The sequence below is a fragment of the Arcicella sp. BE140 genome (genome assembly GCF_031456255.1).
Lineage (GTDB): Bacteria > Bacteroidota > Bacteroidia > Cytophagales > Spirosomataceae > Arcicella > Arcicella aquatica.
Genome location: NZ_JAVDUE010000022.1, coordinates 1 through 88,644 on the forward strand (window position 1 = coordinate 1; position 88,644 = coordinate 88,644).

Consider the following 88,644-nt stretch of genomic DNA (forward strand, 5'->3'; position numbering starts at 1 on the left):
AACCTCCTGTTTTTTGTGTTTGTCGTAATTCACAAAATAAACAAGGAGGTTTTTATTTGGCAAGCCATCCACAAAATTCGGGATGACTCATGTTTACAGATTAAGAATAGCCATTCACAATATATTATGGACAACTTTTACCCAAAATTCGGGATGACACATGTTCTCAGACTTGGCATTACCCAAATAATACAAACAAACGCTTAAAATAACAACTAATGACCTACTGACTTGTAATCAGTTCAATCCCGATAGAAAATCACAAAATACTCGTTCTTCACGCTATTCGATTTGTTCCGCAAGGGCAAATCGAATGAACGATAAAAACGTTCTCTGAACGTTTAAGGAATTAAAGCCTTTTTATCAAAGCTTGTACATGTCTTTCAGCACAAATGGAGGAGCGTTAGTCGATAGCAATTTCCTTTGCTGAATGAGGTCTGGGGAAGACACCAGCTTTGGGTAAAATATTTTCTTAAACTTTTTTCTATTAGCGGGTGACTTAAGTCACCCGCTAATAGAAAAAAGTTTAACTTAACGTCACGCTATTCGATTTGTTCCGCAAGAAAACTGATGGCATGACTTCAAGTCATGCCATCAGTAAGAAAGAGCCTACACCAAATCCTTAATAAAATTAGCATAAATCTTCGTCAGCAACTTTGATGCATTCTTGTCCGCTCCTTCAGCATGGGGATGGATGCCGTCGGGGAGATAGATGCGTTGTCTGTTCATATCTAGCGTGGTGTTTTGTCCGTTTGTGTAATTGCTCCAAGGCTCTTGTGTCCACAGAGATTTTGAACCTTGCACAATCTGTTGTGAAAAACCTGTCTTCTCCCACATTCGGAGTAACGGAAAGCCCCAATAATCGGCGAGTACCTCTTGTGCCTGCGAAACTGGTGTGAGCAAATCGTTTTCATAATGCCCAACAAAGGCTATACGGGCGAATTTGTTGTATTTTAAAATCAAGTCTATTAAATAATTCATCGCTCCGATAAAATAACGCCTGTCGTCACGTTGTGCAGGAATAACGCTAAGGTCGTTACTATAACCGTCGTTTCGCCCGTGGTCGAAGATGAAGAAATCGGGCATTGGTTTGGTACCGTCTAAGTAAGGTAACAGCCTATATTCGTAGCTACACGCTAGCATTTTTGTCTTCTCCGCATCGGTTAAAACATCAGGTGGATTATTACTTAAAGAGCCTTTAATAGTATCCCAAGTATCGATTAAAGTTTGTATTTCCGACTTTTTACGAGCCAAGGCATACATAAAATTCTGGTATGCCAAACCATTATACGAACCATCTGCCCGACTAATCCTTGCCGTAGAACTTCCCACAGCCATGTTGATACCGACCCCGCCTAAACTAGCAGGCCCATCCGTCGGGTATCTGCCCCCCTCGGGAATGGAGGTTCCGAAATGCAGAAAGGTTTTGCCTGATAATAAATTCGACGAGCCATTTTCTAACTTCGTAATTCGTTCTTGCTCTGTCGATAATTGTGCCGTTGATACTGCCTTCGTAAATACTGTGTATTTCGTAAGATTGTAATTTTGCCCTACTAAACCAGATAAATAAAGCTTTGTCGCTTGTAGGGGAATCATCAACTGATAGTCATTGACAAAATCAATCAAGCCAATCGTAGCCGTGATACCAGTCATCCATTTATCAGTAGATGTAGCTCCTTTTTTGAAAGCATTGACAAGATTATCTGCATTTTGTGCCAAGCCCGATAACAACTGACCAGTATCGCCAATCGCTCCATTCATTTTTGACATTACACCACCTAATTGGCCACCTAAACTAGCGAATTTGGAAACAACACTTAATAGATGGTCGTTAAGATTTTTTTCAGCGTCTTGTACAACTTTTAATTGTTTTATGTAATCATCAGTATTTTCCTTACCGTCATCTTTTATTTTTTTAAGTGTGTTTTTCTCTGTCTCAACCTTTTCCTTTAAATATTTAAGGTCAATCACTTTTAGGCTCTCCAAAAGTGCTTTATAGGAAGCTAATTTTTCGTCTTGAGTTTTTTTAAGTTCATCTAATTCCTTTTTTTCTCCTTTTTCTAACTTCTCCTTATTTTTAAGGTATTCAGCATTTGTTTTGTCTATATATTGGCTCTCTAAGTCTTCTCTTAAGCCTTTATGTTTCTTGATGATGTTGTCCTTTTGCTCTTCATACGTTTCATGATTGCGTAAATACTCTTGCAGATTAGTAGCAATTTGCTCATTAGTCTGGTTGGTTTCCTCTACAAGGGTATTGGTTTGAGCGATGCCTTCCGTAGAAGTATCGCCTTTCAATTTCTCTTTTAGCTTTTCAATATACTCAAGATACTCTACCAAACTTTTGGCTTCTTTTTTAGCCTTCAACATATCCTCCTTGAGTAACTCCACACCAGATTTTTTCCCAGTGACTATCTGATATTCAATCTTATACTTTACTAAATTGCCTTGTGCTTCGGTTTTTGCGGTAGGATCAAGATTGACATCATTTTGTTTAGTCTCAAACTCTTTAATCTTTTTACTTAGAAAATCAACATAATTATTCCCTTGAGGAAGTAAATCTTTAAACTGAGGATGAGCATCTGCGACTTCCTTACTGATATTTTTTACCCAATTTTCATACAAAACATATTGTTTCTTTTTCTCCTCAATCTCTTCCTCAAAAGTTTTAATCTTACCCTTTGAGAGCTCTTCTTCCAATTGCTTACGTCCTTCAGCTACTTTTTTTTCTGCGTCAAGTACTACTGCTATTTGTGCGATTTTTTCACTTGGGTTATTACTATGCTCATAAATATACTGTGCTTTAGAAGATATTTCTTGCCAATAAGCAATACTACCATAGGGGGCTGGAGCGGTTGGTGCAGGGGTTTTAGGTGCAGGGGTATTATGAGGCTTATCTTCTTCACTATCAGACACTTCATAACTTTTCAGTTCCTTTTTAACTTTCTTAATAGTAGCTTTTAATTCCAAAAACTTTTTTGTGTTTTTTTCCTGCTTATCAAATTCCGTTTGAAGTTGTTTTAACTCTTTGTCCCAATACTCTTTATTCTTTACGTTTCCTTCCTTTTCAGCTTCCTTCCTTTCATTAATTAATGTTTTGTTAACATCTATATATTGTTTGGCAAGTGCATTTCTTAAAGCTTTATCTTCCTTTAGTTGATTATTTAGGTAAAATTGCATAGAAGAAACTCCTCCAGTAACACCTAATTGGGGCTTAGTAAATAAATCAGATTGTCTCTTTTTGTTATCTGCAATTCGCTTGTCAACCTCTGCTATTTTATTTTTTATATCTCCAATCTTAATTCCAGTAAGAGCAGCATTGAATTCTTTTTGACTCTTTGTCGCATCCATCGTCTTGTATTTATACAAGTCAATGTTTTTAAGCATATCTGGATACAATTTTTGTAACTCTTCATAGGCTCTTAATTGTTCATCATGAGTAGAGGTGTTATTTCTTATAACATTATTAAGCTTGTTGGTTTCGTCTTTTAAATTGTTTATTTTCTTAGTAGATTCAGCTAATTCTTGGTTACATTTATTTTGTGCCCTTTCGGCGATTGCTGTATTTGTATTGAATAAATATACCGCACTTGCTAAACCAATAATCAATGTTGTCACAGCCACATAAGGATTCGCCAACATAGTAGCATTAAGCACCTTTTGAGCTCCTTCTACCAATAACAAAGCTTGATACTCTGCTAGTGTTGCAATCGTCCAGCCTCCTTTTATAGCAATTGCAGCAGCCTCAGTCGCATTAACCACTAATAAAGCTGCTTTGTAGACACCATACGCAATAGCTAATACTTCAATTATCTTAGCAATGCTTTGGTAGTTTTCAAGCATCGAAACACCCATCTGAAGCGTACCTGCAACCAAACCGTCGGTATCTTTCCCTATTTCATTATATACCCTATTGATAGACTCCTCCAAGTTGGTCATTAATGCATCAACAGATTTAGCCTGTTCCTTCATTACCCCTGAAAACATCCCTCCCGTAGAAGTCATGCTTTGGAAAGCTAGCTCTATTTGAGGTAACCCTACCTTACTAGCTTCAACCATTTTTTCCACTCCATCACGGTTGGTATTCAGCACATTCCCTAATACTTCAAAGATAGGGATACCTTTTCCAGCCATCCCCTCAATGTCGCTCAAGCTAGCCACTCCGTTTGTACGGATTGCTCCAAAGGTATTCACAAGGTCTTCAATAGGCATATTCACGCCATGTGCTACATCGCCCAACATTTGGAGATGCCCTATCACGGTGTCTGTCGAAAAACCATAAGCCACCATCAGCTTCGCAGATTCTCCTACTTGCGTCAGTGATAGTGGCGTTTTGGCAGCCAAATCAGCTACTTGTGCCATTAGCTCATCTGCCTTTTCCTTTGACCCCAACATTACCTTCAGCGAGCCTTCAAGTGCTTGAAATTCGCCTCGCACTTTAATGATTTGCTGTGCTACTTCCCTAAGATTATCGCTCGTAAAAGTATTTTCAATGGCTTTCCCTAATTTCGAAAATACTGTATCTGTTTTTTCTGCTTCCGCTGTTGCTTTGTTTGTAAAACCCTTGATACGTTCCTCCATCTCCTGAAATGATTTCAAGAACTGAGAATTATTTATCAAAGCATCAAAGCTTATGGCACCACCGTTATTGTTCATTTTTCTTTACTTTATGAATGGTCTTTAGGTAATCTTCGAACTTCATTGTCTTTTCTTCAATACTTTCTTTTTTGGGCAGATTATACCTTGGTTGATCGGCCAAAATTTTTTGAATTGTTACCCACGGAATTTGCCACATCAGTTCGTGCCAACTCCAGCCAAATTCTTTTGAAATAATCCCGATACTACCGTAGATTGATTTTAATCCAGTATTACTTCTTCCTCCTCCGTGGCTATTTTCTCTATCAAATGAGGAGGTTTGATTATCGTCTGATGAATCGAAAGAAATTTGATAGAGAGTATAAAATCCGTTGGATTGCACATTTGGTTGATAATCATCGCCAACTCTAGCAACTGTTTGGGTTCAACCCTGTTCAGAAAATAGTTGGCCACAAAACCGCCAAAGTATTTAATCAACACTTTATTCCTTAACACGGCTATCATAATGATGCGCGAAAGGGGCTCTGGGGCGGTTGCCATCAGGTTTTTCGATTCCGACATCCAGTTGTCATCAATCTTGTGCGGATTAAAATTTATTTTTTTAAACTCCGCACTTAGCATCAGGATTAAGCCTAAGCTAAAGGGTTTGATGATAAATTCACGGGTTTCGGAACCTACAAATCGTAGGATGGAGCTTTTCTTGCAGTTCCATTTTAGACCTCGTTCTATCAGAGCGTCTATCTCTTTTTTTTCAAGGTTGTTTATTTCTTGTTCAGACATGGGGTGTAGGTGATAAAAATTTTATACAATCGCAGCAGTCGCTCGCTTCCAAGCGAGTGACCATTATTAAAAGGCTTCCAGCCGAAAAAACTATTAAATGTCAAGCTATAAGTTACTCATGCATGACTTTGTTAGTTTTGCCCTAATTACCAAACAATTGGAATTCATGCCATGAGTGAAATATCAATCATAGAGGAGCTTTGGTACTTTATCAATAGCGAGGGACTTAAGTCCCTCACTATTGATAAAGTAAATCAACTATTATAACGCTAATAAATATACGTGAACGAAAAACTTTAAAAATCATCATTACTTTTCATGGCTGTTTTTAAAGAATTAGAAATGGTATCTAAGATATCTTTTACATTGGATATTCTAGAAGAATAGCTATTGTAGCCTACTTTTAAGCCATTAACCTCTTCCTCATATTTTTTTAATTCTTTTTTAGACATACTACTGGTTGACAATGCAAGTATGTTATCTAATTTTGATTTAACTGAATTAAGTCCCAAAAGCGTTTTTTCAATTGATGAATACGAACTTACAAAGTTACTAGTACCTGCAAATCCAATATTTATCTCAGTAATCGAATACCTATACTTATTCTCTTTTACATCAATGGTAATAGTATATTTAAAATTAGGATAAAATTCTACATTCAAATCAGACAACCCCTTAATAATCAACCTCCCCTGTTCCTTATCTTCAAATTGAATCACAGATTTATAGTCGCCAAAGGTTTTGGCTATCCATGTTTGGGCATTGGCATACAGCTTGGCTTTAGTATTTTTTACTTCCACTACCTCTTCTCTATCAAAACTACTAGGCGTTTGGCAAAAGGTGTAAGTACTCATTAATAAGCTTAGGGCAATAATTAAAGTCTTTTTCATTTTATTATCTTAAGGTCTTTTTATGTGATTCAGCTATAAAATTAGCTAAAAAGAATTAATAAAATTTAAACTAGCACCGTTTATCATTAGCGAGGGACTTAAGTCCCTCACTATTCATGAAAGCAAATCGAATATTATAACGCTAATAAATATACGTGAAAGAAAAATCACTAATTCTTAAAAATCATCATTACTTTTCATGGCTGTTTTTAAAGAATTAGAAATGTCATCTAAGGTTTGTTGTACTTTTAAACTTTTAATAACATTTCGCTCATATCCATTCCTAAGGCTATTAATTTCTTCCTCATGCTTTTTTAATTCTTTTTTAGACATATCTCCTGTTGGTAGTGATGTTAACTTGTTTAAGTTATTTTTTACTACTTTAAACCTTTCAAATATTTGGTCTGCAGAGTCATATGAAGTTGCAATATTATTAGTGCCAAAACCGACTTTAATATCAGTAATTGCATATCTATATTTTCCTTCCTTTACATCAACAGTAATAACATATTTCATATCAGGATATAAATCTAAGTCTAACCTTGACAACCCCTTAATAATCAACCTCCCCTGTTCCTTATCTTCAAACTGAATCACAGACTTATAGTCACCAAAGGTTTTGGCTATCCATGTTTGAGCATTGGCATACAGCTTGGCTTTCGTATTTTTTACTTCCACCACCTCTTCTCTATCAAAACTACTAGGCGTTTGGCAAAAGGTGTAAGTACTGATTAATAAGCTTAGCGCAATAAGTAAGGTCTTTTTCATTTTATTATCTTAAGGTCTTTTTATGTGATTCAGCTATAAAATTAGCTAAAAAGAATTAATAAAATTAAAACTAGCACCGTTTATCATTAGCGAGGGACCTAAGTCCTTCGCTAGGAATACAAACAAATTGATTATTATAACGCTAATAAATATACGTAAAAGAAGAAATCTTTAAACTTTAAAAATCATCATTACTTTTCATGGCTGTTTTTAAAGAGTTAGAAATACTATCCAGAATTTCTTTTACTTTAGATATTCTAAAAGAAACTCTTCCATACGTTCCTTTTAAACTATTAACTTCTTCTTCATGTTTCTTTAACTCTTTTTTAGACATATTACTAGTTGATAATGCCGTTATATTATCTAGTTTTAATTTAACGGTTTTAAGTCCACTAATATTTTCTTCAAATGGTGAATAAGTACTTGCAATCTTATCTTCATAATTGCCAAAACCCATTTGTATATCATTAATTGAATACCTATATTTATTCTCTTTTACGTCAATAGTAATCGTATATTTAAAATCAGGATAAGAGTTGATACCCAAATCAGACAACCCCTTAATAATCAACCTCCCCTGCTCCTTATCTTCAAATTGAATCACAGACTTATAGTCACCAAAGGTTTTGGCTATCCATGTTTGGGCATTGGCATACAGCTTGGCTTTTGTATTTTTTACTTCTACTACCTCTTCTCTATCAAAACTACTAGGCGTTTGGCTAAAGGTGTAAGTACTCATTAATAAGCTTAGCCCAATAAGTAAGGTCTTTTTCATTTTATTATCTTAAGGTCTTTTTTTTATGTGATTCAGCTATAAAATTAGCTAAAAAGAATTAATAAAATTTAAATCAGCACCGTTTATCAATAGTGAGGGACTTAAGTCCCTCACTATTGATAAAGTAAATCAACTATTTTAACGCTAATAAATATACGTGAACGAAAAACTTTAAAAATCATCATTACTTTTCATGGCTGTTTTTAAAGAAGCAACTATAGTATCTAAATTACTCATTATCTTAACTTTTACATTGTTAAAATCTTCAATGACACTTTTATAATAAGCTATTTCTTTTTCAATTTTTTGTAATTCTTTTTTTTGCTTCCGATGAGTACGTAAAGCTTTTAGGCTATCTATTTCTGTCCTTGCTAACGCTATAGTGTTATTAATAAAAATTTCGGCTTCTTCAAAATAATTAGGATTTTCACGAAAATTTATGCCAACAGATCTAATCTCATAGCTATACTTATTATCCTTTACAATAATGCTAATTGTAAAGGATGCTTTACTAACAATACTTATCAATATATCAGAAAACTCATCAAAAATTAATTTACCTTGTTCCTTATCTTCAAAATTTTGCCTATAATCGATAAAAAATTTATCATCTGTAAAGGTTTTGGATTTCCATTTCCGAGCATTTTCGTATAGCTTATCCTTGCTGTTCTGTACTTCTACTTCTGCTTGTCTATTAAAACTAAACTGGCTTTGGCAAAAGGTGTAAGTACTGATTAATAAGCTTAGCACAATAAGTAAGGTCTTTTTCATGAGTAAGTTGCTATTATCTTGTTGGGTTAGTAAACAATTTTTAAAGAAATAAACCTTAAAAATCATCATTACTTTTCATAGCTGTTTTTAATGAATTAGTTAACTCATTGAATGTTCCATTTATTTTGGTCTTGTAACTAATAAGGTCTTCATAAACTCTTTTTAGCATATTTATTTCCTCTTCATGCTTCTTCAATTCTTTTCTGGACATTCCACTAGTTGTCAACGTCATTAACTTATCAATATCTAACCTTCTTTCCTTTATAACGTCTATAATATCTTCAGCAGAACTATATATAGTCTCACCTGTACTAGTAATAAAACCCTTATTTATATCTGAAATAGAATATCTATATTTTCCTTCCTTTACATCAACAGTAATAACATATTTCATATCAGGATATAAATCTAAGTCTAACCTTGACAACCCCTTAATAATCAACCTCCCCTGTTCCTTATCTTCAAATTGAATCACAGACTTATAGTCACCAAAAGTTTTGGTTATCCATGTTTGGGCATTGGCATACAGCTTGGCTTTCGTATTTTTTACTTCCACTACTTCTTCTCTATCAAAACTACTAGGCGTTTGGCAAAAGGTGTAAGTACTCATTAATAAGCTTAGCCCAATAATTAAGGTCTTTTTCATTTTATTATCTTAAGGTCTTTTTATGTGATTCAGCTATAAAATTAGCTAAAAAGAATTAATAAAATTAAAAAAGAAGCCGTTTTTCAGGGGAGTATTGTGATGCATAACACTTATACAAATATAGCGATTTTAGCAATAATTTTGTAAAAAAAGCCCATAAAATTTACAGGCTTTTTAACAATTATATCATTACTCAAATCTTACTGATTATGATGGATCTTCCCACGTCTCGGCATACACGCCTGCCTTTTGTGGCTTCATTACCGTCAGCGTAACCTCGATGGTTGCCAAGGCTTTTTTACTGAATTCACCCGCACGTTTTGCCGATACCAAGGCTCGGTTTATCGTGATGATATGCCCTGTTTTGGTTTCAATCTGCACAGATTTCTGAATTTTGGAAGTAGTGTCGGGTGAGTTCCAAACGCCTGAGGCTACCGTCCCTCCTAACAAAAATCCTGCAATATCTGCGTCGGCATTCATCACCGTATATTTATACTGCTTCTTACCCATCGTGATGATGGATTCTTCGGGATAGTCGTTTTCTTCCGACATAAATTCCTGCACTTCGTTGTCGCCCGTTTCAATCTTGAAGGTGTCTGAAAGGGTCAATCCTTTTGAAACAAAGGCTGTTGCTGTTCCGCCGTCGTTGGCGATGTCGCCATATTTAATGCTTTTTAATCCGTAGGTTACTGTTGCCATTTTATGTGTTATAAAAAGTGAAAATTAATCGTATGTTTTGAAAATGAGCGTTGATAGCTCTCTCTTCGATAATTGTGGATGATTGAATAAAAATCGAGTAAGTACTGGTGCTTACTTCTGCTAAAATATCGTATGCTAGACTGCTTAATTCACCTAAACGCTTGATATTAGGTTGGTTCTGAACTTCGCCATTGAGCTTCACGACGAGGTCGGGCACATGGATATTGACGTTGACGATGCCCCGTTGCAAGTTGCCTTCGCCGATGCTGAGGCTGTTGATGACTACGTCTTCTTGGCTACTGTTGACGGGTCGGCGTAATTTATACAGTCCTCCGCTGATGGCAGTTTTCAGGCTCGAATCGTTCAAGATGGCGTAAAGCGTGGCGATTTGGTCAAATTGTGTTTTCATGGCTCTTCTTTCATTTCTTGCTGAACTTTATTAAGTACTTTCAGGATCTCTTTTTTGGCCAATTCTTCTGAAGAGGTCAACACATCTTTCCCTTTGGCTTCCTCTTCGGCGGTATTTTCCATGCCTGCTACCACGATAAGCACAAAGCCTTCGCTATGGTTGCCCGCTAGTTCTTCTGCCAAATCTTTCCCTTTCTGCGAACCATACTTGATGCCTAACGAGCCTTCTATTTGCTTGAACCCTCCTGAGTTGACTTCCTCGCCATTATCCAGCACCACATAGCCTATTGAACTGCGGAGGTTTCCCATCGGGTCGTCATAGTCGGCATTTTCTAGGGCGGTATCCACACATTCGGCACCTATTTCGTCAAGGCTTTGGATTACTTTTTCCCTAAACTGTTTGTTTACTTTTTCAAGCCTTTTATGGATGCCGAAGAGGTCGAATGTTTTTATTAAACCCATAGTCTGCTATGAAAGGTGTCTTTTGAAAATCCTCGGCAAGTTCCTGATAGCCTGACGCTACCGTCAGGGTTACGTACTTGCACTTTTGACCCAACATTTATCACTTCGCAAGATGCTTCGCAATACACTACCGCATCTGGTATATACGCCATGCCGTCATCAACAGTGGGCATTCGTTGGGCGGAGGTGGTTTCGTCACGGCATTTTGCCATCAACACCCATTCGGCTCCGTTGCTGACAAAATCGCCTGTGGCATCTTGGCTCGAGGCCAGTATCTGATACTGGTATAGGCTATAAGGATATTGCGTTGATACTACCATTGGTTTGATTTATCGGTGATGGATGGTACTGGATTCAGCGTATCGGGAAGACCAAGCTCCAAGCAAAGCGATTGATAATAGGCTTTGATGTTGGCAATGGCGTATTCTCGTGAGTACTGTCCTTCCGACACCTTGGGTACTAACAATAGCATGGGTACAATGGCATACATCAGCTTGTCGGCATCAATGGCATTGTCTGTGTTGTATTCGCGACTGCCATCTATTCCTATCTTTGTAATGTATGAATCTAACGTAATCTCAGAAAGTGTAAACCCAAATTCCAAAATCCTTGCTTGAATGATTTGCTTGATGGAAGGCATATTTTTAGTTGTGAGTTAGTGAATTGTGAGTTGTTCTATTGAGTGATTTGTGATTTAGTGAGTTAGTGATTGTTTTTTTCTTTTGCAGTCGCTCGTATTTTACGAGTGACGATTATTCGCAGAAGCCCTCTGGGCGAACGTTGTTGATGAGAGTATTTGTGATATACCTCCAATCCCGTGGTCTGTGGCACACAGAACACAAAGTAATTCGCGTGAAAATACTCATGGCATGACTTTGCTAGTTTCATGATAATTGCCAAATAATTTGTAAGTCATGCCATGAGTGAGACCACGGAAGTAGGTATTCTATTGAGTGATTTGTGAATGAGTGATTGAGTGATTTTCTTGCCTTACTCTTTAATATTTTGCTCTTCGAGATGTTCCGAAGGGTAAGTCGAGTAGCGAGGTCATGCCATGAGTATTTTCAAACCATTTTGTGTTCTGTGTGCCACAGACCACGGAAGTAAAAAACAATCACTCATTCACTAAATCACAAATCACTCAATAGAACAACTCACAACCCACTAACTCACAACTAAAAACAATCACTCAATGAAACAAATCACCCAATACTTTTTGAGTCAAGCGTATAAATCCCTTCCACATTTGAAATCACAGGAATTACTCTTGCTTGGGAAGTCGTAAATTCTGATAGCGACGGGCGGTTGGTTCTGAACTTCGATACCAAGATAAAATCATCCGTCACCGAATACGTCACGCCCGCTGTTGGGTGATTTTGTTCGGCCAATTTAGCGTAAAACAACGAGCCAATTGGTCCCGCTGGTGTAAATACCACCATGCCATCTTGCCAAGGTTTGAAGGTCGTCTGCACGCCGTTTTTCTCGTAACGCACCGCCCTGTCGATAATCTGTAGGTTTACCCCAAAGCGTGAAAGAATCACCTGACGAGCCTGTTCGATAGAAGGCGAAGGAATAGACCCTCCCGAGAAGCCCGCATTGAAAGCAAACATCTCCTTGAACGACGTCGCCTTGGTCATGTTATTAAAGGCCGTTTTGTCCATATAAATAGTACCTAACACATTGCCATCCAGACTTGCCTTTGTAAACACATTTTCGATTTCGTCGATAGGCTTGGCTGTTGATGCCGACGACCATAATACCGAGGCAACAAACTTATTATCAGCCTTGTAGCCGTAGTCGATTCTGATGCCCGTCCCAACGTTGTCGCTGTCTACCAAGGCTACACCCGTTGAAAGTCCCTGCAAAAACACCTGCTCGTTGCGTTCCCAGATACCCGTAATTACTTTGGGCGTATCGTTGAAGATAGCGCTGATAATCTGGCTTTCAGTGGCGTTTTGGGCGATGGTTACGTCCAAGTTGGTCAGTTGCTGTTCGTTCATTTTTAGCTCCATGCCAAACTTAGGGATGTCGCCGTTGGCTTTGGAGATTGAGTCACGCTTTTTCAAGGGTAATTCGCTATCCATCGCCACGACGTCGGCCATGATGGCGGTGTTCGCCACGCTGATTGACTCCCATTTACCTGTCGCAGAGAACTGTTTTCTCAACAACGCTCTGTGTAAATAGGTCAATTCATTTTTAGCGTCGTTCAACTCTTGCACCACGCGTGTAGTGATACCGGGAAACCATTTGTTTACCCATTCAATAAATAATGATTGTTCCATTTATTCGTCTGCTGTGAAAATCAATTGTGGCAAGGCTGTTTTTACTGCCGACAAAATTGAGGTTAAAGAAAAAGGTGAGGCTACTGTATTAACAGTGCCGCGAATCATGATACCTGCAAAGGGTTTTGCGGTTCTGATGGTGGCTACCAAGATGCCCGCATAGGTATGCCCCGAAGGCAATGATCCATAGACGGTGTCGTTGGTGGCGAGTGGCATGGGCTTGAAAAGTCCCGTGGCTGTTTCACGGATGATTACATGCCCCGCTTTGATGATTGTAGGGCCAAAGCCCGTAGTATCAAGCGTTTTGCCACCTTTGATGGATTCAAGGTTATTCATGATAACGATTGAATCTTTCTCTGATAAAATGCTTTCATCAGGATTTGAAAGGTTTGCGTATCCTGCCATTTTAATTAATTGTGATTTAGTGAGTTAGCAATTGAGTGAGTTGTGAATGAGTGAGTTAGTGAGTTGTGATTGAGTGAGTTGTGAGTTAGTGATTGAGTGATTTTTTCAACCTTCAACCGAGGTACTCACCCGTTTTTCTGCCCTTGTTGGAATTATTTCCAACAAGCTAGGCGTGTTATATTACCCGCATATTTTCGCTGATTTGAAACGCTGATTTTCGCTTCAACCGTGGTCTGTGGCACACAGAACACAATATTGGGATTCTTCATGGTATGACTGTATTTGTTTTATCCTAATTGATAAGCAATTGAAAATCAATCCATAATGGAGAAATCTTTTATACCTAAGTTTCCTCTTTTCCTCTTAGCGGGTGACTTAAGTCCTATCGATTACCCACATCTTTTAAAAAAGTTGAAATGAAGATGTGATTATTGATTTAAGGGTTCAATCGTCCTTCAAACCAAGCGTCTGTCGCCCCAACATGACTAATCGAGCGAGCTTTCAACCCTTATCCCTAGCGAGGGACTTAAGTCCCTCGCTAGGGATAAATACAAGATTTCCAGATACTTACAATATTGTGGATAATAAGTAAGACTTAAGTCACCCGCTAGAAGAAATGGTTATGTTCTATCATATCTTACGCAGTCGCTCGTTTCAAACGAGTGACGACTATTAGTAGTCCTCTGGACGAATATGTAATTGTGAATGAGTGAATTGTGATTGAGTGAGTTGTGAGTTAGTGATTGAGTGATTTTTTCAACCTTCAACCGAGGTACTCACCCGTTTTCTGTGGCACAGAACACAGTTGAAGCGAAAATCAGCGTTTCAAATCAGCGAAAATCTGCGGGTAATATTACACGCCTAGCTTATCCCAATATTGTGTTTTGTGAGCCACATACCACGGTTGAATAAAAAAAATCACTCAATCACTAACTCACTCAATCACAACTAATTCACATAATATTCCCCATCACACTATCCAGCTCAGCCTTTGAAGGTTCTTTGGTTTTGCCTCCACTGCCCGCTATCGGTACGGGGCGTGCTAAAAGGCCAACGTTGGCAATCTCTTGGGTGACAGCCGAAAGGTCTGTTTGGGTGTCGGTTAGGTAATTAGTGAAGTCATCATCGGTGCCAAAGTTCATTCTTTCAAAGTCTTTTAAAACCTTGTTCTTAAAAGCCCTTGGGGCATCTTTCAATGTTTCTTCTAGTAAGCTTTTGCGTGTTTGAGTTGTCTTTCCAGCCTCCAATGCCGTCAACTTTTCAGTCAATTGTCTGTTGGCATCCATCAACCCCTTTGCCCACGCAGGCATGTCTGATGTGTCGGGTTCGGTAGCGCCCCCCTTTTTGTTTTCATCCTCTTTTCGCAAGGCGTCGGCTTTGGCTTTGGTGGCTTCCGTTCTGATGCGGTCGGTTTCCGACTGAAAACTTTTGGCTAATGTTTCGACCCCACCTACGGCGGTTTCAATCGCTGATTCTTCGGGAGTAGTGCTTGCCAACATATCGGCAATTCCATCGAGAATCTTTTCACTCAAACCCAAATTTTTGTACCTGTTTTTGAGCGAGACTAAGATTTTTTCTTTCATAATTTTCAGAAGAATTGTAGATTTCTTGCACAAAGATATATGAAAAAAAAGTACCGTTGTATGCCCTTTTTGAATAAATTTGTATAATTCTTTTAGCCCAAAAGTTAACCTTCGTATTATCCGAACACTAGAAAATTTAGCTGGAAAAAATAATTTTATTTATTTTTCAAAAGGCAAAAAAACTACACTTGAACACCTGAAAAAACACCTTTTTTTAAATGAACAAAAAAAAATTCATCCTTACAGTGGGCATTGTATTGAAGTCGGCTATTGCTTTTCCAGCAGACTTCAACCGCTATTTCCCGCATCTCCTCAAAGCCGAGGGTGTCTTGTTTACCGTCACCCAATACGACCGCGGAGGTGCCACCAAATACGGCGTGACCCTCAGCACCTACAAACGTGCCTGCCTGCGGGCCATCGCCCTTGCGTGCGACAAAGATGCCGACGGCAAGGTTTCTGCTTTCGACCTTGCCCTAACGACCCAGCACGACATCAAGCCCATTTACAAAGCCATGTACTGGAACTACGCCAACGCCCAAACCATCCACAACCAAGCCATCGCCGAAACCATCGTAGACATCCTCGTGAATTGTGGCCCCGGCAAAGACAAAGCCAACGTAAAGGCCATCCAGCGCATCGTAGGTGCCACGCCCGACGGCGTATTTGGGACAGCAACCATCCGCAAAATCAACAAGGCGAACCCTGGAAAGCTTTACAGCAAAATCTACCAATACCGCACCCACTACTACCAAGCCATAGGCGTGGGCAATCAACGAAAATTCCTGCGGGGATGGCTTAACCGCATCGAAAACTTAAAAAAAATCCACCTACATGAAAAGTACATTTAACACCATTTCCTCGCTGATTATCTGGTCAGGCCTTATCATCAGCGGACTAACAAGCTGTCAGGAATCAACGGCTACGACAGTCCACCATGCACCCACAGATTTAGCAGTAAAGCTCCAGAAAACTAACCAGATAGCAGTGATGCGCAAAGAAGTCGAGAACGTCGCTCAGAACCAATTTGGGGTGTGCGACACCTGCGTAACGGGCTATAAGTCGGTGATTATTGAAAACCGACTGCTGGCCAACGAGCTGGCAAAACAGAATCTCAGGATGAAACAAATCCTTGATAGCAACGAAGTTGAACTCCAGAAAATCCAGACATTACATTCCACAAACCGCAAAACCCGACAAGATTATGAGCTTCGCTACGCTTTGGCAAACAATCAATAAACTAAAAACTGAACTCACCGCCGACAAGGTTTCCCTGCTCTTTGCCTGCCTGATTGTGGTGCTGATTGTAGTTTTTTTACAATGCTCCAAGCACTCAAAACCGCAGGAAAATCGACCACAGATAATGATTAAACCCTCTAACAATGATAGCCTTATCCAACAGAAGTTTCGCAAGATTGATAGCACTATTGATACTAACAACACCTATATCAACAACTTGCAAGGCGAACGCCTCCAAAATTACATCGACAGTGTGTTTAAACAATAGCGACACTACCATTGCCCACTATCGCAAATTGCTGCCCAAGGGTTATTACATTTTCACAGAACTGGCGGCAAAAGATGCACTGGCAAGTAAAATTAATGCAGAGGCGTTTCAGCAAAAACTAAGCATCATGCAAAAGAGTTTGGAGCAAACCTCAGGCGATTTAACCCTCAGGACCATCGAGCGAGATTTTTACCAGAATAGTTTAGTCGACAAAGAAAAGGTGGTGGCAAAACTCAATAGAAAGTTGTTTTTTGCCAAGGTGCTTAATTATATCGGCGGGGTGGTGATGGTGGTTGTTTTGATAAAATGATAATCCTAACACTAAAGTAGCACGAGTTTCCAACTCGTGAAGTCATGTACAAGTTGGAAACTCGCGAAATCATGTACGAGTTGGAAACTCGTGCTACATACATACCCTTTACTACAACACATGAAAAAACAACATCGTCTTCAAATCGTGGCTGATTTATACAAAAAAGGTTATTCCGTCAGGAAGATAGCCGAGTTGGCACAGCAACGCATGGCCTCCGAAAAAGCCATCAGTGCCCAAACCATTCGGGCGGATATTGCTTTGCTAGTCGAAGAATGGCGACGGCAGAGAATGGGCAATATCGATGCAGCCATTCAATTAGAACTCGAACGCATAGACATGGCGATTACCGAACTGTGGGAAGCTTGGGAGAAATCCAAAACCGACTATCAACAGCATTCGGCGAAGCAGAAAGGGAAAATATCGGTCAGCAAAAAAGAAAAGGAACAAATCAGCCTGTTTGACGATGAAACCTTTATTAGCCTGACCGACACCGAGCAAGCCACCAGAGACGTAAAGGAATACGGCAACCCTCGATACATCTCCGAAATCCGTTATCAGCTCATGGAACGCAGGAAACTCTTAGGTCTATACGCAACCGAACGAAATTTGACTAATGCCAAAAACAGCGAGCCTCCCACCCCTATTGGCAGGATGGTGAACCTCGACGATTTTACCGAAGTCGAAAAAAAACAACTCTTATTAATCGCCCGAAAAATTGAAAACTAATATCGACATACCTGATAGCCTGCTGATTGCCATTGAAAGGGAAGCTTGCAAAAGCTCGTTTTTCGAGTTCGTACAGTCGTTCTGGGACGTTGTCATCAAAGAAGAGCCTGTTTACAACTGGCACATCCCTTTGTTGTGCGACGAACTCCAGACCCTCGCAAAGTCCATCATCAGTCGTGAGAAGAAACCTTACGACCTCATCATTAATATTCCCCCTGGCACTACCAAATCGACCATCAGCACGATTATGTTTCCCGCATGGCTCTGGACGCAAGACCCAAGCATCCGCATCATCACCAATTCGTATTCCAACGATTTGTCGATAGAACATTCCGTCAAAAGTCGGGATATTATTACGGCAGAGAAATACAAAAGGTTGTTTCCTGAAGTGGTTATCAGGCGTGATAAATCATCCAAAGGGGCTTATGAAAACACACAGACGGGTGCACGCTACACGACTAGCACGGGCGGAACTATCACGGGGAAACACGCCCACGTGATTATCTCTGACGACCCATTGAACCCCTCGCAGGCGGCCTCTGATGCCGACCGCAAGACGGCTAATGAACATACCAAGACGTTGTCGTCAAGAAAGGTAAACAAAGAAAATACGCCCGTGATCACCATCATGCAACGCCTCCACGACAAGGACGTCACGGGGTATTTGTTGGATAAAAAGGGCGAAAGCATCAGGCATCTTTGCTTACCTGCGGAGGTCTCCACAAAGGTAAGTCCGCCCGAACTAAAGGAATTTTACACCAATGGGTTGCTAGACGTGAATCGTTTGAACAGGACTGTCTTGGAAGAAGCCAAGGTAGATTTGGGCAGTCGTGGCTATGCCAATCAATATGAACAGTGGCCAAGCGAAGACGGCGGGAACATCATTAAAAAAGAATGGTTTCAGTATATTTCCAACAATGAGTTTGAACGTATACACACTACCGAACCCATTATTTTCTTTGCCGATACTGCCTATACGAACCGCTCGGAAGAAAACGACCCAAGCGGGATAATAGCCACCTGCCGAATCGGGAATGCTTTGTATATCACCAAAGCCAAAAAAGTATATTATAAATTTCCAGAACTATTGCGGTTCTTGAGCGACTTCGCCCTTACAAATGGCTACACCCACAACAGCAGTATCAGGATAGAACCCAAAGCAAACGGGCTTTCCATCATCCAAGTATTATCGGCACAAACGTCCTTGAATATCACCAAAACGCCCTCGCCTAAGGACGACAAAACTACCCGTTTAAACGCCCAAAGTCCGAAGATAGAATGTGGCAGGGTGTACTTGGTTTCGGACAATTGGAACGACGATTTTGTCGATGAAGTCTGCGGATTTCCAGTCAAGGAACACGACGAATACGTTGATTTAATCGCCTATGCCCTTGATTATCACCTCCCTAATTTCAATAAAACCGCTAATGATTTAGCAAAATTTTTCTAACAACATGAAAGTAATAGACATCACCAAAACCGAATCGATTGCCGATTCCATCCAAATACTACAGTCGAACATTGACGACATCAACATAGCAGCCTATCAAAAACAGTATAAAATAGACGGTCACAGTGTGTTGTACAAAACCAAACGCCCCGACAAGATAGTGCGTACCGATAATGAAGAGCAACGGGTAGAGAAAGTAGGGCGTATTCCGATAGCGTTTCAAAACAAAATCGTATCCACCGCCACGTCGTTTGCCTTTGGCAACCCCGTAATATTGCACGCCCAACCTAGTACCGACAACGAAAAGGCGGTAGTGTCGGCATTGCATAAAATACTGGAAGATAACAAGATAGACTCCTTCAACCGCAGGATGTGTAAGGACATCCTCCGCACGACACAGTTTGCCGAAATTTGGTACATCACCGAACTCGCCAAGCCTAGCAACGAGTACGGATTCTCGTCGAAATTCAAGCTAAAAGTACTGCCGATTTCGCCTTGGGACGGCAACCGTTTGTACCCATTCTTCAACAAAAACCAAGACTTGGTGGCGTTCTCGCGACAGTTTTCCTTCAAAGACATCGACAACAAAACGACAGAATACTTTGAAACGTATACGGATGAAGAAACCCTGATTTGGGCAAAACCACAAGGCGGAACTTGGACAGAAGTGAATCGTACCGCCAACATCATCGGCAAAATCCCCGTCGTGTTCGGGCAGGCAGAACAAACCGACTGGCACGACGTTCAGCACATCATCGAGCGACTAGAAACGCTATTATCCAACTTTGCCGACACCAACGACTACCACGGCGCACCGAAGATTTTTGTGCAGGGCGAAATACAGGGCTTTGCCAAAAAGGGCGAAACGGGCGCAATCATCCAAGGTTCAGTTGGTGCCACGGCACAATACCTTTCATGGGACCATGCCCCCGAGAGCGTAAAGCTAGAAATCGACACACTTTTCAAGCTAATCTACTCGCTTACGCAGACCCCAGATATTAGTTTTGAATCGGTAAAAGGGCTTAACCAAATCTCAGGCATTGCCCTAGAAATGTTGTTTCTGGATGCCCATTTGAAGGTACAAGACAAGCGAGAAATTTTCGACGAATACCTTCAGCGACGTATCAATATCATCAAAGCCTTCGTCGGCACGCTAAACACCAGCCTAGCCAACGACGCCCAAAATGTACGTATCAAGCCCGAGATAGTACCCTTCACCCTCCGCGACAACAAGGAAGTAATCAATAACCTATTAGCCGCCAACGGCAACCAACCCCTCCTATCACAAAAAACCGCCATCGCCCAATCAGGCCTAGTTCCCGATGTGGAGTTGGAGTATGAGGCTATTTTAGGTGAAGCTGGTAGAGGGTAGGCCGTCGGGTTTCAGCTTTCGGTCGTCGGGTTTTGGCTTGAGGTCTTCGGATGTCAGGTATCGGTGTTATTGATTTGGCGTTTCGCAGTCGGGAACGCCAAATCCCGAAAGGATGAAAGGATGATAGCCAACAAAAAAGATTGCATAATCAAAACCCCGAAGGGGTGATAGACAACGAGTTATCTATCACCCCTTCGGGGTTAAATGTTTCCTAATTTCATCAAATGCTATAATCCTTTCATCCCTTCGGGATTGCTCTCTCCCCACACGGCATAGTCATTGACTACTACGCCAAGCGGAGGGGTAAAATCCACGCTACCCCAAAACAATAGCCCTATTATTAATCAAGTCTTTATACAATTGTTTGGATTTTTCGTCTAAAAAACTTTCGCTAATCTTCGCCAACATCAATGGAATTTTTAGGCTGAACTTTTTATAAATATTATCCTTTGCTTTTTCGTTAATACCAAGAGTACTGGCAAGGATATCAAAATCAGTTTTTTTTAAACGATTTCTCTTTCCGTTGATGGTTAATGCCATTTCTTCTGCATCTTGAGGCATCGCCAGCTTTGTAGAGAGCAAATCGTAAGCAGGACTCAATTGAATTTCACCCATTTCATTGCTCATCAAAGAAAAATTCTTGAGGTGCATATCTGCATTACCTGTTAAAAAACAAAATACACTGATTTCAAAAAAAGAAATTACATCAAGTCCAGCATTGGTACTAAACTTTTTGATAGTTTTCCCAACCTTTTCCATCGATGCCCTGTATTTATGTTCCGTTAATGTTTCTGTTAATTGACATAGGTCTTCTACATGAATCTTCTTTCCTTTTTTTCGGTCAAATCGTTTTGCTAAATACGCTAACTCACCTGAAATAAGTCTTATTAGCGTATGTTCAGCCGTTTTTATATCACACAGTGCCGCTAAATTCATAGTCAAGTCCTCATTTTCAGGCAATTGAGGATAATCATCAGAGAAAGGTTTTAAAATATAGTCTCCCTGTAAACCTACGATAGTAAACCTACGATGTCGTGTATCTATTTTCTCTAAATCCAACGAAAGTTTAGGCTGTACACCCGTTATAGCAATACTTGTGATAATGAGTTTCCTTGCCATTTCTTGAAGTTCTTCTTTGCCAAAAGCAATCTCAGGAACAGCACTTACGCCAAATAGTTTTTTAGCACATTTCGGGTGAAAGTCACGCTCACTGTCGGCTAGGTCTTGGTAGCAATATAAACATTTATTCATGGTCGTCATCATTTAAAGCCTTGATACTTACCGCACCGATACAGTCGCCACAGACAGTTAACAGCAAGCCCATTCTATCACGCCGATTTACTTTCCAGTTTTCAATAGCAATGTTTAGTAGCCAACCTTCAGGGATGAGTCCATCAAAAAAAGGGAACAAGATTTTACTGAAATAAATATGCTCCGTAAGGGGTAATGTCAACGAAATAGCCTGACAATCATTACTATTGAGGTAAGTCTCGTCATATTGAAAATAATATCCCTCTTCGTTTTCGGTAATAATACCTGCTAATTGGTCTTGATAAAATACCTTGCCTTTTCTATTCATCTTCAACCTCCTTTTTAATTACGCCTACCTCTGAACCAAAAAGGGCTAAAATCTGGTTGACTTTATCAAGCCTTAAAGTAGGCTTCCCTTGTTCCAAATCTCGAACAAAGCGAAGCCCAACGCCTGATTTCATGGCAAGATCGGTTTGAGTCAGCCCTAAATTCCTTCTTTTCTCTTTGATAAATTGTACAATCTTCATACGATTATACCCTATTGGGTATATTTATAATTGATTTATCTAAATTATACCTTTTCGGGTATAATATCAAGTAGCATGACAAATTGCTAAGGTAAATAAATAATTTTATACCCGATGGGGTATAAAATCAAAAACTACAACATAATTATACCTGATGGGGTATACTTCATACAATCTCTTGGCTTGAAGTAGTCTTAGAGACTACGTCAGTGTGTACCGCAATGTTACATTGCAAAAATGCAACGCATTTTATAAGGTTGTGGGGTAGGCATCGCATTCTAAACCCCAAGCTCCCAACCTACTCTAATCTATGAGCACGCCAAGCGAGCGTAGAAAGTAAGTTTTATCCAAATCAATCCCGAAGGGATGAAAGGATGATAGCATTCCGTGAAATCAGGATACATTTAACCCTATAAGGGTGATAGCATGGCGAGTAACAAAAACCAACTTATCAATCCTCTTATAAACACGCTATACAAGATGTTTTCTTTATCGTTGGATATTGGCTTATCGGAAAGTTCTTCAGATAAGTATAGTCTGTAATCAATGTTTCTATTTCTTTATTATCTCCTAAATTCAACGTTTTCAATACCCGATACATTCCGCCAGCTACAGCAATGTATGCTCCGCTACAATCTACATAACGCAAGGATGTATTATGGCTTAAATCTAGGGTTGGCATAACGACCGAGTACACCTGTAAGTATTTTAAATTGGTAAAGTGCTCTATCCCACTCAACGTTTTCGGGCACTCCCCTGCATTAATGAACTTTAAAGTATCTATGTCCTTTATATCTTTATAAAGTATCTGACCATTGATTTGCTTATCAGAATCATATTTTATTAGATTTCGCTCAAAAAACTCATCAGGTATCAACACAATGCTATTAGCATCTACATCGTCTTTTTTACACGAAAAAAACAATAGCATCAAAATCAATATATTCGTTAGTCGCATAGAGTGTATTTATTGAAGGTTTACAAATTAATCTGTTTTCACAATTTACGCTATTCTAATTTCCTCCGCAATGTTAAATCAAATAAATGATAAAATGTTCCTACGCCTGGCGTAGTAGTCTAACACTCAACGTCGTCAACTTAAGAAAATCCTCCTATTCACAATGTAGCCCTTTCCTTAATAAAGCGTTTTTCCGCAGTCGCTCGCTTCCAAGCGAGTGACGACTATTAGAAGGGCTTCTAGCCCAACGAAGGCAATCAATTAACTGTTTTTGTTTCTAATGCTTGATGGTATGTCAAATTACTCTGCTTGGCGTAGTCTCAGCCTAAGTTATGCTTTGAAGTATTCAAAATAATTGATGAGTTGTTCAAATGAGGTAGCATATTCAATAAAGCTTTTAATCTCACTTTTTTGTGCAAATCTATTCCACCCATATTTCGGGTTCTCATCAATAAAACGCTGTATTTTCTCCTTGAACTTTTTGAGGTCTATCTGTTGAACATCAGCTACTTTGATGCACGCATTATAATAGTCATAAAATCCATTTTTAAAAAAATGCCACCAAATCATGTTTCCAGTTAATTCAATGCTATCAATATCGAATACTTGTCCGTTACTATCAATAATAATTATGTGATTACTATTGTAAAAAGGTAAGGAAGACTTTCTTACAATAAATTTTGGGTCGTTTTTGATAAATATATCTTTTTCTAAAAATAACATTAGAGGCATTTTGATATTATCCTGAGAAATTAACTTTGACATTTTTATTTCTTTTTTATGATGCTAGTAATCTTGCTGATTGTGGTACTAAGCCAAAGATAAACCACGTAGGAATAGCCGTAAATGGATAAGCTAATCACTCCCGTTGGGCGAAATCTAAGACTACACCAAGAGAGGGTTTTGCTGTTTAAATAAACATTTTTATCAGTTCTTCAAAATTGTTTGTATCATCTATCATTTTATTTAAACCACGACCATCATCTAATGACGACCAAAAACTTTTATTTTTTGCTATATGGGCTTTAATTCTATTCTTCAAGTCCTCAAAATTTATTTGATTGGGTTCTTCTAAAAAAACTGCTTTAACTTTTACCATTAAGCCAACATTTTTGATACTTTCCCAAAACAACAAGCTACTATCTTGTTGTAAGCTTTTAATGAAGTATAAATGCCCCTCTGAATCAACTATTTGAATATTTGAATTCCATTCGCTTTTGGTTTTTAATAGCCTTTTATCTGCGATAAAAGTATTCATTGAAACCATTTTTTTGTCTTTATCAGTAAACATGATAAGGGGCTCTTTCATCGTATTATTATTTTCCGCAGTCGCTCGCTTCCAAGCGAGTGACGACTATTACAAGGCTTCTAGCCATCGCTTGGCGTAATCTTAGACTACTACGCCAAGCGAGAGATTTTTTTAAGTATCCAACTAAATAATGTAAAGCCGATTGAGCATTCTAACAAAAATAACTCAAATAGATAAACACCAATAGTGAAAGATTTACCATTTTCATTTTTTAAGTAAATGTAAGTATTCCATATTATGACAAAAAGACAAATAGCAAAACCCACATAGAAGCTAAAGCTAATCCAAAAGTGATTACGCTTTTGAATACTTTTCCAATGATAAAATGAGAAAGTCCAGCAGATGAAAACAACGAGTGTTGTAATGAAAATGTATATCATAGTGTTTAGTTTTACTAAATTTATACATTAATCAGATAACTATGACTTCATTCAACAAAAAAATAGCCATCAGATGGGCCGACCTAGACCCTAACTTTCATGTAAGGCACAGTGTTTATTATGATTTTGGCGCACAGCAAAGGGTTGAAATCCTGACAGAACTCGGCTTGACGCTCGATGTAATGCAGACTAACAATTTTGGTCCAATCCTGTTTCGTGAAGAATGTGTTTTCAGAAAAGAAATCAGAATAGGACAAGACATATCCATAGAAGCAAAAATGGCAAAACTGAATGCCGATGCCTCTAGGTGGACGATTAGGCATCTTTTCCTCAACACTGAAAATAAAGTTTGTGCCACACTAACGCTAGACGGCACTTGGCTTGATACCAGTACTCGCAAACTACTTAACCCCATCCCTGATATTATTCAGCAAGTAATGCGTTCCTTCCCCAAAACAGAAGATTTCGTTATGACCTAATGGATATGAATAGGTTTTAAAAACACTCATGGCATGACTTCTAATTCACGGGAAGTCATGCCATGAGTAAGATTGTTATTCACCCCTCCACTGGGCGTGGTCTTAGACTAATACTAACGTAGCAACGATGCCATGAACAAACAATTACGAAACATTATTTATACCTTTGCATCTGCGTAATTTAATCATCAAAACCAATGTACAAAAACCTTTTGGCATACATCAACCAATATGCTAATTTACCCCTTACAAGCGAAGAAGAATCCTTAATTGAAGCGACTTTCCAACCCAAAAAGCTAAGGAAGAAACAATACTTTTTGCAAGAAGGTGATGTCTGTAAATACGTTGGTTTTATTGTAAAAGGTGCGATGAGACAATACAGTGTAGATGACAAAGGAGTTGAACATATAGTACACCTGTACATCGAAAACTATTGGGCAGGCGACCGTGAAAGTTCTATTATGCTTACGCCTTCGAATTATAATATTGATGCTTGGGAAGATACCGAAATGCTTATTATTACAAGAGCCGAAATGCTGGATTTAATGGAAAAAATACCTGCATTGGTAAAAATGATAAGACTCATGGACGAAAGAAATGCCATTGCTAACCAACGAAGACTAAGCTCTACTATCAGTAATACTGCCGAAAAACGTTATGAAGAATTTGCAGATAATCACCCCCAGTTTATCCAACGATTTCCGCAACACATCATTGCTTCTTATTTGGGTATTACCAAAGAAACTTTAAGCAGAATCAGAAAACAAGCGATGAAGTAGTTTTCCATTTTAAAGCTTGATTTACAGAACCGTTGATAAATGTCAACGGTTTTTTTTATCATATCTCATCGTTGCAGGGCTTGCCTATGATGCAATTTTGTATCGTTAAATCAATAATGAAAAAACATTAAATTTCAATAAAATGGAAAATACAACAAACACAGCAGCTACTCAACTTCTTCGTAATAGTTTAGATACATTTCTTGCCAAGGATATGAAAGGGTGGTCAGCGCTTTGTGCGGAGGATGTAGTTGCCGAATTTCCTTTTGCCCCAGAAGGTACGCCTGCAAGGTTTGAAGGTCGTGAAGCGCTTTATGAATACTTACGTAACTACCCAAGTTTTATAGATGTAAAATCTATCCCTACCTTAAAAATCTATGCTACTGATGATGCGAACGTTGCCATTGCTGAATGGAGTGCATCGGGTGTAGTAATTAGCAATGGTAATCCTTATGAAATGAGCTATGCCACTTTTGTAACTTTCCGTGATGGGCTTATTGTAAACTACCGTGAATACTGGAATCCGCAAGCTTTTATGAAAGCAATGAGCGGTGGTAGTTTTGCTGAATAATAGCGATATCAAGTTGAAAAGGTATGGTTTTAAACAAATTTCAAAAAGCGTTGATATATGTCAACGCTTTTTTTTATCAAATCTCATCGTTTTAGGGCTTCGTTCGGCTGCAATTTTACATCATCAAAACATATAGTTATGAAAAAGCAAACAAGTTTTTCAACAAAAGGAAGTAGTGCCGATTTAGGCCCTTTAAGTATCAGTAGAATGTTGCCCAATCGCTACGCCGACAAAGTTGGGCCTTTTGTGTTTCTGGATTATGTCGCACCTGCCATCAAAGAAATCATCACTAAAAATGGCATGGGGGCTCATCCGCATCGGGGCATTGCTACGTTGACGTATGTGCTTCAAGGTGAAGTCGAACATTTTGATAGTGCTGGGAATACTGGCAAAATATATTCGGGCGGGGCACAATGGATGAAAGCAGGCAATGGAATTATCCACGATGAGAATTTTAATTATGATAGCCAAACGGACAATAAATATATACACGGTCTTCAGTTTTGGCTCAACTTACCTGCAAAAAACAAAGCAGAAAAACCTGCCCACATAGCGATTCAAGCCAATGAAGTACCTATAAAAACATTACCTAACGAAGACGGATGGATAAAGGTAGTTGTAGGCAAGTACGAAGAATTGAGTTCAATTATTCCTAATTATTCAGCGCAGTTTTTGTATCATGTCCATTTGAATGCAGGGAAACAATTTTCGCTTGAAATAAAAGATAAAATTGAAGTTGCTGCTTTTTTACCCACGCAAAATGCGGTATTAAATGATACCGAATTTCAAAAAGGAGAGTTTGTAGAATTTGATAGAGAAGCAGGTGAAATTGAGCTAAAAAACACATCCGACGTAGCCATTGATATATTACTTTTTGGTGGTGAAGAATATACAGAGCCTATAGTAGCCGAAGGTCCTTTTGTGATGAACACCCAAGGCGAAATAGCAGATGCCTATCGGGATTTTCATGCTGGAAAATACGGAAAAATTAGATTGACAAAATAAAACGAAGACCATGAAAATACTAGCATTTGCAGGAAGTAACAGTACTGCTTTGATTAACAAAAAGGCAAATTTTTGGGGTAAACATTAAGCAATCATGACAGTATCAACAAAAAAAGTGGCATTAATAACAGGTGCAGCAACAGGTATCGGTCGTGCTATTGCCATCCGTTTAGCACAAGACGGCATTGCAGTAGCCGTTAATTTCATGGGGAACCCCCAACAAGCCGATGAATTAGTGAATGAAATCAAAGAAGCTGGGGGCTCAGCCATAAGATTTCAAGCAGATGTTAGTTCGGTAGCCGAAATCACTAAGCTATTTAATGATGTCACTACGGCATTTGGCGGTATTGATATTGTAGTAGCCAATGCTGGTATTGCGGTCATGGGTATTCCTATTGCTGATGTTACGGAAGCTGACTTCGACCGTATCAATGCGGTAAATTATAAAGGGACCTACTTTGTGTTGCAACAGGCGGCTAAACACGTTAGGAATGGTGGACGAATTATTCAGATTTCTTCCACAAGCTCACTTTATCCAGCAGCGGGTCTTGGTATTTATGCTCCTAGTAAAGCCGCTGGCAAAGTAGTTACTGAAATATTGGCACAGGAACTTGGTCATCGTCAAATTTCAGTGAATAGTGTTTTCCCTGGTCCAACAAAGACTCCTTTAATGGAAAAAGAGGTTTCAAAAGAAGAATTGGAAAGGATTGGGCAAGCAATGACCCTAGGAAGAATGGGCGAACCAGAGGACATCGCAGGTGTAGTGGCATTTCTTGCTAGTCCAGCAGGAGCTTGGGTAAATGGTCAGCAAATTATTGTAAATGGTGGTGGTAGGGTATAAGGTACTATAAACATTTCATCCCTTCGGGATTGCTCTCCGCAGTTGCTCACTTCCAAGCAAGTGACGACTATTACAAGGCTTCTAGCCCTATTGATTACCCACCAGTATATAAACAATTGATAATCAACGTGTTTATATCTAGCGAGGGACTTAAGTCCCTCGCTAGATATAAGAGTTTCCCATCCTTGTTAACGTTCATTCTCCAACAACAAGTGCGAAAGCAACGCACTATTCATCAAAAAATATGACGTGGCTGAGGCATAATTTGGCGGTGAAAACACCAGCAAAGGCGAAAAGTATATAAACAATTGATAATCAACGTGTTTATATCTAGCGAGGGACTTAAGTCCCTCGCTAGATATAAAAATCCCCCCCCCTTGTTAGCGTTCATTCTCCAACAACAAGTGCGAAAGCAACGCACCATTTATCAAAAAATGTGACGTGGAGGAGGCATAATTTGGCGGTGAAAACACCACCAAAGGCGAAAAGCATATAAACAATTGATAATCAACGTGTTTATATCTAGCGAGGGACTTAAGTCCCTCGCTAGATATAAGAGTTCCCCCCCCTTGTTAGCGTTCATTCTCCAACAACAAGTGCGAAAGCAACGCACCATTTATCAAAAAATATGATGTGGCTGAGGCATAATTTTGTGGTGAAAATACCACCAAAGGCGAAAAAACAAAAATCCTTTCTCCTAGCTAGTGAATGAATTCACCAACTAAGAAAAAGGATTAATTAATTCCCACACCTTTTCTCTAGTATTGAATAGCCACTTTTTTCATGGTCTTTTTCAAACTTTTCAGATCTGGATGCGGTGTTTTTAGGTTACTACTAGACGGTTTTGTAAAAGTTGTTTTATACTTGGCAAAGCTAATGGCAAAACTAAAATCTCCAAAAATATCATTGTTGATGCTATCTAAGGGATAAGGGGCAATCGTACTATAAACATGGCAACTGGTACAGGTATTTGTTTTCTGGACGTAGCTTTCTAAGGTTGTGTTGGCAACAGTTGGAACGCCACTCTGCATCGATGACGCATTTAATTTTCTCGGTGCATCAATCGGCGTGGTAGGGTCTTTTTGAACACTTTGTGACCATATTACATCTACTAGCTCATAATATTGCCAAACCGAATTGGGATATACTTTCTTGATATTACTTTGCATTCGTTGATTTATTGGTGCAGCATCGTTTGGATCAATAGGGTTGCTCCTAGTGATTTGGATAGGCACTGGTGCGGCCTGACTCAAATAATAAGGGGGTGATTGATTAGGAGTACACGAAACCGTCACTACCGAATCGCCTGTGGCTGTCTTTATTGTTACTTGCTTGGCCGTACAATTAGCATTGTAAAAATTATAACCATAGGGCGGACTGCCTACCGTCGTACTTGTTGGTGCATTATCTACCTGTTCAAAAGTAGCCCAAACCCATGTGGGCTGGTTGGTGGTTTTGTGTAAAATATGCAATCCTACTAGGGCTACGGTCGTTGTCCTTAATTGGTTGGTCGAAGGGTCTAGTACGGTGGCACGTGATAATTTATACCTTGCCCACTGCGGTGACTGTGGGTTGGGTACTTCCATCCAAGCTGCTTTTAATTCTATGGCACCTACTTTACTATGATAAACTCCCTGAGGGAAATTGATGGGATGCCCTGCCTTTACGGAATCGTGCTGAATGGTGGCATTATAATAGCCTTTCTGAACCACAAAATCGTAATAATCTTTATTAAGCAGAATTTCATACCAAACATTCTTGCCGTTCTGACTGCCCAGCCAACTTGGTTTTCCCTGTGGGGCTGCTTGATCTGCACTAAAGGTATTGAGCGAGTCTGAATTATCAATCTTACTGGTAAACGTTAATAATTTTGTACTCATTTTGTTCATGAGCAAGCGTTGTGTCTTGAACTTTTTCGCATATTTATCCGACACCAACGTTCCCCAAACTGGAGGTTTTACGCCTTGGTCTTGGAACAAAACTTCTCGGGGCATATACGTTTCCCATTGCACTGGTGCTAAGTCGTAAGGTGTTCCAAAACTACTACTTGCATTCACTGGCCAATTCAAGGAGATGAATTCTTGCCAAGCAAAACAATCTGCCTGTGATTGATTGTTGAATGCCTTCAAATCACCCGGTACATTATTGTTAAAATATACCTGAATGTTGTAAAGGGAACTCGTTGAATAGCAGTCGCACGAATCGGATGCCGATACAAAGGCATTTTGCTGTATTTTTTTATTATTAGACGGAATCATATTGATAAATATGATTGGAAGAATAAGTAATAGCCATACTTTCTTCATCTTTTTTATAGTCATATCAGGTAAGTTCATTTGATACAATGAGCCATTAAGAGCGTTGTGTTAGTGATATTACTTAAAACCTCACCCCAACGGCCGTTAGGGGTGAGGTTGATAACCTACAGACTAGTAACCTTCACGATAATACTACCTTCATTATCCGCAAATCCTTGTCCATAAATGCCATTCAAATCATCATTGATACATAGTAATAATTCGCCCGAAAGGTTGGATGGAATGGTCGTACCCATGCCCACAAAAAACACGGTATCCCCTACTTTCCCGATTAAAGAGCCCTCGTTTTGCCCCGGCATGGTATAACCTGCTTTGGCTGGAATATTGCTTGGCGTACCATTCGCATTATACAACTGCCCATTATTGTCTTGAGGATTGGCCGTCCATAAGCCACTCACATAAGCAATTGATAACAAGCTCGACGGCTCTACTTGTACCCCAGTGTTTTGCCATTCAATCGCCGCTTGCACCGTGATAGGTAATACCGAAAGCAATGCGGGCATGGCTTGACTAAGCACCTGTCCTTGATTGATAACATACACTCCTGTTACTCCCGCAGAGGCATTTTCACTTACAGCGACTGTCAGGTATAAGGCAAAGTTCTCACTAGGCTTGCTATTCCCCGGAACGGCATAATAAATATTATTTTGCACCGCCGTCACCGTCGCCGTTACTCCCGAGTTGGTAAAGCTGACTGTCGGATAGGTTGATGGTTCTCCTTCGGTATAAGTAATCGTGCCACAGATAAGCACCATTTGTATCGAGCTTGCTCCAATAAAAACAGTCGGAGGAATAAATGTGCTATTACTCAATAGAGAAATAGGATTATCTACTGGGTTCGGAACACTGGTATTATATACTTGGTTAAAATAGCTTTCGTAAAATAATTGAATTGGTTGTGCAAACGTATCGGCTGGGTCTGTATCCGCTACGGGGTCATATCCTGCGGGTTTTGTACCTGCATAGGCACTCGCTACGATTTGCATTTTAAAGGTAGCCGCCACCTGCGAACCCCACTCGATAGGGCTTCCATTAATGGTAATATCACTTACGGTATAGTCCTTGTCGGCAGGCACTTCATACACGGCATGCAAGATAAAATTACCGGGCAATTTTGTTCCATCCTGACTATTGAGTGTTTCTGACCCTCTTACAATCGTCCAATAAGCAGATGGGTCGTCGCCGTTGGGAGCTTCATAATTATTGCCAGCAAAATCAGGCATCTGGATGTATAACCCCGGAGGGTCTGCTAAGGTTACTACATTGGCTGCTGTTACAAAACTGTTTACAGTACCGCCAATGTTGGGGTCGCTGTTTCTATGTTTTTGTCCATACTGGGCATCACAAAGGAGGGCATTATATTGGCTTGATGGCCACGAGGTAGTACCATCAGCGTTATTGCGCTGAACGGTTGCAGCCGTAGCAAGTCCTATTTCTGTTTGCAAAGTATTGGGCGTACTGGTAAGGTGGATGGCTCCGCCTTGTGTAGCACTTGAAACAGGACCACTATTCCAAATATTAAGGGGGTTATAAACAGGCCCTTGGGTGATGGGGTCAGTGATATTAGGCACGCTTAGGTCTGCTAAAGTGATTTGTGGTTTACCTAAAATGTTTTGATACAATGCCAAAACTTTATTAGGGTCTATCAGCCACAAGCTATTCCAATATTCAGGGTTTTCGCAGGTGAAGTCTATTCTAGTAATTTTTCCAGCCGCGTTTCTAGTAACTGCCCATTCGCAATACTCATCTTGCCAACCTCTGGGGCCATAAGGGAAATACGGAACGGAATTTCCAGTATCACCACATGGATTATCCGAAATCGGCGCAGGCATCACGCCCGTATCTGCCATTTGATTCAAGCTAGCTTGCGTAGCCGTTGGGTAATTATAGGCTAATCTGCCCGGAAATGCACTCCATAGCACATTCGCGGTAGCACTGCTTGGGTTATTCTGAACAGGGTTATAATAGTTGGTCGTAGGTGGCGTATTGATTGTATTCCAAGGGTTGCTCAACATTCCTTGCTGGGTAAAACCATCAAGGTTGGCACTCCACAACTGATTCATCGCTTCCTGTTTCGCTGGATTATCTGTAAAATCTTGAATGGCAGCAGGCGTTCTAAATTGAAACCCACTCGTGGTTTGATTGATCTCAGCAACGTCTTCTTGTGTTTGTAGGGTATTTTCCATAGTTAAAAAAGTTTAAGGTTTTTTTCCGTACTCGTTTGGCTTTTCCGTAACGCCCCGTTTATTAAAGTGGCTTCTGGACTCCACAGGTTTACAAGTGAGTGGTATCATAACAGCTAGATGATGACACCATCTATTTGTTTATGAGTGCTGAATTTCCCTTGTAATATTACTTATACAAATGTATCATAGTTGGGCTCAATAAAACAGGGTATAAATATCTGTTTTATGTTGGCAAAAAGCAGGTATTTATATCTGGTTTTACTATTTTAATGCCTAAAAACGGTATTAAATGATGAAATTTTGAGGGATGGCTGTCGGATTTTGGTCTTCGGATTTCGGTCTTCGGTCTTCAGCTTTCGGTCTTCGGATTTTGGTCTTCGGATTTTGACCCCCGCTTGGCGTAGTCTTAGACTATGTCAGTGTGTACTGCAATGTTACATTGCAAAAATGCAACGCATTATTCCGCAGTCACTCACTTGGTAACGAGCGACTGCGGTGGACACAGTTGGGACGTATAAAAGGACGTATGCAATACGTCCCTACTGTGTGAATTAAGCATTTCGCCTTTGTTTTAGGCTGGAAGCCTTCTAATAGTCGTCACTCGTTGGAAGCGGGCGACTGCGGAGGGGCAGGTAGGGACATATTGCATACGTCCTTCGCAGTATAAAACAATGGGAATAAAAGGACGTATACAATACGTCCCTACTGTGTGAATTAAGCATTTCGCCTTTGTTTTTAGGCTTGAAGCCTTTTAATAGTCGTCACTCGTTGGAAGCGAGCGACTGCGGGACTCAATTCATCAGCCCACTTACACTTGCTACTTGCATCCCCAACATAAAGATTTCGTTTTGGTCAGTACTTATCGTAATCTTTACGCTTTCGTCATCACAGCGTTCTACGGTTTGGGTGAGGTATTCAGAATTTAAGTAAAAAGGCCAGACCGTGAGGTCAGGGTTATTTTGCAAGGCTTTTACTACGTTTTCATCATATTTCCCAAACACCTGTAGCTCAATAGTGATACCCATCGCTACTAACAAGCCACTATTAATATATTTTAGGATACCATTTTTTCCAAACAGCGCGTCCCATGTAACTTTGTCGCCCCCCGCAACCCATGCACTTTTATTGTGATAAGCGTAGTTAAAAGCACCACTTGTGAACCACCCCGCAGGTTTAAGGGGTATGTTGGCAGTATTATCAAAATGTAAGCGGAGGATAAACCGCTGACCATTAGCAACCCTGTTAAAGTTGAGGAAGGTTTGGTTTACCACGATACTAGGATAGGAAGGAAAAAATAAAACATCTGGTAAAGGGTAGTTATCAGAGTCGATGGTGATGTCAACCGACGAACCTGTGGCTATCGAATTCTTAACATCGCTACAGCTAGGCGTATAAATAGGTACTTCCGTAGCCGAGGGGCCTTCTATCCAATATTGCTTTTTCTTGTAATTGGTAATGGCCAAATTGTTCATCATTGATGGCTTTTGAGCTTCCAGCAAGTTCCAGTATGTCTCGCTAAAATTTGGAACATTATTCGTTTTAAAAATTAAGCCACTACCAGGAACAATATCAAGTAATGCAAACAAATCGGCATCATTATCAGGCAGGACAGACACCACTGGAAACAGCCTTAGGTTGGCAATATCCAGCGAAAGCCCCGAGGCAATGCCATCAAATATCAAATTTTCATATTCATTTTTCATCATCTGCTTAGATTAATTGTGAAATACAGCAATGCTACGCTCCCATTTGGTTGATAAAGCAAAGAGGCAAGTTTAACGACTATTACACCCTTTGTTCAACTTGCCTGCATCAGCCGCCACTGATGCAGGAAGTTTTGGTTATTGATGTAAGTGTGTCTTTAAACTGGCCTCGGTTTCCTACAACCTTAGATTAATCTTGAGTGGCTAACACCACCCATCGCAAAGCTGGTAGGAATAACACCCATACCGAAAATTTGTAGGCTACCCGGATTACAACCGATAGTAGTAGTAATGGTTTGGTCGGCATTATACGAATGACTTTGTGTGGCAATTGAATTAGATGACGACGTATAGAACGGCCATACGTTGGTCTGACTACTTTTTTGAATCTGTTGGAAATCGTATTCAGAATAAGAAGCATACGATGTTGTAGTGATGGTATAGCCATTTACTAACAATACCTGATTCGAAACATTTTGGCATGACCCACTAGGGCCGAATACTTGATCCCAAGCATCCTGTCCACCAGTCCATTTGCTTGGATTTTTGTATTGATCAGTAAAGAAACCTTGTGTAAACCAACCACCTGCACGTACTTGCAAATAGGCATATTTATTAAGGGTAATGGTCACAGTAATTCTCGAAGACGATGCTTTCTCGTTTAATTCTGTAGAAACAGAACTCGACGATGTTCCCCAGAAACCTACACCTGCTGAGCTAGTACTTTTAGCCCACGACGAGCTAATATCGCTATTAGCGGTGGCAGAATCAAAATAAATAGTTGCCGACGACCCCGCATTTACCTGATTATACAAATCAGCAAAGGCTGGTGCATAGATAGGGTCGGTGCCAATATTGCCATCCACCCAATATTTAGGGTTGAAATAATTATTTTCAGCAAGCTTACTCAAAAAGCTAGGTTTGGCATCACTGATGACAATCTGCATATTACCATTTAACCCATTAATAGGGTTGTTGGTGTACAACGTTGCGACAGATTCAGGCGGAATGCCATCCACAAAATTATAGACGCCTTCAGGAGTGGTTTGCACTGGCAAAACACCTTGAATCATTTGAAATTGTTGATTGCTTATGTGCAATGCATCACAGAGGGCATTGTAAAGACCTGCTGTTGAATTCGGAAGAGATGGTTGTTGGCTCATGAGATTGTGTTGTTTTTGATAGTTATTTTTCTAGTCATAAGGTTTGTCTAGGTACCTCGTTTGATAAAGGGGTTGCTGAACTCCCCTTGTAATATTACCATACAAACTTACTATCATTATATTCACCAAAACAGCATATAAATACCTGATTTATGAAGGAACGAATAGGTATAAATATCTATTTTTTGTATTTTAATGAATAAAAAACGTATTAAGTGCTGAAATACCAAGCATATAGTATAGGAATGGGGACGGTCGGTAGCATAAAACAATGGGAATAAAAGGACGTATGCAATACGTCCCTACCGAGTGAATTACAGTCATCTCCACCAATAAAACAGAAGGTACAAAAACAAGAATTTGTTTTAGGCTGGAAGCCTTAGTATAGTCGTCACTGGTTAGAAACGAGCGACTGCGGGGGGAATTGTAGGGACGTATTGCATACGTCCTTCGCAGCATAAACAAATGGGAATAAAAGGACGTATGCAATACGTCTCTACCGAGTGAATTACTGTCATCTCCACCAATAAAACAGAAGATACAAAACAAGAATTTGTTTTAGGCTGGAAGCCTTAGGATATACGTCACTGGTTGAAACGAGCAACTGCGGGAAACTACGATTCGATGGGGAATTTTTACTAAAATGTTATTAACTTCAAAACAATAACTACGTTTGGTACTGATTATTCAACATTAGCATTAATCGTTGATGAAATACACAACATAATAGCATGAAATTTAAAACGAACCCTGAGATTTTTCAAAGAATTAATAATATTAATTCTGAATTTTACAAAGACATTTCTATTTCAGAAGAACTACTCCTTTTTGAAGGTTTTAGAAGAATGTATGAAGTAAATGTTAAAATCAATAATATGCTTCAGGAGGAAATTTATACGCTGGCTACAATTAACAGATTAATACCTGATGATATAAAAGAAAAAATAAGTGACATCATCTTTGAGAATGATAGAGCTAGAAGTAGTGAAGGTAAAAGCATTATGGCTGGCACTGGTGTTTTTGGTCATTCAATGGCACACATGTATCTAACTTGGGAGATGTTTAGTGAAAATGATTTTGTAAAGGAATTGCATCCAATGAATCCATACCATTTTTTTGTAAGAATGTTTGAACGAGGCATACGAATAGATAAAGAGCATAAATTTTATAACTTACTGGTAACTTTTTTTTCCTCATATAGTTTAGCCAAATTGCAATCGAAAGAAATTTACCAAGAAACACCTTATTTAGTATCAACAGATGACGAATATTTAGATAAAATAAATGCCGTTTATGCTGAGTATAAGGTATTACCGACTTGGCTTGAAAAAGATAACAAAAGAGGATACGTTATTTAAATTATTGATTATCAATTTATTGCAAAATACACAATCAAAGGCGTTTTTGTTTTTTTAGGCTGGAAGCCTTAGAATAGGCGTCACTCGTTAGAAACGAGCGACTGCGGGGAGTGACACAGCAATTTTTATAAAAGAAAAGCGTTGTTTATATTGTGTTATTTATAATTAGCCGTAATTTTGTATAATGATTTACCCAACAGATAAGACTATGAACCTTTTTTTTACATATACAAAAGAGGAAATAGATAAAATCGGGAATACTATTATATACCTTTCTGAGAAAATCCCTCTCCTTTCAAAAACTAAAGCACTCAAACTCATTTACTTGATTGAAGAAACATCAGTTAAAAAATTTGGACTTCCGATTTTGAACTTAAAGTTTTTTGTTTGGATGTATGGGCCAGTTACAAAGGATATTTTCATTGATTTGTCATCCAATCCTATTCTTTTAAACGAGTATATTAAAAGGGAAGAGAGAGACGGGAATAGCTATATTTCCCCGAATAAAGCGTTCTCTGATGATGAGTTTTCTGACAACGAAATGGCTGTGATAGATTTAGTGATAGACACTTTCAAAAACTACACTGCCGAACAATTAGTGAAACTCACCCATAGAGAGCACTCGCTGTGGTATAAAACTGCCAAAGAAAATAATGTATTAGATTTGCTTGAGAATAAGCAACTTAATAATACTGAGATTGAGATTGATTTTTCAAGATTGTTGGAAGGGGATGACTACAAAAAAGAAATATACCTGCAACATCGGGAGTTTTTAAATGTTTCTCGTTCATTAAAACTATAAACTGGTGTTTACTGAAGGCAATATTTTACTTTATACCCCTTTTTATTTTAGAAATGGGGCTCCTGCAAAAACTAAATACTTTATTGTTATAAAGGTCATTAATGACACAGCCGTACTAGCAAGCCTGCCTAGTAGCCAAGACTATGTTCCTGCTTATATTGACTTAACCAATACTGATTGTTGTATTGAAATAATAGAGGCTAACTTTAATTGCTATTTTTTTCCTGCAGGAAACCCTATAGCTACCAACGGTTGGGCTTTCTCTAAACATACATTTGTATATGGAAATCAACTTGATGATTTTGAAACAACGACTCTTCTTGACATTTATCCTATTGAAAACATAGATTATAAAATTATTGGGCAACTCAAGGATGATATTTTAGCTCAGATAATAACTTGCTTTAAAAATTCTAGTACAGTGAAACGTAAGTATAAGAGACTTCTTTAGGCTATTAGCATTTGATATTTTCGCTACCTTTAATTGAATTATCGTGATTTATACTCATGGCATGGCTGCCAATTGGGGAAGCCATGCCATGAGTAATTTGTTTTAGGCTGGAAGGCATGGGATGGTCGTCACTCGTTTAAAACGAGCGACTGTGCTTAATTCATCTTAAAATTTTCTGGTAAAGTAAACCTTAGATTTAAACTTGAATAAAACCCTGATTTGCTATTTGCACTACCAAGGTCGTGCCAATTGATACCTGCATTTACTACTAGCCATATTCCATCTCTTATATTAAACTCTCCGCCCGTATTCAAAAAGGCATCTCTTTTATCATTTAAACTAATGAATTTGTACTGCCCTTCAATAAACCCTTTAACACGGTTTGAGCCAAAATATAAACGAGAAGATGCTGAAAAGGTATTGTATTCATAATTCACCGTTTTATCCGTCTGTTTATTTAAACTATCAGCATACATATATGAATAGTTTATACCCACTAACAATTGCCCCCATTTTTTAACTGGTACAGCCCAAGTACCCCAAGCAGCGTGCTTTTTTGTTTGTATATTTTTAATTAAACTATCTGGCGAAGCACCTAAATAGGCATAGGCAAATTCCAGTTTTTCTTTATTCCAGTTATTTTTCTTATAATCTTCTTTAAATTTTGGAATATCTTTAATGTAGGTGGATAATAACTTCTCATCTTCAAGCTTTTTCTTTTTAGCTTTATCAATGTATTGCTCCATTTCCTTGTTTAAAGCTTCATCCATGGCAACCTCTTGAATGGTTTTATTCTTGTCTTTTAAAAATTGTTCTTTCGCTTTATTTTCAATGTCAACTTCTAAGGCAAGACTATTCTTAAGTAAATCTATATAAACCTCATCATTTTTTAAATCACCTTTATCAATGATGGTAATTCTAGCTCCAATGGCTAAGTTTGAATACTTTTGGTTGTTTACAGTACTTGTATTTGTTCCTAATGACAATCGAAGGTTATACCAAAATTGATTCTGTTGATAATCATGAAGAGTAAGAGAGTTATTTTTAGCCAATAAAAATGGTGATAACTCAAGTGCAAACGATTTAGGAACAATAATAGACGAGCCATTATAAAATTCTGATGTCAAAATAGATAAGGCTTTTACATCGGTAGGTCGTAATATATCACTTGGAGAATTTCCCAAGACATTAAATGCGGGCAAATCAGGGACAGCAAAATTTACTTTTATAAATTTCTGAAATATAGAATCCGCTTCAGCCTTTTTAACTTTTCTCAAAGAATCCTCTTTAGTTTGAGAAATGCTAATAGTTGGCAAAGCAAGCATCATCAAAAGTAATAGCTTATTTTTCATCACATTATTTGGTTTAGCTTTCAAATAAGTATTATATATATCTGTGACAATTGACTATTACCCGTTATTGCTCCTTTATCAACAGCCTCATCAATCATTTTTCCATTTTGAAAAACAGCTACACTGATGGTGTATTCTTTAGATATATCTGTATCCAACCCTACAAATCTTGTTCTTACATCTATTATTCTACCAACATTCTTTGCTACTGGCAAAGGCAGTGAATAAGTATCATCAAATGGATTTTGGTTATTCCCATCTTTCTTTTCTAGTATTTGGTTACTCTGGGCTTCCCAAAGCACGTACTGATACGAGGCTATAATCAAACCTTCAAAGGTTATTTTAACAGCGACCATTTGTCCTGCAGGGTCAATTTTAACTTTCTTTACCATCGTCTTATAGTTTAGATTTTATATTCTAAAAAGTATGTCTCAAAAGTATTAAAACTCATAATTGAACCTTAAAAATTATTAAGCTTTCCATTAAAAAACTTATTATACGGCAGGACTGTAACCCCAACAAACGGTAGGGACGTATTGCATACGTCCTTTATCGTAATATAAACCAATACAGCATTAGGACGTATGCAATACGTCCCTACCAAGTGAATTCCTGCTATCTCCACCAATAATTCAAAAACTCTTCCTTAATTTTGTTTTCGATACTAATATTTAACTGATGGAAGACAAAGATTTTGTACCCGCCATGCTTACTGCACAATGGAAGACCCTCCAACGGGGCCGTAATGCAAAATTCAGGTCGGGGCGGTTCCGCGATTCGATGATGAAGCATTTATCCCTGCAAGCATCTCAGGTGAATACTTTCTATGCCATCATCAATGGTAAGAAGACTGTAGAAACGGGATATATTAAATATGCGATGGATTTAATGAAGAACTGTTTGTTGATAAAATAGGTGGTTGGTTTGCTATCTAATCCGTGTTCGTAGATTCTCCTACGAACTGATAACGATAACTTTTGTAGCACGAGTTTTCAACTCGTGAAATCATGCACGAGTTGGAAACTCGTGCTACAACGCCTCTGGTCGTACATTATCCTACGAACTAATAACGATAACCTTTGTAGCACGAGTTTTCAACTCGTGAAATCATGCACGAGTTGGAAACTCGTGCTACAAGCATTTATTCTTACCACCGAAAGCTCAAAAATGATACGCCCTGTCTAGGCAATTTCATTTTGATGAGGGCTTGTCCGTTTTTAGTATTAATCCATTCTGGCGAGGTTAGCAATTGCAATTGCCCTGCTTTTTCTAATACCTTGATTTGCTCGGCTGTAGGCTGTTTTGGCGACCCCATGCTTTTCCAAACTTCATATGCATTGCTGTTTTCTTTGTCAATACGATAGTGAAATAGCTGTACCTTTAGGGCTGGCAAACCTTTTACCGTCACCTCCACCCTAGCATCTGCCACTGGAACATTGTCGTCATGATAATTCCAGACCATCACGCCTGCCGAATTGGTACTTTTTGAAGCCAACGCATTGATATCGGCCTCACCACGCACACTTTCGTCACGTACTTTTTTGAAATCATAAGCCAAATTTTGCGTAACCTCTACCCTATTGCCTTCCATCATGCCAAACATACGGAACACATTCAGCACAGGTTTATCCACGCCGTTGGTCGCTAAATCACGGAAACCACGGAACCATGCTTGGTCTTCAAACTCGAATGCCCATGTTACAGCCCCCAAAAGGTTTACGCCTCTGGCCTCCGCCAATTCGTATTTTCTGGCAAATGATGCCGCCGTATAGCTTGAATACATCGTACTGTTACGGTAGGCATTTTGCGGGTTTAGGTCTTCAGAACAAGCCGCACAGCCCTCTGGGTCAGACTCGCCAATGATGATTGGGAGTTTTTTCAAGCTTGGATACGATGCCACAATCTCAAAGCCTTTGTCAAGGTCTCGCAATTGAGTACCCATGTTCATTTGTACATGACCGTCCACTACTTTCGGTCCGCCTTTGGCATGATAAGTTATGAAATCCAAGGGCGAACCCGTTTTGCCTGTTACGTAGTTTTTACCTTTGGTTACGTGGTCGAGGAAGGTTTTTAAGAAGGTCGCCGACTTGTCCCACCCTGGCCCCGTTACTTCTGGCCCACCGATTTTGGCAGATGGCAAAGCACGTTTTACAGCATCAGCCGAATAGTCGTACAGCTTGATATATTCTTCGGTTGTGCCTTTCCAGTAGCCAATGTTGGGTTCGTTCCAAAGCTCCCAATACCAGCTTTCTACCTCTTTCTGACCATATTTTGCTACCGAATGTTTTACCCATTGATACACCAATTCAGCCCATTTGTTATAGTCTTTTGGCGGATATGCCCAGCCCGTATAGATGTCGTTGTAGTTATCTCCCGGCTTCCAGTGGTGACGATAAGGCGTTGGGTGGCTCGACAATGCCTCTGGCATAAAGCCTATCTGGGCGATGGGTCTCATGCCACGTTCGATGAAAGTATCAAAGATTTTATCGACAATCGTCCAGTCGTAAATAGGATTTCCGTTCGCATCTTCTGTGTAAGCATTGGTAGAACCCCACTTCAACGCCGCCGTGCCGTCGCCTGTTACGAGCAAGCTGTGTACCCTGACATAGACTGGTATTTTACTAAGTTGCGAGATTTCAGTCAGCAATTTCTTGCCGTCTTTCATATAAGTATAGTTGGGTTCGTCATAGCCAAACCAAGCCCAAATGGGTTTCATGGGCGCTTTGGTCTTGGCTAAATCCACCTGAATAGCCACAGGGGACTGTTCCTGAGCCAAGGCTGGGACAGACATTCCCACAGATTGGGCTACCAACAATAGCAATAATGATGTTTTTCTTAAGAGCATAGTTATTGATTTAAAAATGTTAATATTTTAATGATATGGTTTATTGTTAATATGCTGAAAAACGATTTACCTGTCCCTATATCCCTAGCGAGGGACTTAAGTCCCTCGCTAGGGATAAGAGATGTTGGTAATTATACACACATCCCCACAGATTGGGCTGCCAACAATAGCAATAATGATGTTTTTCTTAAGAGCATAGTTATTGATTTAAAAATGTTAATATTTTAATGATATGGTTTATGTATTTATTACGCCGAAAAACGATTTACCTGTCCCTATATCCCTAGCGAGGGACTTAAGTCCCTCGCTAGGGATAAGAGATGTTAGTAATTATCTTCTTAAAAATGTCAATAAACTAACGCAACTATCTATACGAATATATCCAAATAATGTACCTCCTCTGAAATAGGCATAATGCCATGTTTTTGCAGACAGTTGAAATATAGGCTATCCCCTGTTTTGAGGTGATAGTCGATTTCGCCTACCGTCATCTTCATTTCGCCACTGATGATATAAATAAACTCCTCGCCTTCGTGGTGCAATAGGTGCGGTTTTACCTCGCCTTTTCTAGCCACAAACAGCATCGGTTGCATTTTCTTTTGGTGATATTCCTGTCCGAAGGGATAAAAGAAATAGCCCTTGTCGGTTTGTCTGAGGTTGTCCTCCGCCTTTTGTTTGGTCGTGAGGATGGCATTCAAAAACGCCTCTGTTTCTAGCAGACTAGAAATATTAGTCCCCAACGTATTGGCAATTTTGATGAGTGCCGCCACAGAAGGAATCGTTTTATTGTTCTCGATTTTCGAGATCATACTTTTCGACAATTCGCTTCCATCCGCTACCTCCTGCAAGGTTCTTTTTTGGTTAGTTCTTAATATCCGAATGCGGTCTCCGATATTAATATTTTGGGGTTCATCTGTCGCCATATATTCAATATTGAACACTTTGTTTTATGCTGTTTACCATTATTCAACAAAGTTGAATACAAATGTAAGCGTTATAATTGATTTTGCAAGTTGTTTGTAGAATATTTGTGAACCAGTTTTGAGTTAGTGAATGAGTGAGTTGTGAGTTAGTGAATTGTGTTTGAGTGAGTTGTGAATGAGTGATTGAGTGGGTTGTGAGTTAGTGGATAATAGTGGATAATATTTCCTTGTTGACTGCTACACGCAGTCGCTCGTTTCTAACGAGTGACGACTATTACAAGGCTTCCAGCCGAAAAACAAACCTAGGGTTATGAACAAAAAGTATCGCAAAACTACTTATTTTTTTTAAGGTAGTTTTATGTTATTTACTGAATGAGCTTTGTATATTTAGCATTTATTGTATTGCGCGTTTACCTACAAAGGCGAAAATATCCCTACAAGTCATCGAAAAACTAAGACTTTATCACAACAAAAACTCTTTAACAAAATCATCATAAAGCACTATGAAAATCATAAAAACTTGCTTCGCTATTAGCATATTGATTGTCCTATTTTCGTCAACAAGGGCATGGGCACAACATAAAAATCTTATGGTACGTATGGCAAAAATTGAAGTAGATTCTGCTCAATTAGAAAACTATAAGGCTATTCTAAAGACCGAAATCGAAACGTCTGTACGGGTGGAATCGGGAGTTTTGAGTTTGAATGCCGTAGCCGATAAAAACAATCCTACGCATATTACTATTTTAGAGGTTTATGCCAACGTGGAGGCATACAAGGCACATATCGAAACTCCACATTTTAAAATATACAAGACTTCAACAAAAGAGATGGTGAAGTCACTACAGCTTATCGAACTCGACCCTATTATGTTGGCTAATAAGCTTAAGAATCCGTAGCATTCCTAGCGAGGGACTTAAGTCCTACCAATTAGCCACATATCCATAAGTACTTGATAATCCATTTTTTATCCCTAGCGAGGGACTTAAGTCCCTCGCTAGGGATAAAAAATGGCTATGACAAAAGGACGATTTAAACCCATTTTATCAATAATCACACTTTCATGCTCATTATTAGCAATACCGACAAGAAACACCTCCTTTATCATCCAACTACTCCACACCACTATTCCATATCTTGAGTGACAAAGCAATATACTTTTGAACGTATTCCTCTAAAATATCCGTCTTGTGCGTATATTCTCTATTATTCCCTTTTAGGTATATGCTTTTAGGCAATATTTTGTATCAAAATACCCAATATTAGCAGGTATAAATACCTGATTTTGTTATACTTACCCGCAATTCTCTTGCATATAAGTTGCTTTTATGACAATCATCATTTATCTTTGGTTAGCTTTATCTATCTATGATAGATTCTTTGTTCTTTTAAATTGCTTGACTATACGTTTTTATGATTATTTCAAACAAACAAATAAGGCTATGCAACGAACAGCTCAACAATTCGAACTTATAATACCCCAATATCAATTCATTTTTGGGGAGAATTTAGCACATAATTCCCTACTGTTAGAAGCCATCAAGCAAGAAATGCCTAACAATGCCAAGGCACATTTTTTTGTCGTTAAAAGATAGTACTAACACACCATCATGCTATTTCTTAGCAACCAATTAGCGTAATCTTTAGGCGGTGAATTAATTCACTGCCAAAGGATTACGCAAACCTGGCGCTTGGGCACTATCAATAGTGTATTCCTTCGAGATTCTCCGCTCACCCGCTGACTCTCAGAATAAGCAAGAATCACCACTTATTTCAAATTCAACATCCGATTATACAATCGCCAATCATGGTGGCCCTTTCGTTGGTGATAGTTTGCTATCCATCTTTCAAATACCTTGCTGGCGGTATCCTTTATTTTCTGGTTAAGTGCCAAGGTTTCAGTCGCTAGCTTTTCCTTACTTTTCTTGGGGTCTATCAACACGATACGACACTGCTCTATGACATATGCCTTGAATTTCTCGTGTTGAATCATACCGTTTTCCATAAAACGTACATAGTGGTGTTCGCAAATACAGTTAATTTCATAAGGTGTTTTCATCGTGTTTGAGGGGGTTATGGTGGTGTTATAAATGATGTGGTTATGTAATATTTATTGATAGCTGATGGGTATATTTATTGTTGAAGGGGTGTAAAGGGGCTGTCCAAAAAGTTTTTACGACCAAATATTATTCTGCGAAAGACCGAGCGTCGGTCGCCTCATCCCCAACCCCTTCTCCTTCAGAGAAGGGGCTTTTTGAGCTCAAAAGCTCCCCTCTCTGAAGGAGAGGGGTTGGGGGTGAGGTTTAAAACCAAAGAATATTTGGCAATGGTTTCCTTTGGACAGCCTCTATTTGAGTGAACATAAACTTAAAGTCAAGCCATCAATATCCCTTTTGCTACTTCCGCTATAAACCGATTATAGGCTATGTTTTTAGCCATCAGCACCAGTTCCTGATGAGTAGCGTTTGTATATTTCCTTTGTAGTTTTTGAAACAACTCTTTCTTCTCATTCGCTTCCATTTTCCAGATACCAAACCGCTCAAGGTCGTCGTAGAGGCTGGAGGCTACCTGTACTTCAAAGTCGGGATGTGTGCGTTTGATGTCGGCATATTGTTGGGCTACCTGCCTACACAGTTCCTTTTCTTCGGCTTCCGTAGGGGGTATTTTCACGTTTTCTTTGGCTTGCTCAAGGGCAGTATATTGTTTCATGACGGGCTGTTTTTTATCAGCTATCCATCTACGAAGCCACTGCACAAAGTTGGAGGAGGAAAAGAATACCTTGCCATCAGTCGAAAACTCACCATTGAGTCCCGCCTTTAATGCCAAATGAATTTCAGTTGGTGTAAGTCCCTGATACTCTCGTAAATCATTTATGATCAATCTAATTTCAGCCTTCAATTCATCTCCTTGCGACTGGCTATATCCTAGTCTCATTTTGGCGGTAAAAATAACTTCGCCTGCTAACTTAGTAACCTCCGCGTTGGTCATCTGCCCAATGCGTGTGCCGTGGGTTGCTTTCACAATTTCGTGCTGGCGTTCAGTTAGCTTTTCAAGGGCCACCGTAGGCACACCAGCTTGCAGTATTTTTTGGCTTAGTTGAATGGTATTCATCGCTTGATTTAATAATATTTTCTTTAAAAAGAACCTTTGCCAACCTCAATCCAGAAGGGATGGTATATTTATAGAAAAAACAAATAACACCATTCTAAGCTGTGCGACTCCTACGGGGTCGAATTAGTGCGTGTTGGCATCTTTGATGCTATAAATATTTCATCCCTTCGGGATTATTATCGTGCTTTGGCTTAATATAACTTATTGACAGAGAGTGCTTTCCTATTAGCAGGTGACTTAAGTCCTATCGATTACCCACATCTTTTAAAACGTTGAAATGGAAATGTAATTATTGATCAAATTAGCTTAAATGTACATAAATAGTCTTTAAAACCAAGCGTTGAAGCCCTTATCTCTAGCGAGGGACTTAAGTCCCTCGCTAGAGATAAGTATCTGATTATTAATAATTTACAAACTTGTGGGTAATCAGTAGGACTTAAGTCACCCGCTAATAGGAAGAATTATACCTTCCACCCTACCCCGACTCCTCGCTAAGCTCAAAAATCGCCTGATTGATTGCATCATAATTATGTTGAATTTTCCCTTTTTGGGGCATCGGCCCATGCCTACCTCGGTTTTGACATTGAATCCTAATCCAATTCAAAAAATGCCGTTTATGGTCCGACTCGCTTGAAATTCTTTTATCAGTGGCACGGGTTTCGATAAAAAAGTTTTCCAACAATTGGTAATAATCTCCCTCATTGATATTATTTTTCCTTTTCGCCGACTCTTTCAGCAAGGCAGCATTGCGCATATTGGCCTCAATCTCCTCCAAGGTCGTCTGCGGTGCCGTCGCCACCCCCTCTTTAATTTCTTTTTGTTCTTCTTTTACAAAATCAGGTACTTCATTTTCAACAACATCATCATTTGTTGTTGTTATTGTTGTTGTTGTTTTTACTGTTTCTAAGTTTTCTAAGTTTTTATTAGTTTTATTATACTCGCTTTGCTCCTGCAGTGCTGTGGTAGTTGCTTCTGTCGTGCTGTGGTAGGTGCTTCTGCTGTGCTGTGGTAAGTGCTCCTGCAGTGCTGTGGCATTTTTTACCAAAGCAATTATGTTGGCAGTATACTGGTTTGTAGATTTCCGACACATGTTTATAAAGCCAAAACCAATCAATTCTTCTAGCGTTTTTGTGTACGTTTTATAAGAGGTCATTCCTAAATAGTGCATGGCTTCGTCGCTAGGCAAGGCATAACAATCGGCCCAACCTAGACGATTGCATTTTTCAACACACCAGAAATATAAAGCATGATGATGAGGTTTGACAATTTCAATATTGTTTCCGCACCACTCATACCATTTTTTTGTTAATTCATAACCACTCATTTGTCAACGTTGTTTTATATACGTTTGAAGAAATATTTAATAATGTACTACCCTGATTCGCTGTCAACAAAGCTAACCGTTAGAAAATATGTTTTGGTGGGGTTAAATCCTAGTGATTACCAATAAGTTGATAATTTATTAATAATCAGATACTTATCTCTAGCGAGGGACTTAAGTCCCTCGCTAGAGATAAGGGCTTCAACGCTCGGTTTGAAAGACGATTTAAGCCCAATTCAACCAATTTTATTAATAAACACATCCTCATTTTATTTTTTTAAAGATGTGGGTAATCAGTAGGTTTAAAACCCACTGATTACCCCATTTTTATAAGTATTTGATAATCTTACCCTATCGAGAAACTTAAGTCCTACTGATTACCAATAAGTTTATAAATTATTAATAATCAAATACTTATCTCTAGCGAGGGGCTTAAGTCCCTCGCTAGAGATGAGGGCTTCAACGCTTGGTTTTAAAGACGATTTAAGCCCAATTCAACCCATTTTATCAATAACCTCATCCTCATTTAAAATTAGCTACTCGCTCATCTGTTTTTCGGCTTGAAGCCTTTTAATAGTCGTCACTCGCTTGAAGCGAGCGACTGCCTTCTACCTTAAACTCCTTGGAAGGCACAAATTTCACAATCGTCCGTTCGGGTAGTTCGACTATTTCCTTCGACTGTATCTTCCTCAATACCTTCGCCTTACGTGTCACCGACTTGAATGTTCCGAATCTTCTGATGGTTATCTGGTTGCCCGACGATACTTGTTGCATTACCTCGCTTTTGAATGCCTCGATAATCTCTGAGACTAGCCCTTCAGCGTGATGTGTTTTTACAGCAATTGCTTCGATTAATGCTTGTTTGGTCATAGTTGTTAGCTTTCTGATTTCTGATGTTAGTTAGGCTTTGATTTTAGTAATTTAATTATCTGACGACCCAAAGCCAAAAGCTAATACCTAAAATCCGACATCCGAAAGCCGATATCCGACGCCCCAAACCCAATATCCGAAAGCCTAGTCCCCTTAACCACCTCAAGGGTTTTTAGTGCCGCACTTAGGATACTCCTATTACTTTTATAAATCCTCAAGTGTTGAGCATCCTCCGCATTCACCAGCTCCAACTGCTTGATAGCATACCTCAATGCCTTCATTTTCTTTTTGATGATGCGTTTTTTGTCAGTCTTATCTTTCTCAAACACCTTCACCATCTTTTGTTTCATCGCCTCAACATTGGTAGGTTCATGCACACGCTTGCAGGTGGGACAAACAAAACTTTCAGCACCCCATTTCACCCGACTGTCGGTTAGCTTTACCAAGGCTTGTTGTTCTCCTTCCAAAGCTTTATTCAGTCTCTTTAGCTCTGTATTCCTTTGGATGATCTGTTCCTGCAAGTATGCACATTGATATGCTTGTTCTGTCAACTGGAGCTTTATTGCTGCTATATTTCTAGCACGTTGCAGGGCATCGTCTTTAACATCATTTTCTTTTTGACGATTCCCCAACGTTGCGTCATCCTCCTCACGTTTTTCATTGTCATAACGTTTAAGTACATTCATTTGCTCATCCATTGCTAATCCACTCTCCACCGCCACGCTCAATACTCCAGATGCGCTGTTCGACTCGCAGATACCTTTCCCAGACAACATAATACAGGTATCGGAGGTAGTTTTATCAGTAAAAAGGTGTGCATTTTTCCCTGAGCCATTGCTATTTTCAAGGCTTAATTCTTCTAAAATTACTTTCATTAGGACGGCGTTTAAAAATTAACGGTTTTAATTATACGAGACTTTAGTCATTGAGTGATTGAATGAATGAGTGATTTAGTGGTTAGGTTTTTTATTTTGCCCCTAGTACCTCCAGTGAGAAAAATCAACATCTCCTCGCCAGAGATACATAGGGGACTACTTTTAATATCGGTGTAAAAGAATCATTAAAAATCCCTTACTCTTAGCGGGTGACTTAAGTCCTATTGATTACCCATAAGTTTGTAAATTATTAATAATCAGATACTTATCTCTAGCGAGGGACTTAAGTCCCTCGCTAGAGATGAGGGCTTCAACGCTTGGTTTTAAAGACTATTTATGTACATTTAAACCAATTTTATCAATAACCACATTTCCATTTCTACTTTTTAAAAGATGCGGGTAATCAGTAGGACTTAAGTCACCCACTAAGAGAAAGGTTAGGTGCTGAACATTGGTTTTTCATAAACTTATATCTTTTGCCCCTAGTACCTCCAGCGAGAAAATCAACATCTCCTCGCCAGAGATACGTAGGGGGCTACTTTAGTGTCGGTATAGGCATAAAAGGTCGCATCTCTCGTTATGTTCCAGAGATGAGGCAATAATTGGTTTGTGTAAGAGATTTTCTAACACAAACCAACAGGTATTCAATAATAAGAAAAAGGTGTACTACTGGTTTTAAAATTGAGTATAGGTGATTCAACAGGTGTAAAAGATTTTCATTAAAAGGCTAAGAACCAATTCGTTTATAGACCATAGGTGTAACTATAAAAAATTAATCAACATAAAGCCCCCAAGGGGCATTTGACCTCCCATTGAAAGAGAAGAAGGCGCGTATGATATATCGACGGTCGTCGATACAGGTGAAGTAGCACGCAATGCAATATTGAGGAAACAAATTCCTTTGGGCGTATTAATGATAAAGAAAAACAAATCATAGATAATTAAAAAGATTTAGTGCTTGTTCATGCCTCTTCCATGAAGGTTTGCTCTTAAACCTCCTTTAAAAAAACTTCAACAAAACTTGTTTCTATTAAATACTTTTTCGTTACTTTGTTTATTATTAATACAAATATAGGAATAAATGTTTCAAAAAACTAATATTTTGAAACAAATTATTGAAAATTTCTGAAACATTTTTGAAACAAATTATAATTTCGTGAACATCAAGGAATTAAGAATCCAGTTTGGTTTATCCCAACAAGAGCTTGCCGAAAAAGTAGGTATTCCCAGAGGTCGTATCAATGGTTGGGAACAACGTGGCTCTAAACCCAAGGTGGATGATCATAAAAAATTGGAAGATTTTTTCATCCATCTCTCCAAACAAAAGCTTACGGATATTCAAAAAGAGGAAGCCGAAATCATTGGTAATCTTGAGGGCCTGCTTGAGTCTGAGAATGTATATAAAACAAAATCTGGCAACGAGTTTGTTGATATTGGCAATGGGAAAATTCAAATGAATATCCCCTTGGTAGAACACTATGCCTATGCGGGATACCTTACAGGCTGGGGCGATTCTGTCTTTTTAGAAGAATTACCCAAGCATTCTATCATAGTTGATAAACATTATAGGGGTATCTACAGGGCATTTCAGGTTCGGGGCGATAGCATGGATAATAATTCTAGGGATTCTATCTGTTCGGGGGATGTGGTAGTGGGCAGGAGTGTCGATAAAAAATACTGGAAGAATAAGTTTTACCTTCATAAATGGGAGGATTATGTTATTATTCACGAAGGGGGCATTCTGGTAAAACGAATCACTGACCATTGGGTAGAACAGGGTATTATTATATGTATGTCGCTGAATACGGATAAATCTACGTATCCTAACCTCGAATTGCACCTTTCTGAGGTGTATGAGATTTATAATGTAGTGGAGGTTTCCAGAAAACGAGGGTGATTATCATAGTAGGGACGTATTGCATACGTCCACGATGTACGTCCCCTATTGTTCTGCGATATGTCCGAATGCAATTCAGCCCTACGATTAATAACACAAAGTAGGGACGTATTGCATACGTCCACGATGTATGTCCCCTATTGTTCTGCGACATGGCTGAATACAATTCAGCCCTACAATTAATACCACAAAGGGACGTATTGCATACGTCCACGATGTACGTCCTCTATCGTTCTGCGACATGGCCGAATGAAATTCAGCCCTACGTTTTAGGAAATCCCATTAGAATAAATATTTTTTTCAAAAACACTTTGAAACACAAAGTACTTTATACTATCTTTGAGCAACGATTTATTACTTAACTACTTTACAATCATCATGACACAGACAAACGATTTAACAAAACCATCGATTCATCCAATTGCATTATGGAAATTAATGTCACTAGGAGCAGTAATCGCTTTAGCACTGATTATCATTTTCTTGATTCCAACACCTCCTAACCATAGCTATCCAAAATATTGGATGGTACGCCCCCTCATCATCGTCCCCTTTGCTGGAGCAATGGGTGGTTTATGTTTTTACATTTTAGATTTCCTTCGTATTCAGGGCGGTTGGAAAAAAATAGTAGCCAACGTCCTCAGCTTTTTTATTTGCTTGGTCGGACTATGGCTTGGTTTTGTCTTAGGATTAGACGGCACCCTCTGGGATTAATCCAACAGGAATTTATAACCAACATCAGCCTAAAAACCCTTAAAAAGGACATCCTTGTTATGCTAAGATAAATTAATTTTCTTCACAGGGATGAGCTAAAGGGGAAGTAAATGACGAAAAATCTAACACTTTTTACATGTACAAAATATTATTACTATTAAAACATTTTTTTTTATAGAATTACTAAAAAAAAATAGATAAACTTTTGTTATTTAATTTCTATTGTACTAATTTTGGAGAATAGGTGTAGAACTATTAATCAAATAGCTCAGACGATTTTCGTCTGAGTTATTTTCTTTTAGGGCTATCCCATATTTTTTACATCTTAATCTACTTGTTTTCGAGCATTATTTAGTTGACACCCTATTAATCTACCATGAATAAATTACCGAAGAAATACATTTTTATAGATGAAAGTGGCGACGCTGACTTTTATGGGTCGAAAAAACGCTTGTTAGTTGGTACCGAAGGTTTTCAGCCTTATTTAATAATTGGCATGATTGAGACTAGCGACAATATGCCAGAACTTAGTATTATTGATTATATGATTTGGGCAGTTCAACGAAAGTTATTGAAAGGAGAAGCTCGCTTTTATGAAGCATTAAAGGATAAATATTAAACAATTGTAACGCTATATCCCGAAACATAAAAAAGCCAAAAAATCCATTCGCCCTCGTACCAATACTGGTAACACCCATCAGTAGATGAGATATATAAGCGATAAACTTTTTAGCTCACTTTAAAAATACAACATATTACCTCAAAATCCAACTACAGCCTCACATTCTTATCCAAAAGGCATGACAATTATGCAATAACGCAAGCGTGGCTTAGTAACATCCTATATATCCCCAAGGCTTTCATAAAACTCAACCCACCTATTTTAGGCAAGGACAAAGAAAAACTCATAAACTCAAAACTCACAAACTCAAAACTCTAAACTCATAAACTCTAAACTCATAAACTCAAAACTCATCACTCCTATATAGGACTAAAACGATAAAAAAATCATTTCAAACAATTTAAGTCATAATTTAGGCATTTCGCCGTTGGCAGTCTGAGGTTTGTTATCTAATTTTACGCAGATTTTGAAGACAGAATCGTTTCAACGATTCTCAACCTCACAACGATAAAAATAACCAATGAGAGAAATACAATTCAGAGAGGCACTTCGTGAAGCATTAAACGAAGAAATGCGTAGAGACCAGTCGGTGTTTTTGATGGGCGAAGAAGTAGCCGAATACAATGGTGCTTATAAAGTATCACAGGGAATGTTGGATGAATTTGGTCCAGACCGTGTGATTGACACACCTATCGCAGAATTAGGTTTTGCAGGTATCGCTGTTGGTGCGGCCGCTAATGGGTTGCGTCCAATAGTTGAGTTTATGACTTTTAACTTCTCGTTGGTAGCCATCGACCAAGTAATCAACTCGGCTTCCAAAATGATGTCAATGTCGGGTGGACAATACTCTTGCCCAATCGTTTTTCGTGGCCCTACTGGAAACGCTGGACAATTATCATCGCAACACTCTTCAAACTTTGAAAACTGGTTTGCCAACACTCCTGGTCTAAAAGTTGTAGTTCCTTCAAACCCTGCTGATGCAAAAGGCTTATTGAAATCTTCTATCCGTGATAACGACCCTGTTATTTTCATGGAGTCTGAATTGATGTATGGCGACAAAGGCCTTGTGCCAGATGGCGAATACCTTACACCAATCGGTAAAGCAAATATTGTAAAAGAAGGTACTGACGTAACGATTGTTACTTTCGGTAAAATGCTTTCTAGAGTAGTAATGCCAGCGGTAACTGAATTAACTAAAATGGGCATCAATGCGGAGGTTATCGATTTAAGAACTGTTAGACCGATAGATTACGAAACTGTCATTAATTCAGTTAAGAAAACAAACCGTTGTGTGGTAGTTGAAGAAGCTAACCCAATTGCAGCATTATCATCAGAAATCGCTTATAACGTTCAGCGTTGGGCATTTGATTTCATGGATGCTCCAGTTATCCGTGTGAACTCGTTAGACTTACCACTTCCGTACGCACCAACATTGTTAGAAGCTATTCTTCCAAGCGTTGCTCGTACCATCGAAGCGGTTAAATCTGTTACTTATAAGAAATAATCGATTCTGATATACCTACAGAAAAGCCTTTTGGAGTAGTTCAGAAGGCTTTTTTGTTAGTAGCCTAAAGCAGTAGCACGAGTTTCCAACTCGTAGAATAACACACGAGTTGAAAACTCGTGCTACTTACTCAAGATTTTTTACTACACAATCAATTTTAACCATCCATATCTACCATCATGTTACCACACTACAAAAAAATCACACTATTGCTTACTATTTTAGTTTTAGGAGGATGCTCTTCAAAAAAATCGGATGAGATTGAACCAACAAGTTCGTCGCTCCCTAAAAAAGTAAAAGTTGAAACTTATGGTGGCTATAATGGTAGCACCTTATACACTAATGACATAGCTTACGTTTGGAAAGGAAATATTTTAACTTCGTATACTTTAACCAGACTAGAGTCTACTACCAATAAAGAAATTGATATAACTTTTGAATTTACTAGAAATAATAAAAATCTAATTACAAGCGAAAAACTTACTTATGATGGTGGCAAAGGACAAATCACTGACTATAAGTACAATACAGATGGCACTGAAATTACGTTAGGAACTAGCAAAAAATGGATTTATAATGACAAAGGACAGGCGATAAAAATAGTTTATACTAACGAAGGCATAGATAACTATAGTATTTATAGCTATGGTTATGATAGTAATGGACAATTAACACATCTGGGGCTTCAACAAGATTCTTATGAAACCATCAATTACTTAACTGAATTTACAACAGTAAAGAACCCTCTGTATATACTGTCAGAAAAAACGCAGTTTTTACACCTATCACCCTTTCTAACAGATAACATTTTATATTGTTCTAAAATGATTCCAAAGTCGTTTAAGGATTTCAGTTATGGTATCAAAGATCTATGTATTGTAACACATAGTTTAGACGACCAGCAACGAGTTAGTACTATGACAGTAACCTACGATAACAATGTATTGAATAGGTTTACCTTTGGTTATTAATCGGGTTTAGGGACTATTCTTTTTAGCAATAGGCTTTTAAATGTTCTTCCTTTTAGGGGGTGACTTAAGTCCTATCGATTTCTTATCCCTAGCGAGGGACTTAAGTCCCTCGCTAGGGATAAGAAATTCACGTAAAATCTGTTACGTATAGTAACTAATCGTTTTTTTTTATAACTTTAAAAGCCTTTCGAAGCAATTCAAAAGGCTTCTGTTTTTTACACAATAAACTTTAATACTATTATCCCCATGCTACAACACTATACAAAAATCACATTACTCCTCCTTATTTTAATAATAGGAGGTTGCTCATCTAAAAAACCAGATGATATTACCCCCAAAGAAGCAGTAACTCTCTTGCCACAAACACTAACGATTGAGTCTTTTTACGAAAAGACTCCTACTAATCTTGCGTTCGTTTGGCAAGATACTATCATAACATCATACACTATCACAAGCATTAATGCTAATAAGCATACGGATTTTGTCAGGACGTATGATTTTACTAGAAATAGTCAGAATTTAATTCAGACCAAAAAATATACCTATCAAGGGGCTGATTATCCAGATGGAAGCAGTACTTATGAATATCATTATAATGAAGATGGAACAGAGATGTCTTTACCTGATCATCAAACATGGCTTTATAATAGCAACAGACAGTTGATTAAATATTATTCTGGCAACCCCAACACTTCCTTTTATAGCTACGACTATGATAATAGTGGACAGTTGACGCGGTTCCGTAACAAAGATGGTAGTCGAGACATTACTTATAGTATGAGTTCATTTACGTCTGTTGTGAATCCGTTGTATTTATTGGCTGAGAAAACTCAATTTCTAGCCTTAGGTTATCCTAACGAAATCGTTACGTTGTTTTGTTCTAAAATGATTCCGAGGTCATTTATTTTTAGTGGCATACCGAACTACGTAGATTACAGCTTAGACGACCAGCAACGAGTGAACACTATTACAGTAACCTACAATGGTAATGTATTGAATAAATTTACGTTTGGGTATTAGTAGCACGAGTTTCCAACTCGTAAATAACACACGAGTTGAAAACTCGTGCTACGGCTTGAAAAAAAATGGTCGGTATTCTTATTTGAAATGACCTATTCTCAAAAAAATAACAGGTTTCGAGCTTGTAATGTTATGCTTGACTTTCTCTTGTCGGGGTTTGTTGATAGTAGTGTGTCGTTGTTTTCTACTGCTAAACTATATACAAGAAGCAATAAGACACAAACCAAAGTATTTGAACTGTGTATTTATTGATGTAAAATGCAGTTTTATGTATGCAAAATTAATAAGCAGAATTGCTGTGTGTAGGAATAAAGTTTCGAGATATTGCGAGATTCTTCGAGAATCTCGCAATATCTCGAAACTTTTCATTCTTCGACTGTTCATGTAGCACGAGTTTTCAACTCGTAAAATAATACACGAGTTGAAAACTCGTGCTACATGAACAGTAATACAAAAAAATTGCCCGTGGTTCTCACAGGCAATTCATAAAGCGTTATAATCTTTTGAGAAGTGTTGTACATAAATACTCGCCTAGTCAATATCTCGTTGACGACCTTTTCCTGCGGAATAGATTTTTTTGATGAGGTATTCCGTATTTACCTCGGCTTCCCAGCTCCCGAACGATTTGTGGTATGCTTGCTCGACTTCGTCCTGATGCTCCTTCGTTTCTTTGGGCTTCTTTTCAGAAGAAATCGTTATCGTAAGTTCCTCTTCATTTTTGAAGAGGTCTTTAATAGTTTTCAGTAAACTATCATTTATTTCGGTAGGTTTGATATAGTATGTTGCATGCATAATTTTAATACTTTTTCCTATTTTTATTATTACTATTTTAGATTCACGCTACGTAAGAATTGACGGTAATTTTATAAATGCTGAGATTGGATAAAGTATCGAATAAGCTATACTATTTTATCACAAATATATCATTTGTATGAAATTTTCAAATAAAAAATTGAAAAATTTACATATTTTAAAGCCTATAAAATGATTTTATTGCAGAAATACAGTTAGTTATAGAAATTCTCAATACAACGTAAGGAGATATAGTAAATGTCCATAATGTATATCTCCTATAGTTACCTATAACGGCTGAATGTAATATGTCCGCGATGTACGTCCCCTATTGTTATCTACAACGGCTGAATGCAATTCAGCCCTACTGGGAATCGGGTATGACCGCGATGTTCGTCCCCTATCCTTACCTGCAATGGCCGAATGAAATTCAGCCCTACTGGGAATCTGGTATGTCCACGATGTACGTCCCCTATCGTTACCTACAACGGCTGAATGAAATTCAGCCCTATTGATATGGGCATGTGTCCATGATGCATGTCCCCTATCGCTATCTACATGGCTGAATGAAATTCAGCCCTACAGGTGGAATAAACGTAATTAATTACCTATTTATAAAATTCATCATCCATCTAACACTTAACTAGCCTACTAAATCTATGATTTAGTAGCTTTTTTGTTTTATCTTTACGGCTATTATTAGCTTCTGACGATTACAGTGAAGCCACTAATCATTCCATGTTGAAATTATTTTACGGAGGACACGATGAAAAAACAGACAAAAGCCATCAGAATTCAAGCAGAACGTTCACAAAACCGTGAGCACTCTGTTCCACTATATCTTACTTCAAGCTTTACTTTTGAAGATGCTGAACAAGGACGTGCCATTTTCGCAGATGAAATGGAAGGCAATATCTATTCTCGCTATATGAACCCGAACGTAGATGAGTTCGTAGAGAAAATGTGTATGCTTGAAAACACCGAGGACGGTATCGCTTTTGCTACGGGTATGGCTGCCAACTTTGCTGCTATGGCGGGTTTATTAAAATCTGGCGACCACGTGGTGGCTTCAAAAGCCCTTTTTGGTTCATGTATCCAGATTCTAAGTAAAATCCTTCCTAAATGGGGTATCACTACTACTTTTGTGGATGGACACGACCTACAGGCTTGGGAGGCTGCTATTCAGGATAATACTAAATTCTTATTCTGCGAAAGTCCATCAAACCCGGGCTTGGATTTAATCGACCTTGAGGCGATTTGTCAGCTAAAAGCAAAACATAACCTGATTTTGGCTGTAGATAACTGCTTTGCAACACCAGTGATTCAAACGCCAGCCGACTGGGGTGCTGATTTGGTGATTCACTCGGCTACAAAATATATCGACGGGCAAGGTCGTGTGTTGGGTGGTGTAATATGTGGTAGAGAGTCGTTGATTAATGAAATCCGTTTCTTTGCTCGCCATACAGGGCCTTCGATGTCGCCTTTCAATGCATGGATTTTATCTAAAAGCCTTGAAACCATCCATTTACGCATAGAAAAACATTCAGACAATGCTTTGAAACTAGCACAAGCATTAGAGAAAAACCCTGCGTTGAATGCTGTAAAATATCCATTCCTTAGCTCACATCCGCAGTTTGATTTAGCTAAAAAGCAAATGAGAATGGGTGGCGCTATCTTGACGATTGACATCAAAGGTGGTTTTGAAATGGTAAACGAGGTATCAAAACATATCAAAATTGCGTCTATTTCACCAAACTTAGGCGATACTAGAACTATCATTACACACCCTGCTTCAACAACTCACTCTAAACTAAGCCCTGAGCAAAGAGCCGAAGTAGGTATCACCGACGGCTTGGTAAGAATAGCAGTAGGCCTAGAAGCCGTGGAAGATTTGATAGAAGATTTTGAACAAGCATTAGAAAAAGCAACGCAGCTTCAACTTCAAGAAGAGGAAGAAGAAACAGCTGTGGCAGAATAGTCTTTTTAAAAATATCGTTTACCAAGCCATGCTTTTACTGAAAGCAGGATTATTATGTGCTAACCCTTTCTATTAGCGGGTGACTTAAGTCACCCGCTAATAGAAAATAAATTTTATTCCTAGCGAGGGACTTAAGTCCCTCGCTAGGAATATAGGGTACAAATCAGTAAAAATGACTTGGCGAAAGAGTCTCCTACAACAATGTATATAGCCTTACTTATTTGTCTGAGTTTAGTATTAGCCAATGTCGTAATTGGTGTATATGCCGAACGTAAAGTTTCTGCTTTTATGCAAGACCGCCTCGGTCCTATGGAAGTAGGGAAGTATGGTTTGCTCCAAGTAATAGCCGACTTGGTTAAATTACTTCAAAAAGAGGACATCGTTCCTGCCTTGGCCAATAGAAAACTCTTCTTGGTTGCCCCATGTATTATTTTCGTGGCTATTTTCGCGGGCTTCGCCGTGTTGCCTTTGGGCCCTAGCGAATACCTTCAAGGTTCGCAAGCGGAGGTCGGGCTGTTTTATTTATTAGCAGTAATTTCTATCGACATCATCGGTATCTTGATGGCGGGCTGGGCTTCTAACAATAAGTATTCTTTGTTTGGAGCGATGCGCTCGGTAGCACAGATTGTTTCTTATGAAGTACCTTTGGGACTAACCGTAATTTGTGTAGCGATGATTTCTCAAAGTCTTAATTTACAGGAAATTAGCTTACAACAAGGGATTTATACTGAAGAAACCAATTATTTATTTGGCTTGAAGTTTCTAGCTATTGATGTTTCAAAAGTAGGGGGATTTCTTTCATGGAATATCGTTCGTGTTCCGTTTTTCTTTCCTATTTATGTCATCTTTTTTATTGCTACGTTGGCGGAATGTAACCGTGCTCCTTTTGATTTGCCCGAGGCAGAATCTGAATTGGTAGGTGGCTTTCATACAGAATATTCGGGGATGCGTTGGGCTTTGGTATTTTTGTCGGAATACGGCATGATGTTACTGGTAAGTATCCTTGGGGCGATATTATTTTGGGGTAGCTGGAATACGCCTTTCCCTAATATTGGCTTTTTAAGATTAGCTGACTGGACTTCTGGCGAGCCTAATACTTGGGCTGGTGCGTTGTGGGGTTTTTTCTGGCTGATTGCTAAATCGTATATAGGGGTATTTATTCAAATGTGGATTCGTTGGACTTTCCCTCGTTTACGTGTTGACCAATTGATGTATCTTACTTGGAAAGTCCTCACTCCTTTCGCTATTCTAGGCATTTTTCTGTCGGCTATTTGGCGGTTGTTGATGTGAATTAGTTGTGATTGGGTGAGTTAGTGAGTTGTGAGTTAGTGAGTGAGTTTTTATGCAGTCGCTCGTTTCTAACGAGTGACGAGTATTCGCTGAAGCCCTCTGGGCGAATGTTCATAAGGAAGAAACTATAAATCTACCAATTATTATAGCTACATTTTTTATCGGATTTGAAATCCTTTTTATCTATATTTCGAGATGTCTTTCAGAACATTTCGAAGAGCAAAAATCTGTTAATTTAGCCTTTAAAACCAAGCGTTGAAGCCCTCATCACTAGCGAGGGACTTAAGTCCTACTGATTACCCACATCTTTTAAAAAGTTGAAATGGAAATGTTATTATTGATTAAATTAGCTTAAATGTACATAAATAGTCTTTAAAACCAATCGTTGAAGCCCTTATCACTAGCGAGGGACTTAAGTCCCTCGCTAGTGATAAGTATCTTATTATTAATGGCTTTTTCGGCTGGAAGCCTTATAATAGTCGTCACTCGTTAGAAACGAGCGACTGCGTAAAAATTATTATCCTCAAAAACCTTTCCTATTAGCGGGTGACTTAAGTCACCCGCTAATAGGAAAGGTTAGGACTTAAAATACCGACAACCGATAGCTTAATGCTTACAGCCTTTAAACATAATCACTCATTCACAATTCACTAATTCACAACTCACTCAATCACTAACTCACAACTAATGTCCCCATTAATCGTCATACTCGGTCCAACTGCTAGTGGGAAAACGCATTTGGCTGTACAGCTCGCTCATGTTATTGATGGGGAAATTATCAGTGCGGATTCTCGGCAGGTATATCGAGGAATGGATATTGGTACGGGTAAAGATTTGGACGAATTTGAGATGCAAGGGAAAAAAATTCCACATCACCTTATCGATATTATCGATGCGGGCGAAAGCTATCATATTTATCAATTTCAACAAGATTTTCAGCAAGCCTACAACGATATTTTGCAGCGAGGCAAAACACCGATTCTGTGCGGAGGCTCGGGGATGTATTTAGAGGCCGTACTGAAAGGCTATGAATTTACGGCGATTCCGATAGACTTGCCCGCTAGAGAAAAATTACTGGAAAAGTCTACAGAAGAGCTACTTAGCATTTTTGAAGAGCATAAAAGTATCTATTCAGAGAAGTCGGATACTTCAACAAAAAAGCGATTAATCAGGGCTATCGAGATTAACCTGTTCCTAAAAAACAACCCTGATTTTAAAATTACGCCCCAAAATGTTCCCCAAGCCATTATTTTTGGCATCAATCCAAGCGTAGAACTCCGACGCGAACGCATTACCAAACGCCTAACAGACCGTTTAGCAAACGGCATGATAGAAGAAGTACAAACACTATTAGCCAAGGGAATCCCAGCCGAAAAACTGATTTTTTATGGACTGGAATACAAGTTTATCACCCAATATCTCAATAACGAAATAGACTATCAAACCATGTTTGAGAAGCTAAACGTAGCCATCCATCAGTTCGCAAAACGACAGATGACCTACTTTAGAAAGATGGAAAATAACGGCTTAATAATCAACTGGTTAAGTCCAGAACTACCGTTTAATAAAATTATAGAAACAATTTTAAGGGAAATTGCTGATTTTCAATAGTTTTCATCTATTTTTACTCGAAATCTAAATCTAAGGCATAGTTTTTTTACGTATTTAATGTAAGAAAATAAACCTGAACTTAACATCAAATATCTACCGTTATGGCACTAGCAATTCTATCATTCATGTTATTGGGTATGGGAGTATACCTTTCTTTCAAAGTAAGTACACATAGAGATGACAAATATCCTATGAATAACTAATCATCCGTTTCAAGTAGCTCAAGAATATTCATTAGTTCGTCGAAATCTCCAAAACCTGGTCGGATTTCGTCATTACCTTTTAGGGCAAATCCCTTCAATTGGGTTTGTTCTAAAAGGTCATTTATGTTTGATTCCTTTACGCCAAAACCTAACAGTATTGGGTACTGAAACGACCATGCGTCAATCTGACTCAGGGTGGCATCGTCTATTACGCCAAACTCATCCGAACTTTCCAATAAAAAGTATTCAACCATTCCTTTGGTTGTCTGAAACAACGCAGGAAGGTTTGCTGTAGCAAAATCTACTTTCAGGATGATAGGCAAGTTTATTCTTTGAATCTCTGCTAAGTTTTCCCAAGCACTTACTTGTAAATAATCAGGCTGAAAGGTTTCTGCCAATTCGGTGATTTTAGCTACGTCGTTAGTATCGGTTTCACCCACTACTTGTACGCCCGCTAACCAGCCACGCATTTCTTTATATTTCTCAAAGTCGAGTTTATCCATCGAAAAACCCAACAGGTCTACTCCCATTCCTGCACAATAGCGTGCGTCAGAGAGGTTATTTAACATTGATACTTTTACGGTTGTTTTAAGCATAATTTTTATATGGCTTTTATTATTGCTGTCGGCTTTTGGTCGTCGGCTTTCAGTTATCTGCTTTGGGCATTTGGATTTGAATAACCCGTGTTCTGTGGCACACAGAACACAAAAAAATATTCATATCGATGATTTTATCATTCAAAATTGGCAAGTATGGTGTTCTGTGTGCCACAGACCACGGGTTATGTTCCTTATTGTAGCTTTTCCCTTACCGCTTTTCTAGTGTTACTCCCTAGCGAGGGACTTAAGTCCCTCGCTAGGGAGTAGGGGTTTATTCTTTTTGTCTTTGTAGGTATTACAGGGTCGCTTAGACCATTAAGGGCGAAAAAAATCATTTTCTATTAGCGGGTGACTTAAGTCCTACTGATTACCCACATCTTTTAAAAATTAAAAATGAAGATGTGATTATTGACAAAATGGGCTTAAATCGCCTCTCAAACCTCACCCCCAACCCCTCTCCTTCAGAGAGGGGAGCTTTAAGACCCAGAGTCTGCTCCCCTTCTCTGAAGGAGAAGGGGCTGGGGGATGAGGTTATTACAAGTTGATTATCAGTCAATTATCAACTTGTGAGTAATCAGTAGGACTTAAGTCACCCGCTAATAGAAAGGACTAGACCTTAATAATACTGCTTCAATAAGAAGAATATCTAAAATAAAAAACAAACCCGTTTTGAGTTTGTCCTAAAAACTACTTTTTGCAGCATACAATATCTTTTCAGCATATCTGGTGGGGCAAAATTACATGTTAGTATATGGATAAACAATAATTTGCTTTCAAAAATAAGTAACATTACAATTTACCTTACCAAACGGACTTATGCCATAAGTCCCTACTTTTATAATTCAATCGCATATAAATGTAGGGCTGAATGGCATTCAGCCTATCGCACAATGACGGCTAGAAGCCTTTTAATAGTCGTCACTCGCTTGAAGCGAGCGACTGCGTAAATAAATCGCAAACGGACGGCTCACAATTCACTAACTCACTCAATCACTCATTCACAATTTCTCTCCCGAACCAAAAAATCAGAAATGATGTTGAATATTATTGTAAATTTGTGACATAGTAATTAGTGATTGGTTAATAGTGATTAGCATTTTTCAGCCTTTGTTGGTGTTTTTACTGGGTCGCCTAGACCAACAAGGACGAAGAACCTATTTTAGGCAAGCACAACTAATCACTAATTAAATTACCAATCACTTAAAAAAATAAACCCTTAAAACGTCAGGCCTTGAACCTGAGCAGTGCAATGAGCAAACACGGAAGAATTTTGGTCGCCATGAGTGGCGGTATCGACAGTTCAGTAGCAGCAGTAATGCTACATGAAGAAGGCTACGAAGTAGTTGGAATGACGATGAAAACTTGGGATTACGCCTCGTCGGGCGGCACCAAAAAGGAAACAGGTTGCTGTTCTCTTGACTCTATCAACGATGCCCGCAACGTGGCGGTATCACTCGGTTTTCCACATTATATTTTAGATATCCGTAATGAATTTGGCGATGCCGTCATTGATTACTTTACGGGCGAATACATCGAAGGGCGTACACCCAACCCATGCGTAATGTGTAATACCCACATCAAATGGGATGCACTTTTGCGTAGGGCCGACAAATTAGATTGCGAATTTATCGCTACTGGTCACTATGCTAATATCCGTGAAGAAAACGGCAGACATATTATTTCAAAAGGAGCTGATACTTGGAAAGACCAAAGCTATGTACTTTGGGGCGTTTCGCAAGAAAGTCTGGCACGTACAAAATTGCCTTTAGGACACCTCACGAAAGCACGCATCAGAGAAATGGCTACTGAAAGAGGATTCATGGATTTGGTGAATAAATCTGAAAGCTACGAAATCTGTTTTGTGCCTGACAACGACTACCGTGGTTTTATCAAAAGAAGAGTAGAAGGACTAGAAGAAAGGGTAAAAGGCGGTAACTTTTTGGATACCGACGGCAAAATATTGGGCAAACATGAAGGCTACCCGTTTTATACCATCGGTCAACGCAAAGGCTTGGGCATTGCCTTGGGCTATCCAGCTTTTGTAACCGAAATCAGAAAAGAAACCAACGAAGTAGTGTTGGGGCGTGATAAAGATTTGGAAAGAGACGGCATGGTAGTAGGGCAATTGAACTTATCAAAATATGCCTCAATCGATAATCCGATTGAAACCATCACCAAAGTACGCTACAAAGATGCTGGTACGCCCGCTACTATTTGGCAAGAAGGCAACAAAATAAAGGCTCATTTTCATGATGCTGTTTCGGGGATTGCTCCTGGGCAAGCAGCGGTTTTTTATGAAGGAGACGACGTAGTAGGTGGCGGTTGGATCATGAAATCGTTCAAACAAGATGCTACTTCAGGTATTTTTATGGCTGAAGTAAACTAATAAAATATGCAGGAGACCACTCAATTTATTGAAAAAAGCACCAGTGCAATCGCTGATAGTTATCGGCTAAAAATCCTGTTGGAGTTATCCCAAAAAGGAGAAATGTGTTGTCGTGATGTTCAAGAATTGATTGGTCTCTCTCAATCTACCTGTTCACACCATATCGCCCTATTGATTGAAAGCGAATTGGTGGAATCTAAAAAAGAGGGGAAATTCCATAAAATTTCCTTGAACCGCGAGAATTTCAAAAAACTTTCAGCCTTTTTTCAGGAACTTTCTTAGGTGTTTTTGGTTTGTTAACGTATCGAAAAGATTCGATATATTAGCAATCTAAAAAAAACAACTATGAGTTATCAATTATTCTCTTCTGCCAAACTTGGCAACATTGAATTAGCCAATCATATCGTAATGGCACCCATGACTCGCTCTAGAGCTATCGGCAACATTCCTACTAAATCAGTGGTTACTTATTATGCACAGCGTGCGTCAGCAGGATTAATCATTACAGAAGGTACTTCGCCGTCGCCTAATGGCTTGGGGTATGCCCGTATTCCAGGGATTTTTTCGGCCGAGCAAATCGCAGGTTGGAAAGAAGTAACCAGTGCGGTGCATGAAAAAGGTGGAAAAATATTTATTCAATTGATGCACTGTGGTCGTATAGCACACCCTGCGAATATGCCTGAGGGAGCAACCATCGTAGCACCATCGGCAGTAGCGGCTGCTGGGCAGATGTGGACAGACACAGAGGGAATGCAACCACAACCGACGCCTTTGGCACTGACGATTGATGGTATCAAATTGACCATTTTGGAATATGTTCAAGCAGCTAAAAATGCTATTGAAGCAGGTTTTGATGGCGTAGAACTTCACGGAGCAAACGGTTATTTGATTGACCAGTTTATCAATACAAAGTCTAATCTTCGTACAGATGAGTATGGTGGTGATATTGCAGGTCGCGCTAAGTTTTTATTAGAAATAGCGGCTCAAACGGTGGAGGCTATCGGTAAAGAAAAAGTGGGCGTGCGTCTTTCGCCTTATGGTGCATTTAATGATGTGGCTATTTTTGACACTATCGATACTGATTATCAATACATTGCCGAAAAATTAAACGAAGTTGGCGTAGTGTATACTCACTTGGTTGACCATTCGTCAATGGGTGCGCCAGCAGTTTCTAAAACGGTGGTGGATAATATTCGTAAGGCATTCAAAGGCACGCTTATTTTGTCAGGCGGATATGATGTTGCTCGTGCGGAGGCAGATTTGGAGTCGGGCATAGCAGATTTAATTGCGATTGGTCGTCCATTTATTGCTAATCCTGATTTGGTAGAGCGTTTAAAACAAGGTGCTGAACTAGCAACGCCTAATCCTGATTTGTTCTATTCGGCTGGGGATGAAGGGTTTATTGATTATTCTGCACTTTAAGAGTACAGTTTTTTTTACCCGCAGATTTTCAGAGATTTTACCGCAGATTTACGCTGACAAATAATATCAGCGCAAATCTGCGGTATAAATCAGCAAAATCTGCGGGTAAAACAATACTATATGCGGAAATATGAGCAAAATACTCTACTTACGTATAAAATAATCTACATTCAAACCTCATTATCAGCTTCGCCACTTAAAAGCCTTGTCATCTACAGCCCTCATGGTACATAAAACGCCATTCAGATGGTCGTATTCATGTTGTAAAAGTTCAGAGAGGGCATCTTCCATGTGCCAAGTCTGCAATTGCCAATTTTCGTTTAAATAATTTATCGTTAGCGACTTATGCCTTTTTACCTTTACCAACAGGTTGGGGAAACTCATGCAATCGTCCCAAAGTTCAAACATCTCTTCACTGACATTCTCAAAAACAGGATTGATAAATACCACGGGCTTATCGATGTTCATATAAATCAGGCGTTTCATAATACCCAATTGTGGCGCAGCGATAGCCCGACCAAAATGGTATTTTGTCCTGATTTCCTCCATCACATTATGCATATCGGCTACCCATTCTTTCACAAGCGGTAGCTCGTCATGGGTGATGGGCTTTGATATTTCGTACAAACGTGGGTCACCGAGTAATAATAAATCATTCAGATGTTTCATATCTTTGAGGTTGATTGACGAACAGATGTTTACAAGCTATGCAATTATTAGAAACGATACAAATCAAAGACGGGAAATTTCAGCATATAGCCTATCATAATCAGCGATTTAATGCTTCTCGCAAGGCATTATTCCATGTAGATACAGCAGTAAAGCTAGAAGACATCATCCAGATTCCAGCAGATTATCTCACTGGCACCGTGCGTTGTAGGGTATTGTATGAAGAAAATATTCAGGAAATCACTTTTGCTCCTTATATTTTTAAAGATATTAGGCATTTGCAAGTGGTAGATGTGCCAACGATAGACTATTCTCATAAATACGCCAATCGACAGGTTTTTACCGATTTGCTACAACAATATCCAGATGCGGACGAAGTAATCATTGTGCAAAATGGACTGATAACCGACTGTACGATAGCCTGTTTAGCTTTTTATGACGGCACGGAATGGTTCGTCCCTGCCACTCCCCTATTAAAAGGCACTCGCCGACAGCAATTATTGGATAAAGGATTGGTAAAAGAAAGAATCATCAAAACTACCGACCTAAGTACTTTTCAGAAAGTATGTTTAATAAATACCTTCAGGGATTTAGATTTAAGCGTAGCAGTAAATTTATAGGTATCAGTAGCACGAGTTTCCAACTCGTGAGTAAATAATATACGAGTTGAAAACTCTTACTACAGAAGTCTCTGACTTCGTGGTACGGATAAATAACAATCTCTGATTGTTGTAAACACATATACACAGTTTTATGAATATCAGGAAAGCCTTACCTAAAGAAGAAAAGCTTTTAGCACATTTGATTTCAAAAGCCTCTGTAACTATTTCTGATGATTGGGAAGAAAAGTTGTTAGTATCACCCATGAATGATGGAGGAATGGGAAGCCTTACCTTATACCCTGAAGGAATAATACCAGAAGAACGTCAGTTTGGATGGCAAATTAGTGAATATTTATTCTTAGACGAAGATGGTACAACTGTGATAGCTTCTTTGAATGTAGATAAACAAGGAAGATTATTCGAACTTGATATTTGGAAAACGGACTATTCTCCATTGATTAGTTTGCCTTCTAATTATTTTTCATAATTCACTGGCTTTCCAATGCTTGGGAGAATGTAATACTCCGTCAGTGCCTAAGCTTGGCGTAGTATTACACTCAATGTCATTACGTACTGAAAAATTACTTGCTTTTGAAAAACTTGGTAACTGAGATTCCAATTACTTTATTTTTAAATGCTGCTGTGTTACTGTCAATAATATTTCCAAAACCCAAAGAATAATTAGCACTTAAAACCAAACCCTCAAAGACTTCATAGCCCGCAGTTAAATTTAAACCGTAATCTAGTCTTTTAAATCCGCCATCTTCGAATGTCATTTCAGATGATTTTCCATTAGAGACAATTGTTCCAGTGAAGCCATAACCTACATAAGGACCAACGCCTACGAAAGAGTAGTATGTTGGTTCATATAAAAAATTAAAAGGCACTTCTAAGTAATCTATTGTAGTTTTAATATTGTTTCCACTATCTTCAGTAATCCCTCCTTTTTGTGACCAAAGTACATCGTTTCGCAATATGAACCTGTCAGAGAGTCTTGTTTCAAATGTAACTCCAATATTAGCACCTGTAATTGAATTCATCGTAGAAGAAACTCCTCCCGAAGAAAATGTAAGGTTGGCGAAGTTAGCACCAGCTTTTATGCCGAAACGACTTTGAGCATTAGTGGTAAAAGAAAAGGCTATATAGCTTAAAATGAGGAAAATTATTTTTTTCATTAGAGTTTATATTTAGTTTTCGCCCTCGTTAGAATTATCACTAACAAAGGCGAAAAATATCTGTAATTACAAAGTATGTATAGTTTGAAACTGCATATTTTTTAGGGTTTAAGTCAAAAAAATAAAGACTAGCTTGTTGTGGTCTGATTTTTCATGTTGCAAAATCTCTCTCTTTTCTTATTTACCTCCCAATCGAGTATTGAAGTCACTTATTATATTCTGATACTTTCTTAATATCCTATCCCATTCTCTAAATTGTTCATCTGCTTTGACACTTGTCCCAGCAATACCAGAATACTCGCTAACGAGTTTTACCTTGAAGGTCAGAGGGCTAGAATTGGCTAATTTAATAATTAATCTTGTTCTAATAGTATTCTGTTCAAACGATTGAATACTCCATGCTGTCCGTAAATAAGAAGTTTCTTTATCACTAACTTCTATAGCGTCAAAGTAATCCGTCACAATTTGTGTCGTAAGTTTCCAGCTTTCTGAAGTATTAAATTTATCATTTACAATAACTGAAAAGTCGACGTTTGCTTGGTCTGTCTTAATTGACGCTTCTTCAGCATCATCCTTTTTCATTTCAAAAAACTGTTGTTTAGGGGGAACGGTACCTCCTCTTTTAGAACAATAAACTTGTTCGTATTTTAGAAAACCAACTTTCTGTATTTTTACATTTACGCAAGTTTCTCTTGGTATTTTTATTTTCAAAGTACCCGTACCTAAATTTTGACCATCAACAATAATTTTTGCATCAGGTTCAGAAGCACTAACAATCACAGACTGAGCATTACAAAAACTCGTTAGAAGAATTACCAACAATAAAGTTATTATCTTTTCCATTTTTTTTGTTTAAAAATCCCTACTCATTTGGCTTTTCGGTGTCGCCCCGTTTAGAAATGGTTACTGGTCTCCATCTTAATAATAGGGGAATTTATACTCTTTAGGTTTAAACCTCCAAAAATATAAAGCAGGGGGATCTCTTGGTCGTCTCATTGAATAGTCATTAAACTTACGTATAACCGCTAGACATAATGTTCTTTTAAGTTTGTGGTAGTTATATCACATGACTCTGACTTTGTTCAGTTATTTTCTAAGTCCAGTTGTGTCTAAAAATAAATATTTATTACGAAATATGCAATAAATATTTTTCCCCTACGCTTGGCATAGTGTTACACCCAATGTCGTCAACTTAAGGAAATTGTCATTTTTACAATGTAGCCCTTTACTTAATAAAGGGTTTTGTTTGCAAGCATTTTAGCCTGCTTCTATACAAAATTCTTATTTAGCTTGATAGGGATTTTGTATAATAATTTGACAGGGTTATCTTAAGTTGACGACATTGAGTCTAAGACTACGCCAAGCGAAAGCTTTGTCGTGTTTTGGCGTGAAATGTCATATTTTTTTCCTTTTAAGTATATAATTCTCCATTTATATTTGTTTGAAATATATTCTTGCAACTACTTTAAGATAAAACTAAACTTATATGGAAATAAAAGCACGCTACCCAAACCGACTATTTTTGTTAATAATTCTAGTACTCTCAATCAATTCAACGGGTATCTCACAAAATACAATTGAACCGAGTTGGGAAATAAGTCCAGAACTGGGAGTAATAACTTCTTATTACGGAAAAACTAATAGGTTATTTACGAATAAGACATTAATAAGACCAATTTTTGGGGTTGCAGTTGTCAAAAATGTTAATAAAAACTATAAAATTAAACTACAAACTGACTTTGTAACGATTGGTTATATAGATAAATATAATAATCCATTTGTAGCAAATATGCAATACCAAGATGATTTTATTCTCCCATATATTCAGACCGATTTATCTATCAATTCAAGACTCAATTTAAAAAAATTAAAATTTAGAAGTCTGTCTCTCGGAGTAGGTGTATTTTTAGGCAAGATACTTACACCCTATATAACAACGAAGAGTTTAGGAAATGATACTTGTACATGTAAAAATGGCACTATCATAAACTATAGTTCTTTTAATTGGGGATTTTTAGCGGCTGCAGATTTGAATTTACAGTCATACTTAAAATTGCCAATTTCTGTGAATGTGAAATACAACTTAGGTATTTCTGATATAAGAGATAGTAATATTTCACCTATTACAGGTATAGCATATCCAACCATAGTAACTTCAAATTCATTATCTATTCAATTAAATTATTGGTTTTCCCTAAACAAAAAGAAACATGGCAACAATACATTTATTTACTCAGAAAATTAGTTTATTTCTTTATTTAGCATTTTTCGTATCATTTGTTAGTTATGGGCAATACCCACGCTTGGCATAGTGTTATACTACATCAGTGCGTACTGCAATGTTACATTGCATTTTATATTTTTTGCAAGTGATGTATTCAGTGTACTACTAGTTACTCCAAACTGGTCGTAGCATCGGCTACGACCCCAAAGAAAACCATTAATGAATATAATACTTAAATGTAACGCTGCTATCGTCGGATTAGTAGTTTGTGAAGACACAAACTACGGCGATAGGTGTTATTTGACTTTTAAAAATTTCTCATTATCAATTTCCTTAATTTCTTCTTTTATGACATCTCTATAAATAAAGAAACATATAAGATTATCATAATTTTTATTGTAAGGAATGTTTAGTAGAAAAGAATTTATTGCTGTGTTAGGAATTAAAGTTTTAATGGCCTCACATTCATTGTATTCAAATTTATATAAAAATTCATCCTTTCTATTCACAATCTGAAAGAAGGAATTTAATCCTTTTTTAGCTCTTATAAAATTGGATTCTTTTTTTAAATTACCACAGTATTTACTAATGAATTCATCCGTATTTGCATTAGGGAAAAAATACAATCCTTCTTTATAATTTATTACATTTAAAGAATCAAAGGTTTTGTCATTAATTAAACTATTCTGTATTGGAATAAAATAAGATTTATAGTAGAAATCAATCATATGAATTGATGTATCTTTTGACGCTATTATTTCACTTTCTTTGTATTGATTGATAATGTAGCCTTTAAGACTTACATCCTCACAGGTAGAAAGTTTTTTTTGTGCATTTCCAGCAAAAAAAAAGAGAATATTCAATACGAAAATTAATTTTATAGATTTCATTTATTTCTTTTTTGTATATAATCCACGCTTGGTGTAATGTTACATTGCAAAAATACAACGCATTTTTTTATTTTTTGCAAGTGATGTATTCAGTGTACTGTTAGCCACTGCGTTCTACAAACGCCTGACACGCTGACGGAATGAAACACTACGCCAAGCAAAGGAGTTCTCTGATTTTCAAATAATAAAAAAATGCATAATAGTCTAAATATCAAAAAGATACCTTTTATTAGTATTATACTATTTATACTACTATCAATCGTTAATGTATTTGGGCAATCTACTATTTTAACGGTTGCTAAAAATTACAAAAAAGAAGACCTTTATATTTTAAATGATCATAATGAGATTCTTTTAAAGAAAATTGGTTTAAAAATTCAGCTTAAAGAAATTAATGACACCGACTATCATGTAAATATTTCTGACTCAACTAAAAAGGTAATATTGAAAGGGAAAGCACAAGGTATTTCAAAGATATTTTCAAGAGATAAATATACATGCTTTGTCTTGTACGATTTTTACAGTGAAGACGGCAATAGCATAGGGAGAATCTTTACTATTGATAATACTAGTCATAAAATCTCTATTTCTAAGCAATCATTTAAAAATGCCTGTAATCCTGTTGTCGTAAACGATAGTATATTTATTTTTGATGATTTTAATTTAAAGATTTTAAACCTGAATTATAAGGTTGCTTCTAAGATACCATTAAAGATTTATTCAAAGAATTCTGATAAAACTTTTGACTATTTAGATACTTGTGTTATTTGTGATTTAGATATTATTGGTGAAATGTTAAATATAAATTTTTCACCTAATAAGTTAAAAGTCGAGTGTAAAAATTATGCAGGTAAGTTTTATAAAAGTGGTGGTTCAATAAATATTAAGATTAATTAGTTGTAGGCTATTATTACCATTATTTTTGCCCCAAACTGGTCGTAGCATCGGCTACGACCTAAGATAGTAAAGAGCGTCACGCTCGCTTTATGAGTTAGAAATAAATATTCATATTCGAGCGTGATGCTCTTTTTTCTTTGGGGTCTTAGCGGACGCTACGACCAGTATAAGACTTTAGGATTGAAGGATGAATGTAGCACGAGTTTTCAACTCGTAAGTAAATAATACACGAGTTGAAAACTCGTACTACAGATTCGCATTTTACAAAGTATGGAGGTTGGATAAACTAGAAAGCAAGTCCATAAAAAACCAAAAATGCTTCAAACCAATGAAGGTCTGAAGCACGTATGAAGGGTACAACTATTTCAATCTTTTCATAATTAGGTTATGTCGTTGGGGTTTGGTCTTTGTTGATAGTCCAGATTGTCCCGTTCTTAATGTCTGTTCTACTGAGTTTGCCTTGTGTCGTTAGCTGTTGTAATAATTTTTCGCTGTCAGACTTCGTATTGCCACTTAATTCAGCAAATTCTCGGGTCGTCAGGCGTGGATACTTGTTAAATAAGTAGGTCCAGCTAGCATCATATTCATATTTTGTGGCTTTTGGAAATGTATTTAGTATGGCATTTTCAAAAGCTTGGTAAGGTCTGAAACCATATACTGTTTGTGTTTTTAGGTGCGAGCCATCCGCGAAAAACAACGTCGGGAAGCCCCTTACGCCTAGTTTTTGAGCCAACGCTAAATCTTCTTGAAACAAATCTTTGGCTTGGTTTTCATAATCATGTTTCAATAATTGACTATCCAAACCTACCTCGTTAGCAGCCAAGCTAAGATGTGCCCAGTTAGTGATATTTTTCTTTTCTAGAAAAACCATTTCTCTAATCCTCCGCATGAACAACACAGCCTTCGCTTCGTCCTGTAGCTGAGCGGCCTTGAAAGCTACTGAAGGCGGGAAAGATGAGTGTAGGGGGTCTTCTAGCCAGACGTCGCCGTCGATAGGCATATCATAATACTCGCTTACTTCGTCCCAGTGGTGTGCCACATCAGAGGGCTTTGCTATGCCTCCGCTGTTAAAATAATTCCAATTGGGTAGCAGTCCACCCATGCGATACTCAATTTCAATGTCCGTACCGTATTCGAGTTTAAGTTTTCGTAATTGAGGCTCTATACCCCAACACGAAGAACAAATAGGATCAGTGAAATAAATTATCTTAACAGGTTTTTTAGGTTTAGAGGTAATATCTTGATGTTCGTCGGTGATGTATGTGTTAGGCATTTCACAAATCCCTTTTTCGATGTCACACAAAAGTGGATTATTATTTTCAATCATTTCTCAGGTCAATAGTTAGTTGTTGCTAAAATGTTGTTATTAAAATGGCCCTCAGATTGCTTTTTACAGTCTTTTACCTTTTTAAAGCCCTCTTTATCTTTTAAAGTTGTAATTTCGCTGTAAAGTTGAACACAATATAAACACCAATCAATTAGTCAGAAAAAGCTGACTACTAAAAAGATTAAACATGGAGCCTGAGAATAATTGCCCTGCCGAAGGACTTTTAAAAATACTAACTGGCAAATGGAAGCCACAAATATTCCGCCAAGCACTCGAAGGACCTGTCCGTTTCAATTCACTACTCCGCCAAATAGATGGTTCGAACAAGCAGTCGATAGCAGTTGCCCTGAAAGAGTTAGAAGAACAAGGATTGTTAGATAAAATGGTTATCAAGCTAAAGCCTTTGCATGTAGAATATACCTTGTCTGAAAAAGGGGAATCACTGATTCCTATCTTTCGTCAATTAGAGACTTTGTCGTAGGGAAGGGCAGTATCAGTAGCACGAGTTTTCAACTCGTGGAATAATGTACGAGTTGAAAACTCGTGCTACTATTGATAATCCCTCATTCACTAAATCGCTCAATTACTATGGAACAAGGAGAAAGAAATAACGTTTATGAGGTTTATAATAAAATAGCTACATGGTTTGCTGAAAATAAAGACGATAGTTTAATAGAAAAACCTTACCTCGACGATTTAATACAGCGTTTGCCCACGGAAGGCACTGTTTTAGACGTAGGCTGTGGAACAGGAAAGCCCATGCTGGAATATCTTATTAGTAAAAATCTCAATGTTGTTGGCGTAGATGCCAGTAGTAAAATACTTGATATTGCTAAGGCCAACTTCCCGTCAACAACATTTATTTTACAAGATATGCGTTTGTTGGATATCGATAAGCAATTCGATGCCATCATTGCGTGGCATAGCTTCTTTCATCTTCCTGCTTCTGACCAACCATTGATGTTTGCCCTTTTTCAAAAACACCTGAATCCTAATGGTATTTTACTTTTCACTGCTGGCACAGAACATGGCGAAGCTTGGGGCATGAATGGTGGCGAAAACTTATTCCATGCCTCTTTAGATTCACATGAATACGAAAGGCTGTTGGACGAACATCATTTTAAAGTACTGAAACATGTAATCAACGACCCCAATTGTGGGTATGCTAATGTCTGGATGGCACAGTACTTACCGTAATATGAAGAATATAAATTCCTTTAGGCTGTCTTCCAAATGTCATAGCCAAATCTGGCGATAACGGCCGTTACTACTATCAGAAAAAAGATTCTTACAAAGGAACTGCCCTTTAATAATGCTAGTCTTGTCCCTATTATCGAGCCTGCAATATTGGCAATACCCAGTGGAATAGCTACTTGAAAAAGTACATCGCCCGACGACATAAAGAAGATGATGGCAGGAATATTGGAAGCACAATTCAGTATTTTAGCATAGGCGGATGCATGGAGGAAGTCTAATCCGAAAATAGAAACAAAGGCAAAAATCAAGAAACTGCCCATGCCTGGCCCGAAAAAGCCATCATAAAACCCAAGTATAGCACCTGTAAGTAAGGCACCTATCAAAAACTTTTTACCATCATATTTAGGGGTATGGTCGGTGCCTAAATCCTTTTTAAGGAAAGTATAAATCAACACAAGTACCAACAATACTAGAATAATGGGTTTGAGTAGGTTTTTATCTAAGGAGGTAACCAACCTAGCTCCCATCAAAGCGAACAAACTGGTGACTATTATCGCTGGCACAATTACCTTCCAATCCACCTTTACCTTCCGTACATATTGCGATGCCGACACCAACGTACCCGACACTGAGGCTAATTTATGCGTACCCATGATGGTAGGAACGGCATAATGTGGCAGAAAAATCAATAAGGCAGGGAGTTGAATGAGCCCTCCTCCCCCAACGATGGCATCAATAAAACCTGCCAAAAAAGCAAAACAACAGAGTAATAGTAATGTTTGGAGTGTAATATCGGTTAGTAGCATATTTTAAAAATGTAGCCTTTGATACATTGTCGTGATTATTAATTGTTAATTATAAGGCATTCTGGCGTTTTTGTAGCAATAAATTATTGTTTACGCTTAGCAAATATTTATAATACGCCAGTATTAATACGTAGCTTCATAAATAAAAACGATAATAAAAGTAACTGTTGCACCAAAGAATGCGGGTTTGATATTAGGAGTGCCTTTATGTGCTATAAGAATGAATAAAATTTGGATAAAATATAATATTCCTTGAAATGCAAATCTGCCTATATCTGCACCTCCAGCTTGGAGACTATTATTCATCCAAATAGTTAAAAGAATGAATATTATAAAAACAATTGCTGCATGTAAAAAAAAATAGAGTGGATTACTTTCTTGTGAATTATTACCATTTTCCATATTTGATATGTGATTATTTTTCTTAATTTGTTTAACTAAACGAATTGAAGTATGCTACCTAATAAATAATGACTATATGAATAATGTAATTTATGCTATTTTTTTTACTTTCTTACTGATTTCTTGTAAAGACAAAAAGCAAGAACAACAAGCATTGGTTGAAAATGACACTACTGCTGTGCAAACTACTCAGGAATTTTCAAATACAGAAAACAAACTCCCAGATACTATAAAAGTTGATTATTCCACCCATAAGGATTTACTGCATATTCTGACGCTTTTGCCAGATAGTGCAATGATTGATTGGGAATGGAAACCTAATGACAGAGGAGCATTTGTAAAATTAATTAAGCAAAACAATTTTGTTGTTGACACTACCGAACTTCATTTAGCATTAACGTTTATAAAACCCAATACACTTAGGATGATTGTAGTGGATGGTAGCTGGTCGTTGTCGATTTATAAAATAAAGCCAAATAATTATATCGTTATTGCAGATGCTATTAATGATGGAGAGATTTTAACAGCATTTGAATACGACAGTGGAAAATTAAAAGCTATTAAAATTAAAGACCTATTTGGCGATATTTTTCCAGCATTATTAAATGACAAAAACGATACAAAATGTAAAGCATTATTGAACGAAAAATCACCTTGGTTTGATTATAATCTGCAAGACACTACAAAAGTAGAAATAAGTAATAGTTACGACTTTAGAGAAAAGGAAAGCAAAGGTTGCTTTAAAGGGAATACCTTAAATTATGAATTTAATCCAACTACTAAAAAGTTTGATCTAGTAGGTATAAAGTGGACTGAATACAAAGAGCAATAATGCACTTGGTTGTAGGGTCGTATTGCATACGACCTTTTGGCGGGTAAATAATAGGACGACGAAAAGGACGAATGCAATTCGTCCCTACTGATTATCTGGAATCTTGAGAATATCTATTGACCTACACTTTCAAAATAATGTGCTTTCGCATTAAAATTTATGCACAAGTAACTAACGGAGAAATGAGATTCTTATTAACTAATTAATCTCTTATGGAATTGCAAAAAAAACTATTAACTATACACAACTATTGAGTTGTTAGCTTTGACAAGGTTTTTAGATGTAGGACTTAGTTGGAAACGACTATCTAGCAATACTCATGAAAATTACTCGTTTTATGACTTTATAGCTAGTTCATTTTCATTTTTTCAGCAGAATCCCAATGTTCTGCAATTTTCCCGTTTTCGATTCTAAATAAGTCAAACCATGTGGTGGTGTATTTTTTAGATTTATCATTAGGGTCTGGCAGTTCTCTTACAAAACTTATCATCACTAGGTCGCCCTCAGCAACAATAGCAACCACTGATGCTTTGATGGTATTTGATATTGGCTGTGGTTTTGTAAATTTTGCAAAGAAATCAACCACTGCTTTTCTGCCTGTAGCTGCATTCGGATTGTGTTGCATATAATTTTCATCGAAGTATTTCTCAGCCACTTCAAGGTGTCCACCTTCTAAAAACTCTCGCCACATATCGTAAACAAGTTTCTTGTTTTTCGCTAGTGTTTCGTTGCTACTTTTCAGAAGCTCTTCTTGTGAAGCAAGGGGCTTTACTGGCAGTTGAGCAAAAACTTTGTTCGATGAAAATGCAAAAAAAATCGTTGCAAATATTACAAATAAGTATTTCATAAGTAGTAATTAGTAAAGAGTGAACGGTTCGCCTGCGGGGTGGCGTTTCAAGTTTCTAGTTATCTTTGTTTATGATAAGTAAAAACGTTGTTTCATTAGTATTGATTCCTTGAAAGTTTATTGAAAATTATAATTTTCGATGCTAGTTTGTGGAAACGATAACAGAGCCATATTTTATCGTCGGGCAATATGGGAAATCTTTAGCAAGGTATCTGATTTTTATGGAATTGCAAATTCCGTACAATAAAAATAAATGTTTACTTCAAGAAAGTATAAAAGAAATATACTTGATGATAACATCGTGTTTTTATCAGAGATAACCTTACATATTTTGCTCCAAGCTGAGGAGGTTCAATACCATAAATACCAAAATGCTCGGGGAGCTATTTCGTCGTATAGATATTCCTTTGTAAAGCCTAGAAAATAATCAACGGTATTTTGTGAAAATTTTTCTACGTTGTTTTGCAAATAATTTCTAGTTCCTTCAAATCCTAAAGTATAGAAAATCATTTCACCATCGAAACCACACCATGTATCAAAATCAATACATTTAGCTTCCATTATTAAATCAAAATCTATTGTTGTTTTATTCTTGCTAACGAAATAGCTAAACATTAAGAGGTCGGGAGACGTACAAATATAAGGGTCGTTGCCTTCTACCTCATCATCAGATTTACGAAAATCAATGGCTTTTTGAAGAAGGTATCTTGAAAAGTGAAGGTTTTTATAATTCTTAATATACTCTACCATTTTTCTACGCTCGTCGCCCCTTGGTTCTTTATCATTTAAAAGCTTTTCAAATTCTTCATGATCAATCTCTCCTGTTGTTTCAAATTGTTGAATGAGTTGTAAAATATAATCGCTAATAAATGTGTCAGGAATAGCTAATTTCTTTTTTAGTGCTGGGCTTACCTCAACAATACGCTCGCTGATAACTTCAATCCAATTGTTTTTATCGTTTTGCTGAATAGTTTGATATTGTTCATTTACAAAAGCGGTAATATCTGTAATAGACTTAATATATTGGTTGTTGAATTCTTCAAGAGCTTTGCCTTTTATACCAATTTGAATAGCCCTTCTTTTAAGTTTATCACCAGCAAGATTATGGTCAGGGTCCCATTGTATTCTTACATCACTGTTGTTTAGTTGTTCTTGCCAGTCTTGTTGGCTAGCATAAATATTATCAAAGTGTGTTAAAACGCCATCTTCTAAAAGCTTATAAAAGCCTTCAAGTGAGATTTCAATGGCTAAAATTCTATTCTGATTTTCTTTTTGTGCCCATCCGCTTCTGTACATCATCCAGAGAAAATTGGGTTTAATCCAAGTCATTCGCGAAAAGCTATAGGCTGGTCCCCCAAATTTTTGATTTTCAATAGCATAGTTTGCAATACTATCATTGAAGGCTTGATATACAATAATAGTTGAGTCGTCGGTGTGCCCAAGGATATAGTTATTTTCTTGAGGTAACCCTTGTTCATAATTGTGATAGTAAATTGTTTGTAATTTCATTTAGGTTGTTGTATTAATAGTGTGGTTGTATCGTGTTATTTAACGTAATTATGTATTATAATAAATACTGATAAAATGATATGGAGTTTTTTCAATCGTAGGCACAAAAAGTAGGGTCGTATGGCATACGACCTTTTGGCGGATGAATAATAGGACGACGAAAAGGACGAATGCAATTCGTCCCTACGCTATTTATTGAATGTATTATTGTTGGTACACAAATTATTATTGACAATAACGAATCGTATGTCATACGTCATTTTTCAATCCTAGAAAAGTTAAAACCTACTGTAAGTATCGCTTTATTACCAATTGGTCCATCGTTATCGTCAATTGAATAAGCAAAATCAAGGTTTACTAATTTACTAATCACAACGCCAGCACCCAACGTTGTAAAGCTTCGATTACCTTTGTCTTTGGATTCAAGAAACTTGCCCATCCTCAAAAATAAAAAATCATCATAAGCATACTGCATTCCTAACGACCATGTGATTTCCTTTAGCTCTTCGCTGAGTCCGCCAGGGGCATCTGAAAACGAATTGAACATGGCAGACAAGGCCGAATCGTTATTATGATTTCCAGTTGGTGTAGGAATCAACAGTTTATCGGCATCTACTGTAAAGGCAACTTTATTTTTAACATCCAACTTATAACTTGGTGCTATACCTAATTTTAAATTGGTCGGCAAAAAAGCATACTGTTTGTTACCAATATTAACTTTTTCACCAATATTGGCGATATTTAGTCCGTAATTGATAGTGAATTTTTTAAAGACATCTGTATCAACATGTGCCAAACTGATGTCAAAAGCAACATTATTCAGGGGAAGCATCTCAATAGTCGTAGATGGTGAAATTGTCATTACATTATCATGTATATACTTCATCCCCACTGCCATTGACACTTTGTTTGATAATCGTCTAGTATAATTTACTGCCCAACTCCAACTCCTACTTTTAGGTGAAAAACCCCTAAAAGCTCCTGTATTATCAACATAGTTAAAAATGCCATTTTGAAAAAGAGTAAAATTGCTAGATAAGACACTTTTTTCATTCAATTGATAATATCCCCCTGCTCTCAAGATATACATATCATTAGGTAGCCACTTCGCCCCAATTAAAAAGAAACCGCTTCTATTAGGTGAATGTACCAACATGGCAGGGTTGAGATAGGTAGCTGTTTCGTCGGTAAAAAGAGCCATTCCTCCATAACCCATTGAAACAGACATGGGGTCTATGTTGAAAAGCATAAATTCGTGTACTGGGACTGGGACAGAGGTTAATGCTGTTTGCGTTTGTCCTTTTATTGATTGTGTAAAACCTGCAATAAGCGTAAAGAGTAATAGTGTTTTTTTCATGGTTTAATAGCTTACGCTGCCTTTATCAGGATTATGCTTCTGTAGAGAAACAATGATTTTTGAAGAACAAGCAGTTAGTAAATTTTGTAGCGTTTATTAATTAGTGATAGACTTATATTTTAAAAAATGTAGGGTCGTATTGCATACGACCTTTTGACGAACGAATAACAAATAAACGACAAGGATGAATACCATTCACCCCTACGTTTGTTTTTATTATTTTCTATATCGCTGGTTCTTGCTGAGACAAACAGTGAAAACTGCCTTGTCCCCAAATAATGTCAGTAGCATCTAAACCAATTACTGGGCGGTCTGTAAAAAGTCCTGAGAGAATATCTAACGCTACCTCATCGTTTTTACATTGATACGTCGGAACGATTACGCCAGCATTGGTTATCAAGAAGTTAGCATACGAGCCTGGTGTTCTGAACTCATCAATTACTACTGCTGAAGGCATCGGTAATTCCACGACATTCAGTTGTTTGCCATTTACCAAACGCATCTGTTTTAACAACTGCAAATTATCGTTCAATACTTCGTAGTTATCATCATTTTTATCGTATTCAACAGCCGCAACTACGGTATCGGCATTGACAAAACGAACGGTATCATCCACATGACCGTCGGTATCATCCCCTACTATGCCATCATTTACCCATAACACCTGTTCTTGTCCGTAGAAATCGCATAAATATTGCTCTATTTGGGCTTGGTTCAGATGTGGGTTTCTATTAGGGTTCAACAAACATGAGCGACTGGTAAGTACTGTGCCTGCTCCGTTAAATTCTACCGACCCGCCTTCCATAATAATACCCGGTGTTACGCTATTCAAGCCACGATATTCGGCAATTTTGGTAGGCAAATTGTTATCATCATCAAATGGAGGATATTTTCCGCCCCATGCGTTGTATCCCCAGTTTACAATCATGCGTTGTTTGGTTTCTGGGTTTATCAAAAACGCAGGACCGTGGTCTCTGCACCAAGCATCGTTGGTGGGGTTTACTAATATTTCTATTTGCGAAAGTTCAATATCGTATTTCGGCAATTCATTCAAAATAAACGATTTAAGGGTTTCGTCGTTTACATTCAAGCAAACCTTTTCACCTTTAGCAATCGCCTTGATAAAATTAAAATATTGTGGGTACATTTTGGCTAGTTTGTCACCTTGCCAAGAGTGGTCGTTATGCGGAAAAGTAAGCCAAGTTGCTACGTGTGGATGCCATTCGGCAGGAAAAAAGTATCCTTGAGATTTTGGAGTAAGCATTTGTGTCTGTTTTAAGGTGCAAAAATAGGGATTAAATACTTAATTTGAAGATTTGGAAATTTGAAGATTTGAAAATATTAATAAAAAGAATGTAAGAAGGATTGAACTTATTCTAATCTTTAAATTGAAATAGTAATATTTATAAGAATTAATTACCAAATCTTCAAATCCTTAAATTAGATATATTTTCAAATCTTCAAATTCTCAAATCTTCAAATTAAGTATATTTTCAAATCTTCAAATCCTCAAATTTTCAAATTCAGCCCCCTATTCCTCAAAAGAAATCCCTCTTCTATTCACTTTTTTGATAGAGGCGATTTTTTTGGTTTTGAGTCTATCCATTTTAGAAGCCAAAGTAGGTTGACTGGCTTTGCGTTTTTTGGGAACAAATAATGCCTTTTTCAGTATATCCATAAACTTTTTAATCGCCAAATGTTTGTTTCGTAGTTGAGTACGTTCTTCTTGCGAAACAATGATTAGTTCACCCTCAGCATTAATTTGGTTTTTAAGTTTTTCTTGAAGCGTATTTTTCTGAATTTCGTCTAATAAAACGGAATTGATTATATTGAATCGGAGTTCTATCTTGGTAGAAACCTTATTAACATTCTGTCCACCAGCTCCGCCACTTCTAGAGGCTTGGAATTGGAATTCTGGACTGAAATCTTGTTTAAGTAATTGGTCGAGAGACATGTTGTTTAATTGTGAATGAGTGTTTTTTTTTAATGAGTGAGTTGTGAATGAGTGAGTTAGTGATTGGTATAAGCTATCAGTCATCAGATATCGGCTTTCTATTGTCAGTAAATCGTTTGTGAAAGCTGACGACTGACATCCGAAAGCTGAAAGCTCATAGCTTATTGCTTACAGCTGAAAGCCCCAAACAATGCCCGAAACAAACATACGAAAAATAATTCATATTGATATGGATGCCTTCTATGCTTCTGTAGAGCAAAGAGACAACCCTGCCTTGCGTGGAAAACCCGTTGCAGTGGGAGGCTCGCGTGAGCGTGGCGTGGTGGCAGCAGCCAGTTATGAAGCTCGTAAGTTTGGTGTACGTTCAGCGATGTCGTCGATGATGGCAGCACGAAAATGCCCTAATTTGATTTTTGTCAAACCCCGTTTTGAAAGTTATAAGACTGTTTCCAAGCAAATCAGAGAGATTTTTGCGGAATATACCCATCTGATAGAACCACTGTCGCTAGACGAAGCCTATTTAGATGTTACCGAAAACCTAAAAGGCATAGACTCTGCCACAGAAATAGCCATAGAAATTAGGGCAAAAATCAAGGAGAAAACACAGCTGACGGCCTCCGCGGGGGTATCGTATAATAAATTCTTAGCCAAATTGGCATCCGACTATAAAAAGCCTGATGGACTGTTTGTCATAAAACCTAAGCAAGGCGAAAAATTTGTAGAGCAATTAGAAGTATATCGTTTTCATGGCATAGGCAGGGTAACGGCCGATAAAATGAACAAAATGAATATTTTCACGGGACTGGATTTACGCCAATACGACGAAGCTTTTCTGACAAAACACTTTGGGAAGGCAGGGAAATATTATTATAACATCGCCCGTGCGATAGACAACCGCCCCGTGAATCCTGAAAGAATCAGGAAATCGGTAGGGTCAGAAAATACCTTTTGGAGAGATTTAGAAACCAACGTTGAATTAGAAGCGGGACTAAAACCTATTATCGACGACGTATGGAAATACTGCGACCGCACGCATGTTTATGGCAGAACGGTAAACTTAAAGGTAAAATTCAATGATTTTCAGATTATCACACGGAGCAGGACGACCCTCTCTCCTATTTTTGACAGTGCCTTTTTTGAAAAAATAGCCTTTGAATTATTAGAACAATTATATCCTATTCCAAAGGGCGTAAGGCTATTGGGCATTTCTTTATCAAACCTAGCATCTGCCGATGAGATGGTAGGCAAGCAGCTTACTTTGGAGTTTTAGGGTTGGTGCTATCGGCTTTCGGTCGTCGGTTTTCGGACTTCGGCTTTTCCCCTCCCCATTAGTCTGCATCTAATAAGGTCAAGGATGTAGCACGAGTTTTCAACTCGTGAAATAATGTACGAGTTAAAAACTCGTGCTACTACTGTTTGTTTTGTATTTCTCCGCTTGACAATCTGAGATTGTCATTTATCTAACCCACGAAGTCAGAGACTTCGAGGAGTGAGTTGAGTTTTTTATCTTACAACAGAAAACCAAAATCTGATAACCAATTGCCTACATCCCTAATCTGAAAACCGAAATCCGATGACCGACCGCCTACAGCCTCTTGCCTAAAGCCAATTTTTAATTTCTATGCCCCTGTTTTTATTTCCACTACTTTTAAGATAACTTGCAGTTCTAATTTACAGCATGGGGGAAATGTTATTTTCTAAGAAAAGCCCATCTACTTTACAAAAACAATGGAACAACAAAAACCAATCATAGGAATAACTTTAGGAGATTATAATGGGATAGGTCCTGAGGTAATTTTGAAAGCATTGACTAGCAACCGTATCTTGAAGATGTGTACGCCTGTTATTTATGGTTCACAAAGAGTATTTACTTATTACCGAAAAGCGTTAGATTTAAAAGATTGGGCGCTACACAGTATCCCGAGTATCGACCAAATCAATCCGAAATTTACCAACGTCATTACGTGTTGGGACGACAAACAAACCGAAGTAAACCCTGGCAAAGTAACGCCTGAAGCTGGTGCTGCCGCTTTGGCTTGCTTACAAAAAGCTACGGAAGATTTGAAGGGTGGGCATATTCATGCTATCGTGACGGCTCCTATCAATAAAAATAATATTCAATCAGCAGAATTTAAATTCCCCGGACATACTGAATATTTCACCGAAGCGTTTGAAGCTAAAGATTCTTTGATGTTTTTGGTGTCGGATGTGCTAAGGGTTGGGGTAGTCACAGGGCATATTCCTTTAGGAAGAGTGCGCGGGGCGATTACACAAGAAAAAATTACGCAGAAACTCAACCTGATGTTTACTTCTTTGATAGAAGATTTTGGCATTCAGAAACCTAAAATCGCTGTATTGGGACTAAACCCACATGCGGGTGAAGACGGGCTATTGGGCAATGAAGAAAAAGAGGTGATTAGCCCCGTATTGGAACAATTCAGAAAAAAAGGAAGCTTGGCTTTTGGGCCTTTTCCTGCGGATGGGTTTTTCGGAAATGCTCAATTCAAGCAGTACGATGCCGTTTTGGCGATGTATCATGACCAAGGGTTGATACCTTTTAAATATATTTCATTTGAAAATGGCGTTAACTTTACTGCGGGCTTGTCGGTAGTACGCACTTCGCCCGACCACGGTACTGCCTATGATATAGCAGGTAAAAATATAGCCAAAGAAACATCAATGCTAGAAGCCATCTTTACGGCCATTGATGTAATACGGAATAGAAAAGAGGTAGTGGCGGTTAGCGAGCAGGTAAACTAAACTTACCTTTAAAGAGAGGTTTAAATGCTTCAGTTCTCTTTAGAATAGCTATTGAGTTTAATTTAATTACGTATCCCTAGCGAGGGACTTAAGTCCCTCGCTAGGGATTAAGCATTAATTCTCAAAAGAACCTTGCTTTCTCTTTATGGGTAAAGAAACAAAATACAAGGTTTCAACAATATTATTCAATCTAAATTCAACCTTAATTAACAATGTCAATCGAACAACAATCACGTCGTGACTTTTTGAAAAATAGCTTGTTAGCTACTGCAGGAGCAACGCTTCTTACTAATGATTTATGGGCAGCTAAAAAAGAGGCTCGTCATATTGGCGTACAGTTGTATTCTGTCCGTGATGCCATCAAAGTAGATGCCAAAGACACTTTAGCTAAAATTGCTAAAATGGGGTATAAAGAAGTAGAAGGCTTTGGATATTCAGGCGGTAAGTTCTTTGGTTTAACGCCAGATGACTATGCTAAAACGTTGGCTGACAATGGCTTGAAGATGCCATCTGCACACGCTATGGTTACTTCAAAAGACTATGCAAACGGACAGCTTTCGGATGATTTCAAGAAATTGGTAGAAGATGCTATCAAGGTTGGACAAAAGTATGTGATTGCTCCGTATATGTCAGACCCAGACCGTTTGATTGGGAAGCAAATGGCTGAAACTTTCAACAAAGCTGGTGAATATTGCAAGGCGTCAGGTGTGAAATTCGGATACCACAACCATGATTTTGAATTCAAGAAGTATAACGGCGAACAACTTTATACAACACTTTTGAACAATACCGACAAAAACTTGGTGACATTCGAAATGGATTTGTATTGGGTAGTAGTAGGCGGTGAAAAACCAGTAGAATGGTTTAAAAAACACCCAGGCAGATTTACACATTTCCACGTAAAAGACCACGATCCAGTTAAAAACGTGACCGTAGAAGTAGGAGAAGGCGATATTAACTTCCAAGAAATCTTCAATGCAGCTAAAATTGCAGGAACAAAATACTTTGTGGTAGAATTAGAAAACTACAAACGTACACCAATGGAGGGTATCGAAATCGGCTTGAACAACTTGAAAAAGTTAAAGTTTTAGGCGCTAATTTTTCTGTAAAGTATTAATCTGTTAAATTTGTAAACAGAAAAATGAACCTGTCACCTCTGTGGCAGGTTTTTTTAGTAACACTCTTACCGAAGAGAGCGGAATTAATGATCGGTTCGAGCAACAATTATGAAGAAGAAAGTTTTAATAGCGGATGATATGCACCCAAGCATCCTGACGATGCTGGAAGAATTAGGTTTTTTACCCGACTACCAACCCAATATTCAACGGCCTGAATTATTGAATATCATCAAAGATTATGAAGGTTTATTGATTAGAAGTAAAACCAAAATAGACAAAGAATTTTTAAGCCATAATCAAAAATTAGCATTTATCGGAAGAGCAGGGGCTGGACTGGATTTGATAGACATCGAAGCAGTAGAGCAATTGGGCATTAAACTATTTGCCGCCAATGAGGGGAATTCTGATGCCGTAGCGGAGCATACGTTGGGGATGTTGTTGAGCTTATTCAATAAAATCAATTGGGCAGATGCGGAAGTACGGCAGAAAATTTGGCTACGCGAAGCCAACCGTGGTATCGAGCTAAAAGGCATGACGGTGGGCATTATTGGCTATGGCAACATGGGTAAGGCTCTTTCTGAACGATTGATAGGCTTTGGCGTAGAGGTAATTGCGTATGATTGTTACAAAACAGGCTTTTCGTCAAACTTGGTAAAGGAAGTCGAAATGGACGAAATCTTTGAAAAAGCGGATGTACTTTCGCTACACGTTCCGCTGAATCCTTCTACCAAAATGTTGATAAACGACGACTATTTGGCAAAATTCAAGAAGAATATTTTCCTGATTAATACCTCGCGTGGAGAAGTGGCCTCGGTGGCTTCAGTATTAAAACATTTGCAAAATGGAAAACTCAGAGGGGCTTGTTTGGATGTATTGGAAAATGAAAAGATGAAGCAACTTTCTGCTGAACAGGAAAGTCAATATGACCAATTGTTTCAGTTGAAAAATGTAATATTAACCCCACATATCGCTGGCTGGACGGTAGAAAGCTATCAAAAAATCAATGATGTGTTGATTGAGAAGATAAAGGCGATGTAATATAATGATTTGAAGATTTGAGAATTTGAAGATTTGAAAATGATTATGATTAGACAACTTTTGAAAAGTTGTTTAATCTGTTTAATTCTATTTCTTTCTATTAGCCGGTGACTTAAGTCACCGGCTAATAGAAACATGAGTCATCCCGAATTTTGTGGATGGCTTGCCAAATAAAAACCTCCTTGTTTATTTTGTGAATTACGACAAACACAAAAAACAGGAGGTT

General features: G+C 38.1%; 88 protein-coding genes. 40 read left to right on the top strand and 48 right to left on the bottom strand.

The genetic code is table 11. The features are described from left to right. Positions 1–609 precede the first annotated feature (609 nt). From J2Y60_RS22485 to J2Y60_RS22555, 15 genes are all read right to left on the bottom strand, one after another. Positions 610–4,653 (bottom strand): tape measure protein, encoded by a 4,044-nt coding sequence (locus J2Y60_RS22485; protein WP_309924108.1) that lies wholly within the window; start codon positions 4,651–4,653, stop codon positions 610–612. A gap of 201 nt (positions 4,654–4,854) precedes the next feature. Further along, positions 4,855–5,373, bottom strand: coding sequence for a hypothetical protein (locus J2Y60_RS22490; protein ID WP_309924107.1), 519 nt, complete (start codon positions 5,371–5,373; stop codon positions 4,855–4,857). 296 nt (positions 5,374–5,669) lie between these two features. Beyond that, entirely contained in the window at positions 5,670–6,263 is a 594-nt protein-coding gene (locus J2Y60_RS22495; RefSeq protein ID WP_309924105.1) for a DUF4468 domain-containing protein, read from the bottom strand. 177 nt (positions 6,264–6,440) lie between these two features. Further along, positions 6,441–7,031 (bottom strand): DUF4468 domain-containing protein, encoded by a 591-nt coding sequence (locus J2Y60_RS22500; protein WP_309924103.1) that lies wholly within the window; start codon positions 7,029–7,031, stop codon positions 6,441–6,443. Between the two features lie 178 nt (positions 7,032–7,209). Further along, positions 7,210–7,806, bottom strand: a complete 597-nt coding sequence (locus tag J2Y60_RS22505; protein WP_309924101.1) for a DUF4468 domain-containing protein — start codon at positions 7,804–7,806, stop codon at positions 7,210–7,212. Between the two features lie 171 nt (positions 7,807–7,977). Then, positions 7,978–8,577 (bottom strand): DUF4468 domain-containing protein, encoded by a 600-nt coding sequence (locus J2Y60_RS22510; RefSeq protein ID WP_309924098.1) that lies wholly within the window; start codon positions 8,575–8,577, stop codon positions 7,978–7,980. Between the two features lie 55 nt (positions 8,578–8,632). Continuing rightward, positions 8,633–9,223: a DUF4468 domain-containing protein gene (locus J2Y60_RS22515; RefSeq protein WP_309924096.1), complete on the bottom strand. Its 591-nt coding sequence runs from the start codon at positions 9,221–9,223 to the stop codon at positions 8,633–8,635. A gap of 207 nt (positions 9,224–9,430) precedes the next feature. Beyond that, positions 9,431–9,922: a hypothetical protein gene (locus J2Y60_RS22520; RefSeq protein ID WP_309924094.1), complete on the bottom strand. Its 492-nt coding sequence runs from the start codon at positions 9,920–9,922 to the stop codon at positions 9,431–9,433. A 1-nt stretch (position 9,923) separates the two neighbouring features. Then, entirely contained in the window at positions 9,924–10,331 is a 408-nt protein-coding gene (locus tag J2Y60_RS22525) for a hypothetical protein (protein WP_309924092.1), read from the bottom strand. Beyond that, positions 10,328–10,792, bottom strand: a complete 465-nt coding sequence (locus tag J2Y60_RS22530) for an HK97 gp10 family phage protein (RefSeq protein WP_309924090.1) — start codon at positions 10,790–10,792, stop codon at positions 10,328–10,330. Before J2Y60_RS22530 ends, J2Y60_RS22525 begins: the two co-directional genes overlap by 4 nt. Next, on the bottom strand, positions 10,783–11,112 hold the full coding sequence (locus tag J2Y60_RS22535; protein ID WP_309924088.1) for a hypothetical protein: 330 nt from the start codon (positions 11,110–11,112) through the stop codon (positions 10,783–10,785). The genes J2Y60_RS22530 and J2Y60_RS22535 overlap by 10 nt, the downstream gene beginning before the upstream one ends. Next, entirely contained in the window at positions 11,106–11,432 is a 327-nt protein-coding gene (locus tag J2Y60_RS22540) for a DUF6706 family protein (protein WP_309924086.1), read from the bottom strand. The genes J2Y60_RS22535 and J2Y60_RS22540 overlap by 7 nt, the downstream gene beginning before the upstream one ends. 562 nt (positions 11,433–11,994) lie before the next feature. After that, positions 11,995–12,912 carry a hypothetical protein gene (locus tag J2Y60_RS22545; protein WP_409014246.1) on the bottom strand — a complete coding sequence of 306 codons (918 nt, stop codon included), beginning with the start codon at positions 12,910–12,912 and terminating at the stop codon, positions 11,995–11,997. Positions 12,913–13,074: 162 nt separating this feature from the next. Then, a complete protein-coding gene (locus J2Y60_RS22550; RefSeq protein ID WP_309924083.1) occupies positions 13,075–13,479 on the bottom strand; it encodes a hypothetical protein in 405 nt (134 codons plus the stop codon). Between the two features lie 953 nt (positions 13,480–14,432). Further along, a complete protein-coding gene (locus tag J2Y60_RS22555; RefSeq protein ID WP_309924079.1) occupies positions 14,433–15,062 on the bottom strand; it encodes a hypothetical protein in 630 nt (209 codons plus the stop codon). A 218-nt stretch (positions 15,063–15,280) separates the two neighbouring features. On the opposite strand from J2Y60_RS22555, the gene J2Y60_RS22560 reads away from it, so the two are divergent. The 6 genes from J2Y60_RS22560 (at position 15,281) to J2Y60_RS22585 (ending at position 20,427) form a co-directional block, all read left to right on the top strand. Further along, positions 15,281–15,910: a glycosyl hydrolase 108 family protein gene (locus J2Y60_RS22560; RefSeq protein WP_309924077.1), complete on the top strand. Its 630-nt coding sequence runs from the start codon at positions 15,281–15,283 to the stop codon at positions 15,908–15,910. After that, entirely contained in the window at positions 15,894–16,298 is a 405-nt protein-coding gene (locus J2Y60_RS22565; RefSeq protein WP_309924074.1) for a hypothetical protein, read from the top strand. Before J2Y60_RS22560 ends, J2Y60_RS22565 begins: the two co-directional genes overlap by 17 nt. A 143-nt stretch (positions 16,299–16,441) precedes the next feature. Further along, positions 16,442–16,876, top strand: a complete 435-nt coding sequence (locus tag J2Y60_RS22570) for a hypothetical protein (RefSeq protein ID WP_309924072.1) — start codon at positions 16,442–16,444, stop codon at positions 16,874–16,876. A gap of 120 nt (positions 16,877–16,996) precedes the next feature. Continuing rightward, complete coding sequence (locus J2Y60_RS22575) at positions 16,997–17,605, top strand: hypothetical protein (protein WP_309924070.1); 609 nt, start codon at positions 16,997–16,999, stop codon at positions 17,603–17,605. 133 nt (positions 17,606–17,738) lie between these two features. Continuing rightward, complete coding sequence (locus J2Y60_RS22580) at positions 17,739–19,055, top strand: hypothetical protein (RefSeq protein ID WP_309924067.1); 1,317 nt, start codon at positions 17,739–17,741, stop codon at positions 19,053–19,055. A 4-nt stretch (positions 19,056–19,059) separates the two neighbouring features. Next, positions 19,060–20,427 (top strand): phage portal protein, encoded by a 1,368-nt coding sequence (locus tag J2Y60_RS22585; protein ID WP_309924065.1) that lies wholly within the window; start codon positions 19,060–19,062, stop codon positions 20,425–20,427. Between the two features lie 315 nt (positions 20,428–20,742). Here the strand turns inward: J2Y60_RS22585 and J2Y60_RS22590 are convergent, their stop codons facing one another. The 6 genes from J2Y60_RS22590 to J2Y60_RS22615 form a co-directional block, all read right to left on the bottom strand. Beyond that, positions 20,743–21,678, bottom strand: a complete 936-nt coding sequence (locus tag J2Y60_RS22590; RefSeq protein WP_309924063.1) for a HipA domain-containing protein — start codon at positions 21,676–21,678, stop codon at positions 20,743–20,745. After that, entirely contained in the window at positions 21,671–22,006 is a 336-nt protein-coding gene (locus J2Y60_RS22595) for a HipA N-terminal domain-containing protein (RefSeq protein ID WP_309924061.1), read from the bottom strand. Before J2Y60_RS22595 ends, J2Y60_RS22590 begins: the two co-directional genes overlap by 8 nt. After that, entirely contained in the window at positions 21,999–22,205 is a 207-nt protein-coding gene (locus J2Y60_RS22600; protein WP_309924058.1) for a helix-turn-helix transcriptional regulator, read from the bottom strand. The genes J2Y60_RS22595 and J2Y60_RS22600 overlap by 8 nt, the downstream gene beginning before the upstream one ends. 460 nt (positions 22,206–22,665) lie before the next feature. Continuing rightward, positions 22,666–23,163: a hypothetical protein gene (locus J2Y60_RS22605; RefSeq protein WP_309924056.1), complete on the bottom strand. Its 498-nt coding sequence runs from the start codon at positions 23,161–23,163 to the stop codon at positions 22,666–22,668. A 330-nt stretch (positions 23,164–23,493) separates the two neighbouring features. Continuing rightward, positions 23,494–23,928, bottom strand: coding sequence for a hypothetical protein (locus J2Y60_RS22610; protein WP_309924054.1), 435 nt, complete (start codon positions 23,926–23,928; stop codon positions 23,494–23,496). Between the two features lie 145 nt (positions 23,929–24,073). Beyond that, positions 24,074–24,454 (bottom strand): hypothetical protein, encoded by a 381-nt coding sequence (locus J2Y60_RS22615; RefSeq protein ID WP_309924053.1) that lies wholly within the window; start codon positions 24,452–24,454, stop codon positions 24,074–24,076. A gap of 439 nt (positions 24,455–24,893) precedes the next feature. On the opposite strand from J2Y60_RS22615, the gene J2Y60_RS22620 reads away from it, so the two are divergent. The 5 genes from J2Y60_RS22620 to J2Y60_RS22640 all read left to right on the top strand — a co-directional run bounded on the left by J2Y60_RS22620 (position 24,894) and on the right by J2Y60_RS22640 (position 28,527). Further along, positions 24,894–25,331, top strand: coding sequence for an acyl-CoA thioesterase (locus J2Y60_RS22620; RefSeq protein ID WP_309924051.1), 438 nt, complete (start codon positions 24,894–24,896; stop codon positions 25,329–25,331). 197 nt (positions 25,332–25,528) lie between these two features. Next, a complete protein-coding gene (locus tag J2Y60_RS22625) occupies positions 25,529–26,110 on the top strand; it encodes a Crp/Fnr family transcriptional regulator (RefSeq protein WP_309924049.1) in 582 nt (193 codons plus the stop codon). Between the two features lie 142 nt (positions 26,111–26,252). Then, complete coding sequence (locus J2Y60_RS22630; RefSeq protein ID WP_309924046.1) at positions 26,253–26,681, top strand: nuclear transport factor 2 family protein; 429 nt, start codon at positions 26,253–26,255, stop codon at positions 26,679–26,681. A 138-nt stretch (positions 26,682–26,819) separates the two neighbouring features. Then, a complete protein-coding gene (locus tag J2Y60_RS22635; RefSeq protein ID WP_309924044.1) occupies positions 26,820–27,686 on the top strand; it encodes a pirin family protein in 867 nt (288 codons plus the stop codon). 94 nt (positions 27,687–27,780) lie between these two features. Further along, complete coding sequence (locus J2Y60_RS22640) at positions 27,781–28,527, top strand: glucose 1-dehydrogenase (RefSeq protein WP_309924042.1); 747 nt, start codon at positions 27,781–27,783, stop codon at positions 28,525–28,527. Between the two features lie 758 nt (positions 28,528–29,285). Here the strand turns inward: J2Y60_RS22640 and J2Y60_RS22645 are convergent. From J2Y60_RS22645 to J2Y60_RS22660, 4 genes are all read right to left on the bottom strand, one after another. Next, positions 29,286–30,848: a hypothetical protein gene (locus tag J2Y60_RS22645; protein WP_309924040.1), complete on the bottom strand. Its 1,563-nt coding sequence runs from the start codon at positions 30,846–30,848 to the stop codon at positions 29,286–29,288. 101 nt (positions 30,849–30,949) lie between these two features. After that, the gene (locus J2Y60_RS22650; RefSeq protein ID WP_309924038.1) at positions 30,950–33,031 is read right to left on the bottom strand and encodes a hypothetical protein; all 2,082 of its coding nucleotides are present in this window, start codon (positions 33,029–33,031) and stop codon (positions 30,950–30,952) included. 791 nt (positions 33,032–33,822) lie between these two features. After that, positions 33,823–34,737, bottom strand: a complete 915-nt coding sequence (locus J2Y60_RS22655; protein WP_309924035.1) for a hypothetical protein — start codon at positions 34,735–34,737, stop codon at positions 33,823–33,825. A gap of 182 nt (positions 34,738–34,919) precedes the next feature. Next, positions 34,920–35,897 (bottom strand): hypothetical protein, encoded by a 978-nt coding sequence (locus tag J2Y60_RS22660; protein ID WP_309924033.1) that lies wholly within the window; start codon positions 35,895–35,897, stop codon positions 34,920–34,922. A gap of 731 nt (positions 35,898–36,628) precedes the next feature. Between J2Y60_RS22660 and J2Y60_RS22665 the strand changes: the two genes are divergently transcribed. The 3 genes from J2Y60_RS22665 (at position 36,629) to J2Y60_RS22675 (ending at position 38,508) form a co-directional block, all read left to right on the top strand. Then, on the top strand, positions 36,629–37,255 hold the full coding sequence (locus tag J2Y60_RS22665; RefSeq protein ID WP_309924032.1) for a hypothetical protein: 627 nt from the start codon (positions 36,629–36,631) through the stop codon (positions 37,253–37,255). A gap of 208 nt (positions 37,256–37,463) precedes the next feature. Next, positions 37,464–38,057, top strand: a complete 594-nt coding sequence (locus J2Y60_RS22670) for a Panacea domain-containing protein (protein WP_309924030.1) — start codon at positions 37,464–37,466, stop codon at positions 38,055–38,057. A 4-nt stretch (positions 38,058–38,061) separates the two neighbouring features. After that, positions 38,062–38,508 carry a hypothetical protein gene (locus tag J2Y60_RS22675; protein ID WP_309924028.1) on the top strand — a complete coding sequence of 149 codons (447 nt, stop codon included), beginning with the start codon at positions 38,062–38,064 and terminating at the stop codon, positions 38,506–38,508. Positions 38,509–38,663: 155 nt separating this feature from the next. Here J2Y60_RS22675 and J2Y60_RS22680 read toward each other — a convergent pair whose 3' ends face one another. Together J2Y60_RS22680 and J2Y60_RS22685 are read right to left on the bottom strand one after the other, a co-directional pair. Next, the gene (locus J2Y60_RS22680) at positions 38,664–39,860 is read right to left on the bottom strand and encodes a hypothetical protein (RefSeq protein ID WP_309924026.1); all 1,197 of its coding nucleotides are present in this window, start codon (positions 39,858–39,860) and stop codon (positions 38,664–38,666) included. Between the two features lie 20 nt (positions 39,861–39,880). Further along, positions 39,881–40,252: a hypothetical protein gene (locus tag J2Y60_RS22685; RefSeq protein ID WP_309924024.1), complete on the bottom strand. Its 372-nt coding sequence runs from the start codon at positions 40,250–40,252 to the stop codon at positions 39,881–39,883. A gap of 286 nt (positions 40,253–40,538) precedes the next feature. Here J2Y60_RS22685 and J2Y60_RS22690 point away from each other — a divergent pair, with 286 nt between their 5' ends. Further along, a complete protein-coding gene (locus tag J2Y60_RS22690; RefSeq protein WP_309924022.1) occupies positions 40,539–40,775 on the top strand; it encodes a hypothetical protein in 237 nt (78 codons plus the stop codon). Between the two features lie 232 nt (positions 40,776–41,007). On the opposite strand, the gene J2Y60_RS22695 is transcribed toward J2Y60_RS22690, so the two are convergent. Both J2Y60_RS22695 and J2Y60_RS22700 read right to left on the bottom strand, forming a co-directional pair. Then, positions 41,008–42,651 (bottom strand): GH39 family glycosyl hydrolase, encoded by a 1,644-nt coding sequence (locus tag J2Y60_RS22695; protein ID WP_309924112.1) that lies wholly within the window; start codon positions 42,649–42,651, stop codon positions 41,008–41,010. Positions 42,652–43,073: 422 nt separating this feature from the next. Continuing rightward, on the bottom strand, positions 43,074–43,646 hold the full coding sequence (locus J2Y60_RS22700; RefSeq protein WP_309994758.1) for an XRE family transcriptional regulator: 573 nt from the start codon (positions 43,644–43,646) through the stop codon (positions 43,074–43,076). 581 nt (positions 43,647–44,227) lie between these two features. Here J2Y60_RS22700 and J2Y60_RS22705 point away from each other — a divergent pair. Both J2Y60_RS22705 and J2Y60_RS22710 read left to right on the top strand, forming a co-directional pair. Continuing rightward, positions 44,228–44,527, top strand: a complete 300-nt coding sequence (locus J2Y60_RS22705; protein ID WP_309924018.1) for a putative quinol monooxygenase — start codon at positions 44,228–44,230, stop codon at positions 44,525–44,527. Between the two features lie 543 nt (positions 44,528–45,070). Next, positions 45,071–45,223, top strand: coding sequence for a hypothetical protein (locus J2Y60_RS22710; protein WP_309924017.1), 153 nt, complete (start codon positions 45,071–45,073; stop codon positions 45,221–45,223). A 173-nt stretch (positions 45,224–45,396) separates the two neighbouring features. Here J2Y60_RS22710 and J2Y60_RS22715 read toward each other — a convergent pair whose 3' ends face one another. The 5 genes from J2Y60_RS22715 to J2Y60_RS22735 all read right to left on the bottom strand — a co-directional run bounded on the left by J2Y60_RS22715 (position 45,397) and on the right by J2Y60_RS22735 (position 49,805). After that, positions 45,397–45,687 carry a hypothetical protein gene (locus tag J2Y60_RS22715; RefSeq protein WP_309924015.1) on the bottom strand — a complete coding sequence of 97 codons (291 nt, stop codon included), beginning with the start codon at positions 45,685–45,687 and terminating at the stop codon, positions 45,397–45,399. A gap of 314 nt (positions 45,688–46,001) precedes the next feature. Continuing rightward, the gene (locus J2Y60_RS22720) at positions 46,002–46,616 is read right to left on the bottom strand and encodes a hypothetical protein (protein WP_309924013.1); all 615 of its coding nucleotides are present in this window, start codon (positions 46,614–46,616) and stop codon (positions 46,002–46,004) included. A gap of 598 nt (positions 46,617–47,214) precedes the next feature. Further along, complete coding sequence (locus J2Y60_RS22725) at positions 47,215–48,063, bottom strand: hypothetical protein (protein ID WP_309924011.1); 849 nt, start codon at positions 48,061–48,063, stop codon at positions 47,215–47,217. A gap of 567 nt (positions 48,064–48,630) precedes the next feature. After that, positions 48,631–48,930 carry an HU family DNA-binding protein gene (locus tag J2Y60_RS22730; protein ID WP_309924007.1) on the bottom strand — a complete coding sequence of 100 codons (300 nt, stop codon included), beginning with the start codon at positions 48,928–48,930 and terminating at the stop codon, positions 48,631–48,633. 80 nt (positions 48,931–49,010) lie between these two features. After that, complete coding sequence (locus tag J2Y60_RS22735) at positions 49,011–49,805, bottom strand: hypothetical protein (RefSeq protein ID WP_309924005.1); 795 nt, start codon at positions 49,803–49,805, stop codon at positions 49,011–49,013. A gap of 1,156 nt (positions 49,806–50,961) precedes the next feature. On the opposite strand from J2Y60_RS22735, the gene J2Y60_RS22740 reads away from it, so the two are divergent. The 6 genes from J2Y60_RS22740 (at position 50,962) to J2Y60_RS22765 (ending at position 56,533) form a co-directional block, all read left to right on the top strand. Next, the gene (locus tag J2Y60_RS22740) at positions 50,962–51,702 is read left to right on the top strand and encodes a helix-turn-helix domain-containing protein (protein WP_309924003.1); all 741 of its coding nucleotides are present in this window, start codon (positions 50,962–50,964) and stop codon (positions 51,700–51,702) included. 378 nt (positions 51,703–52,080) lie between these two features. Continuing rightward, entirely contained in the window at positions 52,081–52,416 is a 336-nt protein-coding gene (locus J2Y60_RS22745; RefSeq protein ID WP_309924001.1) for a potassium transporter KefB, read from the top strand. Positions 52,417–52,792: 376 nt separating this feature from the next. Beyond that, complete coding sequence (locus tag J2Y60_RS22750; protein WP_309923999.1) at positions 52,793–53,035, top strand: hypothetical protein; 243 nt, start codon at positions 52,793–52,795, stop codon at positions 53,033–53,035. Positions 53,036–53,558: 523 nt separating this feature from the next. Further along, on the top strand, positions 53,559–54,542 hold the full coding sequence (locus J2Y60_RS22755; protein WP_309923996.1) for a pyruvate dehydrogenase complex E1 component subunit beta: 984 nt from the start codon (positions 53,559–53,561) through the stop codon (positions 54,540–54,542). A gap of 179 nt (positions 54,543–54,721) precedes the next feature. Then, positions 54,722–55,513, top strand: coding sequence for a hypothetical protein (locus tag J2Y60_RS22760; protein ID WP_309923993.1), 792 nt, complete (start codon positions 54,722–54,724; stop codon positions 55,511–55,513). A 246-nt stretch (positions 55,514–55,759) separates the two neighbouring features. Beyond that, positions 55,760–56,533, top strand: a complete 774-nt coding sequence (locus J2Y60_RS22765; RefSeq protein WP_309923991.1) for a hypothetical protein — start codon at positions 55,760–55,762, stop codon at positions 56,531–56,533. Positions 56,534–57,064: 531 nt separating this feature from the next. Here the strand turns inward: J2Y60_RS22765 and J2Y60_RS22770 are convergent. After that, positions 57,065–57,325: a hypothetical protein gene (locus tag J2Y60_RS22770; RefSeq protein WP_309923989.1), complete on the bottom strand. Its 261-nt coding sequence runs from the start codon at positions 57,323–57,325 to the stop codon at positions 57,065–57,067. A gap of 766 nt (positions 57,326–58,091) precedes the next feature. Between J2Y60_RS22770 and J2Y60_RS22775 the strand changes: the two genes are divergently transcribed. The 3 genes from J2Y60_RS22775 to miaA all read left to right on the top strand — a co-directional run bounded on the left by J2Y60_RS22775 (position 58,092) and on the right by miaA (position 62,204). After that, positions 58,092–59,303 (top strand): aminotransferase class I/II-fold pyridoxal phosphate-dependent enzyme, encoded by a 1,212-nt coding sequence (locus tag J2Y60_RS22775; RefSeq protein WP_309923987.1) that lies wholly within the window; start codon positions 58,092–58,094, stop codon positions 59,301–59,303. Between the two features lie 201 nt (positions 59,304–59,504). Continuing rightward, on the top strand, positions 59,505–60,593 hold the full coding sequence (locus J2Y60_RS22780; protein WP_309923985.1) for a complex I subunit 1 family protein: 1,089 nt from the start codon (positions 59,505–59,507) through the stop codon (positions 60,591–60,593). A gap of 687 nt (positions 60,594–61,280) precedes the next feature. Continuing rightward, positions 61,281–62,204: a tRNA (adenosine(37)-N6)-dimethylallyltransferase MiaA gene (gene miaA, locus J2Y60_RS22785; RefSeq protein WP_309923983.1), complete on the top strand. Its 924-nt coding sequence runs from the start codon at positions 61,281–61,283 to the stop codon at positions 62,202–62,204. A gap of 199 nt (positions 62,205–62,403) precedes the next feature. Here the strand turns inward: miaA and J2Y60_RS22790 are convergent, their stop codons facing one another. Continuing rightward, positions 62,404–63,003 (bottom strand): N-(5'-phosphoribosyl)anthranilate isomerase, encoded by a 600-nt coding sequence (locus J2Y60_RS22790; RefSeq protein WP_309923979.1) that lies wholly within the window; start codon positions 63,001–63,003, stop codon positions 62,404–62,406. 1,252 nt (positions 63,004–64,255) lie between these two features. Here J2Y60_RS22790 and mnmA point away from each other — a divergent pair. From mnmA to J2Y60_RS22805, 3 genes are all read left to right on the top strand, one after another. Further along, the gene (gene mnmA / locus J2Y60_RS22795; RefSeq protein WP_309923976.1) at positions 64,256–65,392 is read left to right on the top strand and encodes a tRNA 2-thiouridine(34) synthase MnmA; all 1,137 of its coding nucleotides are present in this window, start codon (positions 64,256–64,258) and stop codon (positions 65,390–65,392) included. A 6-nt stretch (positions 65,393–65,398) separates the two neighbouring features. Continuing rightward, positions 65,399–65,674, top strand: coding sequence for a metalloregulator ArsR/SmtB family transcription factor (locus J2Y60_RS22800; protein ID WP_309923973.1), 276 nt, complete (start codon positions 65,399–65,401; stop codon positions 65,672–65,674). A gap of 63 nt (positions 65,675–65,737) precedes the next feature. Further along, positions 65,738–66,814, top strand: coding sequence for an alkene reductase (locus J2Y60_RS22805; RefSeq protein ID WP_309923969.1), 1,077 nt, complete (start codon positions 65,738–65,740; stop codon positions 66,812–66,814). 183 nt (positions 66,815–66,997) lie between these two features. On the opposite strand, the gene J2Y60_RS22810 is transcribed toward J2Y60_RS22805, so the two are convergent. Next, positions 66,998–67,483, bottom strand: coding sequence for a peptide deformylase (locus J2Y60_RS22810; RefSeq protein WP_309923966.1), 486 nt, complete (start codon positions 67,481–67,483; stop codon positions 66,998–67,000). 38 nt (positions 67,484–67,521) lie between these two features. Here J2Y60_RS22810 and J2Y60_RS22815 point away from each other — a divergent pair, with 38 nt between their 5' ends. Together J2Y60_RS22815 and J2Y60_RS22820 are read left to right on the top strand one after the other, a co-directional pair. Continuing rightward, positions 67,522–68,103, top strand: coding sequence for an aminotransferase class IV (locus tag J2Y60_RS22815; RefSeq protein WP_309923963.1), 582 nt, complete (start codon positions 67,522–67,524; stop codon positions 68,101–68,103). A 133-nt stretch (positions 68,104–68,236) separates the two neighbouring features. Beyond that, a complete protein-coding gene (locus J2Y60_RS22820; protein WP_309923961.1) occupies positions 68,237–68,572 on the top strand; it encodes a DUF6984 family protein in 336 nt (111 codons plus the stop codon). Positions 68,573–68,666: 94 nt separating this feature from the next. Here J2Y60_RS22820 and J2Y60_RS22825 read toward each other — a convergent pair whose 3' ends face one another. After that, a complete protein-coding gene (locus J2Y60_RS22825) occupies positions 68,667–69,260 on the bottom strand; it encodes a porin family protein (protein WP_309923958.1) in 594 nt (197 codons plus the stop codon). 177 nt (positions 69,261–69,437) lie between these two features. Beyond that, on the bottom strand, positions 69,438–70,103 hold the full coding sequence (locus J2Y60_RS22830) for a hypothetical protein (protein WP_309923956.1): 666 nt from the start codon (positions 70,101–70,103) through the stop codon (positions 69,438–69,440). A gap of 643 nt (positions 70,104–70,746) precedes the next feature. On the opposite strand from J2Y60_RS22830, the gene J2Y60_RS22835 reads away from it, so the two are divergent. After that, entirely contained in the window at positions 70,747–71,505 is a 759-nt protein-coding gene (locus J2Y60_RS22835; protein WP_309923953.1) for a hypothetical protein, read from the top strand. 275 nt (positions 71,506–71,780) lie between these two features. Here J2Y60_RS22835 and J2Y60_RS22840 read toward each other — a convergent pair whose 3' ends face one another. Further along, positions 71,781–72,374 carry a hypothetical protein gene (locus J2Y60_RS22840; RefSeq protein WP_309923952.1) on the bottom strand — a complete coding sequence of 198 codons (594 nt, stop codon included), beginning with the start codon at positions 72,372–72,374 and terminating at the stop codon, positions 71,781–71,783. A gap of 192 nt (positions 72,375–72,566) precedes the next feature. Here J2Y60_RS22840 and J2Y60_RS22845 point away from each other — a divergent pair, with 192 nt between their 5' ends. Further along, positions 72,567–73,271: a hypothetical protein gene (locus J2Y60_RS22845; RefSeq protein ID WP_309923950.1), complete on the top strand. Its 705-nt coding sequence runs from the start codon at positions 72,567–72,569 to the stop codon at positions 73,269–73,271. Positions 73,272–73,656: 385 nt separating this feature from the next. On the opposite strand, the gene J2Y60_RS22850 is transcribed toward J2Y60_RS22845, so the two are convergent. Next, positions 73,657–74,598, bottom strand: coding sequence for a DsbA family protein (locus tag J2Y60_RS22850; protein WP_309923948.1), 942 nt, complete (start codon positions 74,596–74,598; stop codon positions 73,657–73,659). Positions 74,599–74,785: 187 nt separating this feature from the next. On the opposite strand from J2Y60_RS22850, the gene J2Y60_RS22855 reads away from it, so the two are divergent. Both J2Y60_RS22855 and J2Y60_RS22860 read left to right on the top strand, forming a co-directional pair. Further along, on the top strand, positions 74,786–75,079 hold the full coding sequence (locus J2Y60_RS22855; RefSeq protein ID WP_309923946.1) for a helix-turn-helix domain-containing protein: 294 nt from the start codon (positions 74,786–74,788) through the stop codon (positions 75,077–75,079). 107 nt (positions 75,080–75,186) lie between these two features. Continuing rightward, positions 75,187–75,795, top strand: coding sequence for a class I SAM-dependent methyltransferase (locus tag J2Y60_RS22860; protein ID WP_309923943.1), 609 nt, complete (start codon positions 75,187–75,189; stop codon positions 75,793–75,795). 20 nt (positions 75,796–75,815) lie between these two features. On the opposite strand, the gene J2Y60_RS22865 is transcribed toward J2Y60_RS22860, so the two are convergent. Together J2Y60_RS22865 and J2Y60_RS22870 are read right to left on the bottom strand one after the other, a co-directional pair. Continuing rightward, entirely contained in the window at positions 75,816–76,601 is a 786-nt protein-coding gene (locus tag J2Y60_RS22865) for a TSUP family transporter (protein WP_309923941.1), read from the bottom strand. A gap of 123 nt (positions 76,602–76,724) precedes the next feature. Next, on the bottom strand, positions 76,725–77,003 hold the full coding sequence (locus tag J2Y60_RS22870; protein WP_309923939.1) for a hypothetical protein: 279 nt from the start codon (positions 77,001–77,003) through the stop codon (positions 76,725–76,727). A gap of 76 nt (positions 77,004–77,079) precedes the next feature. On the opposite strand from J2Y60_RS22870, the gene J2Y60_RS22875 reads away from it, so the two are divergent. Further along, entirely contained in the window at positions 77,080–77,835 is a 756-nt protein-coding gene (locus J2Y60_RS22875; protein ID WP_309923938.1) for a hypothetical protein, read from the top strand. A 349-nt stretch (positions 77,836–78,184) separates the two neighbouring features. Here J2Y60_RS22875 and J2Y60_RS22880 read toward each other — a convergent pair whose 3' ends face one another. The 5 genes from J2Y60_RS22880 to arfB all read right to left on the bottom strand — a co-directional run bounded on the left by J2Y60_RS22880 (position 78,185) and on the right by arfB (position 83,502). Next, a complete protein-coding gene (locus J2Y60_RS22880) occupies positions 78,185–78,682 on the bottom strand; it encodes an ester cyclase (RefSeq protein WP_309923936.1) in 498 nt (165 codons plus the stop codon). A 351-nt stretch (positions 78,683–79,033) separates the two neighbouring features. Further along, positions 79,034–80,191: a DUF4291 domain-containing protein gene (locus tag J2Y60_RS22885; protein WP_309923933.1), complete on the bottom strand. Its 1,158-nt coding sequence runs from the start codon at positions 80,189–80,191 to the stop codon at positions 79,034–79,036. 256 nt (positions 80,192–80,447) lie between these two features. Next, positions 80,448–81,548, bottom strand: coding sequence for a PorV/PorQ family protein (locus J2Y60_RS22890; protein ID WP_309923931.1), 1,101 nt, complete (start codon positions 81,546–81,548; stop codon positions 80,448–80,450). Between the two features lie 223 nt (positions 81,549–81,771). Next, complete coding sequence (locus J2Y60_RS22895) at positions 81,772–82,812, bottom strand: agmatine deiminase family protein (RefSeq protein WP_309923929.1); 1,041 nt, start codon at positions 82,810–82,812, stop codon at positions 81,772–81,774. Positions 82,813–83,079: 267 nt separating this feature from the next. After that, positions 83,080–83,502: an alternative ribosome rescue aminoacyl-tRNA hydrolase ArfB gene (gene arfB / locus J2Y60_RS22900; RefSeq protein WP_309923927.1), complete on the bottom strand. Its 423-nt coding sequence runs from the start codon at positions 83,500–83,502 to the stop codon at positions 83,080–83,082. 190 nt (positions 83,503–83,692) lie between these two features. Between arfB and dinB the strand changes: the two genes are divergently transcribed. From dinB to J2Y60_RS22920, 4 genes are all read left to right on the top strand, one after another. Further along, complete coding sequence (gene dinB / locus J2Y60_RS22905; RefSeq protein WP_309923924.1) at positions 83,693–84,772, top strand: DNA polymerase IV; 1,080 nt, start codon at positions 83,693–83,695, stop codon at positions 84,770–84,772. A 458-nt stretch (positions 84,773–85,230) separates the two neighbouring features. Then, on the top strand, positions 85,231–86,262 hold the full coding sequence (gene pdxA / locus J2Y60_RS22910; protein WP_309923921.1) for a 4-hydroxythreonine-4-phosphate dehydrogenase PdxA: 1,032 nt from the start codon (positions 85,231–85,233) through the stop codon (positions 86,260–86,262). Positions 86,263–86,474: 212 nt separating this feature from the next. Next, a complete protein-coding gene (locus J2Y60_RS22915; RefSeq protein WP_309923918.1) occupies positions 86,475–87,353 on the top strand; it encodes a sugar phosphate isomerase/epimerase in 879 nt (292 codons plus the stop codon). 135 nt (positions 87,354–87,488) lie between these two features. Then, positions 87,489–88,418 (top strand): NAD(P)-dependent oxidoreductase, encoded by a 930-nt coding sequence (locus J2Y60_RS22920; protein WP_309923916.1) that lies wholly within the window; start codon positions 87,489–87,491, stop codon positions 88,416–88,418. The last annotated feature ends 226 nt before the right edge of the window (positions 88,419–88,644 follow it).

Excerpts from the sequence above, each read along its gene's own strand:
- J2Y60_RS22575 (WP_309924070.1), top strand. The coding sequence starts at position 16,997 with ATGAAAAAACAACATCGTCTTCAAATCGTGGCTGATTTATACAAAAAA.
- J2Y60_RS22500 (WP_309924103.1), bottom strand. The coding sequence starts at position 7,031 with ATGAAAAAGACCTTACTTATTGCGCTAAGCTTATTAATCAGTACTTAC.
- J2Y60_RS22615 (WP_309924053.1), bottom strand. The coding sequence starts at position 24,454 with ATGTTTACTGATAAAGACAAAAAAATGGTTTCAATGAATACTTTTATC.
- J2Y60_RS22800 (WP_309923973.1), top strand. The coding sequence starts at position 65,399 with ATGCAGGAGACCACTCAATTTATTGAAAAAAGCACCAGTGCAATCGCT.
- J2Y60_RS22570 (WP_309924072.1), top strand. The coding sequence starts at position 16,442 with ATGATAGCCTTATCCAACAGAAGTTTCGCAAGATTGATAGCACTATTG.
- J2Y60_RS22640 (WP_309924042.1), top strand. The coding sequence starts at position 27,781 with ATGACAGTATCAACAAAAAAAGTGGCATTAATAACAGGTGCAGCAACA.
- dinB (WP_309923924.1), top strand. The coding sequence starts at position 83,693 with ATGCCCGAAACAAACATACGAAAAATAATTCATATTGATATGGATGCC.
- J2Y60_RS22510 (WP_309924098.1), bottom strand. The coding sequence starts at position 8,577 with ATGAAAAAGACCTTACTTATTGTGCTAAGCTTATTAATCAGTACTTAC.
- J2Y60_RS22520 (WP_309924094.1), bottom strand. The coding sequence starts at position 9,922 with ATGGCAACAGTAACCTACGGATTAAAAAGCATTAAATATGGCGACATC.
- J2Y60_RS22920 (WP_309923916.1), top strand. The coding sequence starts at position 87,489 with ATGAAGAAGAAAGTTTTAATAGCGGATGATATGCACCCAAGCATCCTG.
- J2Y60_RS22805 (WP_309923969.1), top strand. The coding sequence starts at position 65,738 with ATGAGTTATCAATTATTCTCTTCTGCCAAACTTGGCAACATTGAATTA.
- J2Y60_RS22820 (WP_309923961.1), top strand. The coding sequence starts at position 68,237 with ATGAATATCAGGAAAGCCTTACCTAAAGAAGAAAAGCTTTTAGCACAT.
- J2Y60_RS22635 (WP_309924044.1), top strand. The coding sequence starts at position 26,820 with ATGAAAAAGCAAACAAGTTTTTCAACAAAAGGAAGTAGTGCCGATTTA.
- mnmA (WP_309923976.1), top strand. The coding sequence starts at position 64,256 with ATGAGCAAACACGGAAGAATTTTGGTCGCCATGAGTGGCGGTATCGAC.
- J2Y60_RS22865 (WP_309923941.1), bottom strand. The coding sequence starts at position 76,601 with ATGCTACTAACCGATATTACACTCCAAACATTACTATTACTCTGTTGT.
- J2Y60_RS22515 (WP_309924096.1), bottom strand. The coding sequence starts at position 9,223 with ATGAAAAAGACCTTAATTATTGGGCTAAGCTTATTAATGAGTACTTAC.
- J2Y60_RS22690 (WP_309924022.1), top strand. The coding sequence starts at position 40,539 with ATGGAAGACAAAGATTTTGTACCCGCCATGCTTACTGCACAATGGAAG.
- J2Y60_RS22595 (WP_309924061.1), bottom strand. The coding sequence starts at position 22,006 with ATGAATAGAAAAGGCAAGGTATTTTATCAAGACCAATTAGCAGGTATT.
- J2Y60_RS22525 (WP_309924092.1), bottom strand. The coding sequence starts at position 10,331 with ATGAAAACACAATTTGACCAAATCGCCACGCTTTACGCCATCTTGAAC.
- J2Y60_RS22600 (WP_309924058.1), bottom strand. The coding sequence starts at position 22,205 with ATGAAGATTGTACAATTTATCAAAGAGAAAAGAAGGAATTTAGGGCTG.
- J2Y60_RS22695 (WP_309924112.1), bottom strand. The coding sequence starts at position 42,651 with ATGTCTGTCCCAGCCTTGGCTCAGGAACAGTCCCCTGTGGCTATTCAG.
- J2Y60_RS22565 (WP_309924074.1), top strand. The coding sequence starts at position 15,894 with ATGAAAAGTACATTTAACACCATTTCCTCGCTGATTATCTGGTCAGGC.
- miaA (WP_309923983.1), top strand. The coding sequence starts at position 61,281 with ATGTCCCCATTAATCGTCATACTCGGTCCAACTGCTAGTGGGAAAACG.
- J2Y60_RS22875 (WP_309923938.1), top strand. The coding sequence starts at position 77,080 with ATGAATAATGTAATTTATGCTATTTTTTTTACTTTCTTACTGATTTCT.
- J2Y60_RS22685 (WP_309924024.1), bottom strand. The coding sequence starts at position 40,252 with ATGGTAAAGAAAGTTAAAATTGACCCTGCAGGACAAATGGTCGCTGTT.
- J2Y60_RS22825 (WP_309923958.1), bottom strand. The coding sequence starts at position 69,260 with ATGAAAAAAATAATTTTCCTCATTTTAAGCTATATAGCCTTTTCTTTT.
- J2Y60_RS22555 (WP_309924079.1), bottom strand. The coding sequence starts at position 15,062 with ATGAAAGAAAAAATCTTAGTCTCGCTCAAAAACAGGTACAAAAATTTG.
- J2Y60_RS22750 (WP_309923999.1), top strand. The coding sequence starts at position 52,793 with ATGAATAAATTACCGAAGAAATACATTTTTATAGATGAAAGTGGCGAC.
- pdxA (WP_309923921.1), top strand. The coding sequence starts at position 85,231 with ATGGAACAACAAAAACCAATCATAGGAATAACTTTAGGAGATTATAAT.
- J2Y60_RS22590 (WP_309924063.1), bottom strand. The coding sequence starts at position 21,678 with ATGAATAAATGTTTATATTGCTACCAAGACCTAGCCGACAGTGAGCGT.
- J2Y60_RS22710 (WP_309924017.1), top strand. The coding sequence starts at position 45,071 with ATGCAACGAACAGCTCAACAATTCGAACTTATAATACCCCAATATCAA.
- J2Y60_RS22890 (WP_309923931.1), bottom strand. The coding sequence starts at position 81,548 with ATGAAAAAAACACTATTACTCTTTACGCTTATTGCAGGTTTTACACAA.
- J2Y60_RS22735 (WP_309924005.1), bottom strand. The coding sequence starts at position 49,805 with ATGAAAGTAATTTTAGAAGAATTAAGCCTTGAAAATAGCAATGGCTCA.
- J2Y60_RS22720 (WP_309924013.1), bottom strand. The coding sequence starts at position 46,616 with ATGACCAACGCGGAGGTTACTAAGTTAGCAGGCGAAGTTATTTTTACC.
- J2Y60_RS22650 (WP_309924038.1), bottom strand. The coding sequence starts at position 33,031 with ATGGAAAATACCCTACAAACACAAGAAGACGTTGCTGAGATCAATCAA.
- J2Y60_RS22845 (WP_309923950.1), top strand. The coding sequence starts at position 72,567 with ATGCATAATAGTCTAAATATCAAAAAGATACCTTTTATTAGTATTATA.
- J2Y60_RS22850 (WP_309923948.1), bottom strand. The coding sequence starts at position 74,598 with ATGATTGAAAATAATAATCCACTTTTGTGTGACATCGAAAAAGGGATT.
- J2Y60_RS22610 (WP_309924054.1), bottom strand. The coding sequence starts at position 23,928 with ATGTCAAAGTTAATTTCTCAGGATAATATCAAAATGCCTCTAATGTTA.
- J2Y60_RS22680 (WP_309924026.1), bottom strand. The coding sequence starts at position 39,860 with ATGAAAAATAAGCTATTACTTTTGATGATGCTTGCTTTGCCAACTATT.
- J2Y60_RS22855 (WP_309923946.1), top strand. The coding sequence starts at position 74,786 with ATGGAGCCTGAGAATAATTGCCCTGCCGAAGGACTTTTAAAAATACTA.
- J2Y60_RS22645 (WP_309924040.1), bottom strand. The coding sequence starts at position 30,848 with ATGACTATAAAAAAGATGAAGAAAGTATGGCTATTACTTATTCTTCCA.
- J2Y60_RS22620 (WP_309924051.1), top strand. The coding sequence starts at position 24,894 with ATGACTTCATTCAACAAAAAAATAGCCATCAGATGGGCCGACCTAGAC.
- J2Y60_RS22490 (WP_309924107.1), bottom strand. The coding sequence starts at position 5,373 with ATGTCTGAACAAGAAATAAACAACCTTGAAAAAAAAGAGATAGACGCT.
- J2Y60_RS22835 (WP_309923953.1), top strand. The coding sequence starts at position 70,747 with ATGGAAATAAAAGCACGCTACCCAAACCGACTATTTTTGTTAATAATT.
- J2Y60_RS22505 (WP_309924101.1), bottom strand. The coding sequence starts at position 7,806 with ATGAAAAAGACCTTACTTATTGGGCTAAGCTTATTAATGAGTACTTAC.
- J2Y60_RS22755 (WP_309923996.1), top strand. The coding sequence starts at position 53,559 with ATGAGAGAAATACAATTCAGAGAGGCACTTCGTGAAGCATTAAACGAA.
- J2Y60_RS22775 (WP_309923987.1), top strand. The coding sequence starts at position 58,092 with ATGAAAAAACAGACAAAAGCCATCAGAATTCAAGCAGAACGTTCACAA.
- J2Y60_RS22790 (WP_309923979.1), bottom strand. The coding sequence starts at position 63,003 with ATGCTTAAAACAACCGTAAAAGTATCAATGTTAAATAACCTCTCTGAC.
- J2Y60_RS22670 (WP_309924030.1), top strand. The coding sequence starts at position 37,464 with ATGAACCTTTTTTTTACATATACAAAAGAGGAAATAGATAAAATCGGG.
- J2Y60_RS22705 (WP_309924018.1), top strand. The coding sequence starts at position 44,228 with ATGGCAAAAATTGAAGTAGATTCTGCTCAATTAGAAAACTATAAGGCT.
- J2Y60_RS22715 (WP_309924015.1), bottom strand. The coding sequence starts at position 45,687 with ATGAAAACACCTTATGAAATTAACTGTATTTGCGAACACCACTATGTA.
- J2Y60_RS22605 (WP_309924056.1), bottom strand. The coding sequence starts at position 23,163 with ATGCGACTAACGAATATATTGATTTTGATGCTATTGTTTTTTTCGTGT.
- J2Y60_RS22585 (WP_309924065.1), top strand. The coding sequence starts at position 19,060 with ATGAAAGTAATAGACATCACCAAAACCGAATCGATTGCCGATTCCATC.
- J2Y60_RS22885 (WP_309923933.1), bottom strand. The coding sequence starts at position 80,191 with ATGAAATTACAAACAATTTACTATCACAATTATGAACAAGGGTTACCT.
- J2Y60_RS22810 (WP_309923966.1), bottom strand. The coding sequence starts at position 67,483 with ATGAAACATCTGAATGATTTATTATTACTCGGTGACCCACGTTTGTAC.
- J2Y60_RS22880 (WP_309923936.1), bottom strand. The coding sequence starts at position 78,682 with ATGAAATACTTATTTGTAATATTTGCAACGATTTTTTTTGCATTTTCA.
- J2Y60_RS22625 (WP_309924049.1), top strand. The coding sequence starts at position 25,529 with ATGTACAAAAACCTTTTGGCATACATCAACCAATATGCTAATTTACCC.
- J2Y60_RS22840 (WP_309923952.1), bottom strand. The coding sequence starts at position 72,374 with ATGAAATCTATAAAATTAATTTTCGTATTGAATATTCTCTTTTTTTTT.
- J2Y60_RS22550 (WP_309924083.1), bottom strand. The coding sequence starts at position 13,479 with ATGGCAGGATACGCAAACCTTTCAAATCCTGATGAAAGCATTTTATCA.
- J2Y60_RS22660 (WP_309924033.1), bottom strand. The coding sequence starts at position 35,897 with ATGAGCCAACAACCATCTCTTCCGAATTCAACAGCAGGTCTTTACAAT.
- J2Y60_RS22495 (WP_309924105.1), bottom strand. The coding sequence starts at position 6,263 with ATGAAAAAGACTTTAATTATTGCCCTAAGCTTATTAATGAGTACTTAC.
- J2Y60_RS22725 (WP_309924011.1), bottom strand. The coding sequence starts at position 48,063 with ATGAGTGGTTATGAATTAACAAAAAAATGGTATGAGTGGTGCGGAAAC.
- J2Y60_RS22630 (WP_309924046.1), top strand. The coding sequence starts at position 26,253 with ATGGAAAATACAACAAACACAGCAGCTACTCAACTTCTTCGTAATAGT.
- J2Y60_RS22895 (WP_309923929.1), bottom strand. The coding sequence starts at position 82,812 with ATGCTTACTCCAAAATCTCAAGGATACTTTTTTCCTGCCGAATGGCAT.
- J2Y60_RS22485 (WP_309924108.1), bottom strand. The coding sequence starts at position 4,653 with ATGAACAATAACGGTGGTGCCATAAGCTTTGATGCTTTGATAAATAAT.
- J2Y60_RS22535 (WP_309924088.1), bottom strand. The coding sequence starts at position 11,112 with ATGGTAGTATCAACGCAATATCCTTATAGCCTATACCAGTATCAGATA.
- J2Y60_RS22780 (WP_309923985.1), top strand. The coding sequence starts at position 59,505 with ATGTATATAGCCTTACTTATTTGTCTGAGTTTAGTATTAGCCAATGTC.
- J2Y60_RS22860 (WP_309923943.1), top strand. The coding sequence starts at position 75,187 with ATGGAACAAGGAGAAAGAAATAACGTTTATGAGGTTTATAATAAAATA.
- J2Y60_RS22540 (WP_309924086.1), bottom strand. The coding sequence starts at position 11,432 with ATGCCTTCCATCAAGCAAATCATTCAAGCAAGGATTTTGGAATTTGGG.
- J2Y60_RS22870 (WP_309923939.1), bottom strand. The coding sequence starts at position 77,003 with ATGGAAAATGGTAATAATTCACAAGAAAGTAATCCACTCTATTTTTTT.
- J2Y60_RS22760 (WP_309923993.1), top strand. The coding sequence starts at position 54,722 with ATGTTACCACACTACAAAAAAATCACACTATTGCTTACTATTTTAGTT.
- J2Y60_RS22815 (WP_309923963.1), top strand. The coding sequence starts at position 67,522 with ATGCAATTATTAGAAACGATACAAATCAAAGACGGGAAATTTCAGCAT.
- J2Y60_RS22745 (WP_309924001.1), top strand. The coding sequence starts at position 52,081 with ATGACACAGACAAACGATTTAACAAAACCATCGATTCATCCAATTGCA.
- J2Y60_RS22530 (WP_309924090.1), bottom strand. The coding sequence starts at position 10,792 with ATGGGTTTAATAAAAACATTCGACCTCTTCGGCATCCATAAAAGGCTT.
- arfB (WP_309923927.1), bottom strand. The coding sequence starts at position 83,502 with ATGTCTCTCGACCAATTACTTAAACAAGATTTCAGTCCAGAATTCCAA.
- J2Y60_RS22665 (WP_309924032.1), top strand. The coding sequence starts at position 36,629 with ATGAAATTTAAAACGAACCCTGAGATTTTTCAAAGAATTAATAATATT.
- J2Y60_RS22765 (WP_309923991.1), top strand. The coding sequence starts at position 55,760 with ATGCTACAACACTATACAAAAATCACATTACTCCTCCTTATTTTAATA.
- J2Y60_RS22770 (WP_309923989.1), bottom strand. The coding sequence starts at position 57,325 with ATGCATGCAACATACTATATCAAACCTACCGAAATAAATGATAGTTTA.
- J2Y60_RS22915 (WP_309923918.1), top strand. The coding sequence starts at position 86,475 with ATGTCAATCGAACAACAATCACGTCGTGACTTTTTGAAAAATAGCTTG.
- J2Y60_RS22830 (WP_309923956.1), bottom strand. The coding sequence starts at position 70,103 with ATGGAAAAGATAATAACTTTATTGTTGGTAATTCTTCTAACGAGTTTT.
- J2Y60_RS22655 (WP_309924035.1), bottom strand. The coding sequence starts at position 34,737 with ATGATGAAAAATGAATATGAAAATTTGATATTTGATGGCATTGCCTCG.
- J2Y60_RS22560 (WP_309924077.1), top strand. The coding sequence starts at position 15,281 with ATGAACAAAAAAAAATTCATCCTTACAGTGGGCATTGTATTGAAGTCG.
- J2Y60_RS22730 (WP_309924007.1), bottom strand. The coding sequence starts at position 48,930 with ATGACCAAACAAGCATTAATCGAAGCAATTGCTGTAAAAACACATCAC.